Consider the following 115,343-nt stretch of genomic DNA (forward strand, 5'->3'; position numbering starts at 1 on the left):
ATGCCTTCTTCCCAGCCTGGCAAACATGGGTAGCACCCAGCTCATATATAAAGGTGCGATCAACCACCTCACCATCTATACGCACACCACCCGAACCCAGAAGGTCACGTGCAACCGCCGAGTTCTTCACCAGCCCCGCCTTATTAAGGACAGCCGCGATCGGCATCGCCTCTGCAGCTACCAACTCGATCTCCGGCAAATCATCCGGCAGCTCGCCATCTCTCATGCGATTGCCTGCCGCACGGTGAGCACTGGCAGCTGCCTCCTCACCATGGAAACGCGCAACGATCTCTTCGGCCAGCTTGATCTTCACGTCGCGCGGATTAGCCCCCGCCTCGACCTCAGCACGCAGCGCGTTGATTTCATCCATAGAACGAAAGCTCAACAACTCGAAGTAACGCCACATCAGCGCATCCGGGATAGAAACCAGCTTGCCATACATCACGCCTGGCGCCTCCTGGATACCCACATAGTTACCCAGCGACTTGGACATCTTCTTGACGCCATCCAAGCCTTCCAGCAACGGCATGGTCAGAATGCATTGGGCTTCCTGCCCATATGCACGCTGCAACTCGCGCCCCATCAACAGATTGAACTTCTGATCGGTACCACCCAACTCAACGTCGGCACGCAGAGCCACCGAGTCATACCCTTGCACCAACGGGTAGAGGAACTCATGAATCGCGATAGGCTGGTTGGTGGAGTAGCGCTTGTCGAAGTCATCTCGCTCAAGCATGCGCGCCACGGTGTATTGGGACGTCAGGCGAATAAAGTCGGCCGGCCCCATCTGATCCATCCAGGTGGAGTTAAAGGCCACCTCGGTCTTGGCAGGATCGAGAATCTTGAACACCTGGGTCTTGTAGGTCTCGGCATTATCGAGAACCTGCTCACGAGTCAGTGGCGGACGCGTTGCGCTCTTGCCACTCGGATCGCCGATCATCCCGGTGAAGTCACCTATAAGGAAGATGACCTGATGCCCCAGTTCCTGGAACTGACGCAGCTTGTTTATAAGCACGGTATGCCCAAGGTGCAGATCCGGCGCCGTCGGATCAAAGCCGGCCTTGATACGCAGGGGCTGGCCGCGCTTGAGCTTTTCGATCAGCTCAGACTCGACCAACAGTTCTTCCGCACCACGTTTTATCAGCGCTAGCTGCTCTTCAACCGACTTCATAACAGACCCGCAAGGCTCAGATTCAAAAGGGAACCAACCATACAAGATCAGGGACTAATTACAAGTTTTGCCCTGCGCACGGACACCGTTCAGCAAGCACAGCGTTCGCGAGCTTGCACCACAGATGATTTGGTTATATTTTATACAGTTATTTCATCTTCATCATGTCATTCATCTTTTCCATTTCATCTTCAAAGTCAAAATTACCTATGACCACTGAACCGTCTAAAGCGCCGCCGCTTTACCCGAAGACCCACCTGCTCGCAGCAAGTGGTATCGCCGCCCTTCTCAGCCTGGCGCTCCTGGTATTCCCTTCCAGTGATGTAGAGGCCAAACGAACATCCCTGAGCCTTGACCTGGAAAGCCCGGTTGAGCAACTGACACAAGATCAAGACGCTTCCGACGCACAGCAAGCCACAACTACCGCTACTGAATCACCGTTCGCCCAGATAGAAAGCAGCCCAGAAGACACCCAGCAAGCAGCTAAACCAGCACCTGCCCCGGCAGCAGATGTCGCCAAGAATCCGCAACACCGCGAAGTCATCGTCGCAAAAGGCGATACGTTGTCGACCCTGTTCGAAAAGGTCGGCCTGCCCGCCGCCACGGTTAATGAAGTACTGGCCAGTGACAAACAGGCCAAGCAATTCACCCAACTCAAGCACGGGCAGAAGCTTGAGTTCGAACTGACCCCAGATGGCCAGTTGAATAACCTGCACAGCAACATCAGCGACCTCGAAAGCATCACCCTGACCAAGGGCGCCAAGGGCTTTGCCTTCAATCGTGTCACCACCAAGCCGGTGATGCGCTCTGCTTATGTACACGGCGTGATCAACAGCTCCTTGTCGCAGTCCGCTGCACGCGCCGGCTTGTCCCATAGCATGACCATGGACATGGCCAGCGTATTTGGATACGACATCGACTTCGCCCAGGACATCCGCCAAGGCGATGAATTCGACGTGATCTACGAGCAGAAGGTCGCCAACGGTAAAGTGGTCGGCACCGGCAATATTCTCTCCGCACGCTTCACCAACCGCGGCAAGACCTATACCGCAGTTCGCTACACCAACAAGCAAGGCAACAGCAGCTACTACACCGCCGATGGCAACAGCATGCGTAAGGCGTTTATCCGCACGCCTGTCGACTTCGCTCGTATTAGCTCGCGATTCTCCATGGGCCGCAAGCATCCAATTCTGAACAAAATCCGCGCCCACAAAGGCGTCGACTATGCCGCCCCTCGTGGTACGCCAATCAAGGCCGCCGGTGACGGCAAGGTGCTGCTGGCCGGTCGTCGCGGAGGCTACGGCAATACCGTGATCATCCAGCACGGCAACACCTACCGTACCCTTTATGGCCACATGCAAGGGTTCGCCAAGGGCGTGCAGACCGGCGGCATCGTGAAGCAAGGCCAGGTGATTGGTTATATCGGCACTACCGGCCTGTCTACCGGACCGCACTTGCATTATGAGTTCCAAGTCAATGGCGTACACGTCGATCCATTGGGCCAAAAGCTACCCATGGCCGACCCCATCGCCAAGGCCGAGCGTGCGCGCTTCATGCAACAGAGCCAGCCGCTGATGGCGCGCATGGATCAGGAGCGCTCCACCCTGCTGGCTTCGGCGAAGCGTTAAGACATGGCGCTCTATATAGGGGTGATGTCCGGCACCAGCCTCGACGGCCTGGATATAGCCTTGATCGAACAGGGCTCGGCGATCAAGCTGATCGCCACTCACTACATCCCCATGCCAGGCAGCCTGCGCGCCGAGCTGCTTAGCCTGTGCGCCAGCGGCCCAGATGAAATCGCTCGTTCGGCAATTGCCCAGCAGCATTGGGTGACAGTGGCTGCCCAGGGCATTCATGCCTTACTGGAGCAGCAAGCTCTCAAGCCCCAAGACATTCGCGCGATCGGTAGCCACGGGCAAACCATCCGCCATGAACCCACCCGAGGCTTTACCGTACAGATCGGTAACCCTGCCCTGCTCACAGAGCTGACAGGCATCACTGTGGTCAGCGACTTCCGCAGCCGCGACGTGGCCGCCGGTGGCCAGGGCGCGCCATTGGTACCCGCCTTTCATGAAGCGTTGTTTGGCGAACGCAGCGGCAATCACGCCGTCCTGAATATCGGCGGTTTCAGCAACCTTAGCCTGATCGAGACCGGCAAGCCTGTAGCCGGCTTCGACTGCGGCCCGGGCAACGTTCTGCTGGACACCTGGATTCACCAGCAGCGCGGCGAGCACTTTGATCGTGACGGCCGGTGGGCGGCCGGCGGTAAAGTCGAATCGCAGTTACTCAACACCCTGCTCAGCGACCCCTTCTTTGTCACACAGGGCCCAAAAAGCACCGGACGCGAAGTGTTCAATCGCGAGTGGCTGCAACGACATCTGGCGGGTTTGCCAGCATTTGCTCCCCAGGACGTCCAAGCCACGCTGCTGGAGCTGACCGCCCTGACCATCGTCAAATCCCTGCAAACCGCACAACACCAGACCGAAACCCTACTGGTCTGTGGCGGCGGCGCCCATAACGTTACGTTGATGAGCCGCCTGGCCGCGCTACTGCCGGCGACCCAAGTCAGCAGCACCGCCACCTACGGCGTAGATCCTGATTGGGTAGAAGCCATGGCCTTTGCCTGGCTGGCCCATTGCTGCCTGGAAGGCATTGCTGCCAACCGCCCCAGCGTCACCGGCGCACGCGGTCTTCGGGTACTGGGCGCGATCTACCCCGCCTGACAGCCCTCCAGGATCTGCAGACAGCAAAACGCCGCTTGGCCGATCAAAGCCAAGCGGCGTTTTTGTATCCGCCATCGATCAGATCGAGAACGAAGACCCGCAACCACAGGTGGTGGTGGCGTTAGGGTTCTTTATCACGAAACGCGACCCCTCGAGACCTTCCTGATAATCCACCTCGGCACCTGCCAGGTATTGGAAACTCATAGGGTCTACGACCAGGCTGACGCCCTCGCGCTCGACGATGGTATCGTCATCGGCCACATCTTCATCGAAGGTAAAACCGTACTGAAACCCTGAACAACCGCCGCCCGTAACGAATACGCGCAGCTTCAAGCGATCATTACCCTCTTCATCGACCAGGCTCTTCACCTTGTGCGCAGCACCGTGGGTGAATTGCAAAGCCGTGGGGGTGAAGGATTCAACGCTCATGCTGATAATCTCCCGGCGTAGCGCCGCCATATGCGTAATGGCCGGTATTATCCGCTTCTCCTAGAAAAGCGGTCAACTATTGTTACGGTATATCAATCTGCGTAGCCGCCATTAAAAACACAAAAGGCCCGATGATCGGGCCTTTTGCGCAATAACGGGGAAACCTTACGGCAGCATGCCCGCATGGGACAGGCCCAGCTTCTCATCCAGGCCGAACAGGATGTTCATGTTCTGTACAGCCTGGCCCGACGCACCTTTGACCAGATTATCGATCACGGACAGTACTACCACCAAGTCGCCATCCTGCGGACGATGCACCGCGATACGGCACACATTGGCGCCGCGCACGCTGCGAGTTTCCGGGTGACTGCCAGCCGGCATTACATCGACGAACGGCTCGTTGGCATAACGTTTCTCAAACAATGCCTGCAGATCCACCGAGCGATCGACGACAGTCGCGTACAGCGTGGAGTGAATACCACGGATCATCGGCGTCAAATGCGGAACGAAGGTCAAGCCCACCTCCTTGCCCGCGGCACGACGCAACCCCTGGCGGATCTCCGGCAAGTGGCGATGCCCCTTGACCGCATAGGCCTTCATGCTTTCCGACGTCTCGGAATACAGCGAACCTACCGCCGCACCCCGGCCTGCACCGCTGACACCTGACTTGCAGTCCGCGATCAGGCGCGAAGCATCGGCCAAGCCTGCTTCCAGCAATGGCAGGAAGCCCAGTTGGGTCGCAGTGGGATAGCAACCCGGCACGGCGATCAGGCGCGCCTGCTTGATCTGCTCGCGATTGACTTCCGGCAGGCCGTACACCGCCTCTTCCAGCAGTTCTGGCGCACCGTGCGGCTGGCCGTACCACTTGGCCCACTCATCGGCGTCCTGCAGACGGAAATCCGCCGACAGGTCGATGACCTTGGTGCCCGCCGCCAGTAATTCACCGGCCAGGGCATGGGCGACACCGTGAGGCGTAGCAAAGAACACTACGTCACAGGCCCCCAGGGTCTTGATGTCCGGCACGCTGAACGCCAGGCCGTCATAGTGGCCTCGCAGGTTGGGGTACATATCGGCCACGGCCAGGCCGGCCTCGGATCGGGAAGTGATGACCACCACCTCTGCCTGCGGATGCTGAGCCAACAGACGCAGCAATTCGACACCGGTGTAACCCGTGCCGCCGACGATACCGACCTTGACCATAAACCTGCCCTCAACGAACCCACTGGAAAGCCGTCGATAATAGGGGCCGCATCGTTCTGCGACAACCGCCAAGGTGACGTAAGGACGCATGAGCCACTACTATCTTCAGCTACCGTGAACCTGGGAATAACTAAAAATGCTTTATCTATGGGTCAAAGCCTTCCATATCGTCGCCATCGTGTGCTGGTTTGCCGGGCTGTTCTACCTGCCGCGCCTGTTCGTCTACCACGCGCAAAGCGAGGATACGGTCAGCAAGGAACGCTTCAGTGTCATGGAGCGCAAGCTGTATCGCGGCATCATGGGGCCCGCGATGGTCGCCACCCTTGTGTTCGGCATCTGGCTGATCGCGCTCAACCCCGCCATCTTCCAGATGGGTGCCTGGATCCATGCCAAGCTGACCCTGGTCGTGCTCCTTATCGGCTATCACCATATGTGCGGCGCGCAGGTAAAGCGCTTTGCCCGTGGCGAAAACACCCGCAGCCATGTCTTTTATCGCTGGTTCAATGAAGTCCCGGTTCTGATATTGCTGGCTATCGTAATTTTGGTCGTGGTCAAACCGTTCTAACTTCTAATGACTCGGGGTACCTCCAATGTCGCTGCCCGCTCTGCTTGAACAACGTCTTCGCCTGCCCGTGGTGGCTGCGCCGATGTTCCTGATTTCCAACCCGCAACTGGTCCTGGCGTGCTGTCGCAACGGAGTGGTCGGGAGTTTCCCGGCGCTCAACCAGCGTGAAAGCAGTGGTTTCAAGGCCTGGCTGGAGGAAATCGAAGCGGGCCTGGCTCCGTTGGACAACCCCGCGCCCTACGCCGTGAACCTTATCGTGCACAACAGCAACCCACGGTTGCAGGCTGACTTGGCGATCTGCGTGGAACACAAGGTCCCGATCGTGATCACCAGCCTGGGCGCCGTGAAGGAACTGGTGGATGCCGTGCACAGCTACGGCGGCCTGGTCTTTCACGATGTCACCACGCGGCGCCATGCGGAGAAAGCCGCGGAGGCCGGTGTCGATGGTTTGATCGCAGTCGCTGCGGGCGCCGGGGGCCATGCCGGGACCTGGAGCCCGTTCGCCCTGATCGCCGAAATCCGCCAGTTCTTCGATAAAACCCTGTTGCTGGCAGGTTGCCTCAACCACGGGCACGAAATTCTTGCCGCCCAGGTGCTGGGGGCCGACCTGGCCTATTTCGGCACACGCTTTATCGGCACGACCGAAAGCCACGCCCCGGATGCTTATAAAGAGATGCTGCTCACAGCGCGCGCCGCCGACATCGTGCACACTCCTGCGGTCTCGGGCGTCCCCGCCAGCTTTATGCGCCAGAGCCTGGAAAATGCCGGTTTCGACCTCGCCGCCCTGCAAGGCAAAGGCGAAGTCAACTTCGGTTCCAAGCTCAAGCCGTTGAGCGATGAGGCCAAGGCCTGGAAGACCGTGTGGTCCGCCGGCCAGGGCGTCGGAGATATTGATGATTTACCCAGCGTCGATGAACTCGTTGCCCGCCTGGATGCCGAATACCGCAAGGCGCGCGAGCAGGCGGCACAACTGCGCTGGCCACGCTGACCCAATTGTCAGGCCTGCCAATCGAAGCAGGCTTGCCCCACCCTCCCTGATTAAGTGACAAGGATGCCTGCATGAGCGACAACCGTTTCAAGATCGTGTTTGACGGAGCCTTGCTCCCAGGTGTCGAAAGCACCACGGCAAAACTCAACCTCGCCGAGCTGTTCAAAAGCGACGTCGAGGCCATCGAGAAGCTTTTTACCGGCCGCCCGGTTGCGTTGAAACGCGACCTTTCCCGGCCTGACGCAGAAACCTACCTGACTGCACTGCACAACGCTGGCATCGATGCGCGCATCGAAGCCGAGCAGCCTGTAGCCTTCAGCTTGGCTGAAACTCACGAGACGGATTCGGGCGCTACGGACTTCTCCCGACCTGCCGCTTCGCCCTACGCTCCACCACGCGCTGCCGTAGGTGATGACTTGCCGGAGTATTCCAGCCTCAAGGTCTTCACCATCAATGGGCGCATCGGCCGTCTGCGCTACCTGGCCTGGACGCTGGTGCTGACGGTTGCGATGCTCGTAGCAGCAGGCATCCTCAGCACCGTGGGCTTCGCGATCGCGACCGCTTCGCCAACGATCGCCGTTATTCTCGGCTCGCTGCTGGGGTTCGCGCTGTTTGTTGCGCTTGTCGTCGTGAGCGTGCAAATCGGCGTGCAACGCCTGCACGACCTGGGCTGGTCCGGCTGGTTGTACCTGCTGAACCTGGTTCCGCTGGTGAACAGCGTCTTCCCGCTTCTGCTGTTGGTACTGCCCGGTAACGCCGGCGCCAACCAGTACGGCGCGCCACCTCCGCGCAACTCCACGGCGGTGAAAGTGCTGGCCTCCCTATGGCTGGCGTTTATCCCATTGGTGCTCATCGTCGTGGTGACCCTGGGGATGAATGGCTACCTGAACCAGCTCGAAGCCAACGTGGACAGCAGCTACGAAAGCAGTTCCCTCACCTCCGATGACGACGCCGATCAAAGCGTGATCGTCGATGAAGAAGACGTGCAAAGTGCTGACGAAGCGGCCGAACCTGTAGACTCTCCAGAACAGTGAAGAAACGCCCGCCGCCTGTGATGCCTCTGTCACAGGCTCGGCGGCGTTGCGATGGAGAAAGGCATGACCCGTTACGCTCTGATCACCGGCGCCTCCAGCGGCATCGGCCTGGCCTTGGCCGAAGCACTGGCCCGTCGCGGCCGCAGCTTGATTCTGGTGGCCCGCCAGCGTGATCAGTTGGAAAGCATTGCAATCGAATTGACTCAACGCTTTGGCGTCGAGGTGCTGTTTCGTGCCTGCGACCTGGGCGAGCCACTGCGCTTGTCCGGGTTCCTGCTGGAACTTGAAGAAGGCGAACGGCAGATCGACTTGCTGGTTAACTGCGCCGGCATCGGCACCAGCGGACCGTTCCTGGCCCAGGACTGGATGACCGAGCAGGACCTGATCGAAGTCAACATCCTCGCACTGACGCGCATGTGTCACGCCCTTGGCAATGCCATGGCGTTGCAAGGCGGCGGGCAGATACTCAATGTCGCCTCGGTTGCGGCGTTCCAGCCCGGCCCGTGGATGAGCAGCTATTACGCCAGCAAGGCGTATGTGCTGCATTTTTCCGAAGGTTTGCGCGAAGAATTGAAGACCTGTGGCATCAAGGTCTCGGTGTTATGCCCCGGCCCGACACGCACGGCGTTCTTCGGCACCGCGCAAATGGACACTGCCAAGCTCGATCGCAGCCAGCAGCTGATGAGCCCGGAAGAAGTGGCCCTCTACACCGTACGCGCACTGGAAAAGAACAAAGCCATCATCATTCCCGGACGGCGCAACCGCTGGCTGGCCTTCAGCCCGCGCTTCAGCCCACGCTGGCTGACCCGCAAGATTGCCGGCGCGATCAACAAGGCCTATTGCCCACGCTGACCGCCTGAGTACACTCACCCTGCACATTCATATGGAGAAACAGCTGTGGATACTCTGTTCACCAAAATCATCAACAGAGAAATACCCGCGAAGATCATTTACGAAGATGACCAGGTCCTCGCCTTCCACGATATCGCCCCACAGGCGCCGGTACATTTCCTGGTAATCCCGAAGAAACCCATCCGCACCCTGAATGACCTGGGCGAAGACGACAAAGCCCTGGCTGGCCATATTCTGTTTACCGCCCAGCGCCTGGCCTTGGAACTGGGCTGCGAGAAAGGTTTCCGGGTAGTGATGAACTGCAATGAAGAAGGTGGACAGACCGTTTACCACATCCATATGCACGTACTGGGTCAGCGCCAGATGAACTGGCCGCCGGGCTGATACCCCACGATCGACGGGTCGCAGCCCAGCGCGTGCGACCCCATGCCCTTGACTCAACGCAAACGCTTCGCCCTCTCTTGCGGTAAACTGGCCGCCGAGATTCTTCCCGGAGGTCAGCATGACTACCCAACGTCACTACTCGCCGATTGACCGTCTGTTGCTACAAGCCGATACGGCCATGCGCACACTGTTGCCCTTCAGCGGCGCACCGTACCGCCCGTCGCCGGCCATCGTGCAACCCGACGCGCAGATGAGCGAGACCGACACCCGCCACGTCGCCGGCCTGATGCGCATCAACCATACCGGTGAAGTCTGTGCCCAGGCGCTGTACCAGGGCCAGGCTCTGACCGCCAAGCTGCCGCAAGTGCGCGCAGCCATGGAGCATGCGGCCGAGGAGGAAATCGACCACCTGGCCTGGTGCGAGCAACGTATTCGCCAACTCGGTAGCCACCCCAGCGTACTGAACCCACTGTTTTATGGCCTGTCGTTCGGAATTGGCGCTGCCGCCGGCCTGATCAGCGATAAAGTCAGCCTCGGTTTTGTCGCAGCGACAGAACATCAAGTTTGCAAGCACCTTGATGAGCACCTGGAACAACTGCCGGCCGAAGACGAAAAATCCCGAGCGATTCTTGAGCAAATGCGCACCGATGAAGAACACCATGCGCAAAGTGCCCTGGATGCCGGTGGCTTCCGCTTCCCCGCGCCGGTGAGGTTTGGCATGAGCCTGCTGGCCAAGGTCATGACCAAAAGCACCTACCGAATCTAGGCCGAAAAAAAGGGCGCTTTCAAAGCGCCCTTCTTTTTGCCGTTACGGCGATCAGCCCAACTCGATGATTTCGTAATCATGAGTGATGGCCACGCCGGCAGCACCGAGCATGATCGATGCCGAGCAGTACTTCTCGGCCGACAGCTCAATGGCTCGCTTGACCTGAGCCTCCTTCAACGCCCGCCCCTTGACCACAAAATGCATATGGATCTTGGTAAAAACCTTCGGGTCTTCAGTGGCGCGTTCGGCTTCCAGGAAGGCTTCACAGCTTTCAACGGCCTGGCGGGACTTTTTCAGGATGCTGACCACGTCGAAATTACTGCAACCGCCCACGCCAAGCAGGAGCATTTCCATGGGGCGTACGCCCAGGTTACGGCCACCGGCTTCCGGTGGGCCGTCCATGACCACGACATGGCCACTGCCCGACTCACCGAGGAACATGGCTTCGCCCGCCCATTGGATGCGTGCCTTCATCGCCCAGACTCCACTGCTAAAAAAGGGTCGCCAGCTTAGCACAGGGGCTTGCAACCACAGCGTTTCCCATGAAAGCGGATCAACAACCGGCCGCGCTCGGTAAATTCGCTAATCGAGTCAGAAAGCGTCTGTTAAGCTGGCGCCAAATCGATGGCGTATTGCCACCCTTCATACAACGTGTATCAATGCCGATACCGCTGAATACAACAACTCCAAATCACCTCGCGCCGCCTTTTCGGGATACAACCATGGTTGCTCTTACTCCCATACCCAAGATCAAGAATCTCGACAAGCTGTTGATGCACTGCCAGCGCCGACGTCACCCGGCCAAGCACAACATCATCTGCGCAGGCGAGCGTTCCGAAACACTGTTCTTCATCATCAAGGGCTCGGTCACTATCCTGATCGAGGATGAAGACGGCCGCGAAATGATCATCGCCTACCTCAATACCGGGGATTTCTTTGGCGAACTGGGGCTGTTTGAACAAGCCGGCAAAGAGCAGGAACGCAGCGCCTGGGTACGGACCAAGATCGAATGCGAAGTGGCCGAAATCAGTTACGCGAAATTTCGCGAATTGGCCCAGCAGGACCCCGATATTCTCTACGCCTTGAGCGGCCAGATTGCCCAACGCCTGCGCGACACCACACGCAAGGTCGGCGACCTGGCGTTCTTTGACGTCACCGGTCGGGTAGCCCGCTGCCTGCTGGAGCTGTGCAAACAACCTGACGCCATGACCCACCCCGACGGCATGCAAATCAAAGTCACGCGCCAAGAGATCGGGCGCATTGTCGGGTGTTCACGGGAAATGGTCGGTCGCGTGCTCAAGGACCTGGAAGAACGCAACCTGGTGCACGTCAAAGGCAAGACGATGGTGGTGTTCGGCACCCGTTAACCCGGCAGGAAGCTGGCCAGCATCTGGCGATACAAGGTGTCCAACCGGCTGATCGCATCCGGCGCGGGGAAAGCTTCGTGCAGCGCGATATGGCTGTCGGCACGCACCCGCTGTTCAAGACCGCAGGCTTCATTGAAACGATTGACCGCCGCAATCAGTTCATCGCGGTCGTTCTCCAGCAACAAGGCACCGTGCACCAACCCCACCGGGCGACCACCACTTTGCCGCCAGCGCTGGGCAGTACCGACCATCTTGCGCCCATTGAGGTTGACGTTGTAACGACCGTCGCAGAACGCACCGTCGATTTCTCCGACGGAGGCATCGCCGCCCAACTCGATGAGTAAATCGCAGATCGGCTGACATAAACGCAGGTAACCGGTTTCGATGCGTGCCTGATCGCTTTCGCTGCGTGGCGGCGCGTAGACCAGCGCGATATTGACCGTAGCGTTGGACTGCGGCACCGGCTCGCCGCCGGTTTCGCGCAGCAACACTGGCCAACCGGCGTCGGCTGAGACTTGGCTGGCGGCTTCGAACGCCGGCAGCCGACTCAAACGTCGGGGCATCACCAAGGCTTGATCACTGGGCTGCCAGAACAGCAGGCCAAACTCCTGCTCACCCGCGCAAACGGCGGTCAACAAGGCTTGCTCGGCGGCAAGGCCTGCTTCAACAAGCATCGACACTGGCTGGATCAACGGGCACCTACCTATCTGAATAAACACAAACCCAAATGTGGGAGGGGGCTTGCCCCGATGGCGGTGTGTCAGTCAAGGATGCTCCAACTGAACCGTCGCCATCGGGGGCAAGCCCCCTCCCACACGTTGATCGCATTTCAAATCAATCGAGAGTGGAACCGCTGACCGCCACGCCACGCTCCGGGAAGAACAGACGCTGCAGTTCCGCCCCCGGGTTCTCGGCACGCATAAAGGTCTCACCCACCAGGAACGAGTACACACCGCTGATTTCCATCAGCTCCACGTCGGCGCGGTTAACGATGCCACTCTCGGTGATCACCAGGCGGTCGCGTGGAATACGCGGCAGCAGGTCGAGGGTGTTTTCAAGACTGACTTCAAAAGTGTGCAGGTTACGGTTGTTAACGCCCACCAACGGTGTGTCGAGGGTCTTGAGTGCACGTTCCAACTCATCGCCGTCGTGCACTTCCACCAGCACATCCAGGCCAACGCTTTTGGCCACGGCCGCCAACTCGGCCATCTTCACGTCGTCCAGCGCGGAGACGATCAGCAGCACGCAGTCAGCACCCAGGGCTCGGGCTTCGACAATCTGGTACGGGTCGATCATGAAATCCTTGCGGATCACCGGCAACTTGCACGCAGCACGGGCTTGCTTCAAGAACTCGTCGGAGCCCTGGAAAAAGTCGATATCGGTGAGCACGGACAGACAGGTCGCCCCGCCCTTCTCGTAGCTGACGGCGATGTCGGCCGGTACGAAGTTTTCGCGGATGACGCCTTTGCTCGGCGAGGCTTTCTTGATTTCAGCGATAACCGCCGGTTGCTTCTGCTTGGACTGGGCGATCAAGGCGTTGGCAAAACCACGCGGTGCGTCAGCGACCTTCGCCTGGCTTTCCAGCTCGGCCAGGCTCACGCGTGCGCGGCGCACGGCGACTTCTTCAGCTTTGCGGGCCAGGATTTTTTCCAGAACGGTCGGGACACTCATCCTTCATTCTCCATCTTGAATACTGCGGTGAATGCTCCCAGCTCTTCGAGCTTTTCACGAGCCAGACCGGTGTGCAGCGCATCGTGGGCCAAGGCCACACCCTCCTTAAGACTATAGGCATGGTCCGCCGCGTAAAGTGCCGCGCCAGCATTCAAAACAATCATTTCTGCAGCTTTTTGGCCGTTCTCGGTCTTGCGACGCCCCAAGGCATCGCGAATCAGTTCCAGCGAGGCTGCCGGGCTTTCCACCGCCAGGCCATGCAGGCTCTGGCTTTTCATGCCCAGGTCTTCGGGCTCGACCCAATATTCGGTGACCTGGTCGTTCTTCAGTTCGGCCACAAAGGTCGGGGCCGCCAGGCTGAATTCGTCCAGGCCATCCTTGGAATGCACCACCAGCACATGCTTGCTGCCCAGGCGTTGCAATACTTCAGCCAATGGACGGCACAGCGCCTGGCTGAACACGCCCACCACCTGGTGCTTCACACCGGCCGGATTCGTAAGCGGGCCGAGCATGTTGAACAGGGTACGCAGGCCAAGGTCCTTGCGCGGGCCGGCCGCATGTTTCATCGCCCCATGGTGGGACTGGGCAAACATAAAGCCGATACCGACGTTATCGATGCAGCGTGCCACTTGTACCGGCGTCAGGTTCAGGTAGATGCCGGCCGCTTCCAGCAAGTCGGCACTGCCGCTTTTGCCCGATACCGCACGGTTACCGTGCTTGGCCACGGTGCAGCCAGCCGCCGCGACCACAAAGGAAGCCGCCGTCGACACGTTGAAAATATTCGCACCGTCGCCGCCGGTACCGACCACATCGACAACACCGTCGAGGGTCTTGAGCGCGACCTTGTCCGCCAGCTCGCGCATCACCGATACCGCGCCGACGATTTCGTCGATGCTCTCGCTCTTCATGCGCATCGCCATCATGAAGGCGCCGATCTGCGCGTCGGTGCATTGACCGGTCATGATTTCGCGCATCACATCGCTCATTTCAGCGGTGCTCAGGTCCAGATGGCCGACGATACGGCTCAGGGCAGTCTTGATATCCATGGAAAGTCCTTAGCGCGTGCCGCCGCTCTGCTTGAGAAAGTTGGCGAACAGCTCGTAGCCCTGCTCGGTCAGGATCGACTCAGGGTGAAACTGCACCCCTTCGATGTTCAGTGTCTTGTGGCGCAGGCCCATGATCTCGTCGACGGAGCCGTCTTCCAGTTGGGTCCAGGCGGTCAGTTCCAGGCATTCTGGCAGGGTTTCGCGCTTGACCACCAGCGAGTGGTAGCGGGTCACGGTCACCGGGTTGTTGAGTGCCTGGAATACGCCCAGGTCTTTATGGAACACCGGGCTGGTCTTGCCATGCATCACCTGCCGCGCACGCACCACGTCACCACCAAAGGCCTGGCCGATGGACTGATGGCCCAGGCATACGCCCAGGATTGGCAGCTTGCCGGCGAAGTACTTGATGGCTTCGAGGGAAATACCCGCCTCGGTCGGCGTGCAGGGGCCCGGCGAAACCACAATGCGCTCCGGGTTCAGGGCGGCGATTTCGGCCACGGTCAGTTCGTCATTGCGAACCACTTTGACCTTGGCACCCAGCTCCCCCAGGTACTGCACAACGTTGTAGGTAAAGGAGTCGTAGTTATCAATCATCAGTAACATGGGGAAACCTCAAGAATTGGGGGTCTGTTCAGCCAGCGCTACGGCGCGGAACATCGCGCGGCGCTTGTTCAGGGTTTCTTCCCATTCGAGGGCCGGCACCGAGTCGGCGACAATCCCGCCACCGGCCTGCACATGCAGCTCCCCGTCCTTGATCACGGCCGTGCGAATCGCGATGGCGGTGTCCATGTTGCCGTTCCAGGCGAAATACCCCACGGCGCCACCGTAGACGCCACGCTTGACCGGTTCCAGCTCATCGATGATTTCCATCGCACGAATCTTCGGCGCGCCCGACAAGGTACCGGCCGGCAGAATCGCCCGCAGCGCGTCCATCGCGGTCAAGCCGGCTTTCAATTCCCCGGTGACGTTGGAGACGATATGCATCACGTTGGAATAACGCTCGATGACCATTTTCTCGGTGAGCTTCACCGAACCGATTTCCGAGACACGCCCCGTGTCGTTGCGGCCCAGGTCGATCAGCATCAGGTGTTCGGCGATTTCCTTGTCGTCGCTGAGCAGGTCTTCCTCGAGCGCCAAATCCGCTTCTTCGGTCGCGCCACGCGGGCGTGTACCGGCGATCGGGCGCACGGTGATCAGGTTGTCTTCAACACGCACCAGCACTTCTGGCGAACTGCCCACCACGTGGAAGTCACCGAAGTTGAAGAAATACATGTAAGGCGTCGGGTTGAAGCAGCGCAGCGCTCGGTACAGATCGATCGGCGCGGCCTTGAAGTCGATGGACATGCGTTGCGACGGCACCACCTGCATGCAGTCACCGGCGAGGATGTATTCCTTGATGGTATCGACGGCGCGTTCGTAATCATCCTGGGTAAAGCTGGAGCGGAACACCGGGTCGGCCGCCGGTGGACGGCTGAGGTCCAGGCCGCGACGCGGGGTGATCGGCTGGCGCAGTTTTTCCAGCAAGGCTTCGAGGCTGGCCAGGCCCTGCTCGAAAGCGTTGGCCTGGGATGGGTCGGCGAGCACGATCGCATGCATCTTGCCGGCGAGGTTATCGAACACCACCACCGCATCGGAGACCATCAGCAGAATGTCCGGCACGCCCAATGGGTCCGGATTCGGGCATTTGCCCAGGCGTTTTTCCACATAACGAACACAGTCGTAGCCGAAATACCCCACCAGGCCGCCATTGAAACGTGGCAGGCCAGGGATGGTCGGCACGTTGTAGCGCGCCTTGAAGGTTTCGACGAAGGCCAGCGGGTCTTCGACATCGTGGCTTTCGATCTCGACGCCATCATGGGTAATGCTCACATGATGGTCATGCACCCGCAGTACGGTGCGGCACGGCAGGCCGATGATCGAGTAACGGCCCCACTTCTCGCCGCCCTGTACCGATTCCAGCAGGTAAGAGTTGGGCTCGTCGGCCAGTTTCAGGTAGATCGACAGCGGTGTGTCGAAGTCGGCCAGGGTTTCGCAGGCCAGGGGAATACGGTTATAGCCGGCAGCGGCCAAACGCAGGAATTCTTCGCGGATCATGGTGTGCCTCGTGGCATGAGGGTCTAACAGTCAGGTATGCAAACGTGCCGCAGGGCGCGGCCAGGATCAGTCAGGCGCGCCAACGCCAGCGGGCCAGGGCCTTGATAACTTTCATCCAGAGTTTGCGAGTGACCACCACGATGGAATTTCCAGAAGGGGACGGATCGGTATCGGGCAACGTTATCTCAGCGCCAGCTCCCAAGCAACCGGGGATTAGCAGTCGCAGGTCATCAATCACCAACGACGGCGACTCTTCGGCGATCGGCCGACCATGGTTGTAGCCGTAACTCAAGGCCACGCACTGCACCCCCGCCGCTTTTGCCGCCAGCACATCACTGCGCGAATCGCCGACAAACAACGACTGCGACGCCGGGATATTGGCCATTTTCATCACAAAAAACAGCGCCGCCGGGTCGGGTTTCTTCTGCGGCAAGGTATCGCCACCGATGATCCAGCGGAAATACCGGCCGATTTTCATCTGGTCCAGCAACGGCGCGACGAAGCGCTCCGGCTTGTTGGTGATCAGGGCCATTTCCACGCCCTGCTTGCTCAGCCATTTGAGCGTGTCGCGCACGCCGGGGTATACCACCGTGAGTTCGTGACTGTCCTCATAAGCAGTGTTGAACAACTCCAGTGCATGCTCGGCCTCGACATCATCCACACCTTCGGCGTCGATATGATTGGCCAGGGCCCGGCGCACCAGCATCTGCGCACCGTTGCCGACCCATTCACGCACCGAGTCGATCCCCACCGGCTTGCGCCCCAGCTTGAGCAGCATCTCGTCCACCGCCGCCGCCAGGTCGGGCACCGAATCGATCAACGTACCGTCCAGATCGAACATCACCAGCCGTGGCAGTTTGCCGGGGAATAACTGCTCAAAGCCGCTCATGGACGCGCCAGCGCCAGTTCGGCACGCATCTTGGCGATCACTTCCTGATAATCCGGGGCATTGAAGATCGCCGAGCCGGCCACGAAGGTATCGGCACCGGCGGCGGCGATTTCGCGAATATTGTTGACGTTGACCCCGCCGTCGATTTCCAGGCGGATGTCACGGCCCGAGGCATCGATCAGCGCACGGGCTTCGCGCAGCTTGTCGAGGGTGCCAGGAATGAACTTCTGCCCGCCGAAGCCTGGGTTGACGCTCATCAGCAAGACCATGTCGACCTTGTCCATCACGTACTTGAGCACATCCAGCGGGGTGGCCGGGTTGAACACCAGGCCCGCCTTGCAGCCGCCCTCGCGGATCAGTTGCAGGGTGCGATCGACATGCAGCGAAGCTTCCGGGTGGAAGGTGATGTAGGTTGCTCCGGCGTCAACGAAGTCACCGATGATACGGTCCACCGGGCTGACCATCAGGTGCGCATCGATCGGCGCGGTGATCCCGTACTTGCGCAACGCGGCGCAGACCATCGGCCCGATGGTCAGGTTGGGCACGTAGTGGTTGTCCATGACATCGAAGTGCACGAAGTCGGCACCGGCGGCCAACACCTTGTCCACTTCTTCACCCAGGCGGGCGAAATCGGCAGAGAGAATCGATGGAGCGATAACGAAGGGCTGCATGACGCACCTTTTTTGAGCTAAATCACGATGGCGCGCATTGTATACCTCATGCTTTGCCCTGCGCACCGTGACCTAACTCAACGGCTAATAGGCCGCTCGATAGATTTTCTCGATATCCGCCGGGCTGAGCTTGCGCGGATTATTGCGCATCAGCCGCTCAATGCCCGCCGCTTCGCAGGCCATGGCCGGGATTGCGTCCTCGGGAACCCCAAAACTGCGCAGGCCCGACGGGATCTCCACTGCGGCACACAGTCGCGTCATCGCATCGACCGCCTGGTCGGCGGCATCGTTGACACTCAGGCCGCTGACGTTCACGCCCATGGCCACGGCGATGTCCTGCATGCGCTCGACACACGCCAGCTTGTTCCAATGCATCACATACGGCAGCAACAGCGCATTACTCACGCCGTGGGCGATGTTGAAGCGCCCGCCCAACGGGTACGCCAGCGCATGCACCGCGCCCACACCGGCATTCCCGAATGCCATCCCGGCCATCAGGCTGGCGGTGGCCATATCGTCGCGGGCCTGCAGGTTGGCCGGGTTCGCGTAGGCCTTGGGCAGCGCCTTGGCGATCAGCTTGATTGCGCCAATGGCCAGCGCATCGGTGATCGGCGAGGCATTCAGCGACAGGTAGGCCTCAATCGCATGCACCAGTGCATCCACGCCACTGGCGGCGGTGACGCTGCGTGGGCAGGTCAGGGTCATTTGCGGGCTGATCAGCGCGACATCCGGCAACAGGAAGTCGCTGACGATGCCTTTTTTCAATTGCGCGACCTTGTCGGAAAGAATCGCCACATTGGTCACTTCAGAACCGGTACCGGCCGTGGTGGGAATGGCGATCAGCGGCGGCCCCTTGCGCGGCACCTGGTCGACCCCGAACAAGTCCGCCAGGGCGCCGTGGTAACCCGCGTACGCCGCCACGCTCTTGGCGATATCGATCGCACTGCCGCCGCCCAGGCCGATCAAGCCGTCATGGCCACCCTCGCGGTACACGCGCATGCAATCTTCGACGATGGCGACTTCCGGGTCGGGCAGCACGCGGTCGAAGATTTCGTAGGTGCGATCGCCCAAATGCTCAATCGCCAGGGCCACGGTGCCCGACTTGACCAGCGCGGCGTCGGTGACGATCAGCGGGTTGTCGATATCCAGCCGCGTGAGCTCGGCAGCCAGTTGCTCGATGGCGCCAGCACCGGTCAGTAGTTTGTGGGCGATCTTGAATGAGGAAGTACTCATGTGCGCGGCCTCTTGTCGATTGTGGGCTAGCACAAGAGTAACTGATCGAAACAGGTTGTCTTCCATTCAACTGCTGAATGGTCACAGTCCCATGCGGGAGGGGCTTTCCCCCTCCTACACTGTGATCTGCGTGGGCTTCAGACCTGTGCGGTGCGCAACTTCTCGCTACGCCCGCGCAGCCATTCCAGGGTCAGCAACAGCAACACCGAGAACGCAATCAGCAAGGTCGCCGCGGCGGCAATCGTCGGGCTGAGGTTCTCACGGATACCGCTGAACATCTGCCGAGGCAAGGTCGCCTGCTCCGGGCCGGCCAGGAACAGCGTCACCACCACTTCATCGAACGACGTCGCGAAGGCAAACAGCGCTCCGGAAATCACTCCCGGCGCGATCAGTGGCAAGGTCACCCGACGAAACGCGGTCAACGGCGAAGCCCCCAGGCTGGCAGCCGCCCGCACCAGGTTATGGTTGAACCCCTGCAGCGTCGCCGACACGGTGATGATCACAAAGGGCACGCCCAACACGGCGTGCACCACGATCAACGAAAAGAAGCTGTTACCCAGGCCCAGCGGCGCAAAGAACAGGTAACTCGCTACACCGATGATCACCACCGGCACCACCATCGGCGAAATCACCAGGGCCATCACCAGCGCCTTGCCGGGAAAATGCCCGCGGGTCAGGCCAATCGCCGCCAGGGTGCCGAACACCATGGCCAGCACGGTGGCCGCCGGCGCGACGATGATGCTGTTCTTCAGCGCGCGCATCCATTCCGCCGAGGCGAAAAAGTCCTGGTACCAGTGCAGCGAGAAGCCTTGCAACGGGTACACCAGGAAACTGCCGCTGTTGAACGACAGCGGGATGATCACCAGCACGGGCAGGATCAGGAACAGCAGGATCAGGCCGCAGAGTATCCGCAAGCTGTAGAACCACACCCGTTCCACCGGTGACATATAAGGGCTCAGCATCGCAAGGTCTCCTCAGCTCAGGCGCAGACGACTGGCGCCCACCAGCCGGTTGTAGATCAGGTACAGCAGCACGGTCGCCAGCAGCAGTAAGCCACCCAACGCCGTCGCCATGCCCCAGTTGATACTGGTGTTGGTATAGAAGGCCACGAAGTAGCTGACCATCTGGTCGTTCGGGCTGCCCAGCAGCGCCGGGGTGATGTAGTAACCAATCGCCAGGATGAACACCAGCAGGCAACCCGCCCCCACACCGGCATAGGTTTGCGGGAAGTAGACGCGCCAGAAGCTGGTGAACGGGTGGCAGCCCAGGGAAATGGCCGCACGCATATAAGTCGGTGAAATACCCTTCATCACGCTGTAGATCGGCAAGATCATGAACGGCAGCAGGATATGCACCATGGAGATGTAGACCCCGGTGCGGTTGAACACCAGTTCCATGGGTTTATCGATCAGCCCCATGCCCATCAGTGCGCTGTTGATCAAGCCGCCGGACTGCAGCAACACAATCCACGCCGCCACCCGCACCAGGATCGAGGTCCAGAACGGTAGCAGTACCAGGATCATCAGCAGGTTACTTTTGCGCGCCGGCAGGTTGGCCAGCAAGTACGCCAGTGGATAGGCCAGCAGCAGGCAGACGAAAGTGATCACCAGGCCCATCCAGAAGGTACGGGCGAAAATATCCAGGTAGATCGCCTGGTCGGGGGTGGCCGGGGCCACTTCGCCGAGGTCATCGATGCGATGATCGACGGCCGCCAGCAGGTAGTAGGGGGTCAGGCTGCTGGTATTACGCCGGATCGCCTGCCAGTACGCCGGGTCGCCCCAGCGTTCATCGAGGCTTTCCAACGCTTCTTTATAAGAGGCCGGGGCTTCGGTAAACGGCAGCGCCCGTGCGGTTTTGGTCAGCAGGCTGCGGTAGCCGGCCAATTCCATGTTCAAACGTTTCGACAGATCGCCCAGGGTCTGGTTTTTGCGGGCTTCGCCCAGGTCTTCGCTCAGCGCCTGGTACACCGGCTCGCCCGGCAGGCCACGACCGTCCCAGGTCTTCACCGCCACCACGGTGCGCGGCAAACCGCCCACCACTTCAGGGTTACCCACGCTTTTGTAGAGCAGCGCAACGATCGGCACCAGGAACACCAGCAGCAAAAACAGCACCAGCGGTGCAATCAAGGCCTGGGCCTTCCAGCGATTGAGCCGTTCGGCACGCGCCAGGCGCTGCTTGAGGGTGGGGCTGTTGACCTCGTTCGAGGGAACGGCGATGGCCATGGCTGACTCCGAAACTTGAAAATGAATGCAATCTTTCACACGCGGGAAATCCCTTGTGGGAGGGGGGCTAGCCCCCGATGGCAGAGTTTCAGTCAACACAGGTATCGACTGGGCCGCCGTCATCGGGGGCAAGCCCCCCTCCCACAGGGTTATGCGGTGTTACTTGGCAGCCCAGGAGTTGAAGCGCTGCTCCAACTGCTCGCCGTTATCCGCCCAGAAGCTCACATCGATCTGCACCTGGTTGGCGATGTTCTCTGGCGTAGTCGGCATGTCTTTCAACACATCCTTGGCCAGCAACGGTACGGCTTGGGTGTTGGCCGGGCCGTAGGCGATGTTTTCCGAGTAGATCTTCTGCTGCTGCGGCTGCACGGAGAAGGCGATGAATTTCTTCGCCGCGTCTGCGCGATCCTTGGCCAGGCCTTTTGGAATGGCCCAGGCATCGAAGTCGTAGATGCCGCCGTTCCAGACCACTTTGAGGTTGCTCTCTTTCTGTACGGCCGCGATACGGCCGTTGTAGGCCGAGCTCATCACCACGTCACCCGAGGCGAGGTACTGCGGCGGTTGTGCGCCGGCTTCCCACCATTGGATCGACGGCTTGAGTTCATCGAGCTTCTTGAACGCACGGTCCTGGCCATCTTTGCCGGCCAGTACTTTGTAGACATCCTTCGGCGCGACGCCGTCAGCCATCAAGGCGAATTCGAGGGTGTACTTGGCCCCCTTACGCAGACCGCGCTTGCCTGGGAATTTCTTGGTGTCCCAGAAATCCGCCCAACTGGTCGGTGCGCTGGTGAGTTTGTCGGCGTTGTAGGCCAGCACCGTGGACCACACGAAGAAGCCCACACCACAAGGCTGGATCGCGCCCTTCACGTAATCCGCAGTGTTGCCGAACAATTTAGGGTCCAGCGGCTCGAACATGTCCTCGTCGCAACCACGGGACAGTTCCGGCGACTCTACTTCCACCAAGTCCCAGGACACGCTCTTGGTGTCAACCATGGCCTTGACCTTGGCCATTTCACCGTTGTATTCACCGGCGACGATCTTGCCGTTGCCCGCGCTTTCCCACGGTGCATAGAAGGCCTTGACCTGTGCAGCCTTGTTCGCGCCACCGAAGGACACGACCGTCAGGTCCGGGCCTGCCATGGCCTGTGTCGCGCCCATCAAGCTCAAAGCCAGGACGGAATATTTCAGGGATCTCAACATTGTTGTTCTCTCCACGTGCAGGGTTGGTGAAGCCATGGGGGCGATTATTTCGCCTCTAGAAGTGGGTCGAGTGCGCGAACGTGCTCGACTTGCCAGCCAATCGGTACCACGTCGCCGACCGCCAGGGCCGGGTCCAGCTCGGCGATCGGTTGTTTCACAAAAAAATCGCTCATGCCGCAGACTTCCAGACGCACGCGCACGTGGTCGCCCAGGTAAATGAATTCCGCCACTCGCCCCGAGAAACGGTTGATGCAGCTTTCACTGGAGCCATTGAGGCTGACGCGCTCAGGTCGTACCGACAGCGTTACCGGGCCGCCGACCTGGCCGACATTCACCGCCAGCGCCTCGACTTTCTCGCCCCGCGCCAGCTCCACCACGCAGCGGTCGCCGCTGTGGCTATGCAAGCGACCATTGAGGCGGTTGTTTTCGCCGATAAAGTTGGCGACGAAGGTGTTCTTCGGTTCTTCATACAAGGTGCGCGGCGCGGCGATCTGCTGGATCTCGCCCTGGTGGAACACCGCCACCCGGTCCGACATGGTCAAGGCTTCGCCCTGGTCGTGGGTCACGTACACCACCGTCACGCCGAGGCGCTGGTGCAGGTGCTTGATCTCCATCTGCATGTGTTCGCGCAATTGCTTGTCGAGGGCGCCGAGGGGTTCGTCCATCAGCACCAGTTGCGGTTCGAACACCAGCGCCCGGGCCAACGCCACGCGCTGTTGCTGGCCGCCGGAGAGTTGCGCCGGATAGCGCTGGGCGAAGGCGTCGAGCTGGACCATGCTCAGCACGCGTTTGACCCGCTCGCTGATATCGGTCTTGCTCAAACCACGTACCGACAGGGGGAACGCCAGGTTCTCGGCCACCGTCATGTGCGGGAACAACGCGTAGTTCTGGAACACCATGCCGATATCGCGCTTGTGCGGCGGCACGTTGTTGATCGAGCGCCCGGCCAGCTGGATTTCACCGGCGGTCGGCGTTTCGAAACCCGCCAGCATCATCAGGCTGGTGGTCTTGCCTGAACCGGATGGCCCGAGCAAGGTGAGGAACTCGCCCTTGCGAATCTCCAGGTTGAGGTCTTTGACGATCAGGTTCTCGCCGTCGTAGCTCTTCTGCACGCCACGAAAGCTGACCAGCACATCATTTGAATCCACCTCGCTCATACCCGCACCTTTGTATTTTGGACTGCTGTGGCACAAGCGTAGTCCAGGGGCGAGGCCCCGGAAATCGGGGGCCAGGAGAGAATCACATCAGCAGGATGGACGGTTGGGGGTAGGGAACGCCCTACACCCATGGCGTGTACTGGACAGTGCCGCGCCAGGTGGAGCGCCGCAAGCGGCGAGAATGGGGGCCGTGCCGGTTTGCGGGGTGTCGCAAATAGATATGTCGCTACAGGAGCTTGTGCTCCATGGCGTACTTCACCAGTTCGGCCAGGGAGGTGATATTGAGCTTTTGCATCAAGCGCGCCTTGTGGGTGCTGATGGTCTTGCTGCTCAGCGCCAACTGCTGGGCAATATCATTGACGTTGGCACCCTGGGCCAGGCGTTCGAATACCGAGAACTCGCGCTCCGAGAGCAATGAGTGCAAGGGCCGCGAATCGGTCAGGCCGACCTCGAATACCATGCGGTCCGCCAGGTCCGGGTCAATATAACGACCACCGGCCGCGACCTTGCGAATCGCCATCAACAGCAGTGCCGGGTCGCTGTCTTTGGTGGCATAACCGGCCGCCCCCACCTTCAAGGCACGGGCGGCCATTTGCGCTTCATCGTGCATCGATAGCACCAGGATCGCCGGCGGGTTGTTCAGTGCACGAATGCGCGCGATGGCCTCCAGCCCATTGACCCCGGGCATGGAGATGTCCAGCAGCACCACTTCGCAAGGCACATGACGCAAGGTCTCCAGCAATTGCTCGCCATTGCTTGCCTCGCCCACCACCAGCAGGTCTTTGGCCAGGCCGATCAATTGCTTGATGCCTTCACGCACGATGGTGTGGTCTTCGGCTACCAGTACACGGATCACAGGGGTTTCCTCTTATCGTTATGCATCCAACGGCACCGTGACACTCAGGGTCGTGCCCTCTCCCAACTCGCTGTCCAGGGTCAATTGCCCGCCCATGATCAACACCCGTTCGCGCATGCCAACCAGACCAAACGACACCGGCCGCCCCTGGGCCTGGACGAAGCCGACACCATCGTCGCTGATAGTCAGCCGCAGGTGTTTGCCTTCCACCGTCAAGGTCAGCTCCACAGTATGCGCCTGGGCATGGCGCATCACATTGGTCAGCGCCTCCTGGAGAATGCGAAACAGGCCAATAGCCTTGGCATCGCTCAGCAGCGGCAGGTTTTCCGGAACCTGCACCAGGCACGGGATCTGCGTGCGCGCTTCGAAGCGCCGCGCCTGCCACTCGATGGCAGAGGCAATCCCCGCATCGAGAATCGGCGGGCGTAGCGCCGTGGCCACATCGCGAACCAGCTGGAACAACTGGGCGATCAGGCGCTTCATGCTGTTGAGCCGCTCATTCAACCCTGGGTCGAGTTGCGCGTAGGCCAGCTCGCACATCGAGGTTTCCAGCTTCAGCACCGTGAGCATTTGTCCGAGCTCGTCATGCACTTCGCGGGCGATACGGGCCTTTTCTTCTTCGCGCACGGTTTCCAGGTGGGCCGACAGTTCACGCAATTGCGCTTCACTTTGCAGCAGCGCGGCCACATAGCGGCGTCGTTCGGTGACGTCATTGAGGTAGACCACCAGGTATTCGCCCTCGGCAAAACGCAGGAAGCTCAAGGACACATCGACGGGCAAGACACTGCCATCGGCACGCAAGCAATCGGTGGCGAAGTTCTGCGGCCCCTCTTCGCTGGCGCGTGCGCGTTTCCACAGGTTCAGCCAGCGGTCCATGTCCAGGCTCGGGTCAAAATCAACCAAGGGTCGCTCGATCAAGGCGCCGGGACCATAGCCCAGCATGGTTTCGGCCGCGCGGTTGGCGTAGCGCACATGGCTGTCCCAGTTGACCCAGAGGATGCCGACGGTGCTTTGATCGATGGAGAATTGCGTCAACCGCAGCGCTTCGGCACCCGCGGCGCGCGCCGCACTTTCCTCGCGGGCGGCCAGCAGGCTGTGTTCGAGCACGCGCTGATGACGCCGCTGCCAAAACACCACCGCCAGGCAGGCGAGCAGCAACAGGCCCAGCAGCAGGCTGAGGTTCTGCCACAAGCCCGGCGACTCTGACAGCCGTGGGTACTTGGGTTGCAGCCAACGGGTGTGTAATTGGTCGAGATCGCGGGCGGGGATGGCGCGCAGGGCGCTTTGCATGATGCCCGCCAGTTCCGGCCATTCGCGGCGGGTCGCCACCCGCAGCAACTGCGGCAGGCCGATGTCCCCCACCACGGCCAGCCCGGCGAATTCCGCTTCACCGGACAATCGGCTCAACTGGGCTTCGTCCACCACGGCATAACGCGCCTGCTGGCTCACCAGCAACTGCAAGGCCTGGCGCTCCATGGGCACGCCTTGCAGGTTGAGGCTGGGATAAGTGCTGCGCAGGTAATCGGCCACCGCGCTGGGCATGCGCACCGCAACGCGCGAGCGGTCGTCGAGCTTTTCCAGGTCGACCGCGCCGCCGCCCTCTCGGATACCGACAATGTGCTGGGGCACGCGCATGTACGGGTCAGTGAACAACCACAGGCGCAAACCGGCCGGGGTCTGTTGCAAGCCGGGGGCGATATCGACCTCCCCGTCACGCACGGCGTCTTCCAGTTGTTCCTGCGTCGGGAAGTTACGCCACAACAGTTCAATATTCAGCGCCTTGGCCAGCCATTGCATCAACTCGACATTGGCGCCGGACAAACGCTGCAGGCGCCGATCATATTGCGCATACGGTGCCTGTAATACCAGGCCCACCCGCAACTCCGGGTGGCCGGCCAACCATTGACGTTGCTGCGCATCGAGCTGCGCTTGCGGTACGACAGGGGCAGGTGCAGCTCCCGCCATCAAGGCAAAGCACAAACAGCCGATAACCAGCAGACAGCGAAAACCCATGATCCACGTCTCACATCACTGACAAATACTGACCAACCCATTAGGCTGCCGGAATCACTTCTGGCCGGGAAATAACGATGCCCCATCTCCACCGTTCGGTACTGCCAGCATTGTGCCTGTCACTGCTATTTACCAGCGCCTTTTCTGTCCAGGCCGCCGATGCGCCTGCGCCACCAGCCGAAAAACCGGCTGAACGCCAACCCTTGCCTGAGCGTAGCCAGGAAGAAGCCAGCGCCCTGGAACGGCAAATACCACGCGCCGAACAGCAACAGCTACAGGCCGGCAGCGACTCATTCCTGGCCTTGTGGAAACCGGCCAACAGCGCCGAACCCGAAGGTGTGGTGATTATCGTACCGGGCGCCGGGGAAAGTGCTGACTGGCCGCAAGCAATCGCACCATTGCGACGCAAATTGCCCGACGCCAACTGGGGCACCCTCAGCCTGTCGCTGCCGGACGTCAACATGGATACCCTGCCGCCCCGAGTGATCGAAGCGCCCAAGGCGACCGTCGACACCAGCAGCAAAGAAGGCAGCACGGCCGCCAAACCCATCGAACAGGCCGCCAGTGCCGAAGCCGAAGGAACCGATCCGGCAGTGGTGCCAGGCGCGGATGAACAGGAGAAGACTGACACCAAGCGCATCTTCGACCGCATCGACGCTGCGGTCGCCTTCGCCCAGACCCAAGGCGCGCGCAGCGTTGCACTGCTCGGGCATGGCACCGGCGCCTGGTGGGCAGCGCGCTACCTGAGCGAAAAACAACCGGCTCAAGTGCAAAAGCTGGTCATGGTCGCCGGCAAGACCCCGGCAGCTCGCCAGCCGGACCTGCAACAACTGGCCCCAGGCTTGAAAGTGCCGACGGCGGATGTCTTTTATCAAGACAGCGCCCAAGAACGCAAAAACGCGCAGGAGCGTAGCCAGGCGGCCAAGCGCTCGAAGAATGACAGCTATAAGCAGGTGTCGCTCAAGACCCTGCCCGGCAACAGCGCCGCCGAGCAGGAACAGTTGTATCGCCGGATTCGCGGCTGGTTGAGCCCACAGGCCAGCGCCGACTGAGGAACAGCACAACAGCAATGTGGGAGGGGGCTTGCCCCCGATTGCGGTGGGTCAGCCATCGATGCATCTACTGACACTCCCTCATCGGGGGCAAGCCCCCTCCCACATCGGGTTGTGGTTACCCCCCGCAAATACCGGCAGCTAACGAAAATCCCGGCGCTCGCGAATCAACGCATACGCGTTATGCAATTCACGGGTGCGCTCGGTGGCCTCACGCACTTGCGCGGGGCTGGCACCGCTGCCGGCGATCTTGTCCGGGTGGTGACGACTGAGCAGACGACGGTAGGCACGCTTGATCACCGATGGCTCGGTAGTGGAAGTCACCCCCAGAATCCGCAACGCCTCCTGATAGGCGCCACTGCGGCTAGCCAGCGGTTTACGTTCCGGCGCGTAGTCAGACGCCAGCGCCTGGAGCTGTTGCGGCGTCCACCCCAGCCATTTGCCCCACTGCTCGATCAGGTCGCGCTCGGCGTCATCCGCCTTGCCGTCCGCCCAGGCCATGCGCCAGCAAGCCCGTAACACACCCTCCGCCGCATGGGGCTGCGCCTTGAGGAGGCGCAAGTAGGTGCGCACCCGATCAGAACCCGACTTGCCACGATTGAAGGCCACGATCGCTCGGCGTTGGGCCGGCTCGCTCATGTCCAGTGAACGCATTTCCTGCCGTGCCTGCTGGATATGCCCATCTACCACCCGACCATTGCTCTTGGCCAGGCGCCCCAACAGCACAAACAGCAGTTCGTCATTGCGCAACGCCGGGCGACCGCCCAGGCGCTCACGCAATTGTGCCCAGCTTTGCAGTTGCAGGCGGCGGTCCAGCGCCTGCCCCAGTAATGCGCCCAACAAGGCCCCCGGAATACTGGCAATGGCAAAGCCAGCCCCGGCGCCGATCAGCGTCCCTGGCCACAACATCCTATTGCCCCGCTTTCAGCAGGGTTTCGACCTGCGCCAGACGCTCCAGCGTACCGACATCAATCCAGCGTCCCGTCATCTTTTCCCCCGTTACCAGACCTTTCGCCATGGCCTCCCGCAACAGCGGCGCCAGCTTGAAGGCACCCGCACTGCAACCCGCGAACAACTGGGGGTCGAGCACTGAAATGCCACTGAAGGTCAGGTTATCGGCACCGGGCGCCGCATCATGAAGCACGCCCTGATGCAGATAGAAATCCCCACCCGATGGGTGATGCGCCGGGTTGTCGACCATTACCAAATGGGCCAGGCCCCGCAGCGGTTGCCGCAGGCGGGTAAAGTCGTAGTCGGTCCAGATATCGCCATTGACCACCAGAAAGGGTTCAGCGCCTAGCAACGGCAATGCCTGGAAGATCCCGCCCCCCGTTTCCAGAGGCTCGCCTTCAGCGGAATAACGAATGCGCACGCCAAACTGCGCGCCGTCGCCCAGGTAACGTTCGATCTGCTCGCCGAGCCACGCGTGGTTGATCACGATATCGGTGAAGCCGGCCTTGGCCAGCGCTTCCAGGTGATATTCGATCAAGCGCTTGTCGCCCGCCTGCACCAACGGCTTGGGCGTGTGCAACGTGAGCGGACGCATCCGTTCGCCTTTGCCCGCCGCCAGGATCATTGCTTTCATACCCGCGCCTCGGCGGGTTGACGCAGGCTGGCGAGCAGGTCACCCAGTTCGCTCAGCTCCGCTCGGTCCGCCAGCACCGCTTCTATATAGGCGAAGAAGCGTGGCACATCGGCCAGGTAGCGTGGCTTGCCATCACGATGGCAGATACGCGCAAAAATGCCGATGACCTTGAGATGGCGCTGCACACCCATCAGGTCGCTGGCGCGCAGGAAGTCGTCGAAATCCGCCTGTACCGGGATGCCCAGTTTTCCAGCACGTTCCCAGTAGCCGCGTTGCCATTCACGCACGCGGGCCTGGGGCCAACTGAGGAACGCGTCCTTGAACAGGCAGGTGATGTCGTAGGTCACCGGGCCGTAGACCGCGTCCTGGAAGTCCAGTACGCCGGGGTTGGGCTGGCTGATCATCAGGTTGCGCGGCATGTAGTCGCGGTGCACCAGCACCATGGGCTGGGCCAGGGCGCTGTCGATCAGATGTTCGCTGACACGTTGCCAGAGGGCCTGTTGCTGGGTATCGAACTCGATACCCAAGTGCCGGCGCACGTACCACTCAGGAAACAATTCCAGCTCGCGACGCAGCAGGGCGACGTCATAGCTGGGCAGCGGCGTGTCCATCGGCAATTGCTGGAAAGCCAGCAAGGCGTCGATAGCGTCGGCGAACAATTGATCGGCATTTTGCTCGTCAATCACGTCCAGGTAGGTGTTTCTGCCCAGGTCATTGAGCAAAAGAAAGCCTCGCGGCAAATCTTCTGCGTAAATTTTCGGAACATTAATTCCCGATTTCGCGAATAAATGAGCGATATCGACGAAAGGTTTGCAGTTTTCCTGGGGGGGTGGCGCGTCCATTACCACGAACGTCCGGCCACCGCCTTCCCAGCGGAAGTAGCGCCTGAAACTTGCGTCGCTGCTGGCCGCGGTCAATGTGGCCGGGGGTACCGGGCCCCAGTCCTGGGCATTGAAAAGGATCGGCAACTGCTCATCCAGCCAGACTTCCAGCTGTTGTAAACGTAGATCTTGCTCGGGCATTACAAGGGTCTCCGACGGCGCTAGCCGTCAAGCGGGGCATGCTTTATTATCACGCATCTTTTTCAGACCATCGAGAGGCGTGCGGCCCAAACCGCGGGCAGATGGCACGCAGGAAGCCCGGACTAATAAGATGGCATTGAAATCCCCCGCGTTTCGTAGAAAATTTCCGTTGCTGGTAACCGGCAGTCTGCTGGCCATGCAACCTTTCGCCACCTCATTCGTGGTCGCCGCGGAACAGTATGACTGCTCAGTCTCTGCTTCGGGTGCCTGGGATTGCGCGCCGAAAACCGCCGCCACCCCATTACCACCGCGCCCGGTGCATGACGGTGCAGCCGTCAGCTCGGCCAACAGCACGGCGCAAGCCGATGCGGGTGGCAACGCCGAGGCCGAGCCGAAAACCGCTCTGGTTACCGAATCCAAGGGCCGTGGCCTGCGCTCGCGCAGCGCCGACTACAGCCACCTGGACTGGGTACCTCGCGAGAAGCTGACGGCAGCCCAGTTGGCCGAAACCGGGCCTTATTGCGCCGGTGCGTACATCGAGCCGACTCGCCCCGGCATGAACGACAAGACGAACAAGAGCGATGCGCCGACCTTCATCGGCGCCAAGGCCTCTCGTTACGAGCAGGAGTCGCAGGTCGCGACCCTGGCCGGTGACGTCGTCATGCGCCAGGGCAGCATGCAGCTCGAGTCCCAGGAAGCCAGCCTGTATCAGGCCGAGAACCGTGGCGAGCTGAACGGTAACGTCCGTTTGCGCGACAATGGCGCGCTGATCGTCGGTGACCACGCGCAAGTGCAGCTGGACACCGGTGCCGCACAAATCGATAACGCCGAGTACGTACTGCACAAGTCGCGCATCCGCGGTAACGCGCTGTACGCCAAGCGTGCCGAAAACGCGATCATCCGTCTCAAGGACGGTACGTACACCACATGCGAACCAGACAGCAATGCCTGGCAGCTCAAGGGCAACAACATCACGTTGAACCCGGCCACCGGTTTCGGTACGGCGACCAACGCGACGTTGCGGATCAAGAACATCCCGATCCTCTACACCCCTTATATCTACTTCCCGATCGACAACCGTCGTCAATCCGGCTTCCTGCCGCCGAGCTTCAGCACGGGCAGTGAAACCGGCTTCACCCTGGTTACGCCGTACTACTTCAACCTGGCACCGAACTACGACGCCACGTTGTACCCGCAATACATGACCAAGCGCGGCATGTTGATGGAAGGCGAATTCCGCTACCTCACCAAATCCAGCGAAGGCCAGTTCGGCGGCGCTTACCTGAACGACGACAACGACGAGCGCAAAAAGCAGACCGACTACGAAAAAACCCGCTACATGCTCAACTGGCAGCATAAGGGCGGGCTGGATTCGCGTGTACTGACCCAGGTCGACTACACCCAAATCAGCGACCCTTACTACTTCCAGGACCTGAAGGCTTACCAGGAAGGTGTAGAGAGCCGCGATTACGTCAACCAGCAGGGCTCCGTGACCTATCGCGGCGACTCCTACCAGGCACGCCTGAACCTCCAGGCCTACCAACTGGCGACGATTTCCCAGATCACCCCGTATGACCGGCTGCCGCAGATCACCTTCAATGGCCAGCTGCCATACCATCCGGGTGGCCTGAACTTCAGCTACGAAACCGAAGCCGTGCGCTTTGAGCGGAACCTGGAGAACGGCACCTTTACCGACGAGAACGGCCTGGTATCGCCGCGCCTGGACACCTACGTCAGGGGGCTGACCCGTGCAAACGGTACGCGCCTGAACGTTGCTCCCGCCGTCGAATACCCGATGAACTGGACCTACGGCTTTGTGACGCCGAAACTCAAGTACGTCTACACCAAATACGACCTGGACCTGGACAGCATCGGCAAGAACCAGATCATTGCCGATCAAAATGCAGCAACGGCGGCCAACCCATACGCAGGGGGTAACTTCAAGAGCTCCCAGGATCGCGCAATCCCCGTCGCCAGCGTCGACAGCGGCCTGTACTTCGACCGCAACACCAACTGGTTCGGCAAGGATTATCGCCAGACCCTGGAGCCGCGTGCGTTCTACCTGTACGTACCGAACAAGGACCAGAGCGACATCCCGGTCTTTGATACCAGCGAGTACTCGTTCAGCTACGCCTCGCTGTTCCGCGACAACCGCTTCAGCGGCTCTGACCGGATCGGTGACGAGAACAAGCTGTCCCTGGGCCTGACCAGCCGCTGGATCGAAGATAACGGCTTCGAACGCCAGCGCGTAGCCGTAGGCCAGGCGGTGTACTTCAAGGATCGCGAAGTCCAGTTGCCAGGTATCCTGGCGGCCGACCGCGCCGATGCTCAATCGGATGTCTCGCCAATCGCCCTGGACTACGAGTTCCGCTTCAACCGCGACTGGCGCGCCACTGCCGACTACAACTGGGACACCGAGGAACACAGTCCTCGTTCCGGCAGCGCGATGCTTCACTACCAGCCGGAAGACAACCCGAACAAGATCATCAACGTTGGTTATCGCTATCGTAACGACCAGGTCGTCTACAACCAGCTGACCGGCAAATGGCAGTTCGGTGGTGACTACGGCACTCCGGGCCAAGAGAACTTCGTGAAGGATTACTACAAAATCCAACAACACGACTTCTCGATGATGTGGCCGATCGTTCCGCAGTGGAACCTGATCACCCGCTGGCAGTATGACTATGCCCGCAACCGTACCCTGGAAGCCTTCGGTGGTTTCGAGTACGACAACTGCTGCTGGAAACTGCGCGTCATCAACCGTTACTGGGTTTCCAACGACGAATACAGCCAGATCGCCCCGCTTAACGAAAAGGGTGACCACGGGCTCTTCCTCCAGATCGTCCTCAAAGGACTCGGCGGCCTGACCGGCGCCAAGGTAGAGAGCTTCCTCGACAAAGGCATTGAAGGTTATCGTGAACGTGAAGACCAAGCTTTCTGATTGTCTGCGCCCGCTAGTGCTGGGCGCGCTGTTCCTCGGTACCGCATCGGCCCACGCTGCGGTTCAACAGCTGGATAAAGTAGTGGCCATCGTCGATAACGACGTGATCATGCAGAGCCAACTGGACCAACGGGTCAAGGAAGTTCAGCAGACCATCGCCAAGCGTGGCGGTGGTGTGCCACCTACCAGCGTCCTGGACCAACAGGTGCTGGAACGCCTGATCGTTGAAAACCTGCAATTGCAGATCGGCGATCGTTCCGGCATCCGTATCTCGGATGAAGAGCTGAACCAGGCCGTTGGCACCATCGCTCAACGCAACAACATGAGCATTGACCAGTTCCGTGCCGCCCTGGCCCATGACGGCCTGTCCTACGAGGACGCCCGTGACCAGATCCGCCGCGAGATGATCATCAGCCGCGTGCGTCAGCGCCGTGTGGCCGAGCGGGTCCAGGTCTCCGAGCAGGAGGTGAAAAACTTCCTGGCTTCGGACCTGGGCAAGATGCAGCTTTCCGAAGAACTGCACCTGGCCAACATCCTGATCCCGACCCCGGACAGCGCCAACGCCGAGCAGCTCAATGCAGCAGCGGCAAAAACCCAGGCGATCTACGATCGCCTGAAAGCCGGTGCTGACTTCGCTCAAATGGCTATTGCCCAGTCCGGCAGCGACAACGCCCTCGAAGGCGGTGACATGGGCTGGCGTAAAGCCGCTCAACTGCCACCACCATTCGACCGGGAACTGAGCGCCATGGAAGTGGGTGGCATTACCCAGCCAGCCCGTACCCCTGGTGGTTTCATCATCCTCAAGTTGCTGGAACGTCGTGGCGGCGAGACCTCGCTGAAAGACGAAGTCCATGTTCGTCATATCCTGGTCAAACCGAGCGAAATCCGCACCGAAGCGCAAACCAAGGAACTGGCCCAGAAGATCTATGACCGCATCGAAAGCGGTGAAGACTTCGCCACCCTGGCCAAAAGCTTCTCGGAAGACCCGGGTTCGGCCCTCAACGGCGGCGACCTGAACTGGATCGACCCGAAGGCACTGGTGCCTGAGTTCCAGGACGTCATGGCCAAGACCCCGCAAGGCGTTCTGTCCAAGCCATTCAAGACTCAATACGGCTGGCATGTACTGGAAGTCCTTGGCCGCCGCGCCACCGACAACACCAGCCAGGCCCGCGAGCAACAAGCGTTGACCGTACTGCGTAACCGCAAGTACGACGAAGAGCTGCAAACCTGGTTGCGTCAGATCCGTGACGAAGCCTACGTAGAAAACAAGCTGCCAGGCGCCGAGCAAACAGGCACCAACCAGGCAACCCAGTGAAACCCCAGCGTTTCGCGGTGACACCCGGCGAGCCGGCCGGCATTGGTCCAGACCTGTGCCTGCTGCTCGCCTCACAAGCCCAGCCACACCCCCTGATTGCCATTACCAGCCGTGACCTGCTCCTTGAGCGAGCCACGCAGCTGGGTGTGGCTGTCAATCTGCTGGACGTTGCGCCGAATCATTGGCCAGACCTGCCAGCGCCGGCGGGCAGCCTTTATGTTTGGGATACCCCACTGCACGCCAAGGTGGTTGCCGGGCAACTGGACAAGGCCAACGCGGCCTTTGTGCTGGAAACCCTGACCCGCGCCGGGCAAGGCTGCATCGACGGCGACTTCGCCGGCATGATCACCGCACCGGTGCACAAGGGCGTGATCAATGAATCGGGTATCGCCTTTTCCGGGCATACCGAATTCCTTGCCGAACTGACCCACACCGCCCAAGTCGTGATGATGCTGGCCACACGCGGCCTGCGCGTCGCCCTGGTAACCACGCACCTGCCACTGCGCGATGTTGCCGACGCCATCACCGTCGAGCGCCTGGAGCGCGTGACGCGCATCCTGCACGCCGACCTGCAACAGAAATTCGGCATTGCCCAACCGCGCATCCTTGTCTGCGGGCTCAACCCCCACGCGGGCGAAGGCGGCCACCTGGGCCATGAAGAAATCGACATCATCGAACCCACCCTGGAGCGTCTGCGCCAAGAAGGCATGGACCTGCGCGGCCCACTGCCTGCAGATACTCTATTTACCCCCAAATATCTGGAGCACTGCGACGCAGTGCTGGCGATGTACCACGACCAGGGGCTGCCGGTGCTCAAATACAAAGGCTTCGGCGCCGCCGTCAACGTGACACTGGGCCTGCCGATCATCCGTACCTCCGTCGACCATGGCACCGCCCTGGACCTGGCGGGCAGCGGCAAGATCGACACCGGCAGCCTGCATGTGGCCCTGGAAACCGCCTATCAGATGGCCGAGACCCGTATATGACCGAGCATTACCAACACCGGGCGCGCAAGCGCTTCGGGCAAAACTTCCTGCACGACGCTGGCGTGATCGACCGTATCCTGCGCTCCATCCATGCCAAGCCTGAAGACCGTCTGCTGGAAATCGGCCCGGGCCAGGGCGCCCTGACCCAAGGCCTGTTGGCCAGCGGAGGTCAACTGGACGTGGTCGAACTGGACAAGGACCTGATCCCGATCCTCAACCAGCAGTTTGCCGACAAACCCAACTTCAACCTGCATCAGGGCGATGCGCTGAAGTTCGACTTCAACACCCTGAACGCGGCGCCCAACAGCCTGCGGGTAGTGGGTAACCTGCCGTACAACATCTCCACACCGCTGATTTTTCACCTGCTCAACAACGCCGGGATCATCCGCGATATGCACTTCATGCTGCAAAAGGAAGTGGTGGAGCGCCTGGCTGCCGGCCCTGGCGGTGGTGATTGGGGTCGCCTGTCGATCATGGTGCAGTACCACTGCCGCGTCGAACACCTGTTCAACGTCGGCCCTGGCGCATTCAACCCGCCACCGAAGGTCGACTCGGCCATCGTGCGCCTGGTGCCTCACGCCGTACTGCCGCACCCGGCAAAGGATCACAAATTGCTGGAGCGCGTGGTGCGTGAAGCGTTCAACCAACGTCGCAAGACCTTGCGCAACACGCTGAAGGCCCTGCTGAGCAACGCTGAAATCGAAGCCGCCGGCGTCGACGGCAGCCTGCGCCCCGAGCAACTGGACCTGGCTGCCTTCGTGCGTCTCGCAGACCAACTGGCCATCCAGCCCGCCCCCGCGGAGGAATAAACACCAGGAGCCAGTTTGCCAGCGATGGCGTGCTCGTCATTGCTATCGCCGGCAAGCCGGCTCCTGCCGGGCCAGACAGCATGTCTGGCCTAGTGCCCACCTCATGGCCTAGACTGATCCGCATCTGCTGTCCTCCGCTTTTGCTTTTAAGGCCTCTTGCATGTCCGATCCTCGCTACCAGATCGACGTCAGCGTCGTCACCCGCTTCCTGGCGGACCAATCGCAACCTGAACAGAACCGCTTCGCCTTTGCCTACACCATCACGGTGAAAAACAATGGGCTGGTGCCGGCCAAGCTGCTGTCTCGCCATTGGGTGATCACTGACGGTGACGGCCAAGTCGAAGAAGTGCGCGGCGCCGGCGTCGTCGGCCAGCAGCCATTGATCGATATCGGCGCCAGTCATACCTACAGCAGCGGCACGGTGATGACCTCCAAGGTGGGCACCATGCAAGGCTCGTATCAGATGAAGGCCACTGATGGCCAGCTGTTCGACGCAATCATCAAGCCTTTTCGCCTGGCGGTGCCCGGAGCCTTGCACTGATGGCAACGTACGCGGTCGGCGACCTGCAAGGCTGCCTGGAACCCCTCCAGTGCCTGCTCGAACGCGTGGCCTTCGACCCAGCAAAAGATCGCCTGTGGCTCGTTGGCGACCTGGTCAACCGTGGCCCGCAGTCCCTCGACACCCTGCGCTACCTCTATCGCCTGCGTGACTCGCTGGTGTGCGTATTGGGCAATCACGACCTGCACCTGCTGGCGGTCGGCAATAATATCGAGCGCCTGAAAAAGGGCGATACGCTGCGCGAGATCCTCGAAGCGCCGGACCGGGGCGAACTGCTGGATTGGCTTCGCCAGCAGAAAATCATGCATTACGACGAAAGCCGTGACATGGCCCTGGTCCACGCGGGTATCCCGCCCCAGTGGACACTGAAAAAGGCCCTCAAGTGCGCCGCCGAGGTCGAAAGCGCCCTGGCCGATGACAGCCTGTACACCGCCTACCTCGACGGCATGTACGGCAACGAACCGGTCAAATGGGACAACGACCTCACCGGCGTGGCCCGCCTGCGAGTGATCACCAACTACTTCACGCGCATGCGCTTCTGCACCGCCGAAGGCAAGTTGGACCTCAAGAGCAAGGAAGGCGCCGACACCGCGCTGCCCGGCTACAAACCCTGGTTCGCCCATAAGGACCGCAAGACCCGCGACACGAAGATTATCTTTGGTCACTGGGCGGCCCTCGAAGGCAAGTGCGACGAACCTGGTGTATTCGCCCTCGACACCGGCTGTGTGTGGGGTGGCGCCATGACCATTATGAACATCGACACCGGCGAGCGCCTGAGCTGCCAGTGCCCCTCCCCCCTTCCCGCTACACTGCCGGCTGCCGCCAAGCGCTAGACGCAGCAGCCATGCCCAAGGAGCCCGCCATGAGCGAATTCAAACGTATCTCTCCCGAACAAGCCCAGGTCCTGCGCGAACAAGGCGCGGTGGTGGTGGATATTCGTGATCCACAGACTTACGCCCTGAACCACATCAAAGACGCCCGTCATCTGGACAACCACAACATTGCCGATTTCATCCGCGCCGCCGACCTCGACGCGCCGGTGATCGTGGCCTGCTACCACGGCAACTCCAGCCAGAGCGCGGCCGCCTACCTGATCAGCCAGGGTTTCTCCGACGTCTATAGCCTGGACGGCGGCTTTGAGCTGTGGCGTACGACGTATCCTGCAGAAATTTCTTCATCCGATTCGCAATAATTTTTTTCACACCCCGCTACCCCCCGTGATGCTTGGGCTAGCGCCGTTTCTGACGAACGGCGCAGCCAAACTAATTGTGCATCGCACCTTGACCTCCCGGATTCCGAACTATCCTTAAGCGCAGGCCATCCGAATCAGGGGAGAGCCGGTACACCGGCGTGCGGGTCATCGGTAGCGTTTCAGGGTGTTCTGGGGGGAAAACAGCCATTGGCGTCCGTCAATGTCTGCCAGCATCGACTGATTGATCCGGCGTCGGCTCCACGTATCGAGCGAGGTGACGACGTCATGAGTATTTTTAGCCACTTCCAACAACGCTTCGCATCCACACAGCAGGAAGAACTCACGCTTCAAGAGTATCTCGAGCTGTGCAAACAGGATCGCAGCACCTACGCGTCTGCCGCCGAACGCCTGCTGCTGGCGATTGGCGAGCCGGAGCTGGTAGACACCTCCAACAATTCGCGCCTGTCGCGAATATTCTCCAACAAGGTGATCCGTCGCTACCCGGCCTTTGAGGACTTCCATGGAATGGAAGAATGCATTGACCAGATCGTCTCCTACTTCCGCCATGCCGCCCAAGGCCTGGAGGAGAAGAAACAGATCCTCTACCTGCTCGGCCCGGTTGGCGGCGGTAAATCGTCCCTGGCTGAAAAGCTCAAACAACTGATCGAGAAAGTGCCCTTCTATGCGATCAAGGGCTCGCCGGTCTTCGAATCGCCCCTGGGCCTGTTCAACGCCACGGAAGATGGCGCGATCCTCGAAGAGGATTTCGGCATTCCCCGGCGCTACCTCAACACCATCATGTCGCCCTGGGCCACCAAGCGGCTGGCCGAGTTTGGCGGTGATATCAGCCAGTTCCGCGTAGTGAAACTCTACCCGTCGATCCTCAACCAGATCGGCGTGGCCAAGACTGAACCGGGCGATGAGAACAACCAGGACATTTCGGCACTGGTGGGTAAGGTCGATATCCGCAAACTGGAGGAATTCCCGCAGAACGATGCCGACGCCTACAGCTACTCCGGCGCGCTGTGCCGGGCCAACCAGGGCCTGATGGAATTCGTGGAGATGTTCAAGGCGCCGATCAAGGTGCTGCACCCACTGCTCACCGCGACCCAGGAAGGCAACTACAACAGTACTGAAGGCCTGGGTGCGATTCCGTTTACCGGGATCCTGCTGGCCCACTCCAACGAATCGGAATGGCACACCTTCCGCAACAACAAGAACAACGAAGCCTTCATCGACCGGATCTACATCGTCAAGGTGCCGTACTGCCTGCGCGTCAGTGACGAAATCAAGATCTACGACAAGTTGCTGTTCAACAGCTCCCTGGCCAAGGCGCATTGCGCACCTGACACCTTGAAGATGCTTGCCCAGTTCACCGTGCTGTCGCGCCTCAAGGAGCCGGAAAACTCGAATATCTACTCGAAGATGCGGGTGTACGACGGCGAAAACCTCAAGGACACCGACCCTAAGGCCAAGTCGATCCAGGAATATCGCGACACGGCGGGAGTGGATGAGGGCATGAACGGCCTGTCGACGCGCTTTGCGTTCAAGATCCTGTCCAAAGTCTTCAACTTCGACCCGCATGAAATCGCCGCCAACCCGGTGCACCTGCTCTATGTGCTGGAGCAGCAGATCGAACAGGAGCAATTCCAGGCAGAAACCCGCGAACGCTACCTGCGCTTCCTCAAGGAATACCTCGCACCACGCTACATCGAGTTTATCGGCAAGGAAATCCAGACCGCTTACCTGGAGTCCTACAGCGAGTACGGCCAGAACATCTTCGACCGCTACGTGTTGTACGCAGACTTCTGGATCCAGGACCAGGAATACCGCGACCCGGAAACCGGCGAAATCCTCAACCGTGTCGCCCTCAACGAGGAACTGGAAAAAATCGAGAAACCGGCGGGCATCAGCAATCCGAAGGATTTCCGCAACGAAATCGTCAACTTCGTATTGCGCGCACGAGCGAACAACAACGGCAAGAACCCCACCTGGCTCAGCTACGAGAAGTTGCGGGTGGTCATCGAGAAGAAAATGTTCTCCAACACCGAGGATCTGCTGCCGGTCATCAGCTTCAACGCCAAGGCCAGCAAGGAGGACCAGCAAAAACACAACGACTTCGTCACACGCATGGTCGAGCGTGGCTACACCGACAAACAAGTACGGCTACTCTCCGAGTGGTATTTGCGAGTTCGCAAATCGCAGTAAGGCAGCGGCAAGCGTGCGCTGCCAGGCATTTGGCCTGGCAGCTGACCGCTTGTCTCTAAGCTTCCAGCTCGCGGCTTGAAGCTTGTAACGTGAAGCTGCCCGGAGGGCTCCCCATGAGCTATGTGATCGACCGACGCCTCAATGGCAAGAACAAAAGCACGGTAAACCGCCAACGTTTCCTGCGGCGTTACCGTGACCACATCAAAAAGGCCGTTGAAGAGGCCGTCAGCCGCCGCTCCATCACCGACATGGAGCACGGCGAGCAAATCAGCATTCCCGGACGGGACATCGACGAACCGGTGCTGCACCATGGCCGGGGCGGCAAACAAACCGTGGTGCACCCCGGCAACAAGGAATTCACCACTGGCGAACATATCCAACGACCCCAGGGCGGCGGCGGGGGCAAAGGCCCAGGCAAGGCGGGTAACTCCGGCGAGGGCATGGACGAGTTCGTGTTCCAGATCACCCAGGAAGAATTCCTCGAATTCATGTTCGAGGACCTGGAGCTACCCAACCTGGTCAAGCGCAACCTGACCGGTACCGACACCTACAAAACGGTGCGCGCGGGGATCAGCAACGAAGGCAATCCGTCCCGTATCAACATCATCCGCACCCTTCGCTCAGCCCATGCAAGGCGTATCGCCCTATCGGGAAGCAGCCGCGCCAAGCTGAGAGAGGCCAAGGAAGAGTTGGCACGCTTGAAGCGCGAAGAACCGGATAACTTCGGCGATATCCAGGAAATTGAAGTTGAAATCGAGAAACTCAGCGCGCGGATCCACCGGGTGCCGTTCCTGGACACCTTCGACTTGAAATACAACCTGCTGGTCAAGCAGCCCAACCCCAGCTCCAAAGCCGTGATGTTCTGCCTGATGGACGTGTCCGGCTCGATGACCCAGGCCACCAAGGACATTGCCAAGCGCTTTTTCATCCTGCTGTACCTGTTCCTCAAGCGGAACTACGACAAGATCGACGTGGTGTTTATCCGCCATCACACCAGCGCCCGAGAAGTGGACGAAGAGGAGTTCTTCTACTCGCGGGAAACCGGCGGCACTATCGTTTCCAGCGCCTTGAAACTGATGCAGGAGATCATGGCTGAGCGCTACCCCGCCAACGAGTGGAACATCTATGCCGCGCAAGCCTCGGACGGTGACAACTGGAACGATGACTCGCCCATCTGCCGCGACATCCTGATCAACCAGATCATGCCGTTCGTGCAGTACTACACTTATGTTGAGATCACCCCCCGTGAGCATCAGGCGCTGTGGTTCGAATACGAGCGCATCGGCGAAGCCTTTGCCGACACATTCGCCCAGCAGCAACTGGTCTCGGCCGGCGATATCTACCCGGTCTTCCGTGAACTCTTCCAGCGCAGGTTAGTGACATGACCGCCAAAAAAGAGCAAAAACGCCAACCTATCTCCACGGGGTCTGAGTGGACCTTTGAACTGATCCAGGCCTATGACCGGGAAATCAGCCGTATCGCGGCCGGTTATGCCCTGGACACCTACCCCAACCAGATCGAAGTGATCACCGCTGAACAGATGATGGACGCCTATGCCTCGGTGGGCATGCCGCTGGGTTATCACCACTGGTCCTATGGCAAGCACTTCCTCAGCACTGAAAAGTCCTATAGCCGCGGGCAGATGGGCCTGGCCTACGAAATCGTCATCAACTCCGACCCGTGCATCGCCTACCTGATGGAAGAAAACACCATCTGCATGCAGGCACTGGTGGTGGCTCACGCCTGCTATGGACATAACAGCTTTTTCAAGGGTAACTACCTGTTCCGCACCTGGACCGATGCCAGCTCGATCATCGATTACCTGGTGTTCGCCAAGCAGTACATCATGCAATGCGAGGAACGCCATGGCATCGACGCGGTGGAAGACCTGCTCGACTCCTGCCATGCCCTGATGAACTATGGGGTCGACCGCTACAAACGACCCTATCCGATTTCGGCCGAGGAAGAGCGCCTGCGCCAGAAGGAGCGCGAGGAGCACCTGCAGAAGCAGATCAATGACCTGTGGCGCACTATTCCCAAACGCGCGGGCAAGAACAGTGACAAGGATAATGCACGCTTCCCCGTCGAACCCCAGGAAAACATCCTGTACTTCCTAGAAAAACACGCACCGCTACTGGAGCCTTGGCAACGGGAAATCGTGCGCATCGTGCGCAAGATCGCCCAGTACTTTTATCCACAACGCCAGACCCAGGTGATGAACGAAGGCTGGGCGACATTCTGGCACTACACGTTGATGAACGACCTGTACGACGAAGGCCTGGTCACCGACGGCTTCATGATGGAGTTCCTCACGTCCCATACCAGCGTGGTATTCCAACCCGGCTTCGACAGCCCGTATTACAGCGGCATCAACCCCTATGCCCTGGGCTTTGCCATGTACCGCGACATCCGGCGCATGTGCGAGCACCCCACCGAGGAAGACCGTCGCTGGTTCCCGGAAATCGCCGGCAGCGATTGGCTGTCGACCATCAAGTTCGCCATGAGCAGCTTCAAGGATGAAAGTTTCATCCTGCAGTACCTGTCACCCAAGGTCATTCGCGACCTCAAGCTGTTCAGCATTCTGGATGACGACCTCAAGGATGACCTGGTGGTGCCGGCCATTCACGACGAACCAGGCTACCGCATCATCCGGGAAACCCTGGCGGCGCAGTACAACCTGGGCAACCGCGAGCCGAACATCCAGATCTACAGCATCGACGTACGCGGCGATCGCTCGCTGACCCTGCGTCATCAGCAGCACGACCGCAAACCCTTGGGGGAATCCACCGAGGAGGTGCTCAAGCATCTGCACCGGCTATGGGGGTTCGATATCCACCTGGAAACCTTGCAGGGTGATCAGGTGATGAAAACCCACCATGTCCCCCCACGCAGCGATCACAACGACAACGACTACGGCCGCCTGGACCTCGCCGTCGTCCATCTCTGAAACAGCAAAGCCTCCATTGGCCAGGCACAGGCGGTATCCTGTGGCGCTAATGGAGGCTTTTTCATGAAAATCTACAAAGTCGGTGGCGCCGTGCGCGACCGCCTGCTGGGCATCAAGGTCACCGATATCGATCGCGTCGTCGTCGGCGCGACCACCGACGAGATGCTTGCCAAAGGCTACAAACCGGTGGGCGCGGACTTCCCGGTATTCCTGGACCCAAAAAACGGCGACGAATACGCCCTCGCCCGCACGGAACGCAAAAGTGGTCGTGGGTATGGCGGGTTTGTGTTTCACGCCAGCCCTGAAGTCACCCTGGAAGAAGACCTGATCCGTCGCGACCTGACCATCAACGCGATGGCCGAAGACGACGACGGCACCCTGACCGATCCATATCACGGCCAACGCGATCTTGAAGCGCGCATTTTGCGTCACGTTTCCCCGGCGTTCGCCGAAGATCCTTTGCGTGTACTTCGCGTTGCGCGGTTTGCCGCACGTTACGCCCACCTGGGTTTCACGGTCGCTCCCGAGACCCTGGAGCTGATGCGCCAACTCAGCGAATCCGGTGAACTGGAGGCCCTGACCCCGGAGCGCAGCTGGAAAGAAATCTCCAGGGCACTGATGGAAGATCAGCCCCAAGTGTTTATCCAGGTACTGCGTGACTGCGATGCGCTGAAAACCTTGATGCCGGAAGTCGACGCACTGTTCGGCGTACCACAGCCCGAAGCCCATCACCCCGAAATCGACACCGGCGTGCACACCTTGAGCGTGTTGGAGCAGGCCGCCCTGCATCAGCAGCCGCTGACCGTGCGCTGGGCCTGCTTGCTGCACGACCTGGGCAAGGGCCTGACGCCTGTGGATAAGTTACCGCAGCATATCGCTCATGAGCATCGAGGCCTGGAACTGATCAAGGCCGTCAATGAGCGCTTCAAAGTACCGAGGGATTGCCAGGAATTGGCGTTGCTGGTGGGCCAATATCACACCCATGGCCACCGCGCGCTGGAGCTGAAAGCGTCAACGCTGCTGGAGTTACTGCAGAGTTTTGACGTCTACCGCAGGCCACAGCGTTTTGAAGAGTTTGTAGTCGCCTGCGAAATGGATGCCCGGGGCCGCAAGGGGCTGGAGCAAAGAAGTTATCCACAAGCGGATTACTTGCGCGGTGCGGCGAAGGCAGCGCGCGAAGTTGCCGTTGCGCCACTGCTTGAGAAAGGTTTCAAAGGCCCGGAGTTGGGCGAGGCACTCAAGCGCGAACGGCTCAAGACACTCAAAGCCTACAAGGAACAACACAAACCCTTGTAGGAGCCTTGCTCGCGAAGAACGTCAACGATAACGCAACGCTCTCGGTTTTTTCGCGAGCACGCTCGCGCCTACAAGAGCGCGTCCGGGGTGAGTTGCTGGCCCTGCCATTCAAACCCGACAGGCGCCAGCACCTGGTCGATCTGAGCATCACGCCAGAGTGCAGCCATCGTCTTGCCCGCTTCAGGATGCACACGATCGGGCGCCATCAACGACAGCGGCCACAGCACGAAGGCGTTTTTCAGGATTTCTGCCCGTGGCAGGATCAAGCCATCAAAGTTGCCCACCAAGTCGCCGTACAGCAGCACGTCGATATCCAGCGGTAGCCCTTTGCGGTCTGGCGCATAACGACCGTTGTCGGCCTCGATGAATTTAAGCCGGCGATCCAGCTCCATCAACGGCAGGTCGGTATAGGCCGACACCACGAGATTGAAGAACGGTCCGCTCTTGATGCCCACGGGTTGGCTTTCGAACACAGCCGAACAGCGCACATCCGTCAAGAAGCTCGCCAGCGCGTCAAGACCCGCGCGCAGGTGGGCTTCGCGCTCAATATTGCTGCCAAGGCCGAGATAAACCTGAGTTAGCGACATCCGCGCTCGATCTCCACGCCCACGCCCTTTGCGGCCGGTACGGCACCCGGTTTGGTCAACTTGAGGTGCAGCCAGGGAATCTGGAATTCACTCATCAGCACTTCGGCCAGCCGCTCGGCGAACGTCTCCACCAACTGGTACTGAGACTGTTCGGCAAAGGCCTGGATGCGGGCAGATACGCTGGCGTAATCCAAAGCCAGGGTCAGGTCGTCACCGGCAGCGGCTGGGCGATTGTCCCACGCGAAGCTCAGGTCCAGGCGCAAGCATTGACGGATCCCGCGCTCCCAGTCGTAGGCCCCAATCACGGTGTCGACTTCCAGGCCTTCGATAAACACTCTGTCCAAGCTCTTCTCCGCAGCACGACAAGGGCGCAATGCCCCGTTAGAATCAGGGCGTCCTCGCCCGGAATAGTTAGCATGTTTTGGTCACTGGCGATTTTCGCCTACCTGCTTGGCTCGCTGTCCTTCGCCATTTTGCTCAGCCGCCTGACGGGCAATCCCGACCCGCGAATGAGTGGTTCAGGCAATGCCGGCGCTACCAACATGTTGCGCCTGGCCGGCAAGAAACTCGCCGTACTCACCCTGCTGGGCGACGTCTGCAAAGGCCTGTTACCCGTACTGATCGCCAGCCTGGCCGGCCTTACCCTGCAACAGCAGGCCTGGATCGGCGTGTGCGCCGTCCTCGGCCACCTGTTCCCGTTGTACTTCCGCTTTCGCGGTGGCAAAGGTGTCGCCACGGCGGCCGGCATGCTGCTGGGGATTTACCCACCGGCGGCGCTGCTGGCCGTGCTCGCCTGGCTGCTGACGTTCTACTTGACCCGCACCAGCTCGTTGGCCGCACTGATCGCCACCCCGCTCACCCTGCCCTTGCTGGCCTGGCAGGAACCGGCTGCATTGCTGCCGATGAGTGTGTTGACACTGTTGATTGTCTGGCGTCACCGCGGCAATTTACGCGACCTGTTTGCCGGGCGCGAACGGCATTTTTAAAATCGCCCGATAAGCCCGGCTCACATCGCGCCATTACAACGGCGACAACTGCTCCATCGGCCAGCGCGCCTGCACGCTGATCGCCAGGCTTTCATGCTGCCCGGCCTGCAGGCGCTGGCAACCGGCATAGGCGATCATCGCGCCATTGTCGGTGCAGAACTCAGGGCGCGCGTAGAACACATCACCCTTCATGTCTCCAAGCATTTTTTCCAGCGAGGTGCGCAAGGCCTTGTTGGCGCTGACGCCCCCTGCAATCACCAGGCGCTTCATGCCGGCCTGTTTCAGGGCGCGCTTGCACTTGATGGTCAAAGTCTCCACCACGGCCTGCTGGAATGCCAGCGCGATGTCGCAACGGGCTTGCTCACTGTCGTCCCCGGCGCTGACGCTTTGCTGCCAGGTATTGAGCGCGGAGGTTTTCAAGCCGCTGAAGCTGAACATCAGGCCCGGCCGATCGCACATTGGGCGCGGGAAGGTATAACGACCCTGGATGCCTTTTTCTGCAAGACGGGCGATTTCCGGACCACCGGGATAATTGAGCCCCATCATCTTCGCGGTCTTGTCGAAGGCTTCGCCGGCGGCGTCGTCCAGGGACTCGCCCAACAGCGTGTATTGACCGATGCCATCGACCTGAACCAGCTGCGTATGGCCGCCCGAAACCAACAAAGCGACGAACGGGAACTGCGGCGGTGTTTTTTCCAGCATCGGCGCCAATAAATGGCCTTCCATATGATGCACACCCAGGGCAGGAATACCCCAGGCAAAAGCCAGCGCCTGGGCGCAAGAAGCCCCAACCAGAAGGGCTCCAACCAATCCAGGGCCGGCGGTATAGGCAATGGCATCGATCTCGGTGGGCACGCAACCGGCTTCATCCAGCACCTGGCGAATCAACGGCAGCATGCGCTTGACGTGATCACGGCTGGCAAGCTCGGGCACCACGCCGCCATAGGCGCGGTGCAGGTCGATCTGACTGAACAGCGCATCGGCCAAAAGCCCGCGTTCACTGTCGTAAAGTGCGACACCGGTTTCGTCGCAGGAGGTTTCAAGTCCCAGTACTAGCATGGGTTTGCGCCTTGTAGAGGCTGAATTCGAAGGCGCGCATAATAGTCGCCACTCCCCCTCCCGACTAGCGGTTTTCGATCAGAGGCTTTGCATTCCGGGCAATGAGGGGTTAACATCCGCAACCCTTAAAAACCGACGACCTCAGCCGCGAATTTTTTGCGACGAGAACGTTGATTCCCGGTAATGAAAGAAGGTAGCTCTGGATGCCAGCCGTCAAAGTAAAAGAGAACGAACCCTTCGACGTAGCTCTGCGTCGTTTCAAGCGCTCCTGCGAAAAAGCCGGTGTTCTGGCTGAAGTTCGTAGCCGCGAATTTTATGAGAAGCCAACTTCTGAGCGTAAGCGCAAAGCAGCAGCCGCTGTTAAGCGTCACGCCAAGAAAGTTCAGCGCGAACAGCGCCGCGCCGTTCGTCTGTACTAATACACAGACGTTCGTAGCAAGCTTCTGCCAAGCCCGGCCCTCAGCCGGGCTGTTGGCATTTGCGGATATCGCTTGATGCTTCATCGTCGACGCCGCCCATGCGACAGAGACACCGCTTCACACGTCAGGACTGGCTTTTCTGCCAGCGGTGCACGTCTCTTCTGACGAGCCTAACAAGGCTACTGACGAGCACACTTATTTTCAGGCAGGCGATCAACAGGTCGACTGTGCCCAGCGATGAGCTTCCGAGGCCCTCTATTGGCCAAGACCGGATGCCAGGGCAGCCTTTACACGCCGGACACTGATTGAAATTAACGTCAGTGAACGTTCGGCAGATACACTTCCATACAGCCCAAGCAGACGATTGATGGTCGAGCCACTCGATACGTACGCCTGAGCACTTCACGGGCCCTCAATTACACGCAGTGATGACGAGAACGCCATGGCCGGGCTGATTCCCCAGAGCTTTATTGACGACCTTCTGAACCGCACCGACATCGTCGATGTTGTCAGCTCGCGCCTGCAAATGAAGAAGGCAGGCAAGAACTACACCGCCTGCTGCCCGTTCCACAAGGAAAAGACCCCTTCGTTCAGCGTCAGCCCCGACAAGCAGTTCTATTACTGCTTCGGTTGCGGCGCGGGCGGCAATGCCCTCGGCTTTATCATGGACCACGACAACCTGGACTTCCCCCAGGCCGTCGAGGAACTGGCCAAAGCCGCCGGCATGGAAATCCCTCGCGAAGAAAGTGGCCGACCGCACAAACCGCGGCAACCCACTGACTCGCCGCTATACCCACTACTGACCGCCGCTGCGGACTTTTATCGCCAGGCGCTCAAGAGCCATCCGCAGCGCAAGGCCGCCGTCGATTACCTCAAGGGCCGTGGCCTTACCGGTGAAATCGCCCGCGACTTCGGTCTCGGCTTCGCCCCGCCAGGCTGGGACAACCTGTACAAACATTTGAGCAGCGACACCCTGCAGCAAAAAGCCATGATCGACGCCGGCCTGCTGGTGGAAAACGCCGAGACCGGCAAGCGCTACGACCGTTTCCGCGACCGCGTGATGTTTCCGATCCGCGATAGCCGCGGCCGGATCATCGCCTTCGGTGGTCGCGTGCTCGGCGACGACAAGCCCAAGTACCTGAACTCCCCGGAAACCCCGGTGTTCCACAAGGGACAGGAACTCTACGGCCTGTTCGAGGCGCGCAAGAACAATCGCAACCTCGATGAAATCATCGTGGTTGAAGGCTATATGGATGTGATCGCCCTGGCCCAGCAAGGTTTGCGCAACGCCGTGGCCACCCTCGGCACAGCCACCAGCGAAGAGCATATGAAACGCCTGTTTCGCGTAGTGCCCAGCGTTTTGTTCTGCTTCGACGGCGACCAGGCTGGCCGCAATGCCGCCTGGCGCGCCCTCGAAGCCACGCTGTCGAGCCTGCAGGATGGTCGCCGCGCACGCTTTCTGTTCCTGCCCGAAGGCGAAGACCCGGACACCCTGGTCCGCTCCGAAGGCACCGACGCCTTTCGCGCACGCATCAATCAACACGCGCAGCCGCTGGCGGATTATTTCTTCCAGCAACTGACTGAAGAAGCCGACCCGCGCTCTCTCGAAGGCAAGGCCCACATGGCCACCCTCGCGGCGCCACTGATCGACAAGGTTCCAGGCGCCAACCTGCGCACCCTGATGCGTCAACGCCTGCTGGAAATCACCGGCTTGAGCGGCGAAGCGGTCAGCCAGCTGGTGCACAGCGCACCACAGGACGCACCGCCCGCCTACGACCCTGGCATGGACTACGACGCCATGCCGGACTATTCCGACTTCCACCAACCGCAGGAGGCGTATGCGCCCCAGCAGGAGTGGACACCGAAGAAACCCGGCGCCGGCGGCAAGAAATGGGACAAGAAACCGTGGAGCAAGAACGGCAAGCGCGGTGATCGCGACGAGCCCTATGCCCCCCGTACACCGGTAGCCGTGGAAGCCCCGACGCTCATTGCATTGCGCACGTTGATTCATCACCCGCAATTGGCGGGCAAGGTCGAAAGCGCCGAGCATTTTGCCAACGAAAGCAATACCTACGCCCAGGTGCTGATTGCCCTGATCGAGGCAGTGCAGAAAAATCCTAAGCTAAACTCTATTCAGCTGATGGCTCGTTGGCATGGCACCGAACAAGGTCGCTTGCTCAAGGCACTCGCGGAAAAGGAGTGGCTAATTGACGGCGACAACCTTGAACAACAGTTTTTAGACACCATTACTAGGTTATCCGAGGGCCAGCACACGCAGACCCTCGATGAGCTCATCAAGAGAGCAAGGCAGCCGGGATTGTCGGCTGAAGAGCAAATTCAGATAGCAAAACAGATGCGCGACCTCTTAAAACAGAATGTTTCCGCATCAAACCCGACCTCAGCTGGCGTGTGAGGTCATAGCTCGGGTATAATCCTCGGCTTGTTTTTTGCCCGCCAAGACCTTCAGTGGATAGGGTGTTATGTCCGGAAAAGCGCAACAGCAGTCTCGTATCAAAGAGTTGATCACCCTTGGTCGTGAGCAGAAGTATCTGACTTACGCAGAGGTCAACGATCACCTGCCTGAGGATATTTCAGATCCAGAGCAGGTGGAAGACATCATCCGCATGATTAATGACATGGGGATCCCCGTACACGAGAGTGCTCCGGATGCGGACGCCCTTATGTTGGCCGACGCCGATACCGACGAGGCAGCCGCTGAAGAAGCCGCTGCCGCGTTGGCCGCGGTGGAGACCGACATCGGTCGCACGACTGACCCTGTGCGCATGTATATGCGTGAAATGGGTACCGTCGAGTTGCTGACACGCGAAGGCGAAATCGAAATCGCCAAGCGTATTGAAGAGGGTATCCGTGAAGTGATGGGCGCAATCGCGCACTTCCCTGGCACGGTTGACCACATTCTCTCCGAGTACACTCGCGTCACCACCGAAGGTGGCCGCCTGTCCGACGTCCTGAGCGGTTATATAGACCCGGACGACGGTATTGCGCCGCCTGCTGCCGAAGTGCCGCCGCCTGTCGACCCGAAAGCCGTGAAAGCGGACGACGATGCCGAAGACGACGATGCTGAAGCCAGCAGCGATGACGAAGATGAAGTCGAAAGCGGTCCAGACCCGATTATCGCTGCCCAGCGTTTCGGTGCGGTTTCCGATCAAATGGAAATCACCCGCAAGGCCCTGAAAAAGCACGGTCGCGCCAACAAGCTGGCGATTGCCGAGCTGGTAGCGCTGGCCGAGCTGTTCATGCCGATCAAGCTGGTACCGAAGCAATTCGAAGGCTTGGTTGAGCGTGTTCGCAGTGCCCTTGAGCGTCTGCGGGCACAAGAGCGTGCGATCATGCAGCTCTGTGTTCGTGATGCGCGCATGCCGCGTGCCGACTTCCTGCGCCAGTTCCCGGGCAACGAAGTTGACGAAAGCTGGACCGATGCACTGGCCAAGGGCAAGGCGAAATACGCCGAAGCCATTGGTCGCCTGCAGCCAGACATCATCCGTTGCCAGCAGAAGCTGACCGCGCTTGAGACCGAAACCGGTCTGACGATTGCCGAGATCAAGGACATCAACCGTCGCATGTCGATCGGTGAGGCCAAGGCCCGCCGCGCGAAGAAAGAGATGGTCGAAGCGAACTTGCGTCTGGTGATCTCCATCGCCAAGAAGTACACCAACCGTGGCCTGCAATTCCTCGATCTGATCCAGGAAGGCAACATCGGCTTGATGAAGGCTGTGGACAAGTTCGAATACCGTCGCGGCTACAAGTTCTCGACTTATGCCACCTGGTGGATCCGTCAGGCAATCACTCGCTCGATCGCCGACCAGGCCCGCACCATCCGTATTCCGGTGCACATGATCGAGACGATCAACAAGCTCAACCGTATTTCCCGGCAGATGTTGCAGGAAATGGGTCGCGAACCGACTCCGGAAGAGCTGGGCGAACGCATGGAAATGCCTGAGGATAAAATCCGCAAGGTATTGAAGATCGCTAAAGAGCCGATCTCCATGGAAACCCCGATCGGTGATGACGAAGACTCCCACTTGGGTGACTTCATCGAAGACTCGACCATGCAGTCGCCAATCGATGTCGCCACCGTTGAGAGCCTTAAAGAAGCGACTCGCGACGTACTCTCCGGCCTCACTGCCCGTGAAGCCAAGGTACTGCGCATGCGTTTCGGCATCGACATGAATACCGACCACACCCTTGAGGAAGTCGGTAAGCAGTTTGACGTGACCCGTGAGCGGATCCGTCAGATCGAAGCCAAGGCGCTGCGCAAGTTGCGCCACCCGACGCGAAGCGAGCATCTACGCTCCTTCCTCGACGAGTGATCCCAGAACCCCCGGCCCAGGCCGGGGGTTTTGCTGTGTGCCGATAAAATTCCCCGCGCGCCCCTCTCCCCCCCGCAATGCCCGTCTACACTCGAAACATTCCCCGTGCCATAACGAGACCGTTATGCCCAGATTGCCGACCGTGATACTGCTGTCGCTGCTGACCTGGACCGCAACGGCTGGCGCGTTGACTCTCACTGATGATGAGCGTGGCTGGTTGGCGGACCATCAGGAGCTGCGCCTGGGGGTGGACGCGTCGTGGCCGCCCTTTGAGTACCGTGATGAAAACGGCCGCTACCAAGGCTTGGCGGCAGACTATGTGCGGTTGATCCAGGACCGCCTCGGCGTCAGGATCAAACTGATCGAGCCGGAGAACTGGAGCGCCCTGCTGGAGCTAGCCAGGCAAAACAAGCTCGATCTGCTGCCCGGCATCATGTCCACCCCGGAACGCCAGAGTTTTATGGCGTTCACACGCCCTTACCTGGATTTTCCCATTGTCATCCTCGCCCATGAAGGCGGTGCACAACCACGCAACCTGAAGGAGCTCTATGGCCTGAAGATCGCCGTGGTGGAAAACTACGCCCCCCATGAGCTACTGCGCACCCACCACCCTGACCTCAATCTGGTGGCTCTGCCCAATGTGAGCTCGACGCTGCAGGCGTTGGCCACTGATGAAGTAGACGCCGTGGTCGGCGATCTGGCTTCCAGCGTCTGGAGCCTGCGCCAGCTCAAGCTCGACGGTTTGTACGTCAGCGGCGAGACACCCTACCGCTACCAACTGGCGATGGGCGTACCTCGGGATGACAAAATGCTGGTGAGCATCTTGGACAAGGTTCTCGCCGACCTCAGCCCAGATGAAACTCAAGCGATTCAGCAACACTGGGTCGGCAGCCTCACCGATCACCGCACCTTCTGGTCAGACCTGCTGACCTACGGCCTGCCGGCGGTACTGCTATTGAGCACGGTGCTGGCCATCGTGATTCGCATCAACCGCCGCCTCAGCTCAGAGATCTCTCGCCGTGTCGCCCTCGAGCAGGAGCTGCGCAGCAGCGAATACCACTATCGCGGCCTGGTCGAAAGCCTGTCCGCCATAGCCTGGGAAGCCAGCGTCAGCGATTTCACCTACAGCTACGTGTCGCCGCATGCCGAAGAGTTACTCGGCTATCCTCGCGCCCATTGGCTGATTCCCGGCTTCTGGCGCAACATCATTCATCCTGCCGACCTGACACGTACCGAAGCGTATTGCTTGCGCGAAACCCGCGCCAACCGTGATCACAGTGTTGATTACCGAGTAATCACGGCCGATGGCCGCTGCTTGTGGGTCCGCGATATTGTCAGCCTGATCGAACATGGCCATGAACCGGTGCTGCGTGGCTTGATGATCGACATCAGCGACGCCAAGCGCACCGAAGAGGCGCTGCAGCTGTCAGAGCAAAAGTTTGCCTCGGTGTTCCAGCAGTGCCCGGATATTCTGGTGATCGCACGGATGTCCGATGGCTGCCTGCTGGAGGTCAATAAAGCATTCGAGGACCAGGTTGGCCTGAAGGCCAAGGACGCGATTGGTAAAACCGCCACCGAGCTGAATATCTGGGGCATCCCCGGTACCGGCCCGGATCTGTTGCAACAGGTGCAGACCACCAGCATCCGCAACCTGGAAATGCCTTTTCTGCGCAGCAATGGCCAAGCGTTTACCGGCCTGATTTCGGCCGAACCCTTCCAACTCGACACTATCGAAGCGCTGGTGGTCGTGGTGCGTGATATCACCCAACTCAAGGAAACCCAGCAACAGCTGCAAACCTCCGAAGAAAAATTCGCCAAGGCCTTCCATGCCTCCCCCGATGGTTTACTGCTGAGCCGTCAAAGCGATGGCCTGCTGATCGAGGTCAACGAGGGGTTCAGCCGCATTACCGGCTTTACCAGCGCGACGTCCCTGGACCAGTCGACCCTGGACCTGGGCATCTGGGTCGACCTCAACGAACGCAAACACATGATCGAGCTGATGCAGCGCGACGGGTTTGTCCGCGACTTCATCTGTCACATCCGCCGCAACGACGGGCAGACTCGGCTTTGTGAAGTGTCCAGCCGCCCGCTGCCCATTGGCGGTGATGACTGCATGTTGACCATCGCTCGGGACATCACCGAACGCCAACAGATGCAGGAAAAACTGCAACAGGCCGCGACGGTTTTCGAAAGCACCGCCGAAGGCGTATTGATCACCGACACCCGGCAGAACATCAGCGCCGTCAACCGCGCCTTCAGCGAAATCACCGGCTACAGCGAAGCCGAGGCCCTCGGCCACACGCCGCGCCTGCTCGCCTCGGGCCTGCACGACAGCGCCTTTTATGCCGCCATGTGGCACCAGTTGACTGCGCATGGGCACTGGCAAGGCGAAATTTCCAACCGTCGCAAGAACGGTGAGGTGTATCCCAGTTGGCTGACCATCAGCGCCGTGCGCAACCGCGACCAGTTGATCACGCATTTTGTCGCCGTGTTCGCCGACATCTCCAGCCTCAAGCACGCCCAGGCCCGCCTCGACTATCAGGCACACCACGACCCCCTGACCGGCCTGCCCAACCGCACGTTGTTTGAAAGTCGGTTACAGGCCGCCATCAACTGCCAGCAGGAAACCGGCAGCCAGGGCGCGGTGCTGTTCCTCGACCTGGACCGCTTCAAACATATCAACGACAGCCTCGGTCACCCCATCGGCGACCTGCTGCTCAAGGACATCGCCGTACGTCTCAAGGAGCAGTTGCGCGACATCGACACCGTCGCACGCCTGGGGGGTGACGAATTCATCATCCTGCTGCCCGGCCTGCAACAAGCCAGCGATGCACAACACTTGGCCAACAAACTGCTGGACTGCTTCACCCCGCCGTTCCAGGCCGGTGAACACGAGTTCTTTATCAGCGCCAGTATTGGCACCAGCCTCTACCCCCAGGACGGCACCGACGTGGCCACCTTGGTCAAAAACGCCGACGCCGCGATGTACCGCTCCAAGGCCAAGGGCCGTAACCGGGTCGAAAGCTACACCCGCGACCTCACGGCCCAGGCCAATGAACGCGTAGCGCTGGAGCACGAACTGCGGCGCGCCATCGAACGCGATGAATTGAGCCTGTATTACCAACCAAAACTGAGCCTGCTCACGCAGGAACTGATCGGGGCCGAGGCACTGATCCGCTGGCACCACCCGACATTCGGCGATGTAGCGCCGGAACACTTTATCGCCCTGGCCGAAGAAAACGGCATGATCCTGCAGATTGGCGACTGGGTGCTGGAACAGGCGTGTCGACAAATGCACGCCTGGCAAACCGCCTTCGATGGCTTCGGCCCCCTGTCGGTCAACCTCGCCGGCGCCCAACTGCGTCACCCCAACCTGCTGTCACGTATCGAACAATTGCTGCGCGAGTACCACCTGGAACCCGGCTGCCTGCAACTGGAGATCACCGAGAACTTCATCATGAGCCAGGCCGAAGAAGCCCTCGATGTGCTGCATCAGCTCAAGCACCTGGGCGTACAACTGGCGATTGATGACTTCGGCACCGGCTATTCGTCCCTCAGCTACCTCAAGCGCCTGCCCCTGGACTTCCTGAAGATCGACCAATCCTTCGTCCGCGGCCTGCCCGACGACCCTCACGACGCCGCCATCGTGCGCGCCATCATCGCCCTCGGCCACAGCATGCAATTCACCATCATCGCCGAGGGCGTGGAAAATTCGGCGCAGCAAGCCTTCCTTGCCGCAGAGGGCTGCGAACAGATGCAAGGCTACATCGTCAGCCTGCCTCTCCCCCCGGAGCTGTTCGCCGCGACCTTTCTTCGTATGAGCGTTGAGGATTTTTCGGATAGCACAGCGGAGAAACCATCGCTATAATCCGCGACCTACTAAGGGCCTATAGCTCAGTTGGTCAGAGCAGAGGACTCATAATCCTTTGGTCCACGGTTCAAGTCCGTGTGGGCCCACCAACTCCAAAGCCGCGCATTGCGCGGCTTTTGCGTTTCTGGCGTATCGACCTCATATACAGTCCAACGGTCCAAGTGATCGTGACCGAAGGTTATCGCCGGAGGAAGAACGCCTTCTGCTCGCCGCCGTGAATCGACATAGCAACCCTATGTTGGGCTAAACCTGTCCGCTTGATTCATAAAATAAACTGAGGGGGCAGAACATCGGTCTAAACTCTGAGCCTCAGTTGTGCTCCGCGGGGAGGCCAGCACGCCATGCAACCCACCATCAAACTGCTCGATCAACCCACCAAATATATGTTCTTCACTGGCAAGGGCGGAGTGGGCAAAACGTCGGTCTCCACTGCGGTATCAATCGCCTTGGCTGATGCAGGCAAGCGGGTGTTGTTGGTTAGTACAGACGCCGCCTCGAACCTTGATGAGATGCTCGGTGTCGAGTTGAGCAATCAGCCTGTAGCAGTGCCGGAGGTGCCAGGGATGTTCGTGCTGAACATCGACCCCGAGGCCGCCGCCATCGACTACCGAGCCCGGGTAGTCGAGCAAATGGGCTCCCAGGCCAGCGATCAGGATATTGCTCTGGTACGCGAACAACTTTCGGGGGCATGCACGACCGAAATCGCAACCTTCGATGAGTTTGCCCACCTCCTGTCAGAAGGCGCAGCAGCCTACGATTATGTCGTGTTCGATACCGCGCCCACGGGGCACACGCTCAGACTGTTGAGCCTGCCAAAAGCGTGGAGCGGTTTTTTGGAGGGCAATGACCGTGGCGCGTCATGCCTGGGGCCGCACTCGGGTTTGAAAATGCAGGAGCAGCTTTTCAAGCAGGCGTTGGCGGCGCTCAACAATTCAGCCCTGACCACCGTTGTGCTAGTCACTCGCCCTGACAAAGGCGCGCTCGACGAGGCTGCGCACTCCTCCGACGAGCTCCGTGACTTGGGTCTGGTCAACCAGCGTTTAGTGGTAAACGCGGTGTTCAAACGCAGCGATTTGAATGACCCGATCGCAGCAGCGATCGAGGCTGTTGGCCAACGGGCGCTCGACCAGATGCCAGCTTCACTGCGCCAGCTTTCAGCCGACTATATTTCGCTCAAGGCCGTAGATTCCGTTGGTTTGCCCGCGCTTCGCGGACTGCTTGCCCCGGAGCCTGCCAGGCCAACAAGTACTGCAACTCAAGCGCCCTCACGCCTGGAACATCACACGCTCTCGGAGCTGATCGCCGAGCTTGCGAATGATGAACGCGGGTTGATCATGGTCATGGGCAAAGGTGGGGTTGGCAAAACCACTATTGCCGCCGCCGTCGCCCTGGGCCTGGTGCAGCACGGCAAGTCCGTGCACCTGAGCACCACTGACCCTGCGGCGCATCTGGCCGTGACCCTCAATGCCGATGTGAAAGGGCTTAGCATTGGCCGCATTGACCCTAAGGTCGAGACCCAAAAATACGTAGACAAGATCGTGGCGTCCCGCGCGCCGACCCTGACGGAAGCTGAAATAGCCTTGCTCATCGAGGACCTTCGCTCCCCCTGTACCGAAGAGGTCGCCGTCTTCCACGCGTTCTCCCGCGTGGTTTCTCAAGCCAGGACCTCGTTCGTGGTACTGGACACCGCCCCCACGGGGCATTCCTTGCTACTGATGGATGCCACAGGCGCCTATCACCGCCAGATGCTTCGGGAATTCAAAGGCCGAGCCTCGGACCATATCGTTACGCCATTGATGCGCCTGCAAGATACCAACTACACCAAAATTCTCCTTGTGACGCTGCCCGAAGCCACACCTGTGTCTCAGGCGGCAGCGCTGCAAGATGACTTGCGCAGGGCCAACATCGAACCGTATGCATGGGTGGTCAATAAGTCACTATTGGCTACAGCCACCACCGACCCGCTGCTGCGCGCGCGCCTGGATAGCGAGCAAAAACAGATGACGCGAGTAGCCGACCAAACCAGCCATGCTGTCATTGTGGTTCCCTGGACGGCGGAGCCGCCTGTTGGCGTCGCTGCGTTAAAGCACCTGCTGGATTGATACGCCAGCGTCGGCTCGACGCTGCGTCTCTACTGGAAGAAAGACCGTGCGAAATACAGTCATCACTTCGCAAACAACTGCCCCATATCCCGAAACGCCTTGAACTCCAGCGCATTCCCGCACGGATCAAACAGGAACAACGTCGCCTGCTCCCCCACCTGCCCCTTGAACCGAATGTGCGGTTCCAACACAAACTTTGTCTCCCGCGCCTGCAAACGCTCGGCCAGGGCATGCCAGTCTTCCCAACCCAGCACCACGCCAAAATGCGGGACCGGCACGTCGTGGCCGTCCACTGCATTGGTATGCGCCGCTGCTTGAGAGGCGGTTTTCGGGTGTTCGTGGATGACCAATTGGTGGCCGAAGAAATTGAAGTCAACCCAGTGCTCGCTCGACCGCCCCTCCTCCAGGCCAAAGACTTCAGCGTAGAAGTGCCGCGCGGCGGCCAGGTCGAATACCGGGATTGCCAGGTGAAAAGGAGCCAATGCCATCAGGTCAAACCTCTGTGGGTATTAGATGCGTCGAGTTTAGCCTTGCTCCAGATGATGAAAAGACGATAATTTTTGCGCCGAGCTCAAATTATTTCGATGAATCGAGACGTCCATGCTGCGTGAATTGAAGACCTTTATTGCGGTAACCCGCCATGGCACGTTTGCGGCGGCGGGCATGCATATCGGGCTGACGCAGTCGGCGGTGAGTGCACAGATTCGCCAGCTGGAGCAGGTGCTGGGGATGCAATTGTTCGATCGCACGGGACGCCAGGCCACCCTGAATGCCGCCGGCATTCGCGCCTTGCCGCTGGCCAAGGAGATCCTGGAGACCTTCAACCGCATGGCGGTGCCGGTGGATGCCAACGAATACCGGGGCGAGTTGAAAGTCGGCGCGATCACCACGGCGCAAACCGGCCTGTTGCCTCAGGCGCTGGTGCGCTTACGCCAAGCCGCGCCGACAGTGGAATGCAAATTGGTGCCCGGGGTCTCCCTTGAGCTGCTGAGCCAGGTCGACGCCGGCGAGCTGGACTCGGCGATCATCATTCGCCCGCCCTTTGACTTGCCCAAGGAGTTGCATGTACGCGTGCTGCGCAAAGAGCCGTTCGTACTGATCGCGCCTCAGACCGTCGACGGCGATGACCCTTTGCAATTGCTCGGCACACAGCCACACGTACGTTATGACCGCGCTTCGTTTGGGGGGCGATTGGTCAGCCGATTTCTGCGTGAACAAAAGATAGAGGTACAGGTAGCGCTCGAGCTGGACGAGCTGGAAGCCATCGTGAAGATGGTCGAGTGCGGCCTGGGCGTGTCGTTGATTCCCCAGGCGGGCCTGTGGCTGGAGCGCTCGCCCAAGGTGCGGATTATCCCGCTGGGTCATCTGACCTTTTACCGCGAGATCATCCTGTTGAGCCGCTACAGCCAACGCCACCTACCGGTGCCGCAGCTGTTCGCCCGCTGCCTGCTCGCCGACGCAAGCCTGTAACATGCCACCCCATCGCCGCCCGTATCGGAGCCTCCCTTGCACGCCCTAGATGAAATCGATCGCCAATTGATCGCCGCTTTGCAGATCAACGCTCGCGAAAGCGTCGCCATGCTTGCCCGGCAGTTGGGTATCGCGCGCACCACGGTGACGTCGCGCCTGGCGCGCCTGGAAAAAACCCAGGTGATTACCGGTTACGGCGTGCGCCTTGGCCAGCGGGTCGTGGATGGCGGTTTGCAGGCTTATGTCGGCATCACCGTGCAGGCACGCTCGGGCAAGGACGTGCTGCGCAGGCTCAGCGCCATGGCTCAGGTCCAGCAGCTATGCGCCGTGAGCGGCGAGTTCGATTACGTGGCCTGGCTGCGCACCGATTCGCCGGAGCAGTTGGATCAACTACTGGACCAGATCGGCAGTGTCGACGGCGTGGAGAAAACCACCACCTCGATCATCCTCAGCAATAAATTGGACCGTGGCCAGCCAATCTGACCATCTACTTCGTCATATTGACCAAAAACAATCCAAACCGACGACAGTTTGCGTCTTATTAACGAGCGCTACGCTGCCTAAACTGGCTGCCATCTTTTCCTATACTCAGCGGGTCGCTTCCCGCCGAGTCGTCAGTAAGGTCAGCCATGAGCATTCCTTCCAGCACCATCAGCAAAAACAACCGCCACCCGGTCGACGGCAAGAAGCCCATCACCATCTTCGGCCCGGATTTCCCGTTCGCCTTTGATGACTGGATCGAACACCCAGCAGGCCTGGGCAGCATTCCCGCAGCCAACCATGGCGCCGAAGTGGCGATCGTCGGCGCCGGGATTGCCGGGCTGGTGGCCGCTTATGAACTGATGAAGCTGGGTTTGAAGCCCGTGGTATACGAAGCCTCGAAGATGGGTGGCCGCCTGCGCTCCCAAGCCTTTGAAGGCGCCGAAGGCATCATCGCCGAGCTGGGTGGCATGCGTTTCCCGGTATCGTCCACGGCGTTCTATCACTACGTGGACAAACTGGGCCTGGACACCAAACCCTTTCCCAACCCACTGACCCCGGCCTCCGGCAGTACGGTGATCGACCTGGAAGGCCAGACCCACTACGCACAAAAGCTCTCTGACTTGCCGGCACTGTTCCAGGAAGTGGCTGACGCCTGGGCCGATGCCCTGGAAGCCGGTTCGCAGTTCGGCGATATCCAGCAAGCCATCCGCGACCGTGACGTGCCACGCCTCAAAGAACTGTGGAATAAACTGGTGCCCTTGTGGGACGACCGCACCTTCTACGATTTTGTCGCCACCTCCAAGGCGTTCGCCAAGTTGTCGTTCCATCACCGCGAAGTGTTCGGCCAGGTGGGTTTCGGCACGGGCGGCTGGGACTCGGATTTCCCCAATTCCATGCTGGAAATCTTCCGCGTGGTGATGACTAACTGCGACGACCACCAGCACCTGGTGGTCGGCGGCGTGGCGCAAGTGCCCATGGGCATCTGGCGCCATGTGCCGGAACGTTGCGCCCATTGGCCAGCCGGTACCAGCCTCAGTTCATTGCACAGCGGCGCGCCACGGGCCGGGGTCAAGCGCATTGCCCACGCGCCCGGTGGCCGGTTCGCAGTCACCGACAACTACGGTGACACCCGCGAATACGCGGCGGTACTGACCACCTGCCAGAGCTGGTTGTTGACCACCCAGATCGAATGCGATGAAACCCTGTTCTCGCAAAAGATGTGGATGGCCCTCGACCGTACGCGCTACATGCAGTCGTCGAAAACCTTCGTGATGGTCGACCGCCCGTTCTGGAAAGACAAAGACCCGGAAACCGGCCGCGACCTGATGAGCATGACCCTCACCGATCGCCTGACCCGTGGCACTTACCTCTTCGACAACGGCGACGACAAGCCGGGCGTGATCTGCCTGTCGTACTCGTGGATGAGCGACGCCCTGAAAATGCTCCCGCAGCCCATCGACAAGCGGGTGAAGCTGGCCCTCGACGCGCTGAACAAGATCTACCCGAAAGTCGACATCAAGGCGCGCATCATCGGCGACCCGATCACCGTGTCCTGGGAAGCCGACCCGCATTTCCTCGGGGCCTTCAAGGGCGCGCTGCCCGGCCACTATCGCTACAACCAGCGGATGTACGCGCACTTCATGCAGAAGGACATGCCCGCCGAACAACGAGGGATTTTCATTGCCGGCGACGACGTATCCTGGACCCCCGCCTGGGTGGAAGGCGCCGTGCAAACCTCGCTGAACGCGGTGTGGGGCATCATGACCCACTTCGGTGGCAGCACCCATCCAGAAAACCCAGGGCCGGGTGATGTGTTCGATGACATCGGGCCGATCGCCCTGCCCGAGTAAGGAGTTGACCATGCGTGTCGCCCTGTACCAATGCCCGCCCTTGCCCCTGGATGTGGCGGGCAACCTCAAGCGCCTGCACAAACTGGCGCATGAGGCGTCCGGCGCTGATGTGCTGGTGCTGCCGGAGATGTTCCTGACCGGCTACAACATCGGCGCCGAGGCCGTGGGCGCACTGGCCGAAGCGCAGAATGGCCCATCAGCCCATGCGATTGCCGAACTGGCACGCAGCGCGAAGCTGGCGATTCTGTACGGCTACCCGGAGCGAGCCGAGGATGGGCAAATCTACAACGCCGTGCAATTGATCGACGCCAATGGGCAGCGCCTGTGCAACTACCGCAAGACGCACTTGTTTGGCGACCTGGATCATTCGATGTTCAGCGCCGGCGAGGATGATTTCCCGCTGGTGGAACTCAACGGCTGGACGCTCGGATTCCTCATCTGCTACGACCTGGAGTTCCCGGAAAACACCCGGCGCCTGGCCCTGGCCGGTGCCGAACTGATCCTGGTGCCCACGGCCAATATGGTGCCGTTCGACTTTGTTGCCGACGTCACCGTGCGGGCACGGGCCTTTGAGAACCAGTGCTACGTGGCCTACGCCAACTATTGCGGGCACGAAGGCGAGATCCATTACTGCGGACAAAGCAGCATCGCCGCGCCCAATGGCCAGCGCATCGCCCAGGCCGGCCTGGATGAAGCCTTGATTGTCGGCACGCTGGAACACCAATCGATCCTCGACGCCCGCGCCGCCAATCACTACCTGCAAGACCGTCGCCCCGAGCTCTATGGCACGCTGTACAAGCCCTGACCTGATGGGTTTGCTAGCATAGGCGCTTCCTACGTTTCGGAAGTGCCCATGCCTGCGCCGGTCCATCCTCACCACTCTCATCTGACCCTGGCCAATGGTTTGCGGGTTTCCCTGCGTCATGCCCCGCGCCTGAAGCGCTGCGCCGCGGCCTTAAGAGTGGCTGCCGGCAGCCATGACGTCCCGTTGGCGTGGCCAGGCCTGGCGCATTTCCTGGAACACTTGCTGTTTCTGGGCACGGCGCGGTTCACGGGTGACGAAGGCCTGATGAGCTACGTGCAGCGCCACGGCGGCCAGGTCAACGCCAGCACGCGCGAGCGCACCACGGACTTTTTCTTTGAGCTGCCGGTATCGGCCTTCGACGATGGGCTGGAGCGGCTGGCGGACATGCTGACTCACCCGCGCCTGATGCTGGAAGACCAACTGCGCGAGCGCGAGGTGCTGCACGCGGAGTTCGTCGCCTGGTCCGAGGATGCCAACGCACAGCAACAAGTGGCACTGCTGCAAGGCGTCGCCGCCAATCATCCACTGCGGGGTTTTCATGCCGGCAATCGCGATAGCCTGCCGCTGGAAAGCGAGGCATTCCAGCAAGCGTTGCGGGCATTTCACGCGCACTTCTATCGGAGCGGGCAGATGACGTTGAGCCTTGCCGGCCCACAATCATTGGCGCAACTGGAAGCCTTGGCGCAGCGGTTCAGTGACGCACTGACATCGGGGCCCCTGCATCCGCAGGACGCCCCACCCGCCTTGATGGCCGGCCTGGCGCGCGGTTATCAACACACTGCTGGCAATCACCTGCATCAGGTCATCACCTGCGCAGCACCCCGCGAAGCGCTGGATTTCCTGTGCCTCTGGCTTAATACCTCGGCGCCGGGCGGTCTGCTTGCCGAAGTGAAAACGCGACAACTGGCCACCGCGCTGCATGCCAGCGTGGTTTATCACTTCAGCGGGCAAGCGCTGCTGGATATCGACTTTACCCTGGGCACCCAACGCGGCTCCGCACCACAGATCGAGACACTGCTGCACGACTGGCTGAGCTTTTTCGCCCACAGCGACTGGACACCCTTGCGCGAAGAGTTCGCCTTGCTGAACGCGCGCCAACAACAGACCCTGAGCGCACTCGCCTTGGCGCGACATGACAGCGACGGCCTGGAGCCACAACTGTCGGAACACAGCGCCACCGCCCTCAAGGCCATGCTCGACGCCCTGCAACTGGCGCCCTCCCGGCACACCTGGCAGCTCCCGCCGAACAACCCGTTCCTGCGCCCGCCTGCCAGGGACGAACGCGCCGGTTTGATCCGTGGCCAGACCAGCGCCCATCGCGGCTTGCGCACCTTCGCCCAGGACCGCTCACGGGGACGCAGGGAAGTGTCGGCTCTGACCTTCAGCCAGGCCCTGGCGAATGACAGCGGCGAAGGCGCTTTATACCTGCACTGGCAATTTGACTCTCCCGTGCCAGCAGGGCTGGAAAGCACATTGCAGCCCTTGCGCACGAATGCCCGCCAGGCCGGGGTCGAATTGTCTTTCGAAACGACCGGCAACGATTGGCTGCTGAAAATGGTCGGCCTGCATGAGCCCATGCCGGCCGTGCTGGAAGCGGTGGCACATCGCCTGCACCAGCCGTTGGAGGCGCCCTGCGCAGCGCCCACTATGATCGCGATTCGAGCATTGCTCAGCGCCCTGCCGGCGTGCTGCGCCGGCAGCCCGCCCAAGGCCGGTGAGCCATCGGCGTCGTGGGCCAACGCAGGTTGGCACGGGCTGGGCTGCGGTTTGTCCGCCGCGTATGAAGCGGCGATCAAAACCGCTGCCGCTCGCTTGCCCGGGCAGCCCGTTAACAGCGAGCACGTCCCCCCAAGCCTCAGCGGTCAACAGCTGTGGCATGAGGTAAAGACCGATTCCAACGACGCCGCCTTGCTGCTGTTTTGCCCGACACCCACATATTCCCTGACGGATGAAGCGTCATGGCGACTGCTCGGGCACTTGCTCCAAGGCCCGTTCTATCAACGTCTGCGCGTTGAATTGCAGCTGGGCTACGCCGTATTCAGCAGTGTCCGACAAATCAACGGGCAAACCGGCCTGTTGTTGGGGGTGCAGTCCCCCAGTGTTTCCCTTGAAGGGATCGTGGATCACCTCCAGGCGTTTCTTGCCCAACTGCCGGCATTGATCGACAGCAACGACGACCTGGGCCAGCAACCCTTGGCGCAACAATTCACAGCACAGGCGCTGCCCATCGCCCAAGCCGCCGAACTGTTGTGGCACGCGCGCCTGGCAGGCCATCCGTCGGATTACCTCTCACAGTTGCAACAAGCAATCCTGACCCGCACCCGCGAAGACCTGCAGTACGCCGCCCAACAATTGCAGCTCGCCGCGGGCGGCTGGCGCTGCGTCGCCAATGGTCCGCGCATCAATGCTGCCTGGCAGACGGTGCAGTGATCATTGCCGCCCCTGCAATAGGCTTTTTCCACCAAGACAGCGCTAACTTGAAAAGAATTCGGTAACATTCCCACGCACACATCTGAACATCTCCGACTGGAGGTGGACTATATGTATTACTTGGTAGTAAACGTCCCATCCCTTCGTAGGAGTAAGAATATGACCTGGTCCAAACCTGCTTACACTGATCTGCGCATCGGTTTCGAAGTGACCATGTACTTCGCCAGCCGCTGATTGGCTGGGTAAGATTACGCCTCGGCTCGTCCGGGGCGTTTTTGTTTTCAGCTTTGCTTGATGGAGCGGCCATGTTTGTCCAGATTCTAGGTTCCGCCGCCGGCGGCGGCTTCCCGCAGTGGAACTGCAACTGCGTGAACTGCGCAGGCTTTCGTGACGGCAGCCTGCGGGCGCAGGCACGCACCCAGTCGTCCATCGCGATTTCCGACGATGGCGTCAATTGGGTGCTGTGCAATGCTTCGCCGGATATTCGCGCGCAACTCCAGGGCTTCGCGCCCATGCAGCCCGGTCGCGCACTGCGCGATACCGGCATCAGCGCAATCATCCTGATGGACAGCCAGATCGACCACACCACCGGCCTGTTGAGCCTGCGCGAAGGCTGCCCGCACCAGGTGTGGTGCACCGACATGGTCCATGAAGACCTGAGCAGCGGCTTCCCCCTGTTCACCATGCTCACCCACTGGAACGGCGGCCTGGCCTGGAACCGTATCGAGCTGGACGCCAGCTTCACCATCCCCGCCTGCCCCAACCTGCGCTTCACCCCGCTGCCGTTGCGCAGCGCCGCGCCACCCTATTCGCCGCACCGCTTCGACCCGCACCCGGGCGACAATATCGGCCTGATCGTCGAAGACCTGCGCACTGGCGGCAAACTGTTCTACGCCCCAGGCCTGGGTAAAGTCGATGCGCCGCTGCTGGAGATCATGGCCGGCAGTGATTGCCTGCTGGTGGATGGCACGATGTGGGACGACGATGAGATGCAGCGCCGTGGCGTCGGCACCCGCACCGGTCGCGAGATGGGCCACCTGGCACAGAACGGCCCCGGTGGCATGCTCGAAGTGCTGGAACAATTGCCGAAGCAGCGCAAAGTGCTTATCCATATCAACAATACCAACCCGATCCTCGATGAAGACTCCCCCGAACGAGCGGAACTGGTGCGGCGCAATGTCGAAGTGGCTTACGACGGCATGAGCATTGAATTGTAGGAGCTGACGACATGACTGACACACCGTTGACACCCGTCGAATTCGAGCACGCCCTGCGGGCCAAGGGCGCCTTCTACCATATCCATCACCCATACCACGTGGCGATGTATGAAGGCCGCGCCACCCGCGAGCAGATCCAGGGCTGGGTCGCCAACCGTTTCTACTACCAGGTGAATATCCCGCTGAAAGACGCCGCGATCCTGGCCAACTGCCCGGACCGCGAGATCCGCCGCGAATGGATCCAGCGCCTGCTCGACCACGATGGCGCCCCCGGTGAAGATGGCGGTATCGAAGCCTGGCTGCGTTTGGGCCAGGCTGTCGGCCTCGACCCGGACCAACTGCGCTCCCAGGAACTGGTGCTGCCCGGCGTGCGCTTTGCGGTGGACGCCTACGTCAACTTTGCGCGCCGCGCCAGCTGGCAGGAAGCCGCCAGCAGCTCGCTGACCGAGCTGTTCGCACCGCAGATCCACCAATCACGCCTCGACAGCTGGCCACAGCATTACCCGTGGATCGACCCCACCGGCTATGAGTATTTCCGCACCCGCCTGGGCCAGGCCCGACGCGATGTGGAACACGGGCTGGCGATCACCCTGCAGCACTACACCACCCGTGAAGGCCAGGAGCGCATGCTGGAAATTCTCCAGTTCAAACTGGACATCCTGTGGAGCATGCTGGATGCCATGAGCATGGCCTACGAACTGAATCGCCCGCCGTATCACAGCGTGACCGAGCAGCGGGTCTGGCATAAAGGGATCGCCCTATGAGCTTTGATCGCAGCAAAAAACCGACCTGGCGCCAGGGCTACCGCTACCAGTACGAACCCGCGCAAAAAGGCCATGTGTTGCTCTACCCCGAAGGCATGATCAAGCTCAACGACAGCGCCGCGCTGATTGGTGGGTTGATCGACGGTGAGCGCGACGTGGCGGCGATCATCACTGAGCTGGATAAACAATTCCCCGGTGTGCCTGAGCTGGGTGATGACATCGAGCAATTCATGGAGGTCGCCCGTGCCGAGCACTGGATCACCCTTGCCTGAAAAACCGGCGATCGGCCTGCCGCTGTGGCTGCTCGCCGAGCTGACCTACCGCTGCCCGTTGCAATGCCCGTATTGCTCCAACCCGCTGGACTTTGCCGAGCAAGGCAAGGAGCTGAGCACCGAGCAATGGATCAAGGTGTTTCGCGAGGCTCGTGAGATGGGCGCCGCACAATTGGGGTTTTCCGGCGGTGAGCCGCTGGTGCGCCAGGACCTGGCCGAGTTGATCGCTGAGGCGCGCAAGCTGGGCTTCTACACCAACCTGATCACCTCGGGCATCGGCCTGACCGAGCAGAAGATCAGCGACTTCAAGAAAGCCGGCCTGGACCATATCCAGATCAGCTTCCAGGCCAGCGACGAACAGGTAAACAACCTGCTGGCCGGTTCGAAAAAAGCCTTCGCGCAAAAGCTGGAAATGGCCCGTGCAGTGAAGGCGCACGGCTACCCGATGGTGCTGAACTTCGTCACCCACCGGCACAATATCGACAAGATCGACCGCATCATCGAGCTGTGCATCGCGCTGGAGGCGGACTTTGTCGAACTCGCCACCTGCCAGTTCTACGGCTGGGCGCAGCTCAATCGTGTGGGCCTGTTGCCGACCCAGGAGCAACTGGTGCGCGCCGAACGCATCACCAACGAATACCGCGCCAAGCTCGAAGCCGAAGGCCACCCGTGCAAGCTGATCTTCGTCACCCCGGATTACTACGAGGAACGCCCGAAAGCCTGCATGAACGGCTGGGGCAGTATCTTTCTGACGGTAACACCCGACGGCACCGCCCTGCCTTGCCATGGCGCTCGACAGATGCCGGTGCAGTTTCCCAATGTGCGCGACCACAGCATGCAGCACATCTGGTACGACTCCTTCGGCTTCAACCGCTTTCGCGGCTATGACTGGATGCCCGAGCCGTGCCGTTCATGCGATGAAAAGGAAAAGGACTTCGGCGGCTGCCGCTGCCAGGCTTTCATGCTCACGGGGGATGCGAGCAATGCCGACCCGGTGTGCAGCAAGTCCGAGCAACACGGCATCATCCTTCAAGCACGGGAAGAAGCCGAACATGCCACCCAGACCATCGAGCAACTGGCCTTTCGCAATGAGCGCAACTCACGGCTCATCGCAAAAGGCTGACGACCTCAGCGCTTGGCGATGATGTACACGGCGTGGATGATGCCCGGGAAGTAACCGCACAAGGTCAGCAGGATGTTCAGCCAGAACGCGCCGGCAAACCCCACTTGCAGGAACACACCCAGTGGCGGCAGTAGAATGGCGATGATGATACGAATGAAATCCATGGGTCAGCTCCAAAAAGTCGGCTCGTGTGAGCCGTGTAGCTAATCGACCTTGGGGGTTCGTGAGGGTTCAGTGGGATCTGGCACCGGGCCATACCGAAGTGCACAGTCAAAAAAACGCCCCCAGCCGAAAAAATCAGGCTGGAGGCGACGCGTAGACCGCGAGACGGTTCAGGAATAAGGGGTTAAACGGCGATGCCCTTGCGGCATTGCAACTGCGCGGTGCGCACGCGGGAGAAAGCGCGGGCCAGGCGCAGGAGCATTTCGTCGATATTGCTCTTGCTCACCGTCAGCGCCGGCGTGAAGCGCAGGCAGTCGGGCTGCGGGGCGGTCAGGATCAAGCCTTCATGAAGTGCAGCTTTTACTACGGCGTCCGCAGAGTCATCCGACAGCGTCAGCCCCCACATCAGGCCGTGACCGCGCAGTTCGCCGTGATCGTAGCGATAAGCCAGGCGGGCCAGGCCTTCACCCAGGTAAGCACCCGACTCGCGCACATGTTCAAAGAAGCCGTTCTCCAACACAGTATCGAGGACCGCGACACCGGCCGACGCCATCAGCGCGTTGCCATGATGGGTGCCTTCCAGCTCCCCCACTTCAAAGCAACAGGCTTTGCCCCGCGCCAACAGCGCCGCCAACGGTACGCCGCCGCCCAGGCCTTTGCCGAGGGTAACGATGTCGGCCCGCACGCCGTACTGCTCTTGCGCGAGCAAGGTGCCGCAACGGCCGATGCCGGTTTGCACTTCGTCGAGGATCAGCAGAATCCCCAGCTCACGACACAGGCGCTCAACGCCTTTAAGGTAGTGATCGGTCGCCGGGATGACCCCGGCTTCACTCTGGATCGGCTCCAGCATGATGGCGACGGTGTGTGCATCGACCGCGGCGTGCAAGGCCGGCAGGTCGTTGAACGGCACATGGCTGAAACCCGGCAACTGCGGCTCAAAGCGGTTTTCCTGGGTGCTCGCCGAGGCCGACATCGCCGCAAAGCTGCGACCATGACAACCGTTGCTGGCACTGATGATTCGATACGCGCCACCGCGATACAACTGCCCCCATTTGCGCGCCAGCTTGATCGCCGCTTCGCAGGCTTCCGCGCCACTGTTGAGCAGATACGCCTGGTCGCTGCCGGTGCGATGACACAAGCGCTCGACCAGAGTGAGTTGGGCGCGATTGTGCAGGGCATTGCCGGGATTGATCAGGGATTGGGTCTGATCAGCCAGGGCTTTGATCAGGACCTGTGGGCTGTGGCCGAGGCTATTGGCGGCACTGCCCTGGCTGAAATCCAGGTAGGCACGGTCATCGCTGTCCCACAGCCAGGATGCCTGGCCACGTACAAAGACTTGTGGGGGGCGTGCCACGGTTGGCATCAGGCATTCGCCGGGGAGATCTTCATGGGGCGCGTCCAGGATCAGGTCATCCAGGCTCGCCGCGGGGCGACGCAAATTGAACAGGTTCACACTTTACCTCCCATGGCAACCACGCCTTGGTCGGTCCCACCGGCAAAACCCCACGAGAGGTTTTTTGCCTTGCCTATGCAAATACCATCAACATAAACGCTATTCATTGCCCGATCTGGCCCTGTAAGCCTTGTGGATAGGCGCTAGACTAGGCGTCTCGGCGGCTAACGGCCATTTCGATTTTCCAGCTTTTTCGATAAGAAAGACTTATGGATTTCAAGCAACTGCGTTATTTCGTCGCGGTATATGAAGAAGGCCACGTGGGCCGTGCCGCTGAACGCCTGTCGATCTCCCAACCGGCGCTGTCACAGCAGATTCGCCAACTGGAGCAGAACCTGGATGTCAGCCTGTTCGAGCGCAGCAGCAAGCGCCTGTTACCGACACTCGCCGCCCATACCTTGTACAACCACGCCCTGCCTTTGATCGACGGTATGCAGCAAGCCGTCGAAGCCTTGCGCAACTTCAAGGGCCAGGCACTGCGCACCTTGGCCATCGGCGTCCTGCAAACCGTGCACACCAGCCTGGTGCCGCAGATGCTGGAGCGGGTGCGCAAGGCCCAACCCCACCTGGTGGTGCAGATCTACGAATTGACCGGGATTGAGATTGAACGGCGGCTGCTCAACGGCTCGCTGGACATCGGCATCAGTTACCTGCCGCCACGCCAGCCGGGCCTGCACGGTGTGCTGTTGTATGAAGATGAACTGAAAGTGGTGATCCCCGAGGATCACCCCCTGCGCGAATTCAAGAAGGTCTCGCTGAAACAGGCGGCCGAATTACCGATGTTGCTGCTGGGAGAAGAGTTTCAGGTTCGACAGATCTGGCAGGGCCAGTTGGCTAACCTCGGGCGGCGCCCGCAAGTGCAAGCGGAGCTCAATACCATGGTGGGGATTCTCGACAGCCTGCCCCATACCAAACTGGCGACCGTCTTGCCGGGCCGTTCCCAGGATGAACACAACAGCCAGTCGCTGCTGTGGAAGCCCTTGAGTGAACCCAGGGTGCCGCTGAAAGTGGGCCTGGTGTGCCGCGATGTGCAGCGTCAGCAGGCGACGATGGCGTTGCTGCGCACCTTGCTTGAAGACGTGATGAATGCCCCGCTGGCCCAGCCCTGAACTCAGCGCCCCCGACTTTTTCGCGGGCAAAAGAAAACCCCGCCGAAGCGGGGCTTTGCAGACTGTTTCCCTGACATCCATTTCACTCCGCCATCCTGGCAGAATCCTACGTGTCCGTGTTGTTGCTTTGCGCTTCCTGCGCGACGTCCATGTGAAGTAGATTATCCGTGGATCCAATTTGGCGATAGAGGACGAATAGCGGCACGTCATGTAAGAGAATGCTTACACGCCCTCCACCCCCTTAGAACTGCGCTTCATCCAGCAAAAACAGCGATTCGCTACCGGCTTTTACAGACGCACTCAGTGAGTGAATCCGCGGCAACAGACGGGCAAAGTAGAACCGTGCAGTGCCCAGCTTGCTGGCGTAGAAGTCTTCCTGCGCCTCTTTGCCCAACGCGGCCTTGGCCATCAATGCCCACATATAGGCATAGGCCATGTATCCAAATGCATGCAGGTATTCCACCGAGGCCGCGCCGATTTCATTCGGGTTGGTCTTGGCGCGGTCCAGCACCCAGGCGGTCAGGTCGTCCAGGTTATCCACCGCCGCGTTCAGCGGCTTGGTGAACTCGGCCAACTCAGGGCCTGCGGTGGCGGTGAACTGGCGAATCTCATCGGCGAACAAGGTGTAGAACGCACCGCCGCTGCCGACGATCTTGCGCCCCATCAAGTCCAACGCCTGAATACCGTTGGTGCCTTCGTAGATCTGGGTGATACGCACATCGCGCACCAGTTGCTCCTGGCCCCATTCACGAATGTAGCCGTGGCCGCCAAACACTTGCTGGCCGAGCACGGCGGTTTCCAGGCCCAGGTCGGTGAGAAACGCCTTGGCGACGGGGGTCAACAGCGCCACCAGGTTGTCGGCACGCTCGCGGGTGGCAGCGTCTTCACTGAACTTGGCGATGTCCAACTGCGTCGCCACGTAAGTGGAGAACGCACGGCCGCCTTCGTTCGAGGCTTTCATGGTCAGCAGCATACGGCGCACGTCGGGGTGCACGATGATCGGATCAGCCACCTTGTCCTTGGCCTGCGCCCCCAGGGGCGAACGGCTCTGCAAGCGGTCACGCGCATATTCGATCGCGTTCTGGTACGAGCGCTCGCCGGACGCCAGGCCCTGGATACCCACCCCCAGGCGCTCGTAGTTCATCATGGTGAACATCGCTGCCAACCCACGGTTAGGCTCGCCCACCAGGTAGCCGACCGCTTCGTCGAAGTTCATCACGCAGGTCGCCGACGCCTGGATACCCATCTTGTGTTCAATGGAACCGCAGCTCACCGGGTTACGCGCACCCAGGCTGCCGTCGGCGTTCACCATGAACTTCGGCACCAGGAACAGCGAAATGCCCTTGGGACCGGCCGGCGCATCCGGCAACTTGGCCAGCACCAGGTGGATGATGTTTTCCGTCAGGTCGTGTTCACCACCGGTGATAAAGATCTTGGTACCGCTGACTTTGTAGGACCCGTCCGCATGAGGCTCGGCCTTGGTCCGGATAATGCCCAGGTCGGTGCCGGCATGGGCCTCGGTCAGGCACATGGAACCGGCCCACTTGCCGGAGTACATATTCGGCAGGTAGGTGGCCTTGAGCGCCTCGCTGGCATGGGTGTTGATCGATACACAGGCGCCCGAGGTCAACATCGGGTACAGGCCGAACGCCAGGCTCGACGAGTTGATCATCTCTTCGACCTGGGCCGACACGGCCTTGGGCATGCCCATGCCACCGAAGATCGGGTCACCGCCGACACCGACCCAGCCACCTTCCGCGTAGGTTTTGTACGCCTGGGGGAAACCCTCCGGCGTGGTGACGACCGTGTCCGCCCAGTGGCAACCCTGTTCATCGCCACCACGGCTGAGCGGGGCGATGGATTTGGCGGTGACTTTGCCGGCCTCTTCAAGGATCGCCTCAACGGTTTCGGCATCTACGGTGTCTGCCAATGCCGGCAATTGGGCCCAAGTTTTGGCGACCTCAAAAACTTCGTTGAGGACGAAGCGCATATCACGCAGCGGCGCTTTGTAATCAGCCATGGCAAACCTCGTGAGAACGTGAAAAGTGATTCGATAGGATCGGTTTTACAGGCTCCGAGTGTACCCGAACAACTTTTCAGACACATAGGGTCCACTTGTGACTGATTGGTATTTTTAAGTCATCACAACGCAAATGCCTCCGCAGACAGACTCATCAGGCAGTCACTGCCGGCTTCCACGGCCGCCCGATGGGTCGCAGTACGTGGCAGCAAGCGCTTGAAATAGAAGTCGCAGGTGGCCAGCTTGGCTGTGGCGAAGTCGCTGTCGCCCTGTTCCAGCGCTGCAATCGCCATACGCAGCCACAGGTAGGCAAGGATGACGTAACCGCTGTACATCAGGTAATCCACCGCAGCGGCGCCCACTTCGTCAGGGTTTTTCATCGCGGCCATCCCGACCTGGGTGGTCAGCTCGCCCCATTCCTGGTTCAGTTGATTGAGCTGCAGCACATAGCCTTTGAGCTGCGCATGCTCGGCATTCGCCGCGCAAAACTTATGCACAATCCTGGTAAAGCCGCGCAGCAGCTTGCCCTGGCTGCCCAACACCTTGCGCCCCAGCAGGTCGAGGGCCTGGATGCCGTTGGTGCCTTCATAGATCGGCGCAATCCGCGCATCGCGTGCCAGTTGCTCCATGCCCCACTCACGAATGTAGCCATGGCCGCCGAATACCTGCATGCCGTGGTTGGTCACCTCCAGCCCGGTATCGGTCATAAAGGCTTTGCAGATCGGCGTCAGGAACGCCAGCAGGTCTTCAGCCTCCTGGCGCTGGCCGGCGTCGCGGCTCAGGTGCGCGGTGTCGAGCAGTTGCGCGGTGAAATAGGTCAGCGCCCGGTTGCCCTCGTTGAACGCTTTCATGGTCAGCAACATACGGCGTACATCGGGGTGCACGATGATCGGGTCGGCGGCTTTTTCCGGCGCCTTGGCGCCGGTGAGCGAGCGCATTTGCAGGCGGTCGTTGGCGTACTTGATCGCACCCTGGAAGCTCGCCTCGCCGTTACACAGGCCCTGCATGCCGGTCCCCAGGCGTGCATGGTTCATCATGGTGAACATGCAGTTGAGGCCCTTGTTCGCCTCGCCAATCAAAAAGCCCCGGGCGCCGTCAAAGTTCAGCACGCAGGTGGCCGAGCCCTTGATGCCCATCTTGTGCTCGATGGAGCCGCAATGCACGGCGTTGCGTTCACCGGAATCGGCATGAAACTTGGGCACGATAAAGAGGGAGATGCCCTTGGTGCCCGCTGGCGCATCCGGCAGCTTGGCCAGCACCAGGTGGATGATATTGGCGCTCATGTCGTGTTCACCGGCCGAGATGAAAATCTTGCTGCCGGTGACGGCGTAGCTGCCATCCGCCTGGGGCACGGCACGGGTCTTGATCAGGCCCAGGTCGGTACCGCAGTGGGCTTCGGTCAGGCACATGGTGCCGGTCCATTGGCCGGCGGTGAGTTTGCTCAGGTAGGTGGCTTTCTGTTCCTCGGTGCCATGGGCGTGGATCGCCGACATCGCGCCGTGGGTCAGCCCCGGGTACATGCCCCAGGAGGTGTTACTGGAGCCGATCATTTCGCTCAGCACCAGGCCCAGGGATTGCGGCAAGCCTTGGCCTCCGTAGGCGGGGTCTGCCGCCACGCCGTGCCAGCCACCTTCCACGTACTGGGCGAAGGCTTCCTTGAAACCTTTGGGCGTGGTCACCACGCCATTATCGAAATGGCAGCCTTCTTCATCGCCACTGCGATTGAGCGGTGCCAGCACGTTCTCGCAAAATTTCGCACCTTCTTCGAGGATCGCACTGACCATGTCCGGGCTGGCGTCCGTCGCGCCCAGCGCGGCGTAGTGGCCGTGGAAGTCGAACACGTGGTCGATCAGAAAGCGCATGTCGCGCAGGGGAGCTTTGTACTCAGGCATGGCAATGTCTCCGGCAGCAGATGATTTCAACCTACTGCCGGCCAGCGCCCCGGACAATCACTGTAGAGCCGCTGAATACACCACCATCACTCAACCGGCAGCGCTCTCCATGCGCACAGCGCCGCGGCGGGTTTGCCCGGCCGCGACCACGCAATTACGCCCGGCGCCCTTGGCGGCGTAGAGCGCCTGGTCGGCGGACTTGAGCACCTCTTCGGGCGTGCGCTGCTCAGCCTGGCGCTCGGCCACGCCGATGCTGACGGTCACCGAGACACTTGAGGCGCCACTCCCCGCCCGGCGTTGACGGCCCTGCTGATCGTCCTGGGGCCGGTCTGAGTGGCGCAACTTGATGTCGTAGTCGGCGATGATCTCGCGAATTTCCTCCAGGTGCGGCATGCACTCGTCCAGGGTCTTGCCGGCAAATACCACGGCGAACTCTTCACCGCCGTAACGGTAGGCACGCCCACCCCCATTGACCTTGGACAGTTTGCTCGCCACCAGGCGCAGCACTTGGTCCCCCACATCGTGGCCATGGGTGTCGTTGAAACGCTTGAAGTGGTCGACGTCGCTCATGGCCAGCACATAGTTGCGCCCCAGCCGCTGCATGCGCTCGTTGAGGGCACGACGCCCCGGCAGGCCGGTCAGCTCGTCACGGAAGGCCATTTGATAGGCCTCGTGGGCGACACCGGCAGCGATCATCAGCATCACTTGGCTGCACATGATGTTCAGGGTAAACGGCAGGATAAATGTCTGCGGCAGCATCCAGAACATCCCCAGCAGCCCGACCATCTGCGCCGCATGCAGCGGCCGCGGCTGGTACCAGTACTGCGCCGCCAGGGTCAGGAAACCAATCAGGAACATCGGGTACGACAGCTGGATCAGGCTCATCCAGGTGCCATGCAACGCCGGCCAGCGAATTTCGGCCAACCAGTTGAGCAGCGCCTGGGGATAACTTTGCTCAAGAGCCAGGGCCACGCTGCCTACCGCCAGCAACACAGCACCACGTGCGACAAAGTCGCGGAACAGGTGGGTCTTTTCTTGCCACAGGGCATAGACGCTGAACAACACGGGCAACAGCAGGCAACACAGGTGGAACACCACCGCCGCGTCTTCGCGAACCCGGCCATTGTCTCGGTAGAAATCGGTCTGGGTGTCGAGCAGGAAGTAGACGATGTACACCGTGATCATCAGGAACAGTTCACGCTGGCGCCGATAGACCGCGCAATACGATCCGCCGAGCAACAGCACCAGGGTCGGCAACACGTTGAACAGCGAAGTGAAGAAGACGTTGAGGTCCTTGACGTACGCAGCCGAGAGCCCGGCCAGCAATAGCAGCAACGAAGGAAAGAAATGACTGAAACGTACTGCGGACACGCGTGACAAGGGTAAAACTCCGACCCGCAAAAAAGATGGCACAGTGCCTTCACGCGAACAGTTAAGCACAACCTGCCCGACATGTATCACATTGCCATCACTGTAACGGCAGCTCGACGCAATCCCTGAGCGCAACGCTGCGTTTTTTATCGTCGAAAAAAAACCGCCGCTCCCGAAGGAAGCGGCGGCCCTGAAGTGAACCCGGTAAGGCTTAGTAAGCCAGGCCGAAGTCCTCTTCTTTCATGTCCATCAGGTTGTTGGCGCCCGACAGCATGGTGGCTACGTGGGTGCGGGTGCGCGGCAGGATGCGTTGGAAGTAGAAGCGCGCGGTCTGCAGCTTGGCGGTGTAGAACGCTGCCTCGCTGGTACCGGCAGCCAGTTTCTCGGCGGCCAGGCGGGCCATGTCGGCCCAGAAGTACGCCAGGCACGCGTAACCGGAGTACATCAGGTAGTCCACCGAAGCAGCACCGACCTCTTCACGGTCTTTCATCGCCGCCATGCCGACCTTCATGGTCAACTCGCCCCACTCTTTGTTCAGCGCAGCCAGTGGCGTTACGAATTCCTTGACGGCTTCGTTGCCTTCGTTGGCCTGGCAGAACTTGTGGACGATCTTGGTGAAGCCTTTAAGTGCTTCGCCCTGGGTCATCAGCACTTTACGGCCGAGCAGGTCCAGCGCCTGGATACCGGTGGTGCCTTCGTACAGCATCGAAATGCGGCTGTCGCGAACGTTCTGCTCCATGCCCCACTCGGCGATAAAGCCGTGGCCGCCGTAGATTTGCACACCGTGGTTAGCCGATTCAAAACCGACTTCAGTCATGAACGCCTTGGCGATCGGGGTCATGAACGCCAGCAGGCCATCGGCCTGTTTCTTGGCTTCGTCGTCGGTGCCGTACTTGACGATGTCCACTTGCTTGGCGGTGAAGTACACCATCGCACGGTTGCCTTCAGCGAAGGCTTTCATGGTCAGCAGCATGCGGCGCACGTCAGGGTGCACGATGATGGGGTCGGCCGCCTTGTCCGGCGCTTTCGGGCCTGTCAGGGAACGCATTTGCAGGCGATCACGAGCGTATTTCAGGCCGCCCTGGAAACCGATCTCGGCGTGGGCCAGGCCTTGCAGCGCGGTGCCCAGGCGAGCGGTGTTCATAAAGGTGAACATGCAGTTCAGGCCTTTGTTCGCCGGGCCGATCAGGAAACCGGTGGCCGCGTCGAAGTTCATCACGCAGGTGGCGTTACCGTGGATGCCCATCTTGTGTTCCAGGGAACCACAGGTCACGGCGTTGCGTGCACCGATCGAGCCATCGGCATTGGGCAGGAACTTGGGCACGATAAACAGCGAGATGCCTTTGGTGCCCGCCGGTGCATCCGGCAGGCGGGCCAGTACGATGTGGACGATGTTATCGGCCATGTCGTGCTCACCGGCCGAGATGAAGATCTTGGTGCCGGAGACTTTGTAGGAACCGTCGGCCTGAGGTTCGGCCTTGGTACGCAGCATGCCTAGGTCGGTACCACAGTGAGGCTCGGTCAGGCACATGGTGCCGGTCCATTCGCCCGACACCAGTTTGGTCAGGTAGGCGTCTTGTTGCTCGGGGGTGCCGTGCTCGGAAATGGTGTTCATCGCACCATGGGACAGGCCGGGGTACATGCCCCACGACCAGTTGGCTTCACCGACCATTTCGCTGACAGCCAGGCCCAGGGATTCCGGCAGGCCTTGGCCACCATGCGCCACGTCGTGGGCCAGGCTTGGCCAGCCGCCTTCGACGAACTGTTTGTAGGCTTCTTTGAAACCAGCAGGGGTCTTAACGCCTGACTCGCTCCAGGTGCACCCTTCGATGTCACCCACGCGGTTCAACGGTGCCAGCACTTGCTCACAGAACTTGGCGCCTTCTTCGAGAATGGCGTCAACCATGTCCGGGGTAGCGTCCTGGCAAGCCGGCAGGCTCTGATAGTGCGCTTCATAACCAAGCAGTTCGTCACGAACGAAGCGAATATCACGCAAGGGGGCCTTGTAGTCAGGCATAGCGATAAACCTCTGCTGATGTATCTGGAATGAACAACCGCGTGGATTTGTTATGGCGGTCAAACAGGTGTTTGAAACATACGTTTACGACCTGGGGTTGTCAAGCGTCCACCCGACACCGTTTGTCCTGATGCAGGTTATGGGCAGACACGGCCACGCCTGCGGCGGGATGCCACATCAGAAGGATATGCAGAAAATTCAGAGGGAAGGCATGTGGCAATGCGGGGCTTATTGTGGCGAGCGGGCTGGTTGTGGCGAGCGGGCTTGCCCCGCGTTGGGCTGCGCAGCAGCCCCAATAAATCTGAATGCGGTGTATCAGGTATTATCAGGGTGGTTGGTTTTGGGGCCGCTTCGCAGCCCAACGCGGGGCAAGCCTGCTCGCCACAACAAGCCCGCTCACCACAGCGGGCCCGCTCGCCACGAGGGCCCGCGCGTAGAGGGGGTCAGGGATTAAGCGAAGGTATCGATCAACGTGCCGAGCATTTCGTCCGAAGCCTTGGCGACTTTCGCGCCGAGTTCCACTTGAAACTTGCCTTGCGCCATTTCCACCATGTTGCTCGCCGAATTGGACGGCTGGGCGCGGGCGTTGGCACGTAGAAGGTCTACCTGCGCATCCGAGGGCTGGGTTGTCGCGGCGCTGGCAATCTTGCCGGCGGCCTGGTCGACACGGCTTTGCCCGGCCTGAATGGTGCTCAAGCCTGAATAAAACGCACTGCTGCCAGAGATTTCCATGGCGTGGCCCTGCTAAGAGAATCGTGAAGTTGAATTGAAGCAGAGATCCTGTCAAAAGGCCCGTCAAAAACGCTAATGGCATAATGCCTTATCGATAGCCAAAATCAGTCAAGCAGGTCCAGTTGCAGGTGCTCGGCCACCGCCTCAGCACTGGCGTGCTTGAGTTTCGGCACCCGGCCCAGGCAAGGAGCGGGCAAGCGCTCGGCCAGGGTGGCGAGGTTTTCTTCCAGACGAGAGGTCTTGGGGTCGAGGATATTCGCCACCCAGCCCGCCAGGGGCAAACCGTCCCTTGCGATAGCTTCGGCAGTCAACAACGCATGGCTGATGCACCCCAGGCGCACGCCCACCACCAGGATCACCGGCAACTTGAGCGCCATGGCCAAGTCCGACAGGTTGTCCTGATCGGCCAATGGCACGCGCCAGCCGCCCGCGCCTTCGATCAAGGTGAAATCCGCTTGCCGTGCCAGGACCTGCTGCATGGGTTTGAGCAGCGACTGCACCGTCAGCGCCACACCCGCCTCTCGCGCGGCCAAATGGGGGGCAATGGCCGGTTCGAACGCCACCGGGTTGACCTCGGCATACGTCAGCGGTAACGAACACTCAGCGAGCAGCGCCAGGGCGTCGGCGTTGCGCAGGCCCTTGGGCGTGACCTGGCAACCGGAGGCAACCGGTTTGCCGGCGGCGGTGCTTTTGCCAGCCTGGCGCGCCGCGCGCAGCAGGCCGGCAGCGACGGTGGTCTTGCCGACATCGGTGTCGGTACCGGTGATGAAATAAGCGGCGCTCATAAAGGTTTCTCCAGTACGGCGTACACCACTTGGTAAGTCGCCGGCAGGCCCTGGGCCCGACGGAACCGCTCATAAGCGTTCACCAGTGCAACAATCCGCGCACGCCCCGTCAACCCTCCCGGTCGCCCAGGGTTGAGATTGTGCGCCCCCAGCGCCTTCAATTCATGGGTCAGGCTGCGCACATCCGGGTAGTGCAGCACATGGGGTTGACGCTCCAGGCTGATCACACGCAAGCCACTGGCCGCGCACAACTGCTGGTAAGCCTCGAAGGTCCGGAAGCGATTGACGTGCACCAGGCCATCCGCTGCCCGCCAGCTTTCGCGCAACTCATCCAGGGTGCCCACGCACAAGCTTGCGAACGCCAGCACGCCACCGGGCTGCAGCACTCGATACGCCTCGTTGAGCACCGCCGCGAAGTCCGCACACCATTGCACCGCCAGGCTGGAGAAGATCAGCCCGCAACCGCCATCCCGCAATGGCAGGCGCTCGGCATCGCCGGCGATGAAATGCTCGGCGCCCCCCAGAGGCCGTGCATGGTTGAGCATGCCTTCGGCAATATCCAGCGCCACGCCGTGGCTGGCGGGCCACATGCCGCCCAGCACCCGGCTGAAATACCCCGTGCCACAGCCCATATCCAGCCAGCGTTGCGGCGCCCCGGCAGACGGTAAGCGGGCCAGCAGTTCATGCCCCACCGCCCGCTGCAACTCGGCGACACTGTCGTAACTGGCCGCCGCACGGGAAAACGAGGCCGCTACCTGACGCTTGTCCGGCAAGGCGCCTGGCAGGGGAGGATGGGATAAATCAGTCATCAACGCACTCATGCAAAAAAGCCTGGATAGCCCCCGCCACGCCGTGGGGGTCTTCCAGAAGAAAAGCGTGACCGGCCTGTTCAATCAGGCCGATTTCCACATCGGGGAGCAACGCCAGCAGATCACTGGCGGCTTCGGCCGGCACCAGCCCGTCCAGGCCGGCAAACAGGTGCAACTGGGGGCCGCGAAACGCTTGCAAGGCGGCGCGGGTATCGAGTTGGGCCAGCAACTCAAGGCCTGGCATCAACACGCTGGCGGGTGAATTCGGCGCACCGCTGACCAGTAATCGCGAAAGCCCGCGTGGGTCCTCGGCACCCTTGGCGCACAACAGGCCAAAACGCTTGAGCGTGACTTGGGAATCGGCGTGGCAGCCCGCCAAAAAAGCATCGAAGGTCTCGCCGGGCATCGCATTCGGCCAGCCATCGTGGGCGACGAAACACGGGTTGCTCGCCAGAGTCAGCAGGCCGCAACAGCGCTCGCCACGCCTTGCAGCCAGCTCGGAAGCGAGCATACCGCCCAGCGACCAACCGCCCAGCCAGGCGTTGTCCGGCAGCGTGGCGTCGAGTTCGTCGAGCCACTCCTCCAGGTCGCAGGAATCCAACGCCGGCAACGGCTCGATCTGCACCTGCAAGTGTTCGTCCAGCCCACGCAGGGCGGCGGCCAACGGCTCCAGAGGGGACACGCCGAGGCCCCAGCCGGGCAACAGAATCAGTCGATCACGCATGGTCGGGCTCCGTGGCACCCAGCAAGCGGAAACACGCCTCCAACGCATTTAACAATAGCTGCACCTGCGCCTCGCTGTGGGCGGCCGTCAATGTCACACGCAACCGCGCGCTGCCGGCAGGCACGGTGGGTGGGCGGATCGCGGTGACCATCAGGCCACGCTCGCGCAGCATCTGCGACAGGCGCACGGCCTTGGCACTGTCGCCGATCAGGATCGGCTGGATCGGTGTAAAGCTGTCCATCAAGTCCAGCCCGAGCTGCTCGGCGCCCTGGCGGAACTGGCGGATCAGGCGATTAAGGTGCTCGCGTCGCCAATGCTCGGTGCGCAGCAATTCCAGGCTTTTGAGGGTGGCGCAAGCCAGCGCCGGTGGCTGGCTGGTGGTGTAGATATACGGCCGAGCAAACTGGATCAGGCTTTCGATCAGCTCCTCGCTGCCCGCCACAAACGCCCCGGCGGTGCCGAACGCTTTGCCCAGGGTACCGACCAGCACCGGCACGTCGTCCTGGCTCAAGCCGAAATGCTCGACGATCCCGCCACCGTTGGCACCCAGCGGGCCAAAGCCATGGGCGTCATCCACCATCAACCAGGCGCCCTTGGCTCTCGCTTCACGGGCCAGCGCTGGCAGGTCGGCCAGGTCGCCATCCATGCTGAACACGCCGTCGGTGACCACCAGGGTGTTGCCGCTGGCTTTCTCCAGGCGCTTGGCCAGGCTGGCGGCGTCGTTGTGCAGGTAGCGATTGAAGCGCGCGCCGGACAGCAGGCCGGCGTCCAGCAACGAAGCGTGGTTGAGGCGGTCTTCCAGCACGGTATCGCCCTGCCCCACCAGTGCGGTGACTGCACCGAGGTTGGCCATGTAGCCGGTGGTAAACAGCAATGCCCGCGGGCGACCGGTGAGGTCGGCCAGGGCTTCTTCCAGCTCATGGTGCGGCGTGGCATGGCCCACCACCAAGTGCGAAGCGCCGCCGCCCACGCCCCAACGGGACGCGCCGGCGCGCCAGGCCTCGATCACTTGCGGGTGATTGGCAAGGCCCAGGTAATCGTTATTGCAGAACGCCAGGAGGGGTTGGCCGTCGACCACCACTTCCGGGCCTTGAGGGCTCTGGAGCAGCGGGCGTTGCCGGTAAAGGTGTTCGGCACGGCGGGCAGCGAGGCGCGCGGAGAGATCAAAAGACATGCAGGCCTCGGACTGGCAGGTTCAACTCGATCAGAACAGGTGGGAGGGGTTTTTCCCCCGATAGCCATTCGTCAGTTGAAACCTAGGTCGACTGACACGCCGCAATCGGGGGTAAGCCCCCTCCCACCGTTGTTCTGCATTTCAATCAAACAACGGCGTTATAGAACTGCTCGCTGCTCTTGTGCTCCACCAGCGCCTGTTCAATCGCCGCCTGATGCACTTCATCGGCATGCTCTTCGCGGGCTTCAGGCTGGATGCCCAGGCGCGCGAACAGTTGCATGTCCTTGTCAGCCTGCGGGTTAGCGGTGGTCAGCAGCTTGTCGCCGTAGAAAATCGAGTTGGCGCCGGCAAAGAAGGCCAGGGCCTGCATCTGCTCATTCATCGCTTCACGGCCGGCCGAAAGGCGCACATGGGACTGCGGCATCAGGATGCGCGCTACCGCCAGCATGCGGATGAAATCGAACGGGTCGATGTCCTCGGCGTTTTCCAGCGGCGTGCCGGCGACTTTTACCAGCATGTTGATCGGCACCGACTCCGGGTGCTCGGGCAGGTTGGCCAGCTGGATCAGCAGGTTGGCGCGGTCGTCGAGGGACTCGCCCATGCCGAGGATGCCGCCGGAGCAGATCTTCATTCCCGAGTCCCGCACGTAGGCCAGGGTTTGCAAGCGCTCGGCGTAGGTGCGGGTGGTGATGATCGAACCGTAGAACTCCGGCGAGGTGTCGAGGTTGTGGTTGTAGTAGTCCAGGCCGGCCTGGGCCAGCGCTTGGGTCTGGTCCTGGTCGAGGCGGCCGAGGGTCATGCAGGTTTCCAGGCCCATGGCCTTCACGCCCTTGACCATCTCCAGCACGTAGGGCATGTCTTTGGCCGACGGGTGTTTCCACGCAGCGCCCATGCAGAAGCGCGTCGAGCCGATGGCTTTGGCGCGGGCAGCCTCTTCGAGGACCTTCTGCACTTCCAGCAGCTTTTCTTTTTCGAGACCCGTGTTGTAGTGGCCCGACTGCGGACAATATTTGCAATCTTCCGGGCAGGCACCGGTCTTGATCGACAGCAACGTCGACACCTGCACACGGTTGGCATCGAAATGCGCGCGGTGCACGCTCTGCGCCTGGAACAACAGGTCATTGAACGGCTGCACGAACAGGGCTTTAACTTCGGCTAAGGACCAATCGTGACGCAGGGTTGCAGTGGTGCTGGCGCTCATGGGCGATTCCTTGATTATGCTTGGGCTTTCGCTGTGGGAAGGGCAATACCCACAGGCACGACACGGATGCTCGGCATATTTAAGGAAGAATCATGCACTGTCAACCGAGATACAAACACCAGGTTTACATCTGGTTAAAAAACACACAAACCTGTTTAATCTGCGATGAGGCGACCGAAACCGCCGATTGCGTGTGCAACGTCTGCGAAACCGAGCTGCCGTGGCTGATGGAACAGTGCGAAGTGTGCGCCCTGCCCTTGCCGATGGAGGGTCTGGTCTGCGGCCAATGCCAAAAATACCCGCCGGCCTTTAAACAGGTGGTCGCCCCCTGGTCCTACAGTTTCCCGGTCGACACCCTCATCAGCCGCTTCAAGCACCAGGCTCGCTGGCCGCTCGGGCATCTGCTGGGGCGTTTGCTTGCGCGCTACCTGCAACATCGCTTCGAGCAGGCCGACCTCAGCCGCCCGGACTGCCTGCTGCCCGTGCCCCTGGCCCGCAAGCGCCTGCGCGAACGTGGCTATAACCAGGCACTGATGCTGGCTCGCTGGCTCAGCGCCGAGCTGGACCTCGAATACGATGAGCACCTGTTGTTACGTCCCCATGAAACCGTGGCGCAACAAACCCTCGACGCCAAGGCTCGCAGGCGCAACCTGCTCAGCGCCTTTGCCCTGGCACCCGGCGCCCAGGTGCAGGGCCGCCACCTGGCGCTGGTGGACGATGTGCTCACCACCGGCGCCACCGCCCACAGCCTGGCGCAACTGTTGATGGAGGCCGGCGCGCGGCAGGTCGATGTGTACTGCCTGGCCCGCACGCCCAAACCAGGCGCCTGACTTGACTCCCGGGCGCCAGGGCGGCAACGTCCCTGCATCTCATCGAAGCGTATTCCCATGTCCCTGCCCACTTCCCTCAGCCAACACATCATCCGCCGCCCCCAGCGCATCGCCTTGCTGGGCCACATTGCCGAGCAGGGCTCCATCACCCGCGCCGCCAAAAGCGCCGGCCTGAGTTACAAGGCCGCCTGGGACGCGATCGATGAACTAAACAACCTGGCGCAAAAGCCGCTGGTGGAACGCAGTGTCGGCGGCAAGGGCGGCGGCGGCGCCAAGCTGACAGCCGAAGGTGAGCGTGTACTGCGCCTCTACCAACGCCTGCAAGTGTTGCAGGCCGAGGTCTTGGGGTCGGCCGAAGCCGCCAGCGATTTCAACCTGCTGGGCCGCTTGATGCTGCGCACCAGCGCCCGCAACCAATTGCACGGCCAGGTCATCGGCATCGACAGCCATGGCCGTAATGACCTGATCCACCTGCAACTGGCCGGCGGCCTGAGTTTGCATGCGCAGATCACTCACGACAGCACGCAACGACTGGAGCTGGAGAACGGCGTGGAAGTGGTCGCGCTGATCAAGGCCGGCTGGCTCGAATTGCTCGCCGCCGGGGCGTCAGCAACACCCGGACACAATTATATGAGCGGTACCGTCGACGCGATTCTCGCCGCCGAGGACGGCCCCAGCGAAGTGCGCATCGCCCTGCCCAGTGGCCAGGTTTTATGCGCCCTGGCGCAGCCTGACGCCCTTAAGGCGCTGGGCACTGCCGTAGGCAGAACCGTCCAAGTGCAATTCGCACCGAGCAATGTACTGCTGGGGACGCCGGTCTAGGCGCGCGTCCTGCTGCGCCCACCTTCAAACTGCAACAATTTCGTCACGCCCGCTCCTTATGGTGTCTGCAAAAACCGCAGGGAGCCTGACATGAGCCTATTAGAAGAAAACCAAGCCACCGACCTCGAACAGATGGTTGGCCTGACCCGCCGTCGCTTTATCGGCGCCGGAGCCCTGTGCGGTGCCGCGATGTTCCTCGGCGGCAACCTGCTGACCCGCAGCGCACTCGCCGTCAACGCCGCCTCCGCCAGCCCGTTGTTGGGCTTTGCCAGTATCGCCGCCGCCACCAGCGACGCCATCAGCCTGCCACCCGGCTATACCGCCTCGGTGCTGATCAGCTGGGGCCAGCCGCTGCACAAGAACGCGCCGGCCTTCGACCCGTCCGGCAACGGCACGGCCAAGGCCCAGGAGCAGCAGTTCGGTGACAACAACGACGGCATGAGCCTGTTCGCCTTCCCCGGCGATGACAACCGCGCGCTGTTGGCGATCAACAATGAATACACCAACTACCGCTACCTCTTCGCCCACGGCGGCGCGCCGCAATCGGCCGAAGACGTGCACAAGGCCCAGGCCAGCGAAGGTGTGTCAGTGATCGAAGTGCGGCGCCAGGGCGACACCTGGCAGTTCGTCCAGGACTCGCGTTACAACCGGCGTATCCACGGCAATTCGCCGATCCGCCTGAGCGGCCCCGCCGCTGGCCACGAATGGTTGAAAACCAGCGCCGACAAGTCCGGCAAAAAAGTCCTCGGCACTTTCCAGAACTGCGCCAACGGCAAGACCCCGTGGGGCACTTACCTGACGTGCGAAGAAAACTTCACCGACTGCTTTGGCAGCAGCAACCCCCAGCAAGCATTCGATGCCGGGCAGAAACGCTATGGCGTGGTGGCCGCCAGCAAAGAGATCAACTGGCACTTGCACGACCCGCGCTTCGACATGGCCAAGAACCCCAATGAACTCAACCGCCACGGCTGGGTCGTGGAAATCGATCCGTTCGACCCGCAATCCACCCCGGCCAAACGCACCGCCCTGGGCCGTTTCAAGCACGAGAACGCCGCCTTGGCGCAAACCCGCGACGGCCGCGCCGTGGTGTACATGGGCGACGACGAACGGGGCGAATTTATCTACAAGTTCGTCAGCCGCGACAAGGTCAACCACAAGAACCCCAAGGCCAACAAAGACCTGCTCGACCACGGCACCTTGTACGTGGCCATCTTCGATGCGGGCGACGGCAACGCCGATCACCCCAAGGGCAAAGGGCAATGGGTCGAGCTGACCCATGGCAAAAACGGCATCGACGCCAGCACCGGTTTTGCCAGCCAGGCCGAAGTACTGATCCACGCACGCCTGGCCGCCAGCGTGGTGAAAGCCACGCGCATGGACCGCCCGGAATGGATCGTGGTCAGCCCCACTGACGGCCAGGTTTATTGCACCCTGACCAACAACGCCAAGCGGGGCGAAGACGGCCAGCCAGTGGGCGGCCCTAACCCGCGCGAGAAAAACGTCTACGGCCAGATCCTGCGTTGGAAGGCCAACGCCGATGACCACGGTGCCCCGGACTTTACCTGGGACCTGTTTGTGGTCGCCGGCAACCCAGGCGTACACGCCGGCACACCCAAAGGCGGCTCGTCCAATATCAACCCGCAAAACATGTTCAACAGTCCCGATGGCCTGGGTTTCGACAAGGCCGGGCGCCTGTGGATTCTCACCGACGGCGACTACAGCAACGGCGGCGACTTCGCCGGCATGGGCAACAACCAGATGCTCTGCGCCGACCCTAGCACCGGAGAAATTCGCCGCTTCATGGTGGGGCCGGTGGCCTGTGAAGTGACGGGGATCAGCTTTTCGCCGGATCAGAAGACCCTGTTTGTGGGGATTCAGCATCCAGGTGAAACCGGCGGTTCGACTTGGCCGGAGCACCTGCCCAATGGCAAGCCGCGATCGTCGGTGATGGCGATTCGGCGGGAAGACGGCGGGATTGTCGGCGCCTGACGGGCCGCTATCGGGGGCAAGCCCCCTCCCACATTGGTCCGCGTTCCTACAGGTTAAACGCGGTCAACTGTGGGAGGGGGCTTGCCCCCGATAGCAATCGCACAGTCACCCCCTATCTCAAGCCCGGTGCGTTACCATACCCGGCCGGACGCGGCGACCTGCTGCGCGCAGGAGTTCGTATGGCCCATCCGTTTGAAACACTCACTCCCGACCTGGTTCTCGACGCCGTCGAAAGCATCGGTTTTCTCAGCGACGCCCGCGTATTGGCGCTCAACAGCTACGAAAACCGCGTCTATCAGGTGGGCATCGAAGACTCCGAGCCGCTGATCGCCAAGTTCTATCGTCCGCAGCGCTGGACCAACGAAGCCATCCTCGAAGAACACAGCTTTACCTTCGAGCTCGCCGAGTGCGATGTGCCGGTGGTCGCGCCGATGATCCATAACGGCAAGAGCCTGTTCGAACACGCCGGTTTCCGCTTCACCCTGTTTCCTCGCCGTGGCGGCCGCGCGCCGGAGCCGGGCAACCTCGACCAGTTGTACCGCCTCGGGCAGTTGCTCGGGCGCTTGCACGCCGTCGGCGCCACCCGCCCCTTCGAACACCGCGAAGCCCTCGGGGTGAAGAACTTCGGTCACGACTCCCTCACGACCCTGCTCGAAGGCAATTTCATTCCCAAAAGCCTGCTGCCGGCCTACGAGTCCGTCGCCCGCGACCTGCTCAAGCGTGTGGAAGAGGTGTACAAGGCCACGCCGCACAAGAACATCCGCATGCACGGCGATTGCCACCCCGGCAACATGATGTGTCGCGACGAAATGTTCCACATCGTCGACCTGGATGACTGCCGCATGGGCCCGGCGGTGCAGGACCTGTGGATGATGCTCGCCGGCGACCGCCAGGAATGCCTCGGCCAGTTGTCCGAGTTGATGGACGGCTATCAGGAGTTCCACGACTTCGACCCGCGCGAACTGGCCCTGATCGAACCGTTGCGCGCCTTGCGCCTGATGCACTACAGCGCCTGGCTGGCACGACGCTGGGACGACCCGGCGTTCCCCCACAGCTTCCCGTGGTTTGGCAGCGAGCGGTATTGGGGTGACCAGGTGCTGGCATTGCGTGAGCAGCTCTCAGCCCTCAACGAAGAGCCGCTGAAACTCTTCTGATTGTTTTTAATGTGGCGAGGGGCTTGCCCCCTCCCACACAAAGCAGACCTCATTACCAATCCAGTCCCATTGGTTGACAAATATCCTTACAATCGCGCTTTGTTAGCTGCCTAAGCAAGGATTCTGCAATGCACGCCGCCAACCCCCGCAAGGGGTACATCCTGGGCCTGAGTGCCTACGTCATCTGGGGTCTGTTCCCGCTCTACTTCAAAGCCATCGCCAGTGTTCCCGCCGCCGAAATCATCGTGCACCGCGTGCTGTGGTCGGCGCTGTTTGGCAGCTTGCTGTTGATGGCCTGGAAACATCCCGGCTGGTTCCGCGAACTGCGCGACAACCCCAAGCGCCTGGCGATCCTGGCCCTCAGCGGTTCGTTGATCGCCGGTAACTGGCTGACCTATGTCTGGTCGGTGAACAGCGGGCGCATGCTCGAAGCCAGCCTGGGCTACTACATCAACCCGCTGGTGAATGTGCTGCTGGGCATGCTGCTGCTCGGCGAGCGGCTGCGTCGCCTGCAATGGGTGGCCGTGGGGCTGGCCGCGGTGGGTGTGGCGCAACAGGTATGGCAGGTGGGGAGCTTGCCGTGGGTATCTTTAGTGCTGGCGCTGACCTTTGGTTTCTACGGCCTGATCCGCAAGCAGGCGCCGGTCAAGGCGCTGCCGGGGCTGGTGGTGGAAACCTGGATGCTGGTGCCGATCGCCGTGGCATGGTTGCTGTTCAATCCGTCGGCCCACAGTGCGCAACTGGCATTCTGGAGTACGTCCGAAGCCTGGTGGCTGGTAGCGGCGGGCCCGGTGACGCTGATCCCGCTGGTGTGCTTCAACGCCGCCGCACGGCATTTGCCCTACACCGCCCTGGGCTTTTTGCAGTATGTGGCGCCGACCCTGGTGCTGCTGGAAGCCGTCCTGCTGTTCGGTGAACACCTGGCGCCCAGCACCCTGCTCGCTTTCGCCTTTATCTGGGCCGGCCTGGTGGTCTATAGCGTGGACGCCTGGCTGACCGTGCGCAAACGCTGATCAAATAACGTACAAACCTGTGCAAGCCACGGCGCGCGTGGCTTGCAGGCATTCACCCCAAGGTTATCCACAGCCTGGTCCCCGTCATTTGTGCACAAGCCGTTGAAACTGCTCGTTTTTTGCTCAGATAAGGAAGACGGCCGGCCGGCGTGGCCTGGGGCCGAGTCTCTACAGGTTATCCACAGGCCCATGCAAGATTTCCATGCATAACCTGGTGGGCAGATTATTCCTCGTTGTGCAGTTCCACCATCAGGTCGTCTGCCAAGGTTTCCAGGGATTGCTGCAAGTCATCCAGGGATAACGTCGCCGGCACCTGCAACAGCGCCTCGGCGGTAAACAGTGGGTCGCCACTCATGGGCGCTGGGCGCACATCGGTGCTCAGGCTCCCCAGGTTCACGCCCTGCTTGCTCAACAGCGCCGTGATCTCGCGCACGATGCCCGAACGGTCATTGCCCACCAGCGTCATCAGAATCGATTTGGACGCCACAGCCTGGCCAGTGCTGCCCTCCCCCACCAGCACGCGAATGCCGTGTGTGGATAAATCCTCCAGCGCATCGACCAACGCCTGACGGTTCTCCGCCGGCACGCTGACTCGCAGAATCCCGGCAAACTGGCCAGCCATGTGAGCCATGCGACTCTCGAGCCAGTTGCCACCGTGGACCGCGATGTTCTGCGCGACGCGTTCGACCAGGCCGGGTTTGTCGGCGGCGATAATAGTGAGTACAAGATGGTCCATGGCAAAGCCCTCTGGTGCTGATACCGGTAGGAGCGAGAGTGCTCGCGAAGGTCGTTAACGATAGCGCGGGAATACTGACACCCAACGGCACCCTCAGGTTGTTCGCGAGCGAGCGCGCTCCTACAAGGTGGACGCCGCAGCCCATGAAAACAAATCGTGTACCATTTTTATATTTATATGGAACAATCTCATGGTTTTTTGAGAACATCCCATACCCCACTGTGACCGTACGACCAAAGTGGGTCGCTAAACGACGTATTTAGTCTAATTTTCACAACCGCAAATCATCATGTAGTATGCCCAGTCGCGCACTACATAACGTTAGGTCGATGTCTGCCAAGGCGCCAACGTATCACGATAACCCGCCAGCCCAGCCGCCTCGACGGCATGTACTGGGGGATCGGGTTCGTGGTTTAAATGGCCAGAGGCTTCATTGGTAAATTGAAAAGCTGAAAAGCGCATAAGCTCCGCAGAGTGAGGCAAGCAATGACTGAACACGTTCAAGTCGGTGGCCTGCAGGTCGCCAAAGTCCTGTTCGACTTCGTGAACAACGAAGCCATTCCCGGTACCGGCATCACTGCCGACCAGTTCTGGGCCGGCGCCGACAAGGTCATCCACGACCTGGCACCGAAGAACAAAGCCCTACTCGCCAAACGCGACGATTTCCAAGCGCGGATCGACACCTGGCACCAGACCCACGCGGGCCAGGCTCATGACGCGGTGGCCTACAAGGCCTTCCTGCAAGATATCGGATACCTGCTGCCAGAAGCCGCAGACTTCCAGGCCTCGACCCAAAACGTCGACGACGAAATCGCCCGCATGGCCGGCCCGCAGCTGGTGGTGCCGGTGATGAACGCCCGTTTCGCCCTCAACGCCTCCAATGCACGCTGGGGCTCGCTGTATGACGCGCTGTATGGCACCGATGCCATCAGCGAAGCCGACGGCGCCGAAAAGGGCAAGGGCTACAACAAGGTGCGCGGCGACAAGGTCATCGCCTTCGCCCGCGCCTTCCTCGACGAGGCTGCGCCGCTCAGCGCCGGCAGCCACGTCGACTCCACCGGCTATAAAATCGCTGATGGCAAGCTGATTGTCAGCCTCAAGGGCGGCAGTAACAGCGGCCTGCGCGACGACGCGCAGTTGATCGGCTTCCAGGGCCCCGCGGCCCAGCCGATTGCGATCCTGCTGAAACACAACGGCCTGCACTTCGAAATCCAGATCGACGCCAGCACCCCAGTCGGCCAGACCGACGCTGCCGGCGTCAAAGACGTCCTGATGGAGGCCGCGCTGACCACCATCATGGACTGCGAAGACTCCGTCGCCGCCGTCGATGCCGACGACAAAGTGGTGATCTACCGCAACTGGCTCGGCCTGATGAAGGGTGACTTGGCCGAGGAAGTGGCCAAGGGTGGCAAGACCTTCACCCGCACCATGAACCCCGACCGCGTCTACACCGGCGTGGATGGCCAGGACGTGACGCTGCACGGCCGTTCGCTGCTGTTCGTGCGCAACGTGGGTCACCTGATGACCATCGACGCGATCCTCGACAAAGCGGGCAACGAAGTACCGGAAGGTATCCTCGACGGCCTGCTGACCAGCCTGGCGGCGATCCATAGCCTCAACGGCAACAGCAGCCGCAAGAACAGCCGTACCGGTTCGGTATACATCGTGAAGCCGAAGATGCACGGCCCGGAAGAAGCCGCGTTCACCAACGAGCTGTTCGGTCGCATCGAAGACGTGCTGAACCTGCCGCGCAATACCCTCAAAGTCGGGATCATGGACGAGGAGCGCCGTACCACGGTCAACCTCAAGGCCTGTATCAAGGCCGCCAGCGAGCGCGTGGTGTTTATCAACACCGGCTTCCTCGACCGTACCGGCGACGAAATCCACACCTCCATGGAGGCCGGTGCGATGGTGCGCAAGGCCGCCATGAAAACCGAAAAGTGGATCGGCGCCTATGAAAACTGGAACGTCGATATCGGCTTGAGCACCGGCCTGCAAGGTCGTGCACAGATCGGTAAAGGCATGTGGGCAATGCCCGACCTGATGGCGGCGATGCTCGAACAGAAAATCGCCCACCCGTTGGCCGGCGCCAATACCGCCTGGGTCCCATCGCCTACCGCTGCGGCGCTGCACGCGCTGCACTACCACAAGGTCGACGTGTTCGCGCGCCAGGCCGAACTGGCCAAGCGCGAACGCGCGTCGGTGGACGATATCCTGACCATTCCCCTGGCCAAGAACACCGATTGGTCCGAGGAAGAGATCCGCAACGAACTGGATAACAACGCCCAGGGCATCCTCGGCTACGTCGTCCGCTGGATCGACCAAGGCGTTGGCTGCTCCAAAGTGCCGGACATCAACGACATCGGCCTGATGGAAGACCGCGCCACCCTGCGCATCTCCAGCCAGCACATCGCCAACTGGCTGCGCCACGGCGTTGTGACTCAGGACCAGGTGATGGAAAGCCTCAAGCGCATGGCGCCGGTGGTGGACCGTCAGAATGCCGGGGATGCGTTGTACCGTCCGCTGGCGCCGGATTTCGATAGCAATATCGCGTTCCAGGCGGCGGTGGAATTGGTGATTGAAGGGACCAAGCAACCGAATGGTTACACCGAGCCGGTATTGCACCGCAAGCGTCGGGAGTTCAAGGCCAAAAACGGCCTGTAACCAACGCGCCCCCTATAGGAGCGAGCTTGCTCGCGAAGAACCAACAGGCAACGCGGGCTATCTGATAACACTGCGTTTTCGTTCACGGTTTTCGCGAGCAAGCTCGCTCCTACAGGTAAAAGAAAGCCCTGATCTCGCGATCAGGGCTTTTTTTGTTTCACGGGCTTTACTGCGTCATCCCCAACTCACGCTTGACCATCTTCGCCAACTTCACGCTATCGATCGGTTTGAGCAGGAAGTCCAATACACCATCATGCATAGCATCAATCACGTCCTTGGCGTCCGCGTCCCCCGACATGATGATGATCGGCAATGCCGCGCGAGTGGATCCACGTACCTTGCGGATCAGTTCCAAGCCACTGCTGGGCTCCATGCGCAGGTCAGTGATCAACAAGCCGATGGAGCTGCTGGAGCTCAACAAGTCCCACGCCGCCTCACCGCTGTCAGCGGTCATGCAGCCAATATCATCCAGCCTCAGGATCTCCGCCAACAATTCCCGCGCGTCCTTGTCGTCGTCAACAATCAACACGCGTTGTGGCGGTAAATCAGGCTCCAGCATCACGGCGCTCAGCGCCTCGCGCTCGGCATCGCTCAAAATATCGTGGTCGGACATACGTTTCTCAGCAGTTCTATTCAACTCCCAGCACACTCGTCAGACATCTGCGGAAGGGCGATCAATGTGCACTTCGTCGGAAAGTTTGCCTAGTGGGTGTTCTACGGGGTTTGGACGATAGCCATGTAAGGTTTTTCCCTAGATTTACACCTCGTTGGTCGACCTAGACTTACGTCCAATGGGCACCCGCCGCGCAGGAGTCGACCATGCAGGACGATAACGACAAAAAAATTGCGGTCATGGTTATGAGTAAAGCTGATGCTTTCGCCCAGGCAGGAAAAACAGCGGTATTGCAGAATATCCACGGCACCCTGCAGTTCCTGCAACGCTTCCCGCCGTTCAACCAGATGGAAAACGCCCACCTGGCATTTCTGGTGGAACAGTGCCAATTGCGCTTCTACGCCCCCGGCGAGAGCATCCTCAAACCGTCGGGTGGGCCGGTCGAGCACTTCTATATTGTCAAACAGGGCCGGGTGGTCGGCGAAAGGCCCGACTCGGCCGAAACCACCTTCGAAATCACCACCGGCGAGTGCTTCCCCCTCGCCGCACTGCTTGGCGAACGAGCGACCCGCACCGAGCACAAGGCGGCCGAAGACACCTTCTGCCTGCAACTGAACAAACCGGCTTTTATCAAACTGTTCGCGCTGTCCAGCCCGTTTCGCGACTTTGCCCTGCGCGGCGTCAGCAGCCTGCTGGACCAGGTCAACCAGCAAGTGCAGCAAAAAGCCGTGGAAACCCTCGGCACCCAATATTCCCTGAACACCCGCCTGGGCGAATTGGCCATGCGCCATCCGGTCACGTGCAGCCCCGACACACCGCTACGCGAAGCGGTGACGCTGATGCATGAGCAACAGGTCGGCAGCATCGTGATCGTCGACGAGCACAAGGCGCCCTTGGGGATTTTCACCCTGCGTGACCTGCGCCAGGTGGTGGCCGACGGCACCAGCGATTTCACCCAGGGCATCAAAGGGTCTATGACCCAGGCGCCATTCTTCTTGACCCCGGACCATAGCGCCTTCGACGCCGCCATCGCCATGACCGAGCGGCATATCGCCCATGTGTGCCTGGTGAAAGACCAGCGCCTGTGTGGGGTGGTGTCCGAGCGCGATCTGTTTTCCCTGCAACGTGTCGACCTGGTCCACCTGGCCCGCACCATTCGTAACGCGCCCCGGGTGGAGAACCTGGTGGCGATACGCGGCGAGATCGGCCAGTTGGTGGAACGCATGCTGGCCCATGGGGCATCATCCACCCAGATCACCCACATCATTACCCTGCTTAACGATCACACCGTGTGCCGGGTAATCGAGCTGACCCTCGCCGAAAAAGGCGACCCCGGCGTGCCATTCAGTTGGCTGTGTTTCGGCAGTGAAGGCCGTCGCGAGCAGACGCTGTACACCGACCAGGACAACGGCATTCTGTTCGACGCCAAGGACGCCGCCGAAGCCGCGGAGATTCGTGGCCGCTTGTTGCCGCTGGCGCAGCAGATCAACCAGAGCCTGGCGCTGTGTGGCTTCAGCCTGTGCAAGGGCAATATCATGGCCGGCAACCCGGAGCTGTGCCTATCGCGGGCCGAATGGGCACGCCGGTTTGCCGCGTTTATCCGCGAGGCGACGCCGGAGAACCTGTTGGGCTCGAGCATCTATTTCGACCTGCGGGTGGTGTGGGGCGACGAGCAAGGCTGCGAGCAACTGCGCCAAGGCATTCTCGACCAGGTCGCGGACAACCGGCTGTTCCAGCGCATGCTCGCCGAAAACGCCTTGCGCCAACGCCCGCCGGTGGGACGTTTTCGCGAGTTCGTGCTGACGCGCAAAGGCGGCGAGAAAGCCACACTGGACCTCAAGGTGCAGGGCCTCACGCCGTTTGTCGACGGTGCACGCCTGCTGGCCCTGGCCAACGATGTCCACGCCATCAACACCCTGGAGCGTCTGCGCCAGCTGGTGGCCAAGGGCGTGATCGAACCACTGGATGGTGCCGCCTATGAAGAGGCGTACCACTTTATCCAGCAAACCCGCATGCAGCAGCACCAGTTGCAGACCCGGGAAAACCAGGCGTACTCCAACCGTGTCGACCCCGACAGCCTCAACCATCTGGACCGACGTATCCTGCGCGAATCCCTGCGCCAGGCCCAGCGCCTGCAAAGCAGCCTGACCTTGCGGTATCAACTGTGAGCCTGTTCGGTTGGCTGCGTGCGGCAAAACCCGGACTGGACGCGGCGCAACAGCGGCGCCTGGAACAGTTACCCAAACCTGCGCCGCTGGGCGACGTGTCGCTGCGTCAGCAGCGCTGGGTGGTGGTCGACCTGGAAACCAGCGGCCTGAACCTCAACCGCGACCTGGTGCTGTCGATCGGCGCCGTGGTGATCGAGGACGGCGCGGTGGATTTTTCCCAGCTGTTCGAGCGCACCCTGCAACGCACCGAGACCAAGCTCAGCCCCAGCGTACTGATCCACGGCCTTGGCCCCAGCGCTATCGCCGCCGGTAGCGACCCGGTGGAGGCGCTGCTGGATTTCATGGAGTTCGTCGGTGACAGCCCGCTGCTGGCCTTCCATGCACCGTTCGACCAACACATGCTCGGCCGCGCGCTCAAGGACAGCCTGGGTTACCGCCTGGCCCATCCGTTTCTCGACGTGGCCGACATCGCGCCACTGCTGTGCCCCGAGGCGAACATACGCGAAGCCGGGTTGGACCACTGGCTCGAGCACTTCAACCTGCAAGTCGGTGAACGCCACCACGCCAGTGCCGATGCCCTGGCCACGGCGGAACTGATGCTGATCCTGTTCAGCCGCGCGCGCCAGCAGCAGATCGACACCCCCCAGGCATTGCAAGAGCGTTTGAGCCAATGGAAACGGCGTAAACAAGCGCCATCGTTTTAATAGCAACCGCCCGACAGACACCAATTGCGCCCGCCCCACGCCTCTGACACAATCGCGAATAATTCTCGTTAGTTTAAACTTGTTTATTCGGTGATGCCTTGTCGTCGGTCCAGTCCCCACACAGTGAGCTTGTTGGCGCGTTGTATCGCGACCATCGCAGCTGGCTGCTGGCCTGGCTGCGCCGTAACGTGGCCTGCCCGAGCCGCGCAGAAGACCTGAGCCAGGACACCTTCATGCGCCTGCTGTGCCGTGCCGAGTTGCGTGAACCCCGCGAGCCCCGGGCGTTCCTGGTGGCGATCGCCAAAGGCCTGCTGTTCGACTACTTCCGGCGCGCCGCCCTGGAGCAGGCCTACCTCACCGAACTGATGCTGATCCCGGAAAGCGAACACCCCTCGCCGGAAGCACAGCAGTTGATCCTCGAAGACCTCAAGGCCATCGACCGCCTGCTCGGCAAGCTGTCGAGCAAAGCCCGCGCCGCCTTTCTCTATAACCGCCTCGACGGCCTCGGCCACGCCGAAATCGCCCAGCGCCTCGGTGTGTCGGTACCGCGGGTGCGCCAGTACCTGGCCCAGGGCATTCGCCAGTGTTATATCGCCCTGTATGGCGAGCCGTTGTGAGCGCGATCAGTTCAAAACCGGTTTCGGCCCGTGTGCTGGATGCCGCGATTGCCTGGCAACTGTCCCTCGACTCCGGTGACGGCAGCCCGGTGGAGCAGGAAGAGTTCGCCAAATGGCTGGCCAGTGATGAAGAACATGCGCGCGCCTGGCGCCAACTGGGCATGCTTGACCAGCGTTTCAGCATGGCCTCGGGCCCGGCGCGGGCGGCGTTGCTGCAATCGCGCGAGGGCATTCGCCAGCGCGTCCGCAAGCTTGGCAGCGGCCTCGCGAGTATTGCGCTGGTGTGCGGCCTGGCCTTGTTTGTCGGTGAACGCTACGTGCCGATTCACTATTGGCTGGCCGACCAACGCACCGCCACCGGTGAACAGCGCACGCTGAAACTGGCGGACGGCACGCTGATCAACCTCAATACCCACAGCGCCATTGACGTGCGTTTCGATGAACAGCGCCGGCTGATCGTGCTGCAGGAAGGCGAGATCCTCGTCGAAACCGGCCACCACGATGCGCGTCCGTTTTATGTGCAAACCCGCGACGGCAACCTGCGAGCGCTGGGTACGCGGTTTATCGTCAAGCGCGAAGACCACGCCACACGCCTGAGCGTGCTGCAATCGGCGGTCGCTGCCCAGCCCGAGGCATTGCCTCAGGAACAGATTTTCAAGCAAGGCCAGCAAGTACTGATGCGCAGCGACGGCCTCGGCCCGCTGCTGGCCGTCCCCCCCGCCACCGACGCCTGGACGCGCGGCATGCTGGTGGTCGACAACGCGCGCCTGGAAGATGTGGTGGCGGAACTGAGCCGTTATCGCCGCGGCCACCTGGGTGTGGATAAATCCGTGGCCGACCTGCGCATCACCGGCAGCTTCCCGTTGCATGACACCACCTTGGCGCTCAACGCGTTGTTGCCGACCTTGCCGGTGCAGATCGAGCAACACACGCCGTGGTGGGTGACGGTCACGGGTAAGCCTTAGGTTCTGTGTAGCTGGGCTATCGCTATCGGGGGCAAGCCCCCTCCCACATTTTGATGTGGGAATACCTTCAAATGTGGGAAGGCGCTTGCTCCCGATGAGGCCCGCAAGCACACCGCGAAAAATAGTTTCACCCGGCCCTATCACTTTTCGATTCTCGTTCGGCACCTAGGCAATTGAGAAATATTTCCATTCAGGAGCCGCCGTATGTCCCGCATGCTAGACACTTTGTTGCGCCCCAGCCTGTTAGCCGTGGCCATTGCCCTCAGCACACCGCTGGCCAGCCCTGCGCTGATCGCCGCCGAACAAACCTCCAGCCTGCGTGCCTACAACCTGCCCGCCGCGCCCTTGGCCAGCACCTTGAACCAGATCGCCAGCCAGGCCGGCCTGGCGCTGACCCTCAACCCGACGCTGGCCTCGGGCAAGACCTCGGCGCCGGTTAAAGGCCAGTTCGATGCACAGGGCGCGTTGCGCGAAGCGTTGCGTGGGACCGGGTTGCAGTTGGAGCAGAGCAGTGCCGGCACGTACACCCTGGTGGCGATTCCTGACGGTGTGGTGGCATTGCCGATGACCAACATCATCGGCCAGGGTGATGCGGAAAGTGCCTGGGGCCCCGTAGACGGCTACGTCGCGACTCGCACCGCCGCCGGGACCAAGACCGACACCGCGCTGGTCGAAGCACCGCGCTCGATCTCCATTGCCACCCGCGAGCAAATGCAGGACCGCAACGTCCAGAACCTGGATGACGCGGTCAAGTACATGCCCGGTATTGTGTCCGCCAGCTACGGCAGCGACACCCGCTACGACTGGATGCGCGTACGCGGCTTCGAACCTACGCAATTCCTCGACGGGCTGCCCTTGCCGCGCGGCGTGTACGCCAACCCGAAAGCCGAAACCTGGAACCTCGACCGCCTCGCATTGCTGCGTGGCCCGGCCTCGTCGGTATACGGCCAAACCCCACCGGGCGGCCTGCTGGACATGGTCAGCCGCCGTCCCAGCGCAGAATCAAGCCATGCCATTCAACTGCAATACGGCAGTGACAACTACCGCCAGATCAACTTCGCCAGCACCGGCAAGATCGATGATGAAGGCCAGTTCCTCTATGGCCTCAGCGGCGTGGTGCGCGATGCCGGCACCCAGGTCGATCACATCGACAACAAGCGCTACAACATCGCGCCCAGCCTGACCTGGAACATCGACACCGATACCAAGCTGACCCTGTTGTCGCAGTTCACTCGCGACGATACCGGCACCACCAGCCAGTTCATGCCGATCCAGGGCACCAAGATCAAATCGCCGCTGGGCGAGGTCTCCCACCACAAAAACCTGGGCGACCCGGACTACGAGTTCTACGACCGCACCTACTACGCGCTGGGCTATGCCTTCGAGCATCGTTTCAACGATACCTGGCAGTTCAAGCAGAACCTGCGCTACACCAAGTCGGAGTTGTCGTTCCAGCAACTGACCGTCGGTTCCTACGCGTTCTCCCCGGCTGATGCCGCGGGCAATATCAGCCGCTCGACCACCAACGTTGACGAAAACATTGGCCAGTTCGCTGTGGATAACAATTTCCAGGCCGACTTTGCCACCGGCGACATCACCCATACCCTGCTGCTGGGCCTGGATCACCAGCGCACCGATACCTCCTATCGCGCGATATACGGCACAGCCTCGGGTATCAACATTTTCAACCCGGTCAACACCCAGCCAACCCTGCGCCCGACAGATGTCAGGCCGTTTTACGACTACAACCAGAAAACCGTGCAAACCGGCCTCTACGTGCAAGACCAGATGGCCCTGGATCAGTGGCGCCTGACCTTGGGCGGGCGTGAGGATTGGGTGCATCAGGGCACCACCTACTTCAACGATAGCGATGCGACCAACACCGACCGCATCAAACACTTCAGTGGCAACGCGGCGCTCAGCTATGTGTTCGACTCGGGGTTCGTCCCCTACGTGTCGTACGCCGAGTCATTCCAACCGGCGAGCAACGCAGATACAAACGCGCTCAAGACATTCAAACCAACGGAAGGCAAGCAATGGGAAATGGGGGTCAAGTACCAACCGCCCGGCTCCAATACGCTGTTGAGTGCGGCGGTCTACGATCTGACCCAAAAGAATGTGCAGGTGACCACCCTCGGTGCAGGGGGCCAGCAAATCAACGACCAGACCGGTGAAGTGAAGGTCAAGGGCCTGGAGCTGGAAGCGGTGTCTGACGTAAGCGAAAACCTCAAGGTCATTGCCGCCTACACCTTGGCAAAGTCGGAGGTGCAAAAAGGTATCTACAAAGGCAACCGCCTGACATTGATGCCTAATCAACAAGCCTCGCTCTGGACTGACTACACCTGGCACAGCGGCGTACTGGACGGTTTCGGCATCGGCTTGGGCGCCCGCTACACCGGCAATACCTATGGCGACCAGGCCAACACCTGGCTGGGCAAGGCTAACGCCTACACCGTGTTCGACGGCGCGGTGCATTACGACCTCGGCCGCCTCGACAACAGCCTGAAGGGTGCGTCAGTGAAGTTGAATGCCACCAACCTGTTCAACAAGGACTACCTGTCGACCTGTGACGGCAACTACTGCTACTTCGGCGACCAACGCAGCGTCGTCGCCAGTGCCACCTACCAGTGGTAATCAGCTGAGTCAGCACCCAGGCCGCCCCTGTGGGCGGCCTGGGTGTGTCTGAAGGCTATACACATGAAAAGCAAAACCATCCGCCGCTGGTCCTTCGTCCACACCTGGAGCAGCCTGATCTGTACGGTGTTCCTGCTGCTGCTCGCCCTCACCGGCCTGCCGCTGATCTTTCACCATGAGATCGATCATCTGCTGGGCAATGAGCCGCAACTGCAAGCGATGCCCGTCGACACCCCGCAGTTGAACCTGGAACAACTGGTGGCCAAGGCCCAGGCCCATCGCCCCGGTGAAGCCCTGCAATACCTGGCCTGGGACGAAGACGACAAGAACGGCGTGATCGCGATCATGGCCGCCACCGCCGGCACCGAGCCCAACTCATCCCACACCTTCATGCTCGACGCGCGCACCGGCGAAGCCGTGGAGATGCCGTCCGCGAACGGCGGGCTGACGCTGTTCCTGCTGCGCTTGCATGTGGATATGTTCGCCGGTCTGCCGGGCAAGTGGTTGCTGGCGTTCATGGGCCTGCTGTTTGTGGTGGCCATTGTCTCGGGTACGGTGCTGTACCTGCCGTTCATGCGCCGCTTGAAGTTCGCCACCGTGCGCCAGGACAAGTCCACGCGCCTGCGCTGGCTTGACCTGCACAACCTGATCGGTGTGGTCACCCTGACCTGGGCGCTGGTGGTCGGCGTGACCGGGGTGATCAGCGCCTGTGCCGATTTGATCATCGCCGCCTGGCGTACCGACAGCCTCAGCGCAATGATCGAACCCTACAAGAACGCCCCGCCGCTGACCCAACGCGCACCGGCCACCGAGCTGCTGAAGATTGCCGCCGAGGCAGCACCCGGCATGCAGCCGGACTTTATCGCCTTCCCCGGCACGCGCTTTTCCAGCGAGCACCATTACGCGGTGTTCATGAAGGGCAGCACGCACCTGACCTCGCACCTGCTCACGCCGGTACTGATCGACGCCAGCACCCTGGCCGTCACCGCCATCGCCGCACGGCCGTGGTACATGGACGCCATGGGCATGTCCCAGCCCCTGCACTTCGGTGACTATGGCGGCATGCCGATGAAGGTCCTGTGGGCGGTGTTGGATGTGCTGACCCTCATCGTGCTGGGCAGTGGCATTTACCTGTGGGTCGTGCGGCGCAAGGCAGGCAAGGCATGAAGCCAAGGCAGTCGAGTTTCTGGAAGGTGTTTGGCATTCCGCTGGGGATCGGCCTGCTCAGCGCCGCCGGGTTATTTGCAGCGTTGCTGGGGGATGGGGGATGGGATTCGTTGAGTTGGGTGGGGTTGGGCATACCGGCTGCCATTGGTAGTTGGGCGTTGTTCAAGGGGCGTGGCTGAGTGCGCTATCGGGGGCAAGTCGAATCGTCACACTCCCCCTCGCCAGCCACCGCGCAACCCTCTAGGCTAGCCACAGCCCATTCAGAGGAATGCCCATGTCCGCTCCCAGCATGACCTTGTTCCATAACCCCGCTTCCCCGTTCGTACGCAAAGTGCGCGTGTTGCTGATCGAGACCGGCCAGCAGGACCGTGTAGCGTTGCAGGCCTGCATGCCGACACCGGTCACCCCTGACGCGCAGGTGGTACAAGGCAACCCCGTGGGCAAGATCCCGGCCCTGCGCCTGGCCGACGGCAGTGTGCTGCACGACAGCCGGGTGATCCTCGATTACCTCGACCACCAGCACGTCGGCAACCCGCTGATCCCTCGTGACGGCTCGGCCCGCTGGCGCCGCCTGACCCTGGCGTCGCTGGCCGACGGGATCATGGATGCCGCCGTGCTGGTGCGTTACGAGACCGCCCTGCGTCCAGTGGAAAAACACTGGGCACCGTGGCTCGACGAGCAGCGCAACAAGATCCGCCGCGCCGTCGCCGAACTGGAGCAGGACGCCATCGCCGAACTGGCCAGCCACTTCGACATTGCGTCCATCAGCGTGGCCTGCGCCCTGGGCTACCTCGACTTCCGCCACCCGGACCTGCAATGGCGCTCGGATAACCCCAAGCTGGCCGCCTGGTACGCCGAAGTCAGCCAACGGCCTTCGATGCTGGAGACCCAGCCGCCGACCTGATGTTCACACCGACCCAATGTGGGAGCGGGCTTGCCCGCGATCGCGGTATGTCATTCAGCACATCTGTTTCTGAACCACCGCTATCGCGGGCAAGCCCACTCCCACATTGGACGGTGGTGGTTTTGAGGAATGTGGCGATCCTTGCGGCTAACTGCGCCCCTACTTGCTGATCCTCCCGCAACCCGATCATTGCACCGCCTCCAGGTCGAACGTCAACGGCTCGGCCGGCTTGCGCTTGCCCACGCCATACCAGTCCAGTTTGCGCGTCAGCACCATCACCGTACCCAGCAGCCCGAACAGCAGCAGCGAGCCCATCAGCAGCGCGTAATCCTCGGCACTCAACAACCCGTACAGCAAGCCATACAACGCCGCCAACCCCGCCGAAAACCCCATGCCATGGGCAACGCTGCGCAGCACATGGCACACGTAGAAACCGATCAACAGCACGCAGGCACTTGCCGATATCAGGTACGCCAGGGCAAAGCCCAGGTGCTCGGACAATGACAACAGCAGCAAGTAGAAAAATGCCAAGGCAACACCCACCAATGCATATTGAATCGGGTGCACCGCCAGGCTCTTGAGCACTTCGAAGAGGAAGAAACCGGCAAAGGTCAGGGCGATAAACAGCAGCGCGTATTTGATCGCGCGGTCGCTCTTGAGGTACTGGTCCACCGGGTCGATGAAGTTCACGCCAAAGCTGCGGTTGTTGAAGTCGTTGCAGCCCTGCCCGTCCAGGCAGGTTTGCAGGGCTTGTTCGAGGTTGGTGGAAAAGAAGGAGGTCTGCCAGTTGGCCGTGAAGCCGTTGTCAGTCACTTCGCGCTGGGCCGGCAGGAAGTTGCCGATAAAGCTGGGGTGCGGCCAGTTGGAGGCCAGGGACACCTGACTGGTCTTGCCCACCGGCACCACTTGTAGTTGCTCGGTGCCTTGCAGGCGCAGGTCGAAAGCAAAGTCGATCACACCTGGCTTTTTACTGTCCTGCTCCGGCAACGTCACATGCACGCCCTCCCCCAGCCAGTCCACTAGGGAGCCCGGTTCGAATTCCAGGCGCTGGCCGCCCAGCTCCAACTTCAGCGCATTTTCGATGCCGCGAATGTCGCTGATGCCCACTGCCAGAAACGCCGCTTCAAAACGGTAATCGGCGAAGTCTTCGGTGATACCCAACTGTGCAGGCAGCTCGAAACGCCCACTGATACGGTTGTCGGCATGGAACAGCCGCGCCTGGTAAATACCCCGTGCGCGCAGTTCGGTCTGCACTTTGCCGTCGAGCTCAAAACGGTCCGGCAGGAAATACAGACGACCCCGCTCTTCACGGGTGACCTCGTAGCGCTTGTTGAGTTTTTCATTGAACTTCCACTCGCGCACGGTCTTGCGATACGGCACCACCATCACCGGGCCGGTGAGGCGCTGGGCATAGCTGGAGCTGCGGGCGATGTCCATCAGGACACCATCGCGCAGTTGCTGGCGGTCGCTGATGATGCCGTTGATCATCAGCAACGGAATCAGCAACAGCAGGATCAGCAGCGCAATCGCGCCAAGTTTGAAAAGCAGGCTGCGGTTCATGGGGTCTCTCCCTGTTTTGATGGGGAGAGTCTGCGCAGCCCATGTGGGCGATTTATGTGGGCAATGTGGAGACTGTGTGGAGATGCAGCACCACCTGCACGCCGCCAGGTACATTGCCGATCTGCAAGGCGCCGCCGTGCAGCTTCATCACTTCCTCGACAAAATTGAGACCCAGGCCGGTGCTCTTGCGCCCGCTGGCCGGTCGCGGCAACGAGTAGAAACGCTCGCTCAGGCGCGGCAAGGCGTAGTCGGGAATCGCCGCGGCCTGGTTGAACAGGCTGATCTGTACATCGTTGTGCCGGGTGTGTGCGCTGAATCTCAAGACGCCACCAGGCGGGGTGAAGTCCAGGGCATTGTCCAGCAGGTTGCCCAGGGCCTGGCGCAGCAGGAAGGGCTCGCCGAACACCTGCACATCGGCGGCAATCGTCTGTTCGACTTGCAGCCCAGCGCCTTCAATTCGCGCACATTGGGCGTTGAGTACAGCATCGACCAAGGCCGCCAGCGGGATGCTCACCTGTTCTTCCAGGCCCTGGCGCTGCTCCACCTGCGCCAGGCTCAGCAGACGCTCGATCAACTGCTGCAAACGCGCGCTTTCGCTGTCGATATTGCCGACGAAGCGCTGCTGCTGCTCACGGGTCATATCACCCTGCAACAGCTCCGCCGCGCCGCGAATTGCGGCCAATGGGCTTTTCAATTCGTGGGTCAGGGTGTGCACGTAATGCTCGACGTACGCCTTGCCCTCCAACTGCGTACGCATATGCTCCACGGCAGTGGATAACTGCTTCAGCTCGCCGCCGCGGTAATGCGGCAACTCGGCACGCCGGCCTTCGCTGACGGCTTCGGCGTAGGCGGTCAGGCGCCGCAGGGCAACGCTCAACCACCACGACAACACTGCGCCCAGCAGCAAGCCGAGGATGACCAGCCCGGCGCCGTACCAGAGCAGGCGCCGCTCGGTGCGGTCGATATACGGCTGCAATGAGCTGTTGGGCTTGGCCACGGTGACCACGCCGATGATCTGGCCATTGTCGCGAATCGGCGCCCCCACGTGCATCACCGAGGAGGTGGGGTCGTCGGCTTCGCTGCGGGTGGAGCGCGCGCCGTATTCACCGCGCAGGGTGAGGTACACATCGTTCCATTTGGAGTAGTCCTGGCCCACCGCTTCGCCACTGGAGTCAAGCAACACCTTGCCCTGGGCGTCCGTCACGTAGATGCGATGGTTGACTTGGTTTTTCGGCAGGCCCCAGATGGTCGCGCCGGGCTGGCGGTTGCCGTAGGCCTTGAGCAGCTCCGGCCAGTGGCTTTGGCCGAGGGTGCCATTCCTGACGTCATCGCGCAGGACTTCAGCCAGCAGGTTGGCCGTATCCACCAGGGTTTCTTCGGTCGACTGGCGCACGCCGGGGCGTATTTCCTTCATCACCGTATTGAGCACGAAGTAGCCGGTCAGGCCGATGAACAGCGCATACACCAGGAAAATCCGCAGCCCCAGGCGCATCAGCTGTGGCTCGGGCTGTAACTGTAGCCGAGGCCGCGATGGGTCTGGATCGGCTCGGCATCGGCGGCCACGCTGCGTAATTTGCTGCGCAGGCTCTTGATATGGCTGTCGATATTGCGCTCATAACCGGCATCGGCGGGCACGCCCACCGCGTCCAGCAGTTGCTCGCGGCTGAACACGCGCTCAGGTTGCTCCAGCAGGCTTTGCAGCAGGCGAAACTCATGGCGCGTCAGGCTCAAGGGATGGCCGCGAAAGCTGATCTGCATGCGCTCCAGGTCGACCTGGAACACAGCGGGCGCCACGCCGGGGCCGACACGCTTGAGGATCGCCCGTACGCGCGCCGCCACTTCCCGCGGGCTGAACGGCTTGACCACATAATCGTCGGCACCGATCTCCAGCCCCACCACCCGATCGATCTCGCCATCCCGTGCACTGAGGAACATCACCGGCACCTCACTGAAACGGCGCAATTGCTTGCAGGTTTCAAAGCCGGTGATGTCCGGCAGGCCGATGTCGAGAATGATCAGGTCGGCCGGGGTCTGGCGTTGATGGGCCAACGCCTCCTGGCCAAGGCTCAGCCAGGTGGTGGTGAAACCCTCGCCTTGCAGGGCGAAAATCAATGTGTCGGCTATCGCCGCTTCGTCTTCGACAATCAGGATGTGGGGCATGGGTTCAAATCAGCAGTCCGGTTTGTCGGCCGTGTAACGACGGGCCGGGTTGACCGCCGCGCCGAACTCACGCAGGGCCTTGGCGCCGATCAGCAACGGGTAGTTGAAGCTGCTGCGGTCGGTGAGGTTGACCTCGACGGTACGCTTGACGTTACCCAGGCACATTTCCAGGTCGATCACCGGGCGCTTGGCCACGGTGGCTTCGTCTTTTTCGTCGTCTTCGTCGGCGCGGCTCTTGATCTTGCTGATGCGCGACACCTTGTGCTCGTAGACTTTGTTGCCGGCGTCTTTACCACCGAGGCGGAAGCGCACCCAGTCGTCGCCATCACGGGTAAACGTCTCAATATCCCGGGCCGACAGTGAGGCGGTCAGCGCGCCGGTGTCCATCTTGGCCTTGAAGGTTTCGCCGATCTCCGGCAACTGGATGTATTCGTAGCGACCGTAAAGGGTCGGCTCGGCGGCCATGACAGGCAGGGCAGCCAGGGCGAGGGAGGCAAGAAGCAGTTTCACGAAGTGATTTCCTCGGAAAGAAGTAGGCGGATTCTAGACCGCAAAGACAGCACTTAGTTAGTCACACCCACCATAACCGGCACATTGTGAAACATTCGTACGGCCATTTGCGATTTGGCCTATAGACTCAGCTTGCTTATGATGGCCCGCCCACAAGATTCCAAGAGTTACTTATGCGCCGCCTGCTCACCGGCTGTTTGGTCACACTGCTGCTATTGCTCAACACCTTGGTGCTGTTTGGCCCACTGATGGTCTTTGCCCTGCTCAAGCTGGTGGCCCCAGGGCGGTTTCGCGACTATGCCTCATGGGCGGTGATGTGGATCGCCGAGACCTGGGCCGAGATCGACAAGCTTATTTTCTCCTTGTGCATCCCCACCCGGTGGGACATTCGCGGCGGCGACGAACTGCGCGGCGACACCAGCTACCTGGTGATCAGCAACCACCAATCCTGGGTGGACATCCCGGCGCTGATCCAGGCCCTCAACCGCCGCACGCCGTTCTTCAAATTCTTCCTGAAAAAAGAGCTGATCTGGGTACCCTTCCTCGGCCTGGCCTGGTGGGCGCTGGATTACCCGTTCATGAAGCGCTACACCAAGGCGTTCCTGGCCAGGCACCCGGAACTGGCCGGCCAGGACCTCAAGATCACCCAGCAAGCCTGCGAGCTGTTCAAGCGCCAGCCGGTGACGGTGGTCAATTACCTGGAAGGCACGCGGTTCAGCGAGGCCAAGCGCAAGCAGCAGGATTCGCCATTCACTCACTTGCTCAAGCCCAAGGCGGGCGGCGTAGCGTTTGTGCTGGCGGCCATGGGTGAACAATTGGACGCGGTGCTTGACGTAACCGTGGTCTACCCGCAGCAAAAGATTCCGGGGTTCTGGGATTTGATCAGCGGCGCGGTACCGAAGGTGATCATTGATATCCACACCCGTGAGCTGGACCCGGCGTTGTGGCAAGGGGATTATGAGAACGATCCGGCGTTTCGCCAGAGCGTCCAGAACTGGGTGAACCAGCTCTGGAAGGAGAAGGATGCGCGCATCGCTCAACTGCGCGCAGAGCGTATTTAGCTACCGGTGCCCCAGGCCTGGGCCAGTTTACCCAGCAGCGAGCTGTTGGCACCCTGCCCGCCCAGGTATTGCAGGATCAGCGGGGCAAACTGGCCGACCATGCCACTGTCCATGCCCAGGGCACTGAACGCGGTATTCAGGTCGTTGGTGTTCTTCACGTTACCCAGCAGGCCGTCCAGGCCGCTGGTCTTGCTGCCACCGTTCTGGCCGAGCATCCCGCTCAAGGCCCCGAGGCTGCCCAATGCATTGTTGCCCGACAGCTGGTCAAGGCCCGGCACGCTGTTACCCAGTTGCGAATAGTCGTTGCCGCTCAGTTTGTTCTTGGCCAGGCCCAGCATGGCGCCCGTACCGCCCACGGCTTGTTCGGGGGTGATGTTCAGTTGCGAGGTCAGCGTGGTCAGCAGGTCCGCCGTCTCGGACGACGGTGCGGCGGCTGCGGCCTTGTTGTTACCCCCTTGCATGCCGGAGATGGCATTGGCCGCGTCGCCAAGGCTGAACCCTGCGGCAAACACCGGGGCGGCGGCCAGGCTCATCAGGCAGGAAAGGGCGAAACCGCGTGAAATCTTCATCGAAACAACCTCTGGATGTAGGGGTAAAAGCAGGCGTTTGACTGGGTATCCGGCACATTGTTCCGAGGCGTCCCAGGAACCCAATGGCTGGGGCAGAGTCAATGAAATGACTCCAAAACCTGTCAGGAACAATTCCATGAGCGCGACCCGCCCCCCCATGATTGAGCCAAAACCACCCTTCTGGAGCCGTCCACGCCTGTTTATCGGCGTCTGCGTGGCCGTGATCGCCGGCCTCGGCGTCGCGTTCTACACTCAGGACAACGTCAAGTCCACCGCCACCCTGATCACCACCACCCAACAGCCGGCGGCGCAGATCATGGCGCACAAGGATTACCTGGAAGTGCAACCCATCGCCATCACCACACCCGCGCCGGACCAGAGCCTGGAACTGTGGGCGATTCCCAATGGCGGCAAGCCCGTGTCACTTGGGCTGTTACCGGAAGATGGCGAAGGCATCATCGGCTTGAACCCAAGGCAGCAGGCCTCGATCAGCAAGCCCGTGGAATTGATGGTGAGTGCGGAGAGCAAAGGGGGCTCGGTGAGCAAGCAACCGACGGGCCCGACCGTCTACCAAGGTGCCTTGGCCAACCGTTGAGATCCCAAACACCACAACCCAAATGTGGGAGGGAGCAAGCCCTCTCCCACATTTGGGTTTTCGTATGCCTGGGATTTATGCCGCGCTGAACAACTTATGCGGATCAATCACAAACTTCTTCGGCACGCCCGCATCGAACTCGCCATACCCACGCGGGGCGTCATCCAGGCTGATGACTTCAACCCCCACGATGTCGGCGATGTGAATGCGGTCCCACATGATCGCCTGCATCAGCTGGCGGTTGTACTTCATCACCGGGGTCTGGCCGGTATGGAAGCTGTGGGATTTGGCCCAGCCCAAACCGAAGCGGATGCTCAGGCTGCCCATTTTTGCGGCAGCGTCGACAGCACCTGGGTCTTCGGTGACATACAGGCCGGGAATGCCGATCTTGCCCGCCACGCGCACCACGCCCATCAGTGAGTTGAGCACCGTGGCAGGGGCTTCGTGCTTGACGCCGTCGTGCCCGTGGCCGCGGGCTTCGAAGCCCACGCAGTCAACGGCACAGTCCACTTCAGGCTCACCCAGCAGGGCGGCGATCTGTTCGTGCAGCGGGGTGTCGGTGGACAGGTCGACCACTTCAAACCCTTGCGCCTTGGCGTGGGCCAGGCGGATAGAGTTGACGTCGCCGATGATCACCACCGCCGCCCCCAGCAGGCGCGCGGAGGCGGCGGCAGCCAGGCCGACAGGACCGGCACCGGCGATGTACACCGTGCTGCCTGGCCCCACGCCGGCGGTGACGGCGCCGTGGTAGCCGGTGGGCAGGATGTCGGAGAGGCAGGTCAGGTCGCGGATTTTCTCCATGGCCTTGTCGCGGTCCGGCAGTTTCAGCAGGTTGAAGTCGGCGTAGGGCACCAGTACGTATTCAGCCTGGCCACCGGTCCAGTCGCCCATGTCGACGTAGCCATAGGCGCCGCCGGCACGGGCCGGGTTGACGGTGAGGCACACACCGGTGTGTTGTTCTTTGCAGGAGCGGCAGCGGCCGCAGGCGACGTTGAAGGGAACGGAAACCAGGTCGCCGATCTTCAGGTTTTCGACGTCACTGCCCTTCTCGATCACTTCACCGGTGATCTCGTGACCGAGCACCAGGCCGGTCTGGGCAGTCGTGCGGCCACGCACCATGTGTTGGTCGGAGCCGCAGATGTTGGTGGAGACCACGCGCAGGATGACGCCGTGCTCAATCTTCCTGCCACGGGGGTCCTGCATTTTGGGATAGTCGATTTTCTGTACTTCGACCTTGCCGTTGCCGAGATACACGACACCACGATTACCAGACATGCTTTCACCTCGCTGTTGTTTTTATGGAACTGCGTTGCCCGTAGGGTGGGCAGCGCGTTGAGTGCTCGGGTACAGATGCTGTTTCTTGTGTTGTTTGTGAGGGCCTCATCGGGGGCAAGCCCTCTCCCACATTCGACCGCATTCCAAATGTGGGAGAGGGCTTGCCCCCGATTGGCGTCAGTCAGAGCACCACCGTCCTATTGGCGTTCAGAAACACCCGCCGCTCAATGTGATACCCCACCGCCCGGGCCAAGGTAAGCCCTTCGATATCGCGCCCCTTGGCAATCAAATCCTCGGGATAGTGGCTGTGATCCACCACCTCCACGCCCTGGGCGATGATCGGCCCTTCGTCCAGATCGTTGTTGATGTAATGCGCCGTGGCGCCGACCAATTTCACCCCCTTGTTGTACGCCTGGTGATACGGCTTGGCGCCCTTGAACCCCGGCAACAAGGAGTGATGGATATTGATCGCCTTGCCATCCAGCTTGCGGCACAGCTCCGGCGACAGCACTTGCATGTAGCGCGCAAGGATCACCAGTTCGGCGCCGGTCTCTTCGATCACTTGCCACACCTGACGCTCCTGGGACGGTTTGTCGTTCGGGTCGAGAGGGAAATGGTAGTAGGGAATCTGGTGCCAGTCGGCCAACGGTTTCAAATCAGGGTGGTTGGACACCACCGCGACCACGTCCATCGACAGTTGGCCGATCCGCTGGCGGTACAGCAGATCGTTCAGGCAGTGATCGGCCTTGGAGACCATGATCACCACTTTTGGCCGGTAGTTCGGCGCCGTCAGCTCGAAGATCATGCCAAAGGCTTCGCCGCGCGTGGCCAGGCCGGCGCGAAACGCCTGCTCGTCGAAACCGTCGGGCTGACGGAATTCCACGCGAATAAAAAATCGGCCCGAGAGGCGGTCATCGAACGAGTGGTGCTCGGTCACATAACAGCCCTGCTCGAACAGGTAGCGGGTGACCGCGTCCACCGTGCCGAGCACGCTGGGGCAGTCGGCAGTCAAAATCCATGTATCGGGTGCGCGGCTCATTACAGTTAACTCCTCATACAGCGATGCTGCTGACTGTAGGAGCGAGCTTGCTGGCGAAAAATCCAAGGGCGCCGCGTTCATTCAGGATGCGCGCGTTATCGTTGACGTTTTTCGCGAGCAAGCTCGCTCCTACAGGGTCATATCAGGCTTGAACGCTCAGGCCGAATTCAGCCGAGGCGTCCTGCAACCACAGCCACCAGTAATCCGAGAAGCTGCGACGGATCACCAGCTCCCAGGTGTCTTCAGCGGTATGGCGGATCACCAGTTGCGACTTGGCGAACACCGTGCCCACCGCCTTGCCCACCGGGAAGTTATTGGGGTGCACGTCGTAGCTGGTGGACTTCATCAGCACATCACGCACGTTCGGGCCGCTCAGTTCGAGGATCTGCTGGCCGCCGCTGACGTTGACGACCTGGATATGCAGGTCGCCCAGCGCAGCACGCAGGTTTTGTTCGGCGGCGAATTCTTCACCGCTGGGCACGACCAGCAGCCACTCATCCGGGCCGAGCCATTGCAAGCTGGTTTCGCCTTTGACGATGACCTGCAGGGCGCCAGGCAACTCGATGCCCAGGGCTTTGTGTACGCCAGCGGCGAAGGCGGCGTCATGGCCGTCGCCACGGATGGTCAGGTGGCCGAGCAGTTTCTTTTCACGCACGGTCACGCCGGCGTTCTTGCGGCCCTTGCCGACCAGGCTGGCGAGGTCGGCATGGTGCAGCGACGACTCGGCCTTGGCGCCGGTGGTGGGGCGTTGTTGGTAAACATTGGCTGCTGTCATAAAGCACCTGTTTTGAATTCTGTGGTGACTGTTCTGGCCTCATCGGGGGCAAGCCCCCTCCCACATTTGGAATGCATTCCCTGTGGGAGGGGGCTCGCCTGCGATGCAGGCGACCCGGTCTATCAGATGTTCTGCCGCTCGCCTTTCGGGTCAAAGAACACCGAAGACACGATCTCCGCCTCGATCACACTGCCATCCGCTTGCGGCGAGAACACCCGCTCACCGATACGCTTCAAGCCGCCCTTGACCACCGCCATCGCAAACGAATAACCCAGGGAGTTATGCGCATAGCTGGAGGTGACGTGGCCAACCATCTTCATCGGAATCGCCTGCTTCGGATCGAACACCAACTGCGCGCCTTCCGGCAGCCACACTTTTGGATCGACCGGCTTCAAGCCCACCAGTTGCTTACGCTCTTCGCGCACGCAGTCTTCACGGTTCATGCCGCGCCAGCCGATCCACGAGAACGGTTTGGTGCGGCCTACGCACCAGCCCATGTTCAGGTCGTCCGGGGTCATCGAGCCGTCAGTGTCCTGGCCAACGATGATGAAACCTTTCTCGGCACGCAGTACGTGCATGGTTTCGGTGCCGTACGGGGTCAGGTTGTACTTTTTGCCCGCCTCGACGATTTGCTCCAGCACGCCCATGGCGTAGTCGGCCTGCACGTTGACTTCGTACGACAACTCACCGGTAAACGAGATACGGAACACCCGCGCCGGCACACCGCCAACCAAGCCTTCCTTCCAGGTCATGAACGGGAAGCCGTCCTTGTCCAGGTCGATGTCGGTGACTTCCGCCAACAGCTTGCGGCTGTTGGGGCCGGACAGGGTCATGGTCGCCCAGTGGTCGGTGACCGAGGTGAAGTACACCTTCAGGTCCGGCCATTCGGTCTGCTGGTAGATTTCCAGCCACTGGAGTACGCGAGCCGCGCCGCCGGTGGTGGTGGTCATCAGGAAGTGGTTGTCGGCAAGGCAGGCGGTGACGCCGTCATCGAAGACCATGCCGTCTTCCTTGCACATCAGGCCATAGCGCGCCTTGCCCACGTCGAGCTTGGTCCAGGCGTTGCTGTAGATGCGGTTGAGGAACTCACGCGCATCCGGGCCCTGGATGTCGATCTTGCCGAGGGTGGAGGCATCCAGCAGGCCGACGCTGTCGCGCACGGCCAGGCATTCACGTTTCACGGCGGCGTGCAGGTCTTCGCCATTGCGTGGGAAGTACCATGGGCGTTTCCACTGGCCGACATCTTCAAATTCGGCGCCGTTTTTAACGTGCCAGGCGTGCAACGCGGTGTAGCGCACCGGCTCGAAGATATGCCCACAGTGACGGCCCGCTACCGCGCCGAAGGTCACCGGCGTGTAGTTGGGACGGAACATGGTGGTGCCCATCTGCGGAATGGTCACGTTCAGCGAGCGCGCGGCAATCGCCAGGCCGTTGACGTTACCCAGCTTGCCCTGGTCGGTGCCGAAACCCAGCGCGGTGTAGCGCTTGACGTGCTCGACCGACTCGAAACCCTCGCGGGTAGCAAGCTCGATGGCGGCGGCGGTGACGTCGTTTTGCAGGTCGACAAATTGCTTCGGTGCCCGTGCGGTAGCTTTCTCGTGAGGCACTTGGAACAGCGCCAGGGTCGGCTCTTCAAGACGGCTCAAGGCTTTGGGCAACGTGCCTTCCACCGGGGTAAAGCCGGCTTCGCTGGCCGCGCGCACGCCGCCTTCGAAACCGTCCGCCAGGGAATCGCCAAGGCCGTAGACGCCATTGATGCCACCGACGCACACGCGTTTCTGCGGGGCTTCGCCCGGTACAAAACCGAGGATGTCTTCACGCCAGGTCGGTTTGCCGCCCAGGTGCGAGGCCAAGTGGACCACCGGGCTGTAGCCGCCGGAGCTGGCCACCAGGTCGCAGTCCAGCCACTCGCCGGGGCTGGTGACTTTGTGGGCTTTCACATCGATGGCAGCCACCCGAGCGGCGGTGACGTGCTTACTGCCACGGGCCTCGATCACGGCGCTGCCAGTGAGGATACGAATGCCTTTGGCGCGCGCTTCTTCCACCAGCGCGCCACGTGGGTTGTGACGGGCATCGGCCACGGCGACCACCTGCAGGCCAGCGTCGAACCAGTCCAGGGCAACGCGGTAGGCGTGATCGTTGTTGGTCGACAGCACCAGTTTCTTGCCCGGTGCCACGCCGTAGCGGCGCACGTAGGTGGAGACCGCGCCGGCGAGCATATTGCCCGGTACATCGTTGTTGCCGTACACCAGCGGACGCTCACACGCACCGGTCGCCAGGACCACACGCTTGGCACGCACACGGTGGATGCGCTGGCGCACCTGGCCAATCGGTGCACGGTCACCGAGATGGTCGGTCAGGCGCTCGTGAATGGTCAGGAAGTTATGGTCGTGGTAACCGTTGACGGTGGCGCGGGGCAGCAGCACCACGTCCGGCAGGGCTTTCAGTTCGGCGATAACGCTGGCGACCCATTCCGTGGCGGGCTTGCCGTCGAGGCTTTCGCGGGAGTCGAGCAAGGAACCGCCGAACTCTTCCTGCTCATCGGCGATGATCACGCGGGCACCGCTGCGCGCGGCGGCCAGTGCAGCCGCCAGGCCAGCAGGGCCGGCGCCGACCACCAGCACGTCGCAATGACGGTTGAAGTTGTCGTAGGTGTCCGGATCGTTCTCGGTCGGCGAGCGGCCAAGGCCGGCAGCCTTGCGGATGTACTTCTCGTAGGTCATCCAGAACGATTGCGGGTACATGAAGGTTTTGTAGTAGAAACCCGGCGGCATCAGCTTGCCGCCGACCTTGCCAAGAATGCCCATCATGTCGTTGTTCACGCTCGGCCAGCCGTTGGTGCTGGTGGCAACCAACCCCTGGTACAGCGCCTGTTGCGTAGCACGCACGTTGGGAATCTGGGTGGCTTCGGTGGCACCGATCTGCAGCACCGCGTTCGGCTCTTCGGCCCCGGCGGCAAAGATGCCGCGTGGGCGCGAATACTTGAAGCTGCGGCCGATGATGTCGACGCCGTTGGCCAGCAATGCAGCGGCCAGGGTGTCGCCTTCGAAGCCTTTGTAGCTCTGGCCGTTGAAGCTGAAGGTCAGGACTTTGTTACGGTCGATCCGGCCACCGTTGGACAGGCGATTGATCTGGCTCATACCTTCTCTCCAGAAGCC

General features: G+C 60.9%; 103 protein-coding genes, 1 tRNA gene and 1 pseudogene (2 of these 105 cut by a window edge). 56 read left to right on the forward strand and 49 right to left on the reverse strand.

Annotated features, from left to right (window positions below; genetic code table 11):
* Positions 1–1,171: the 5' portion of a tyrosine--tRNA ligase gene (gene tyrS, locus P2T68_RS33010; protein WP_024077686.1), read on the reverse strand. The gene continues 29 nt to the left of window position 1, outside the view; the window shows 1,171 of its 1,200 coding nt (coding positions 1–1,171); the start codon lies at positions 1,169–1,171; the stop codon falls past the left edge of the window.
* Between the two features lie 209 nt (positions 1,172–1,380).
* Between tyrS and P2T68_RS33015 the strand changes: the two genes are divergently transcribed.
* Together P2T68_RS33015 and P2T68_RS33020 are read left to right on the forward strand one after the other, a co-directional pair.
* Positions 1,381–2,799 carry a peptidoglycan DD-metalloendopeptidase family protein gene (locus P2T68_RS33015; RefSeq protein WP_277378818.1) on the forward strand — a complete coding sequence of 473 codons (1,419 nt, stop codon included), beginning with the start codon at positions 1,381–1,383 and terminating at the stop codon, positions 2,797–2,799.
* A 3-nt stretch (positions 2,800–2,802) separates the two neighbouring features.
* Positions 2,803–3,894, forward strand: coding sequence for an anhydro-N-acetylmuramic acid kinase (locus P2T68_RS33020; RefSeq protein ID WP_102623868.1), 1,092 nt, complete (start codon positions 2,803–2,805; stop codon positions 3,892–3,894).
* A gap of 78 nt (positions 3,895–3,972) precedes the next feature.
* Here P2T68_RS33020 and erpA read toward each other — a convergent pair whose 3' ends face one another.
* Together erpA and argC are read right to left on the reverse strand one after the other, a co-directional pair.
* Positions 3,973–4,323, reverse strand: a complete 351-nt coding sequence (gene erpA / locus P2T68_RS33025) for an iron-sulfur cluster insertion protein ErpA (protein ID WP_003176443.1) — start codon at positions 4,321–4,323, stop codon at positions 3,973–3,975.
* A gap of 165 nt (positions 4,324–4,488) precedes the next feature.
* Positions 4,489–5,523, reverse strand: coding sequence for an N-acetyl-gamma-glutamyl-phosphate reductase (gene argC, locus P2T68_RS33030; RefSeq protein ID WP_024077689.1), 1,035 nt, complete (start codon positions 5,521–5,523; stop codon positions 4,489–4,491).
* Positions 5,524–5,659: 136 nt separating this feature from the next.
* On the opposite strand from argC, the gene hemJ reads away from it, so the two are divergent.
* From hemJ to coq7, 6 genes are all read left to right on the forward strand, one after another.
* Positions 5,660–6,088 carry a protoporphyrinogen oxidase HemJ gene (gene hemJ, locus P2T68_RS33035; protein WP_024077690.1) on the forward strand — a complete coding sequence of 143 codons (429 nt, stop codon included), beginning with the start codon at positions 5,660–5,662 and terminating at the stop codon, positions 6,086–6,088.
* 25 nt (positions 6,089–6,113) lie between these two features.
* A complete protein-coding gene (locus P2T68_RS33040) occupies positions 6,114–7,076 on the forward strand; it encodes a nitronate monooxygenase family protein (protein WP_024077691.1) in 963 nt (320 codons plus the stop codon).
* A gap of 71 nt (positions 7,077–7,147) precedes the next feature.
* Positions 7,148–8,110 (forward strand): DUF805 domain-containing protein, encoded by a 963-nt coding sequence (locus P2T68_RS33045; protein ID WP_024077692.1) that lies wholly within the window; start codon positions 7,148–7,150, stop codon positions 8,108–8,110.
* A 63-nt stretch (positions 8,111–8,173) separates the two neighbouring features.
* A complete protein-coding gene (locus tag P2T68_RS33050; protein ID WP_024077693.1) occupies positions 8,174–8,962 on the forward strand; it encodes an SDR family oxidoreductase in 789 nt (262 codons plus the stop codon).
* A gap of 45 nt (positions 8,963–9,007) precedes the next feature.
* The gene (locus P2T68_RS33055) at positions 9,008–9,346 is read left to right on the forward strand and encodes a histidine triad nucleotide-binding protein (RefSeq protein ID WP_024077694.1); all 339 of its coding nucleotides are present in this window, start codon (positions 9,008–9,010) and stop codon (positions 9,344–9,346) included.
* 118 nt (positions 9,347–9,464) lie between these two features.
* Positions 9,465–10,112 carry a 2-polyprenyl-3-methyl-6-methoxy-1,4-benzoquinone monooxygenase gene (gene coq7, locus P2T68_RS33060; RefSeq protein ID WP_024077695.1) on the forward strand — a complete coding sequence of 216 codons (648 nt, stop codon included), beginning with the start codon at positions 9,465–9,467 and terminating at the stop codon, positions 10,110–10,112.
* A 51-nt stretch (positions 10,113–10,163) separates the two neighbouring features.
* On the opposite strand, the gene P2T68_RS33065 is transcribed toward coq7, so the two are convergent.
* Positions 10,164–10,586 (reverse strand): OsmC family protein, encoded by a 423-nt coding sequence (locus P2T68_RS33065; protein WP_005792019.1) that lies wholly within the window; start codon positions 10,584–10,586, stop codon positions 10,164–10,166.
* A gap of 248 nt (positions 10,587–10,834) precedes the next feature.
* Here P2T68_RS33065 and crp point away from each other — a divergent pair, with 248 nt between their 5' ends.
* Positions 10,835–11,479 (forward strand): cAMP-activated global transcriptional regulator CRP, encoded by a 645-nt coding sequence (gene crp, locus P2T68_RS33070; protein ID WP_024077696.1) that lies wholly within the window; start codon positions 10,835–10,837, stop codon positions 11,477–11,479.
* On the opposite strand, the gene P2T68_RS33075 is transcribed toward crp, so the two are convergent.
* The 14 genes from P2T68_RS33075 to P2T68_RS33140 form a co-directional block, all read right to left on the reverse strand.
* Positions 11,476–12,171, reverse strand: a complete 696-nt coding sequence (locus tag P2T68_RS33075) for a lipoate--protein ligase family protein (protein ID WP_069077176.1) — start codon at positions 12,169–12,171, stop codon at positions 11,476–11,478. The genes crp and P2T68_RS33075 overlap by 4 nt on opposite strands.
* Before the next feature lie 142 nt (positions 12,172–12,313).
* Positions 12,314–13,150, reverse strand: coding sequence for an indole-3-glycerol phosphate synthase TrpC (gene trpC, locus P2T68_RS33080; RefSeq protein WP_024077698.1), 837 nt, complete (start codon positions 13,148–13,150; stop codon positions 12,314–12,316).
* A complete protein-coding gene (gene trpD / locus P2T68_RS33085; RefSeq protein WP_069077175.1) occupies positions 13,147–14,196 on the reverse strand; it encodes an anthranilate phosphoribosyltransferase in 1,050 nt (349 codons plus the stop codon). The genes trpC and trpD overlap by 4 nt, the downstream gene beginning before the upstream one ends.
* A 9-nt stretch (positions 14,197–14,205) precedes the next feature.
* Positions 14,206–14,799, reverse strand: a complete 594-nt coding sequence (locus P2T68_RS33090; RefSeq protein WP_168232753.1) for an aminodeoxychorismate/anthranilate synthase component II — start codon at positions 14,797–14,799, stop codon at positions 14,206–14,208.
* A gap of 9 nt (positions 14,800–14,808) precedes the next feature.
* A complete protein-coding gene (gene trpE, locus P2T68_RS33095; protein WP_024077701.1) occupies positions 14,809–16,290 on the reverse strand; it encodes an anthranilate synthase component I in 1,482 nt (493 codons plus the stop codon).
* Positions 16,291–16,360: 70 nt separating this feature from the next.
* The gene (locus P2T68_RS33100) at positions 16,361–17,179 is read right to left on the reverse strand and encodes a phosphoglycolate phosphatase (protein ID WP_277378819.1); all 819 of its coding nucleotides are present in this window, start codon (positions 17,177–17,179) and stop codon (positions 16,361–16,363) included.
* Positions 17,176–17,850, reverse strand: coding sequence for a ribulose-phosphate 3-epimerase (gene rpe / locus P2T68_RS33105; protein WP_024077703.1), 675 nt, complete (start codon positions 17,848–17,850; stop codon positions 17,176–17,178). Before rpe ends, P2T68_RS33100 begins: the two co-directional genes overlap by 4 nt.
* Before the next feature lie 84 nt (positions 17,851–17,934).
* Positions 17,935–19,083: an iron-containing alcohol dehydrogenase gene (locus P2T68_RS33110; protein ID WP_102623871.1), complete on the reverse strand. Its 1,149-nt coding sequence runs from the start codon at positions 19,081–19,083 to the stop codon at positions 17,935–17,937.
* 137 nt (positions 19,084–19,220) lie between these two features.
* Entirely contained in the window at positions 19,221–20,045 is an 825-nt protein-coding gene (locus P2T68_RS33115) for an ABC transporter permease (RefSeq protein ID WP_024077705.1), read from the reverse strand.
* A gap of 12 nt (positions 20,046–20,057) precedes the next feature.
* Positions 20,058–21,305, reverse strand: coding sequence for an ABC transporter permease (locus P2T68_RS33120; RefSeq protein ID WP_024077706.1), 1,248 nt, complete (start codon positions 21,303–21,305; stop codon positions 20,058–20,060).
* Positions 21,306–21,464: 159 nt separating this feature from the next.
* Positions 21,465–22,505: an ABC transporter substrate-binding protein gene (locus tag P2T68_RS33125; protein WP_024077707.1), complete on the reverse strand. Its 1,041-nt coding sequence runs from the start codon at positions 22,503–22,505 to the stop codon at positions 21,465–21,467.
* A gap of 44 nt (positions 22,506–22,549) precedes the next feature.
* Complete coding sequence (locus P2T68_RS33130; RefSeq protein WP_024077708.1) at positions 22,550–23,662, reverse strand: ABC transporter ATP-binding protein; 1,113 nt, start codon at positions 23,660–23,662, stop codon at positions 22,550–22,552.
* Between the two features lie 226 nt (positions 23,663–23,888).
* Positions 23,889–24,518, reverse strand: a complete 630-nt coding sequence (locus P2T68_RS33135) for a response regulator transcription factor (protein WP_024077709.1) — start codon at positions 24,516–24,518, stop codon at positions 23,889–23,891.
* Between the two features lie 18 nt (positions 24,519–24,536).
* Positions 24,537–26,531, reverse strand: coding sequence for a transporter substrate-binding domain-containing protein (locus P2T68_RS33140; protein ID WP_024077710.1), 1,995 nt, complete (start codon positions 26,529–26,531; stop codon positions 24,537–24,539).
* Positions 26,532–26,608: 77 nt separating this feature from the next.
* Here P2T68_RS33140 and P2T68_RS33145 point away from each other — a divergent pair, with 77 nt between their 5' ends.
* Entirely contained in the window at positions 26,609–27,583 is a 975-nt protein-coding gene (locus P2T68_RS33145; RefSeq protein ID WP_277378820.1) for an alpha/beta hydrolase family protein, read from the forward strand.
* A gap of 141 nt (positions 27,584–27,724) precedes the next feature.
* On the opposite strand, the gene P2T68_RS33150 is transcribed toward P2T68_RS33145, so the two are convergent.
* The 3 genes from P2T68_RS33150 to P2T68_RS33160 are packed head-to-tail and all read right to left on the reverse strand — an operon-like array spanning position 27,725 to position 30,190.
* A complete protein-coding gene (locus P2T68_RS33150) occupies positions 27,725–28,492 on the reverse strand; it encodes a TerB family tellurite resistance protein (protein WP_069077169.1) in 768 nt (255 codons plus the stop codon).
* Between the two features lies 1 nt (position 28,493).
* Positions 28,494–29,168 carry an N-acetylmuramate alpha-1-phosphate uridylyltransferase MurU gene (gene murU, locus P2T68_RS33155; protein WP_168232754.1) on the reverse strand — a complete coding sequence of 225 codons (675 nt, stop codon included), beginning with the start codon at positions 29,166–29,168 and terminating at the stop codon, positions 28,494–28,496.
* A complete protein-coding gene (locus P2T68_RS33160) occupies positions 29,165–30,190 on the reverse strand; it encodes a phosphotransferase (RefSeq protein ID WP_277378821.1) in 1,026 nt (341 codons plus the stop codon). The genes murU and P2T68_RS33160 overlap by 4 nt, the downstream gene beginning before the upstream one ends.
* 130 nt (positions 30,191–30,320) lie before the next feature.
* On the opposite strand from P2T68_RS33160, the gene P2T68_RS33165 reads away from it, so the two are divergent.
* From P2T68_RS33165 to P2T68_RS33215, 11 genes are all read left to right on the forward strand, one after another.
* The gene (locus P2T68_RS33165) at positions 30,321–33,131 is read left to right on the forward strand and encodes an LPS-assembly protein LptD (RefSeq protein ID WP_277378822.1); all 2,811 of its coding nucleotides are present in this window, start codon (positions 30,321–30,323) and stop codon (positions 33,129–33,131) included.
* Positions 33,106–34,446 carry a peptidylprolyl isomerase gene (locus P2T68_RS33170; RefSeq protein ID WP_024077716.1) on the forward strand — a complete coding sequence of 447 codons (1,341 nt, stop codon included), beginning with the start codon at positions 33,106–33,108 and terminating at the stop codon, positions 34,444–34,446. Before P2T68_RS33165 ends, P2T68_RS33170 begins: the two co-directional genes overlap by 26 nt.
* A complete protein-coding gene (pdxA, locus tag P2T68_RS33175; RefSeq protein WP_069077165.1) occupies positions 34,443–35,432 on the forward strand; it encodes a 4-hydroxythreonine-4-phosphate dehydrogenase PdxA in 990 nt (329 codons plus the stop codon). Before P2T68_RS33170 ends, pdxA begins: the two co-directional genes overlap by 4 nt.
* Positions 35,429–36,241 carry a 16S rRNA (adenine(1518)-N(6)/adenine(1519)-N(6))-dimethyltransferase RsmA gene (gene rsmA / locus P2T68_RS33180; RefSeq protein ID WP_069077164.1) on the forward strand — a complete coding sequence of 271 codons (813 nt, stop codon included), beginning with the start codon at positions 35,429–35,431 and terminating at the stop codon, positions 36,239–36,241. The genes pdxA and rsmA overlap by 4 nt, the downstream gene beginning before the upstream one ends.
* 160 nt (positions 36,242–36,401) lie before the next feature.
* Positions 36,402–36,782 (forward strand): Co2+/Mg2+ efflux protein ApaG, encoded by a 381-nt coding sequence (gene apaG, locus P2T68_RS33185; RefSeq protein WP_024077719.1) that lies wholly within the window; start codon positions 36,402–36,404, stop codon positions 36,780–36,782.
* A complete protein-coding gene (locus P2T68_RS33190) occupies positions 36,782–37,633 on the forward strand; it encodes a symmetrical bis(5'-nucleosyl)-tetraphosphatase (protein ID WP_069077163.1) in 852 nt (283 codons plus the stop codon). The genes apaG and P2T68_RS33190 overlap by 1 nt, the downstream gene beginning before the upstream one ends.
* A 29-nt stretch (positions 37,634–37,662) precedes the next feature.
* A complete protein-coding gene (glpE, locus tag P2T68_RS33195; RefSeq protein WP_024077721.1) occupies positions 37,663–37,992 on the forward strand; it encodes a thiosulfate sulfurtransferase GlpE in 330 nt (109 codons plus the stop codon).
* A gap of 285 nt (positions 37,993–38,277) precedes the next feature.
* On the forward strand, positions 38,278–40,200 hold the full coding sequence (locus P2T68_RS33200) for a PrkA family serine protein kinase (protein WP_024077722.1): 1,923 nt from the start codon (positions 38,278–38,280) through the stop codon (positions 40,198–40,200).
* A gap of 113 nt (positions 40,201–40,313) precedes the next feature.
* On the forward strand, positions 40,314–41,585 hold the full coding sequence (locus P2T68_RS33205) for a YeaH/YhbH family protein (RefSeq protein WP_024077723.1): 1,272 nt from the start codon (positions 40,314–40,316) through the stop codon (positions 41,583–41,585).
* The gene (locus P2T68_RS33210) at positions 41,582–43,147 is read left to right on the forward strand and encodes a SpoVR family protein (RefSeq protein ID WP_024077724.1); all 1,566 of its coding nucleotides are present in this window, start codon (positions 41,582–41,584) and stop codon (positions 43,145–43,147) included. Before P2T68_RS33205 ends, P2T68_RS33210 begins: the two co-directional genes overlap by 4 nt.
* Before the next feature lie 63 nt (positions 43,148–43,210).
* Positions 43,211–44,443 (forward strand): multifunctional CCA addition/repair protein, encoded by a 1,233-nt coding sequence (locus P2T68_RS33215; RefSeq protein WP_069077162.1) that lies wholly within the window; start codon positions 43,211–43,213, stop codon positions 44,441–44,443.
* Positions 44,444–44,511: 68 nt separating this feature from the next.
* Here P2T68_RS33215 and folK read toward each other — a convergent pair whose 3' ends face one another.
* On the reverse strand, positions 44,512–45,030 hold the full coding sequence (gene folK, locus P2T68_RS33220; protein ID WP_069077161.1) for a 2-amino-4-hydroxy-6-hydroxymethyldihydropteridine diphosphokinase: 519 nt from the start codon (positions 45,028–45,030) through the stop codon (positions 44,512–44,514).
* Positions 45,021–45,374 (reverse strand): dihydroneopterin aldolase, encoded by a 354-nt coding sequence (gene folB, locus P2T68_RS33225; RefSeq protein WP_015886183.1) that lies wholly within the window; start codon positions 45,372–45,374, stop codon positions 45,021–45,023. Before folB ends, folK begins: the two co-directional genes overlap by 10 nt.
* A gap of 72 nt (positions 45,375–45,446) precedes the next feature.
* On the opposite strand from folB, the gene plsY reads away from it, so the two are divergent.
* Complete coding sequence (plsY, locus tag P2T68_RS33230) at positions 45,447–46,016, forward strand: glycerol-3-phosphate 1-O-acyltransferase PlsY (protein WP_024077727.1); 570 nt, start codon at positions 45,447–45,449, stop codon at positions 46,014–46,016.
* 33 nt (positions 46,017–46,049) lie between these two features.
* Here the strand turns inward: plsY and tsaD are convergent, their stop codons facing one another.
* Complete coding sequence (gene tsaD / locus P2T68_RS33235) at positions 46,050–47,075, reverse strand: tRNA (adenosine(37)-N6)-threonylcarbamoyltransferase complex transferase subunit TsaD (RefSeq protein WP_024077728.1); 1,026 nt, start codon at positions 47,073–47,075, stop codon at positions 46,050–46,052.
* 203 nt (positions 47,076–47,278) lie between these two features.
* Here tsaD and rpsU point away from each other — a divergent pair, with 203 nt between their 5' ends.
* From rpsU to arsA, 6 genes are all read left to right on the forward strand, one after another.
* Positions 47,279–47,494: a 30S ribosomal protein S21 gene (gene rpsU, locus P2T68_RS33240; RefSeq protein WP_002551877.1), complete on the forward strand. Its 216-nt coding sequence runs from the start codon at positions 47,279–47,281 to the stop codon at positions 47,492–47,494.
* Positions 47,495–47,936: 442 nt separating this feature from the next.
* Complete coding sequence (gene dnaG / locus P2T68_RS33245; protein ID WP_069077159.1) at positions 47,937–49,907, forward strand: DNA primase; 1,971 nt, start codon at positions 47,937–47,939, stop codon at positions 49,905–49,907.
* Between the two features lie 67 nt (positions 49,908–49,974).
* Positions 49,975–51,825 (forward strand): RNA polymerase sigma factor RpoD, encoded by a 1,851-nt coding sequence (gene rpoD / locus P2T68_RS33250; RefSeq protein ID WP_024077730.1) that lies wholly within the window; start codon positions 49,975–49,977, stop codon positions 51,823–51,825.
* 124 nt (positions 51,826–51,949) lie between these two features.
* The gene (locus P2T68_RS33255; protein WP_277378823.1) at positions 51,950–55,693 is read left to right on the forward strand and encodes an EAL domain-containing protein; all 3,744 of its coding nucleotides are present in this window, start codon (positions 51,950–51,952) and stop codon (positions 55,691–55,693) included.
* Between the two features lie 15 nt (positions 55,694–55,708).
* Positions 55,709–55,785: transfer RNA gene (locus P2T68_RS33260), tRNA-Ile, on the forward strand.
* A 252-nt stretch (positions 55,786–56,037) separates the two neighbouring features.
* Complete coding sequence (arsA, locus tag P2T68_RS33265) at positions 56,038–57,798, forward strand: arsenical pump-driving ATPase (RefSeq protein WP_277378824.1); 1,761 nt, start codon at positions 56,038–56,040, stop codon at positions 57,796–57,798.
* Between the two features lie 62 nt (positions 57,799–57,860).
* On the opposite strand, the gene P2T68_RS33270 is transcribed toward arsA, so the two are convergent.
* Entirely contained in the window at positions 57,861–58,286 is a 426-nt protein-coding gene (locus tag P2T68_RS33270) for a VOC family protein (RefSeq protein WP_024077733.1), read from the reverse strand.
* 112 nt (positions 58,287–58,398) lie between these two features.
* On the opposite strand from P2T68_RS33270, the gene P2T68_RS33275 reads away from it, so the two are divergent.
* The 10 genes from P2T68_RS33275 to pqqE all read left to right on the forward strand — a co-directional run bounded on the left by P2T68_RS33275 (position 58,399) and on the right by pqqE (position 68,212).
* A complete protein-coding gene (locus P2T68_RS33275) occupies positions 58,399–59,268 on the forward strand; it encodes a LysR family transcriptional regulator (protein ID WP_024077734.1) in 870 nt (289 codons plus the stop codon).
* Between the two features lie 36 nt (positions 59,269–59,304).
* Positions 59,305–59,751, forward strand: a complete 447-nt coding sequence (locus P2T68_RS33280) for an Lrp/AsnC family transcriptional regulator (protein ID WP_024077735.1) — start codon at positions 59,305–59,307, stop codon at positions 59,749–59,751.
* A 167-nt stretch (positions 59,752–59,918) separates the two neighbouring features.
* Positions 59,919–61,601: an NAD(P)/FAD-dependent oxidoreductase gene (locus P2T68_RS33285; RefSeq protein ID WP_277379784.1), complete on the forward strand. Its 1,683-nt coding sequence runs from the start codon at positions 59,919–59,921 to the stop codon at positions 61,599–61,601.
* 10 nt (positions 61,602–61,611) lie between these two features.
* Positions 61,612–62,406, forward strand: a complete 795-nt coding sequence (locus P2T68_RS33290) for a carbon-nitrogen hydrolase family protein (RefSeq protein ID WP_024077737.1) — start codon at positions 61,612–61,614, stop codon at positions 62,404–62,406.
* A 48-nt stretch (positions 62,407–62,454) separates the two neighbouring features.
* Positions 62,455–64,836, forward strand: a complete 2,382-nt coding sequence (gene pqqF / locus P2T68_RS33295; RefSeq protein WP_277378825.1) for a pyrroloquinoline quinone biosynthesis protein PqqF — start codon at positions 62,455–62,457, stop codon at positions 64,834–64,836.
* A gap of 159 nt (positions 64,837–64,995) precedes the next feature.
* Positions 64,996–65,070: a pyrroloquinoline quinone precursor peptide PqqA gene (gene pqqA / locus P2T68_RS33300; protein ID WP_003194766.1), complete on the forward strand. Its 75-nt coding sequence runs from the start codon at positions 64,996–64,998 to the stop codon at positions 65,068–65,070.
* Positions 65,071–65,141: 71 nt separating this feature from the next.
* On the forward strand, positions 65,142–66,053 hold the full coding sequence (pqqB, locus tag P2T68_RS33305; protein WP_024077739.1) for a pyrroloquinoline quinone biosynthesis protein PqqB: 912 nt from the start codon (positions 65,142–65,144) through the stop codon (positions 66,051–66,053).
* Between the two features lie 11 nt (positions 66,054–66,064).
* The gene (gene pqqC / locus P2T68_RS33310) at positions 66,065–66,817 is read left to right on the forward strand and encodes a pyrroloquinoline-quinone synthase PqqC (RefSeq protein WP_024077740.1); all 753 of its coding nucleotides are present in this window, start codon (positions 66,065–66,067) and stop codon (positions 66,815–66,817) included.
* A complete protein-coding gene (gene pqqD, locus P2T68_RS33315; protein ID WP_024077741.1) occupies positions 66,814–67,089 on the forward strand; it encodes a pyrroloquinoline quinone biosynthesis peptide chaperone PqqD in 276 nt (91 codons plus the stop codon). Before pqqC ends, pqqD begins: the two co-directional genes overlap by 4 nt.
* Complete coding sequence (gene pqqE / locus P2T68_RS33320) at positions 67,061–68,212, forward strand: pyrroloquinoline quinone biosynthesis protein PqqE (RefSeq protein WP_024077742.1); 1,152 nt, start codon at positions 67,061–67,063, stop codon at positions 68,210–68,212. The genes pqqD and pqqE overlap by 29 nt, the downstream gene beginning before the upstream one ends.
* 5 nt (positions 68,213–68,217) lie before the next feature.
* On the opposite strand, the gene P2T68_RS33325 is transcribed toward pqqE, so the two are convergent.
* Together P2T68_RS33325 and P2T68_RS33330 are read right to left on the reverse strand one after the other, a co-directional pair.
* Entirely contained in the window at positions 68,218–68,376 is a 159-nt protein-coding gene (locus P2T68_RS33325) for a YqaE/Pmp3 family membrane protein (RefSeq protein WP_024077743.1), read from the reverse strand.
* Between the two features lie 182 nt (positions 68,377–68,558).
* Positions 68,559–69,827 (reverse strand): aminotransferase class III-fold pyridoxal phosphate-dependent enzyme, encoded by a 1,269-nt coding sequence (locus P2T68_RS33330; protein ID WP_069077144.1) that lies wholly within the window; start codon positions 69,825–69,827, stop codon positions 68,559–68,561.
* 209 nt (positions 69,828–70,036) lie between these two features.
* On the opposite strand from P2T68_RS33330, the gene P2T68_RS33335 reads away from it, so the two are divergent.
* Positions 70,037–70,936 carry a LysR family transcriptional regulator gene (locus P2T68_RS33335; RefSeq protein WP_024077745.1) on the forward strand — a complete coding sequence of 300 codons (900 nt, stop codon included), beginning with the start codon at positions 70,037–70,039 and terminating at the stop codon, positions 70,934–70,936.
* 241 nt (positions 70,937–71,177) lie between these two features.
* On the opposite strand, the gene P2T68_RS33340 is transcribed toward P2T68_RS33335, so the two are convergent.
* The 10 genes from P2T68_RS33340 to bioB form a co-directional block, all read right to left on the reverse strand.
* Positions 71,178–72,956, reverse strand: coding sequence for an acyl-CoA dehydrogenase C-terminal domain-containing protein (locus tag P2T68_RS33340; RefSeq protein ID WP_277378826.1), 1,779 nt, complete (start codon positions 72,954–72,956; stop codon positions 71,178–71,180).
* 122 nt (positions 72,957–73,078) lie between these two features.
* Positions 73,079–74,848: an acyl-CoA dehydrogenase C-terminal domain-containing protein gene (locus P2T68_RS33345; RefSeq protein ID WP_277378827.1), complete on the reverse strand. Its 1,770-nt coding sequence runs from the start codon at positions 74,846–74,848 to the stop codon at positions 73,079–73,081.
* 90 nt (positions 74,849–74,938) lie between these two features.
* Positions 74,939–76,228, reverse strand: coding sequence for a GGDEF domain-containing protein (locus tag P2T68_RS33350; protein ID WP_041161035.1), 1,290 nt, complete (start codon positions 76,226–76,228; stop codon positions 74,939–74,941).
* A gap of 202 nt (positions 76,229–76,430) precedes the next feature.
* Positions 76,431–78,236, reverse strand: a complete 1,806-nt coding sequence (locus tag P2T68_RS33355) for a phenylacyl-CoA dehydrogenase (RefSeq protein WP_024077749.1) — start codon at positions 78,234–78,236, stop codon at positions 76,431–76,433.
* 450 nt (positions 78,237–78,686) lie between these two features.
* On the reverse strand, positions 78,687–78,968 hold the full coding sequence (locus P2T68_RS33360; RefSeq protein ID WP_024077750.1) for a hypothetical protein: 282 nt from the start codon (positions 78,966–78,968) through the stop codon (positions 78,687–78,689).
* Positions 78,969–79,072: 104 nt separating this feature from the next.
* Positions 79,073–79,753, reverse strand: a complete 681-nt coding sequence (gene bioD / locus P2T68_RS33365; protein ID WP_150295704.1) for a dethiobiotin synthase — start codon at positions 79,751–79,753, stop codon at positions 79,073–79,075.
* On the reverse strand, positions 79,750–80,562 hold the full coding sequence (bioC, locus tag P2T68_RS33370; protein WP_024077752.1) for a malonyl-ACP O-methyltransferase BioC: 813 nt from the start codon (positions 80,560–80,562) through the stop codon (positions 79,750–79,752). Before bioC ends, bioD begins: the two co-directional genes overlap by 4 nt.
* The gene (locus P2T68_RS33375; protein ID WP_024077753.1) at positions 80,555–81,286 is read right to left on the reverse strand and encodes an alpha/beta fold hydrolase; all 732 of its coding nucleotides are present in this window, start codon (positions 81,284–81,286) and stop codon (positions 80,555–80,557) included. Before P2T68_RS33375 ends, bioC begins: the two co-directional genes overlap by 8 nt.
* Positions 81,279–82,460, reverse strand: a complete 1,182-nt coding sequence (gene bioF / locus P2T68_RS33380) for an 8-amino-7-oxononanoate synthase (protein WP_024077754.1) — start codon at positions 82,458–82,460, stop codon at positions 81,279–81,281. The genes P2T68_RS33375 and bioF overlap by 8 nt, the downstream gene beginning before the upstream one ends.
* A gap of 145 nt (positions 82,461–82,605) precedes the next feature.
* On the reverse strand, positions 82,606–83,661 hold the full coding sequence (bioB, locus tag P2T68_RS33385) for a biotin synthase BioB (protein ID WP_168232764.1): 1,056 nt from the start codon (positions 83,659–83,661) through the stop codon (positions 82,606–82,608).
* A gap of 92 nt (positions 83,662–83,753) precedes the next feature.
* Here bioB and P2T68_RS33390 point away from each other — a divergent pair, with 92 nt between their 5' ends.
* From P2T68_RS33390 to rarD, 5 genes are all read left to right on the forward strand, one after another.
* On the forward strand, positions 83,754–84,491 hold the full coding sequence (locus P2T68_RS33390; protein ID WP_277378828.1) for a ComF family protein: 738 nt from the start codon (positions 83,754–83,756) through the stop codon (positions 84,489–84,491).
* Positions 84,492–84,548: 57 nt separating this feature from the next.
* Entirely contained in the window at positions 84,549–85,313 is a 765-nt protein-coding gene (locus P2T68_RS33395) for a TOBE domain-containing protein (RefSeq protein ID WP_277378829.1), read from the forward strand.
* A 90-nt stretch (positions 85,314–85,403) separates the two neighbouring features.
* Entirely contained in the window at positions 85,404–87,302 is a 1,899-nt protein-coding gene (locus P2T68_RS33400) for a PhoX family phosphatase (RefSeq protein WP_277378830.1), read from the forward strand.
* A 179-nt stretch (positions 87,303–87,481) separates the two neighbouring features.
* Positions 87,482–88,456, forward strand: a complete 975-nt coding sequence (locus P2T68_RS33405; RefSeq protein WP_024077759.1) for a serine/threonine protein kinase — start codon at positions 87,482–87,484, stop codon at positions 88,454–88,456.
* Positions 88,457–88,584: 128 nt separating this feature from the next.
* Positions 88,585–89,469, forward strand: coding sequence for an EamA family transporter RarD (gene rarD, locus P2T68_RS33410; RefSeq protein WP_102623888.1), 885 nt, complete (start codon positions 88,585–88,587; stop codon positions 89,467–89,469).
* Positions 89,470–89,692: 223 nt separating this feature from the next.
* On the opposite strand, the gene P2T68_RS33415 is transcribed toward rarD, so the two are convergent.
* A complete protein-coding gene (locus P2T68_RS33415; RefSeq protein WP_024077761.1) occupies positions 89,693–90,205 on the reverse strand; it encodes an ACT domain-containing protein in 513 nt (170 codons plus the stop codon).
* 11 nt (positions 90,206–90,216) lie between these two features.
* Between P2T68_RS33415 and P2T68_RS33420 the strand changes: the two are divergent.
* Positions 90,217–90,330, forward strand: a pseudogene (locus tag P2T68_RS33420) (outer membrane lipoprotein carrier protein LolA); the annotation flags it as partial.
* A gap of 361 nt (positions 90,331–90,691) precedes the next feature.
* Positions 90,692–92,869 (forward strand): malate synthase G, encoded by a 2,178-nt coding sequence (locus tag P2T68_RS33425; RefSeq protein WP_277378831.1) that lies wholly within the window; start codon positions 90,692–90,694, stop codon positions 92,867–92,869.
* A 166-nt stretch (positions 92,870–93,035) separates the two neighbouring features.
* Here the strand turns inward: P2T68_RS33425 and P2T68_RS33430 are convergent, their stop codons facing one another.
* Positions 93,036–93,482 carry a response regulator gene (locus tag P2T68_RS33430; protein ID WP_024077763.1) on the reverse strand — a complete coding sequence of 149 codons (447 nt, stop codon included), beginning with the start codon at positions 93,480–93,482 and terminating at the stop codon, positions 93,036–93,038.
* A gap of 245 nt (positions 93,483–93,727) precedes the next feature.
* On the opposite strand from P2T68_RS33430, the gene P2T68_RS33435 reads away from it, so the two are divergent.
* The 8 genes from P2T68_RS33435 (at position 93,728) to P2T68_RS33470 (ending at position 102,641) form a co-directional block, all read left to right on the forward strand.
* Positions 93,728–95,650 carry a putative nucleotidyltransferase substrate binding domain-containing protein gene (locus P2T68_RS33435; RefSeq protein WP_172831362.1) on the forward strand — a complete coding sequence of 641 codons (1,923 nt, stop codon included), beginning with the start codon at positions 93,728–93,730 and terminating at the stop codon, positions 95,648–95,650.
* Positions 95,647–96,354: a 3'-5' exonuclease gene (locus tag P2T68_RS33440; protein WP_069077131.1), complete on the forward strand. Its 708-nt coding sequence runs from the start codon at positions 95,647–95,649 to the stop codon at positions 96,352–96,354. The genes P2T68_RS33435 and P2T68_RS33440 overlap by 4 nt, the downstream gene beginning before the upstream one ends.
* A gap of 98 nt (positions 96,355–96,452) precedes the next feature.
* Positions 96,453–96,971 carry an RNA polymerase sigma factor gene (locus tag P2T68_RS33445; RefSeq protein ID WP_041161036.1) on the forward strand — a complete coding sequence of 173 codons (519 nt, stop codon included), beginning with the start codon at positions 96,453–96,455 and terminating at the stop codon, positions 96,969–96,971.
* A complete protein-coding gene (locus P2T68_RS33450) occupies positions 96,968–97,936 on the forward strand; it encodes a FecR family protein (protein ID WP_193689903.1) in 969 nt (322 codons plus the stop codon). The genes P2T68_RS33445 and P2T68_RS33450 overlap by 4 nt, the downstream gene beginning before the upstream one ends.
* 204 nt (positions 97,937–98,140) lie before the next feature.
* Entirely contained in the window at positions 98,141–100,570 is a 2,430-nt protein-coding gene (locus P2T68_RS33455) for a TonB-dependent siderophore receptor (RefSeq protein ID WP_277378832.1), read from the forward strand.
* A 63-nt stretch (positions 100,571–100,633) separates the two neighbouring features.
* A complete protein-coding gene (locus tag P2T68_RS33460) occupies positions 100,634–101,737 on the forward strand; it encodes a PepSY-associated TM helix domain-containing protein (protein WP_069077129.1) in 1,104 nt (367 codons plus the stop codon).
* Positions 101,734–101,916: a hypothetical protein gene (locus tag P2T68_RS33465; protein ID WP_024077770.1), complete on the forward strand. Its 183-nt coding sequence runs from the start codon at positions 101,734–101,736 to the stop codon at positions 101,914–101,916. Before P2T68_RS33460 ends, P2T68_RS33465 begins: the two co-directional genes overlap by 4 nt.
* 95 nt (positions 101,917–102,011) lie before the next feature.
* Positions 102,012–102,641, forward strand: a complete 630-nt coding sequence (locus P2T68_RS33470; protein ID WP_069077127.1) for a glutathione S-transferase — start codon at positions 102,012–102,014, stop codon at positions 102,639–102,641.
* 186 nt (positions 102,642–102,827) lie between these two features.
* Here the strand turns inward: P2T68_RS33470 and creD are convergent, their stop codons facing one another.
* Genes creD through P2T68_RS33490 form a run of 4 tightly spaced genes read right to left on the reverse strand, consistent with a single transcriptional unit; the run spans position 102,828 to position 106,871 of the window.
* Positions 102,828–104,201, reverse strand: coding sequence for a cell envelope integrity protein CreD (gene creD / locus P2T68_RS33475; RefSeq protein WP_024077773.1), 1,374 nt, complete (start codon positions 104,199–104,201; stop codon positions 102,828–102,830).
* A 52-nt stretch (positions 104,202–104,253) separates the two neighbouring features.
* Positions 104,254–105,693, reverse strand: coding sequence for a two-component system sensor histidine kinase CreC (creC, locus tag P2T68_RS33480; RefSeq protein WP_024077774.1), 1,440 nt, complete (start codon positions 105,691–105,693; stop codon positions 104,254–104,256).
* Positions 105,693–106,361 carry a two-component system response regulator CreB gene (creB, locus tag P2T68_RS33485; protein WP_024077775.1) on the reverse strand — a complete coding sequence of 223 codons (669 nt, stop codon included), beginning with the start codon at positions 106,359–106,361 and terminating at the stop codon, positions 105,693–105,695. The genes creC and creB overlap by 1 nt, the downstream gene beginning before the upstream one ends.
* Positions 106,362–106,370: 9 nt before the next feature.
* On the reverse strand, positions 106,371–106,871 hold the full coding sequence (locus P2T68_RS33490) for an ATP-dependent zinc protease (protein WP_024077776.1): 501 nt from the start codon (positions 106,869–106,871) through the stop codon (positions 106,371–106,373).
* Positions 106,872–107,044: 173 nt separating this feature from the next.
* Here P2T68_RS33490 and P2T68_RS33495 point away from each other — a divergent pair, with 173 nt between their 5' ends.
* Positions 107,045–107,932: an acyltransferase gene (locus tag P2T68_RS33495; protein WP_069077124.1), complete on the forward strand. Its 888-nt coding sequence runs from the start codon at positions 107,045–107,047 to the stop codon at positions 107,930–107,932.
* Here P2T68_RS33495 and P2T68_RS33500 read toward each other — a convergent pair.
* Positions 107,929–108,501 (reverse strand): DUF2780 domain-containing protein, encoded by a 573-nt coding sequence (locus P2T68_RS33500; protein WP_024077778.1) that lies wholly within the window; start codon positions 108,499–108,501, stop codon positions 107,929–107,931. The genes P2T68_RS33495 and P2T68_RS33500 overlap by 4 nt on opposite strands.
* Positions 108,502–108,637: 136 nt before the next feature.
* Here P2T68_RS33500 and P2T68_RS33505 point away from each other — a divergent pair, with 136 nt between their 5' ends.
* Positions 108,638–109,096 carry an anti-sigma factor gene (locus P2T68_RS33505; RefSeq protein ID WP_024077779.1) on the forward strand — a complete coding sequence of 153 codons (459 nt, stop codon included), beginning with the start codon at positions 108,638–108,640 and terminating at the stop codon, positions 109,094–109,096.
* A gap of 75 nt (positions 109,097–109,171) precedes the next feature.
* On the opposite strand, the gene fdhA is transcribed toward P2T68_RS33505, so the two are convergent.
* From fdhA to P2T68_RS33530, 5 genes are all read right to left on the reverse strand, one after another.
* Complete coding sequence (gene fdhA, locus P2T68_RS33510) at positions 109,172–110,371, reverse strand: formaldehyde dehydrogenase, glutathione-independent (protein WP_017847873.1); 1,200 nt, start codon at positions 110,369–110,371, stop codon at positions 109,172–109,174.
* Between the two features lie 181 nt (positions 110,372–110,552).
* A complete protein-coding gene (purU, locus tag P2T68_RS33515; protein WP_024077780.1) occupies positions 110,553–111,410 on the reverse strand; it encodes a formyltetrahydrofolate deformylase in 858 nt (285 codons plus the stop codon).
* A gap of 142 nt (positions 111,411–111,552) precedes the next feature.
* Positions 111,553–112,185: a sarcosine oxidase subunit gamma family protein gene (gene soxG, locus P2T68_RS33520; protein ID WP_024077781.1), complete on the reverse strand. Its 633-nt coding sequence runs from the start codon at positions 112,183–112,185 to the stop codon at positions 111,553–111,555.
* Between the two features lie 122 nt (positions 112,186–112,307).
* Entirely contained in the window at positions 112,308–115,325 is a 3,018-nt protein-coding gene (locus P2T68_RS33525) for a sarcosine oxidase subunit alpha (RefSeq protein ID WP_024077782.1), read from the reverse strand.
* Positions 115,322–115,343 carry the end of a sarcosine oxidase subunit delta gene (locus P2T68_RS33530; RefSeq protein ID WP_024077783.1) on the reverse strand. It continues 281 nt past the right edge of the window, so only the last 22 of its 303 coding nucleotides appear in the window; the start codon falls outside the window, past its right edge — the gene reads right to left on this strand; its stop codon occupies positions 115,322–115,324. Before P2T68_RS33530 ends, P2T68_RS33525 begins: the two co-directional genes overlap by 4 nt.

Origin of the sequence: Pseudomonas sp. G11 (assembly GCF_029457515.1) — a bacterium.
GTDB lineage: Bacteria > Pseudomonadota > Gammaproteobacteria > Pseudomonadales > Pseudomonadaceae > Aquipseudomonas > Aquipseudomonas gorinensis.

Bases quoted from the DNA above. Each gene is read 5' to 3' on its own strand.
- P2T68_RS33015 (WP_277378818.1), top strand. From the start codon at position 1,381: ATGACCACTGAACCGTCTAAAGCGCCGCCGCTTTACCCGAAGACCCAC.
- P2T68_RS33020 (WP_102623868.1), top strand. From the start codon at position 2,803: ATGGCGCTCTATATAGGGGTGATGTCCGGCACCAGCCTCGACGGCCTG.
- erpA (WP_003176443.1), bottom strand. From the start codon at position 4,323: ATGAGCGTTGAATCCTTCACCCCCACGGCTTTGCAATTCACCCACGGT.
- argC (WP_024077689.1), bottom strand. From the start codon at position 5,523: ATGGTCAAGGTCGGTATCGTCGGCGGCACGGGTTACACCGGTGTCGAA.
- hemJ (WP_024077690.1), top strand. From the start codon at position 5,660: ATGCTTTATCTATGGGTCAAAGCCTTCCATATCGTCGCCATCGTGTGC.
- P2T68_RS33040 (WP_024077691.1), top strand. From the start codon at position 6,114: ATGTCGCTGCCCGCTCTGCTTGAACAACGTCTTCGCCTGCCCGTGGTG.
- P2T68_RS33045 (WP_024077692.1), top strand. From the start codon at position 7,148: ATGAGCGACAACCGTTTCAAGATCGTGTTTGACGGAGCCTTGCTCCCA.
- P2T68_RS33050 (WP_024077693.1), top strand. From the start codon at position 8,174: ATGACCCGTTACGCTCTGATCACCGGCGCCTCCAGCGGCATCGGCCTG.
- coq7 (WP_024077695.1), top strand. From the start codon at position 9,465: ATGACTACCCAACGTCACTACTCGCCGATTGACCGTCTGTTGCTACAA.
- P2T68_RS33065 (WP_005792019.1), bottom strand. From the start codon at position 10,586: ATGAAGGCACGCATCCAATGGGCGGGCGAAGCCATGTTCCTCGGTGAG.
- crp (WP_024077696.1), top strand. From the start codon at position 10,835: ATGGTTGCTCTTACTCCCATACCCAAGATCAAGAATCTCGACAAGCTG.
- trpC (WP_024077698.1), bottom strand. From the start codon at position 13,150: ATGAGTGTCCCGACCGTTCTGGAAAAAATCCTGGCCCGCAAAGCTGAA.
- trpD (WP_069077175.1), bottom strand. From the start codon at position 14,196: ATGGATATCAAGACTGCCCTGAGCCGTATCGTCGGCCATCTGGACCTG.
- P2T68_RS33090 (WP_168232753.1), bottom strand. From the start codon at position 14,799: ATGTTACTGATGATTGATAACTACGACTCCTTTACCTACAACGTTGTG.
- trpE (WP_024077701.1), bottom strand. From the start codon at position 16,290: ATGATCCGCGAAGAATTCCTGCGTTTGGCCGCTGCCGGCTATAACCGT.
- P2T68_RS33100 (WP_277378819.1), bottom strand. From the start codon at position 17,179: ATGAGCGGCTTTGAGCAGTTATTCCCCGGCAAACTGCCACGGCTGGTG.
- rpe (WP_024077703.1), bottom strand. From the start codon at position 17,850: ATGCAGCCCTTCGTTATCGCTCCATCGATTCTCTCTGCCGATTTCGCC.
- P2T68_RS33110 (WP_102623871.1), bottom strand. From the start codon at position 19,083: ATGAGTACTTCCTCATTCAAGATCGCCCACAAACTACTGACCGGTGCT.
- P2T68_RS33115 (WP_024077705.1), bottom strand. From the start codon at position 20,045: ATGCTGAGCCCTTATATGTCACCGGTGGAACGGGTGTGGTTCTACAGC.
- P2T68_RS33120 (WP_024077706.1), bottom strand. From the start codon at position 21,305: ATGGCCATCGCCGTTCCCTCGAACGAGGTCAACAGCCCCACCCTCAAG.
- P2T68_RS33125 (WP_024077707.1), bottom strand. From the start codon at position 22,505: ATGTTGAGATCCCTGAAATATTCCGTCCTGGCTTTGAGCTTGATGGGC.
- P2T68_RS33130 (WP_024077708.1), bottom strand. From the start codon at position 23,662: ATGAGCGAGGTGGATTCAAATGATGTGCTGGTCAGCTTTCGTGGCGTG.
- P2T68_RS33140 (WP_024077710.1), bottom strand. From the start codon at position 26,531: ATGGGTTTTCGCTGTCTGCTGGTTATCGGCTGTTTGTGCTTTGCCTTG.
- P2T68_RS33145 (WP_277378820.1), top strand. From the start codon at position 26,609: ATGCCCCATCTCCACCGTTCGGTACTGCCAGCATTGTGCCTGTCACTG.
- P2T68_RS33150 (WP_069077169.1), bottom strand. From the start codon at position 28,492: ATGTTGTGGCCAGGGACGCTGATCGGCGCCGGGGCTGGCTTTGCCATT.
- murU (WP_168232754.1), bottom strand. From the start codon at position 29,168: ATGAAAGCAATGATCCTGGCGGCGGGCAAAGGCGAACGGATGCGTCCG.
- P2T68_RS33160 (WP_277378821.1), bottom strand. From the start codon at position 30,190: ATGCCCGAGCAAGATCTACGTTTACAACAGCTGGAAGTCTGGCTGGAT.
- P2T68_RS33165 (WP_277378822.1), top strand. From the start codon at position 30,321: ATGGCATTGAAATCCCCCGCGTTTCGTAGAAAATTTCCGTTGCTGGTA.
- rsmA (WP_069077164.1), top strand. From the start codon at position 35,429: ATGACCGAGCATTACCAACACCGGGCGCGCAAGCGCTTCGGGCAAAAC.
- apaG (WP_024077719.1), top strand. From the start codon at position 36,402: ATGTCCGATCCTCGCTACCAGATCGACGTCAGCGTCGTCACCCGCTTC.
- P2T68_RS33190 (WP_069077163.1), top strand. From the start codon at position 36,782: ATGGCAACGTACGCGGTCGGCGACCTGCAAGGCTGCCTGGAACCCCTC.
- glpE (WP_024077721.1), top strand. From the start codon at position 37,663: ATGAGCGAATTCAAACGTATCTCTCCCGAACAAGCCCAGGTCCTGCGC.
- P2T68_RS33200 (WP_024077722.1), top strand. From the start codon at position 38,278: ATGAGTATTTTTAGCCACTTCCAACAACGCTTCGCATCCACACAGCAG.
- P2T68_RS33205 (WP_024077723.1), top strand. From the start codon at position 40,314: ATGAGCTATGTGATCGACCGACGCCTCAATGGCAAGAACAAAAGCACG.
- P2T68_RS33210 (WP_024077724.1), top strand. From the start codon at position 41,582: ATGACCGCCAAAAAAGAGCAAAAACGCCAACCTATCTCCACGGGGTCT.
- P2T68_RS33215 (WP_069077162.1), top strand. From the start codon at position 43,211: ATGAAAATCTACAAAGTCGGTGGCGCCGTGCGCGACCGCCTGCTGGGC.
- folK (WP_069077161.1), bottom strand. From the start codon at position 45,030: ATGTCGCTAACTCAGGTTTATCTCGGCCTTGGCAGCAATATTGAGCGC.
- plsY (WP_024077727.1), top strand. From the start codon at position 45,447: ATGTTTTGGTCACTGGCGATTTTCGCCTACCTGCTTGGCTCGCTGTCC.
- tsaD (WP_024077728.1), bottom strand. From the start codon at position 47,075: ATGCTAGTACTGGGACTTGAAACCTCCTGCGACGAAACCGGTGTCGCA.
- rpsU (WP_002551877.1), top strand. From the start codon at position 47,279: ATGCCAGCCGTCAAAGTAAAAGAGAACGAACCCTTCGACGTAGCTCTG.
- dnaG (WP_069077159.1), top strand. From the start codon at position 47,937: ATGGCCGGGCTGATTCCCCAGAGCTTTATTGACGACCTTCTGAACCGC.
- rpoD (WP_024077730.1), top strand. From the start codon at position 49,975: ATGTCCGGAAAAGCGCAACAGCAGTCTCGTATCAAAGAGTTGATCACC.
- P2T68_RS33255 (WP_277378823.1), top strand. From the start codon at position 51,950: ATGCCCAGATTGCCGACCGTGATACTGCTGTCGCTGCTGACCTGGACC.
- arsA (WP_277378824.1), top strand. From the start codon at position 56,038: ATGCAACCCACCATCAAACTGCTCGATCAACCCACCAAATATATGTTC.
- P2T68_RS33270 (WP_024077733.1), bottom strand. From the start codon at position 58,286: ATGGCATTGGCTCCTTTTCACCTGGCAATCCCGGTATTCGACCTGGCC.
- P2T68_RS33275 (WP_024077734.1), top strand. From the start codon at position 58,399: ATGCTGCGTGAATTGAAGACCTTTATTGCGGTAACCCGCCATGGCACG.
- P2T68_RS33290 (WP_024077737.1), top strand. From the start codon at position 61,612: ATGCGTGTCGCCCTGTACCAATGCCCGCCCTTGCCCCTGGATGTGGCG.
- pqqF (WP_277378825.1), top strand. From the start codon at position 62,455: ATGCCTGCGCCGGTCCATCCTCACCACTCTCATCTGACCCTGGCCAAT.
- pqqB (WP_024077739.1), top strand. From the start codon at position 65,142: ATGTTTGTCCAGATTCTAGGTTCCGCCGCCGGCGGCGGCTTCCCGCAG.
- pqqC (WP_024077740.1), top strand. From the start codon at position 66,065: ATGACTGACACACCGTTGACACCCGTCGAATTCGAGCACGCCCTGCGG.
- pqqD (WP_024077741.1), top strand. From the start codon at position 66,814: ATGAGCTTTGATCGCAGCAAAAAACCGACCTGGCGCCAGGGCTACCGC.
- P2T68_RS33325 (WP_024077743.1), bottom strand. From the start codon at position 68,376: ATGGATTTCATTCGTATCATCATCGCCATTCTACTGCCGCCACTGGGT.
- P2T68_RS33335 (WP_024077745.1), top strand. From the start codon at position 70,037: ATGGATTTCAAGCAACTGCGTTATTTCGTCGCGGTATATGAAGAAGGC.
- P2T68_RS33340 (WP_277378826.1), bottom strand. From the start codon at position 72,956: ATGGCTGATTACAAAGCGCCGCTGCGTGATATGCGCTTCGTCCTCAAC.
- P2T68_RS33345 (WP_277378827.1), bottom strand. From the start codon at position 74,848: ATGCCTGAGTACAAAGCTCCCCTGCGCGACATGCGCTTTCTGATCGAC.
- P2T68_RS33355 (WP_024077749.1), bottom strand. From the start codon at position 78,236: ATGCCTGACTACAAGGCCCCCTTGCGTGATATTCGCTTCGTTCGTGAC.
- P2T68_RS33360 (WP_024077750.1), bottom strand. From the start codon at position 78,968: ATGGAAATCTCTGGCAGCAGTGCGTTTTATTCAGGCTTGAGCACCATT.
- bioD (WP_150295704.1), bottom strand. From the start codon at position 79,753: ATGAGCGCCGCTTATTTCATCACCGGTACCGACACCGATGTCGGCAAG.
- bioC (WP_024077752.1), bottom strand. From the start codon at position 80,562: ATGACTGATTTATCCCATCCTCCCCTGCCAGGCGCCTTGCCGGACAAG.
- P2T68_RS33375 (WP_024077753.1), bottom strand. From the start codon at position 81,286: ATGCGTGATCGACTGATTCTGTTGCCCGGCTGGGGCCTCGGCGTGTCC.
- bioF (WP_024077754.1), bottom strand. From the start codon at position 82,460: ATGTCTTTTGATCTCTCCGCGCGCCTCGCTGCCCGCCGTGCCGAACAC.
- bioB (WP_168232764.1), bottom strand. From the start codon at position 83,661: ATGAGCGCCAGCACCACTGCAACCCTGCGTCACGATTGGTCCTTAGCC.
- P2T68_RS33390 (WP_277378828.1), top strand. From the start codon at position 83,754: ATGCACTGTCAACCGAGATACAAACACCAGGTTTACATCTGGTTAAAA.
- P2T68_RS33395 (WP_277378829.1), top strand. From the start codon at position 84,549: ATGTCCCTGCCCACTTCCCTCAGCCAACACATCATCCGCCGCCCCCAG.
- P2T68_RS33400 (WP_277378830.1), top strand. From the start codon at position 85,404: ATGAGCCTATTAGAAGAAAACCAAGCCACCGACCTCGAACAGATGGTT.
- P2T68_RS33405 (WP_024077759.1), top strand. From the start codon at position 87,482: ATGGCCCATCCGTTTGAAACACTCACTCCCGACCTGGTTCTCGACGCC.
- rarD (WP_102623888.1), top strand. From the start codon at position 88,585: ATGCACGCCGCCAACCCCCGCAAGGGGTACATCCTGGGCCTGAGTGCC.
- P2T68_RS33415 (WP_024077761.1), bottom strand. From the start codon at position 90,205: ATGGACCATCTTGTACTCACTATTATCGCCGCCGACAAACCCGGCCTG.
- P2T68_RS33425 (WP_277378831.1), top strand. From the start codon at position 90,692: ATGACTGAACACGTTCAAGTCGGTGGCCTGCAGGTCGCCAAAGTCCTG.
- P2T68_RS33430 (WP_024077763.1), bottom strand. From the start codon at position 93,482: ATGTCCGACCACGATATTTTGAGCGATGCCGAGCGCGAGGCGCTGAGC.
- P2T68_RS33435 (WP_172831362.1), top strand. From the start codon at position 93,728: ATGAGTAAAGCTGATGCTTTCGCCCAGGCAGGAAAAACAGCGGTATTG.
- P2T68_RS33455 (WP_277378832.1), top strand. From the start codon at position 98,141: ATGTCCCGCATGCTAGACACTTTGTTGCGCCCCAGCCTGTTAGCCGTG.
- P2T68_RS33460 (WP_069077129.1), top strand. From the start codon at position 100,634: ATGAAAAGCAAAACCATCCGCCGCTGGTCCTTCGTCCACACCTGGAGC.
- P2T68_RS33465 (WP_024077770.1), top strand. From the start codon at position 101,734: ATGAAGCCAAGGCAGTCGAGTTTCTGGAAGGTGTTTGGCATTCCGCTG.
- P2T68_RS33470 (WP_069077127.1), top strand. From the start codon at position 102,012: ATGTCCGCTCCCAGCATGACCTTGTTCCATAACCCCGCTTCCCCGTTC.
- creD (WP_024077773.1), bottom strand. From the start codon at position 104,201: ATGAACCGCAGCCTGCTTTTCAAACTTGGCGCGATTGCGCTGCTGATC.
- creC (WP_024077774.1), bottom strand. From the start codon at position 105,693: ATGCGCCTGGGGCTGCGGATTTTCCTGGTGTATGCGCTGTTCATCGGC.
- creB (WP_024077775.1), bottom strand. From the start codon at position 106,361: ATGCCCCACATCCTGATTGTCGAAGACGAAGCGGCGATAGCCGACACA.
- P2T68_RS33495 (WP_069077124.1), top strand. From the start codon at position 107,045: ATGCGCCGCCTGCTCACCGGCTGTTTGGTCACACTGCTGCTATTGCTC.
- P2T68_RS33500 (WP_024077778.1), bottom strand. From the start codon at position 108,501: ATGAAGATTTCACGCGGTTTCGCCCTTTCCTGCCTGATGAGCCTGGCC.
- P2T68_RS33505 (WP_024077779.1), top strand. From the start codon at position 108,638: ATGAGCGCGACCCGCCCCCCCATGATTGAGCCAAAACCACCCTTCTGG.
- fdhA (WP_017847873.1), bottom strand. From the start codon at position 110,371: ATGTCTGGTAATCGTGGTGTCGTGTATCTCGGCAACGGCAAGGTCGAA.
- purU (WP_024077780.1), bottom strand. From the start codon at position 111,410: ATGAGCCGCGCACCCGATACATGGATTTTGACTGCCGACTGCCCCAGC.
- soxG (WP_024077781.1), bottom strand. From the start codon at position 112,185: ATGACAGCAGCCAATGTTTACCAACAACGCCCCACCACCGGCGCCAAG.
- P2T68_RS33525 (WP_024077782.1), bottom strand. From the start codon at position 115,325: ATGAGCCAGATCAATCGCCTGTCCAACGGTGGCCGGATCGACCGTAAC.